The following is a 92,779-nucleotide window of genomic DNA, read 5'->3' on the forward strand; positions in this document are numbered from 1 at the left end:
CTCGGCTTCGTCGGCCTCGTCCTCGCCAGCATCAACATCTTCGGCGGCTTCCTGGTGACCCAGCGCATGCTTGCCATGTACCGCAAGAAGGGATGAGGCGATGTCGGCCAATCTAGCCTCGATCCTCTACCTCGTCTCCGGCGTCCTGTTCATCCTGGCGCTGCGCGGGCTGTCCCATCCGACCACGTCCCGGCAGGGCAACCTCTACGGCATGGTGGGTATGGGAATCGCCATCCTCACTACCCTGTTCGTCTCCCCGCCGAGCGGGTTCGGCGGCTGGGCTCTGGTGATCCTGGGGCTGGCCATCGGCGGCGGCATCGGCGCCGTGGTCGCCCGGCGGGTGCCGATGACGGCCATGCCGCAGCTTGTGGCCGCCTTCCACTCCCTGGTCGGCCTCGCGGCCGTGCTGGTGGCGGCGGGCGCCCTCTACGCACCGCAGGCCTTCGGCATCGGCTCGGTCGGTACCATCCATGGCGGCTCGCTGTTCGAAATGGCGCTCGGCGTCGCCATCGGGGCCATCACCTTCACCGGCTCCGTGATCGCGTTTCTGAAGCTTGACGGGCGCATGTCCGGCAAGCCGATCCTGCTGCCGAGCCGGCATCTCATCAACATTGGCCTCGGTCTGTTGCTTCTCGTGCTGCTCGTGTTCTTCATCCGCACCGAGAGCCACGCGGCCTTCTGGCTGATCGTGCTTGTCTCCTTCGTGCTCGGCGTGACGCTGATCATCCCCATCGGCGGCGCCGACATGCCGGTGGTCGTGTCGATGCTCAACTCCTATTCCGGCTGGGCGGCGGCGGGCATCGGCTTCACCCTCGGCAACCTCGCGCTCATCATCACCGGCGCGCTGGTCGGCTCCTCGGGCGCGATCCTGTCCTACATCATGTGCAAGGGCATGAACCGCTCCTTCATCTCGGTGATCCTCGGCGGCTTCGGCGGCGAGACGGCGGCTGCCGCAGGCGGCGCGGTCGAGACGCGCCCCGTGAAGCAGGGCTCGGCGGACGATGCAGCCTTCATCATGAAGAACGCCGCCAAGGTCATCATCGTGCCGGGCTACGGCATGGCGGTCGCCCAGGCGCAACACGCGCTTCGCGAGATGGCCGACGAGCTTAAAAGCGAAGGCGTGGAGGTGAAGTACGCCATCCACCCGGTGGCGGGCCGCATGCCGGGCCACATGAACGTGCTGCTGGCGGAAGCCAACGTTCCGTACGACGAGGTGTTCGAGCTCGAGGACATCAACGGTGAGTTCGCGCAGGCCGACGTCGCCTTCGTCATCGGCGCCAATGACGTGACGAACCCGGCGGCGAAGACCGACCCGTCCTCGCCGATCTTCGGCATGCCGATCCTCGACGTGGAGCGCGCCAAGACCGTGCTGTTCATCAAGCGCGGCATGGGATCGGGCTATGCCGGCGTCGAGAACGAGCTGTTCTTCCGCGACAACACCATGATGCTCTTCGGCGATGCCAAGAAGGTCGTGGACGAGATTCTGAAGAATCTCTGATTCCGCAATCAGGTGAACGTGTTCATGCCCGGCCCCGCGCCGGGCATTTTTATTGGCATGGACAGCTCCGCTGTCATTCCGGGGCGCCGAAGGCGAACCCGGAACCCATAACCACGACATCACAGGAAGAGGCGAGTAGCTTTGCAGATCCTGCTGCATCGTCGGCGGTTATGGGTTCCGGGCTCCGCTGCGCGGCCCCGGAATGACGGTGAAGCCATGACGGAATGTGCAAAATCTGCTTTAACGCGAGCCCCGATGCATTTTGCCCGGACTCCGACATGTCCAAGATCACCCTCCGTACCGCCCTTCCGGCCGACCGGGATGCCGTCGTCGAGCTGATCCACCAGCTCAACGTCTTCGAGGCCGATCTCGTGGGCGACCGGCGGCGGGACTATGGAGCCGCAGTGGCGTATTACGACGAGCTGATGCAGCGCCTGTCCCGGCGTAACGGCCGGATCGTCCTGGCGGTGGCGGAAGGGGTGACCGTCGGTGCCATGGGCTTCTCCCTCGATCAGGATGCCGCCTATGTGGTCGATGACGTGCGCAACCACGGCACGGTGACGGACCTGATCGTGCACGGCGACTGGCGCGGACGCGGAATAGGCCAGACCCTCCTGAAGGAAGCCGAGCGCCTGACCCGGGAGGCCGGCCTCAAGCGCCTCTTCATCGGCGTTCTCGCGGCCAACGAGCGGGCCGAGCGCACCTACCGCGCCTTCGGCTTCGAGCCTTACGTCTCGATTCTGTCGAAGGAACTTTGAGGGGCCGGATAGGCCTCTTCCCACGTCATGAGCATCGTCAGCTTCGGCCAGCGGGTGGGCCAATCCTTGCTCGACACCCGTTCGCGATAGACGCCCATCTTGTGCTCGAAAGCCGGCGTCGGTCTCACGATCAGGTTCAGAAGGTCCTGAATTCCGTGCGGCGCCATAACCTCGACTTTTCCGTCGATTGATCGCGCCGCGATCGCGGTGGCCGTTTCGGGCCAGTGTGCAACGGCATCGAAGGTATCGCGATAGGGTCTATCGCCATTGCGCCGATGCATGCGGGCTTGATTCTTCACGGACCAGATCGTGCCGGGAGCGATGTCGCGGAGGCGTCGCTCCATGTCGCTCTCCAGCTCCCGACTCGCGTCACGCGGATCGAAGAAGATCACGTCCACGTCATTAAGACGGGAGACATCGACAATGCGCCCGTGCAGCACGTCCCACACGGTGTTGCGGATGAAGCCGGCACCGATCCAGCCATCCGAAAGCGAGAGCCTATCCACATGCGAAAGAAGCGCATGCAGGTCCGCATGCGCTTCGAGGAGGTGTTCGATATCGGCGATGGTGCGCAGGGGAGGGGCGGGGTTCATGCCGCCTCGCTCCACGAACCTCTAAGAGCGGAACAGGCCCGCCATGCCGCCCTGGAGTCTGGAGCTGCCCTGGCGGGCGACGCTGTTGCTGTTGTCGAGGGCGAGAGCGCGCTGGTAGCTCTCGATGGCCTGGCTCCGGTCGCCCTTGCGCTCGAGGGCCACGCCGCGCCACGCCCAGGAATCGGCGTCCTTGTTGTTGACGTTGAGGGCCGCGTTGAAGTCCTCGATGGCCTTGTCGAACTGGTTCGTCGCCACGAAGCTCTGGCCGCGGGCCGCGTAGGGAGCGCCCACGAAGGGATTGCGGTCGATGGTGGCGTCGAAGTCGAGGATCGCCTGCTGGTGCATGCCCTGGCGCTGGTAGAGCAGGCCGCGCGAGTGGAGCGCCTCGGCCGATTCGGGCAACAGGCGGGTGGCCATGTTCAGGTCGGCGAGGGCCTCCTGATACTGGTTCTGGGCGCGGTACAGGTTGGCGCGGCCAATATAGGCCGGGCCGTAATTCGGATCCGCCTGGATCGAGCGCGTGAAGTCGGAGAGCGCCTGGTCGTTACGGTTCGTCTGCCGCAGAGCCAGCGCGCGGTTGGTATAGGCCGGCGCGTAATTCGGGTCGAGCTGCACCGCCTTGGTGAAATCGGCGATGGCGCTGCTGTAGTTCCCCACGCGGGCATAGGCCGCGCCGCGGGTGTTGTAGGCGCTCGGGTCGTTCGGATTGCGCTGGATCACGTCCGACAGGGACGAGATGTTGACCGTGCTCGTGCCCTGCGTGTCCTCTTCCACCACGGCGATGCGCTGAGTGGGGCCACCGCCCGTGGTGCTGCAGGCGGAAAGGCCGAGGGCAACGAGGGTCAGGCTCAAGGGGGCAAAACGGCGAATCGATGGGGCGAACACCTTCGTCTCCAGCTTATTTACTCACGGTACCAGGAAGCGGCACTCTGGCGGGAAATCCTTAACAGCCGTGAAACAAGGCATCAAAAAGGCGACAACGCAACAGGAAACGTAACTTAGTTCGATATTGGCGGGAAGAGACTGACCCCAGATATGCAAACAGCGCCCCGCTTACGCGAAGGCGCTGGTTCACAACCGATCGGCGAAGCCTTTTCAGGCCTGCTCGGAGAGCTTAGCGGGTCGGACGGGGCTTGGAAGGCAGCAGGCCTTCGCGCTGCATGCGCTTGCGGATCAGCTTGCGAGCGCGGCGAACGGCCTCAGCCTTCTCGCGGGCCTTCTTCTCAGACGGCTTCTCGTAATGCCCACGAAGCTTCATCTCGCGGAAGATGCCCTCACGCTGCATCTTCTTCTTGAGAGCGCGGAGCGCCTGATCGACGTTGTTATCCCGGACAAGAACCTGCACGCGAATTCCTCGTGTTTGAACCGTTTCGATTGTGACAAAAAAACAATGAGGCGCGTCATGCGCACCTCTATCTGGTCGGCGTCGATACCAGAAGAAGCCTTGCCTGTCCAGGGTTGCTTCTCAAGAAAAGCGCCGGTCCAGGGGATCAACGGATCCGACCGGGAAAGGTTCAGCTCCGCTCCGGGAAAACCCGGGTGACGTGTCCCATCTTGCGGCCCGCCCGGGCCTCCGCCTTGCCATAGAGATGCAGATGCGCGCCCGGCTCGGCCAGGATCTCCTCCCAGGCATCGGCATCGTGCCCGATCAGGTTCTTCATCTCGACCCTTCCGAGGCGGGCGGTGTCGCCCAGGGGCCAGCCGCAGACCGCCCTCACATGCTGCTCGAACTGTGAGGTCGTGGCGCCGCCGAGCGTCCAATGGCCGGAATTGTGCACCCGTGGGGCGATCTCGTTCACCACGAGGCGCTCGGAACCGTCCTCGGTCACGAGGAACAGTTCGACCGCCAGCACGCCCACGTAATCCAGGGCTTCCGCGATGGAGCGGGCGATCCGGAAGGCCTGCTCCTCCGTTTGGGGGGAGGCCCCGGCCGGGACCCGGGTTGTGTCCAGGATGTGGTTGCGGTGCTCGTTGGCGCACAGATCATAGGCCGCGAATGCGCCAGCGGCCGTACGGGCCGCCACCACGGAAACCTCCCGCTCGAAGGGCACGAAGCCCTCCAGGATGGAGGCGGCGCGTCCGATCTCCTCCCAGGCTGCCAGGGGATCGGCCTCGGGCGTGATCTTCACCTGTCCCTTGCCGTCATAGCCGAAGCGGCGCGTCTTGAGCACGGCGGGCCGGCCGATGCGCTCGACGGCCTCGGCCAGTTCGGCCTCGTCCGACACGGGGGCGAAGGGCGCGACCGCAATGCCCAGGCCGGCGATGAAGCTCTTCTCGAGAAACCGGTCCTGCGACACGGCCAGCGCCTGCGCGTTGGGGGCGAGCAGAGCGTGGGCGCTCAAGATGGCGGCCGTCTCGCTCGGCACGTTCTCGAACTCGTAGGTCACCACGTCCACGGCCTTGGCGAAGCGCACCAGGTTCGCCTCGTCCTCGTAAGCCGCGATGGTGTACTCGGTCGCCACCTCGAAGGCCGGGCTGTTTTCCTCCGGGGCGTAGATGTGCGTCTTCAGGCCGAGCTGCGCCGCCGCCATGGCGATCATGCGGCCGAGCTGGCCGCCGCCGAGAATACCGAGGGTGCAGCCGGGGCGGATCATGAGTGTCTTAGCCTTCGTTGGAGGGGCGCTCGGCCACGCTCTCGCTCTGGCGCTTCCGCCATTCGTCGAGGCGCTGGCTGAGGGCGGGGTCGTGCAGGGCCAGCACGGCGGCGGCGAGCAGGCCCGCATTCACGGCGCCCGCGCGGCCGATGGCGAGCGTGCCGACCGGAATGCCCGCAGGCATCTGGACGATGGAGAGCAGGCTGTCCTGGCCCGAGAGCGCCTTGGACTCCACCGGCACGCCGAAGACGGGCAGGGGGGTCATGGCGGCCGTCATGCCAGGCAGGTGGGCGGCCCCTCCGGCGCCGGCGATGATGACCTGAAAACCTTCGGCCTTGGCGCCCTTGGCGAAGGCCACCAGCCGGTCCGGCGTGCGGTGCGCGGAGACGATGCGGGTGTCGTAAGGAACGCCCAGGGCATCGAGCGTCTCGGCCGCGTGGCGCATGGTGGCCCAGTCGGACTGGCTTCCCATGATGATGGCAATAGGGGGACGCGCCATGGTGTGGCTCCGGCTTCAGGGCCTTAACTATCCAGCGGGAATAGCGAAGCCGTCCCGGGCAGGCAAGGGCGTTCCCGAAAAGGGGAACGATTCTCAGGCAATGATGTCGGGGGTCAGCTGATCTTCGAGCCGGATGATCTGGTCCTTGAGAGCAAGCTTGCGCTTCTTCAGGCGCTGGACCTGCAGCTGGTCCCCGGCGACCATGCTTTCCAGGGCGTCGATGGCCATGTCGAGATCACGGTGCTCCTGCTTCAGACGAGCCAGTTCCGCTTCCAGTTCAGCCAAGTCGATCATCGAAAATACCTAGAGCCTCGGACCCAAAAGTGGATTCCACTTTTGGGATCGATCCGATGCTCAATCCCTTAAGCGGCGCATCGCAGGCTGCGGAAACCGGGCCCACTTTTCCGCACGATGCGCTAGATGCCAGACCACGTTCGGCAGCCGGGCGAAGAGGGGCGGAAGTATGCTCTCGGGCCCTGTGGAGAGCAAGATAGCCGGAGCATCTTCTACTCTCGAATCTTTGAATTTCGCCTTCGACTCGCCACACTCTATCTGCCACAATGTTCTCCGTCAGTAGATCGAATAGGAGGAACTGACATGCCGCTGCAGAATCACCTGACGGAACTGGAACGGAAGCATCGGGCTCTCGAGCGCGAAATCCAGGATACCCTCAACAGACCGTCGGCGGATGACATGAGGCTGGCAGAACTCAAGCGAAGGAAGCTTCAGCTCAAGGACGAGATCGCGAGGCTGAGAACCTCCGAATCGGTGGTGCACTAGCCGTACGTTTCCTCAATATTTCCCACCTGAAGAAGCCGTCGCTTCCCCAAGGAGCGGCGGCTTTTTCGTGGATGCATTACAGATAGGCCACCGCGCCGTCATATATGAGCTTGGCGCCGACGAGGATCAGCAGGACATAGACGGCCGTATAGAACGCCTGACCCGAGACCCGCCGCACGAGCAGGACGCCGGCCCAGGTCGATGCGATGGCCACCGGGAACAGGGCGCCCGCCGTCGCCATGTTCTCGGCCGTGAACTGCCCGAGCGCCAGATAGGGCGGCACCTTGATCCAGTTGATCAGCGCGAAGAGCACGGCCCCGGTGCCGACGAAGATGTCGCGCGGCAGGCGCTGGGGCATGACGTAGATCTGGAAGGGCGGCCCGCCCGCGTGGGCGACCATGCTGGTGAAGCCCGTCACCCAGCCCCAGAAGATGCCGCGCGGCACGTCGGCCGGAGCGGGCTTCGGCGGGGTCGCACGGCGCTCCACGATCATGCGGCGGACGGCGAAGGCCACGGAAATCACCCCGACGGCCAGTTTGACGGCCGCGTCGGAGACCTGGGAGGCCAGGAGATAGCCCGTCACGATGCCCGATATGGCGCCCAGGAGCATGATCACCACGTTGCGGCGATCCCAGGTATGCCGGTAGGCCCAGACCGACACCACGTCCTGCACGATCAGGATCGGCAGGGTGATGGCGGCCGCCTGCACGGGTGACACCACCAGCGCCATGAGGGGCAGGGACAGGGCCCCGAGGCCCGAGAAGCCGCCCTTGGCCAGCCCCAGCAGGATCACCGCGGGAATGGCGGCAGCATAGAAGAGAGGATCGGTAATCACGACAACGCTCGCCGAAAGTCGACTCACCGAAAGTCGCCCCTGACCACGGCTTGATGGCCTGCTACCACAGCAGGCGCGTGAAGTCTCATGCAGAGAACGCAAGGGGGAACGCCATGCCATCCGCCCAAAGCCGCTATCATGAGGTCTATGCCGGCTGGAAATCCGATCCGGTCGGCTTCTGGGAACAGGCGGCGCGGGAGATCGACTGGATCAGACCCGCCGAGAAGGTGTTCGATCCTGAAGCCGGCATCTACGGCCGCTGGTTCGTCGGGGCCGAGTGCAACACCTGCTACAACGCCGTCGACCGCCATGTGGCGACGCGGGGCGACCAGGCGGCGATCATCTACGACAGCCCGGTGACCGACACGAAGCGCAGCATTACCTATGCGGAACTGCGGGACGAGGTCGCGACGCTAGCAGTCGTACTGCAGGACATGGGCGTCACGAAGGGCGATCGCGTCGTCATCTACATGCCGATGATCCCGGAGACGAGCTTCGCGATGCTGGCCTGCGCCCGCATCGGGGCGATCCACTCGGTGGTCTTCGGCGGTTTTGCAGCCAAGGAACTGGCGACCCGCATCGACGATGCGAAGCCGAAGATCATTCTCTCCGCCTCCTGCGGCGTCGAGGGCGCGCGCGTCATTCCCTACAAGCCGCTGCTGGACGAGGCGATCGCGCTTTCCTCATTCAAGCCGCACGCCTGCCTCGTCTTCCAGCGGCCGCAGCTTGCCTGCGCCCTCGTCGAGGGCCGCGACTGGGACTGGGCGAGTGCCGTCGCTGATGCCAAGGCGCAAGGCCGCAAGGCGGAATGTGTGCCGGTGGCGGCGACCGATCCGCTCTACGTGCTCTACACCTCCGGCACGACCGGCATCCCCAAGGGTGTGGTGCGCGACAACGGCGGCCACATGGTCGCGCTCAAATGGTCCATGGAGCACTTCTTCGGCGTCAGGCCCGGCGAGGTCTTCTGGGCTGCATCCGACGTAGGCTGGGTGGTCGGTCATTCCTACATCGTCTACGGGCCGCTGCTGCACGGCTGCACGGCCGTTCTCTACGAGGGCAAGCCGGTGGGAACGCCCGATGCGGGGGCCTATTGGCGGGTGATCTCCGACCATGGGGTCGTGACCCTCTTCACCGCGCCTACGGCCTTTCGCGCCATCAAGAAGGAGGATCCGAAGGCGGAGCTCCTGAAGAAATACGACCTCTCCTCGTTCCGCGCCCTGTTCCTGGCAGGCGAGCGGGCCGACCCCGACACGGTCAAATGGGCCGAGGACATCCTGCAGGTGCCGGTCATCGACCATTGGTGGCAGACCGAGACCGGCTGGCCGGTCGCCGGCAATCCGCTGGGCTTGGGTGCGCTGCCCGTGAAGCACGGCTCGCCCACGGTGCCGATGCCTGGATATACCCTGGAGGTGCTCGACGAGGGCGGCAGGCCGGTCAGGCCCAACACCATGGGCGCCATCGTGATCAAGCTGCCGTTGCCGCCCGGCGCCCTGCCGACCCTGTGGCAGGCGGACGAGCGGTTCCGGGAATCCTATCTTTCGGTCTATCCCGGCTACTACAACACGTCGGACGCCGGCTATCTCGACGAGGACGGCTACATCTGGGTCATGGGCCGCACCGACGACATCATCAACGTGGCGGGCCATCGCCTGTCCACGGGCGGCATGGAGGAGGTGCTGGCCTCCCATCCGGCGGTGGCGGAATGCGCCGTGATCGGCGTGAAGGACGCGCTCAAGGGCGAGGTGCCCTGCGGCTTCGTGGTGCTCAAATCCGGCATCGACCGGCCGCCGGAGGCCATCGAGACCGAACTCGTGGCCCTGGTCCGCGACAAGATCGGCCCCGTGGCCGCCTTCAAGCTGGCGATCACCGTCGCGCGCCTGCCCAAGACCCGGTCCGGCAAGATCCTGCGCGGCACCATGAAGAAGATCGCCGACGGCGATTCCTGGTCGACGCCCGCCACCATCGACGATCCTATGATCCTGTCCGAGATCGGTGATGCGCTGCGGGCGCGGGGACTGGCGGGATAGGAAGTCTTACGGATGACGGAAGAGAAAGAGGACGGGCAGGCCCGTTTCGAGGCCTTGCTGGCGCAGGCCCTTGGAGACGACGAGAAGGCGCTGGCTCATCGCGCGGCCAAGGATCTGCGCAACGGGGCAAGAATGGATCGCTTGAAATCGTCCTTTAAACCATTACGCAGTATTACTACGATGTAATATAGCGGATAAGGTCATGAAGAAAACGCCGACCATTTTTGACCGCGACTGGAACGGGGATCGCAGCCGCGTCGTGAACAAACCGCACCCCGATTGCGGATGGGTGTTCGCCGGCGAGGGCTGGCCAACCAAGAAGATTGACGGCACATGCTGCATGGTAAGCGAGGGCAAGCTTTGGAAGCGCCGTGAACTCCGCAAGGGAGAGACCCCACCCGATGGTTTCAGCCTTGCCGATCACGACCCGGAGACGGAGAAGCTTGTCGGATGGGTGCCGGTTGGGGACGGCCCCGAGGACCGCTGGCACCGTGAGGCGTTCGCTCGCTGGGATAGCCTCAAGGACGGCACTTATGAGCTTGTCGGCCCGAAGGTGCAGGGCAATCCTGAGAACTACCCGCAGCACGAGCTTGTGGCCCACGACAGCCTCGCTCTCAATGCCGACGTGCCCCGTGATTTCGACGGGTTGCGCTCCTGGCTGGAAGGGCAGGACATCGAGGGGCTCGTGTTCCATCACCCTGACGGGCGCATGGCAAAGATCAAGCTTCGTGACTTTGGATTGAAGCGCGGCGGTTCACTTGCAAAGGGGACAGCATAGAGCGGCCTTCTGGGGTCCACTTTTGGGTCCGATGCTGCAGCCCTGACAAAGTCTTTCCCACATCCTGCTCGCGATCCCGGCTCGCCTTCGGCGTCCGGGATGACATCCCTGAAAAACAAACCTGAAAACGAAAAGGCCCGGATCGCTCCGGGCCTTTTGCGTGAGAAAACCTTACTCTTCGTCCTCGTCGTCGCGCTTGAGCTGCTTGAGCTTGGCGAAGACCGAGTTGACGTCGATGTCCTCTTCCTGGGCCGGCTTCGGGCGGCTCATGTCGGCGAAGGGGTCGACCCGTTCGGGGGCCGTGGAGACCTCGGCCGGCATCAGGGTGCCGCCGTGGTCCTGGGCCTCGACATGCGGGCGGTCCTTGGCGGCGCGCTGCACCTCGAAATCGAGGTCGATCTGCGAGCACAGGCCCAGCGTCACCGGGTCCATGGGCGAGAGGCTGGCCGAGTTCCAGTGGGTGCGCTCGCGGACCTGCTGGATCGTGGTCTTGGTGGTGCCCACCAGACGCATGATCTGAGCGTCCTTCAGCTCGGGATGGTTGCGCACGAGCCAGAGGATCGCGTTCGGACGGTCGTGGCGGCGGGACACCGGGGTGTAGCGCGGCCCCTTCTTGACCCGCTTCTGCTCCGGCAGCTTCACCCGCGACTCGGCGAGCCGGAGGTGGTGGTTCGGGTCCTTCTGGGCCTTCTCGATCTCTTCACGGGTCAGCTGGCCCGTGGTCACCGGGTCGAGGCCCTTGATCCCGGCCGCGACCTCGCCGTCGGCAATGCCCTTCACCTCGAGCGGGTGCAGCTTGCAGAAATCGGCGATCTGGTCGAACGACAGCGATGTATTCTCGACGAGCCAGACGGCTGTCGCCTTCGGCATCAACGGTCCCTGGGACATTAACGAACCTCCTTCAGGCCGGGCGCCGGATCGTCGGCGCCGCACGGCAAAACTCTCTCGCGCTCCGAACCGGTCCGGACCGGAGCATCTCGTCTCACGATGTGAGGGAAACGAGATGATTATAGGGATCGTGCCGGTATGTTGCAAATTTTAAAGGCGGAAGGGCTTCCACGGTAGAGACATTCAGAAGAGTGGCAGGACTCTGACCTCGCCGACCTTCAGAGGGGGCAGGGGAAGCGGCCCAGTTGGAAGGTCCATTCCGACCGTGATGCCCCCGCCACCATCCTGAACGCCCGCGACCATCAGGGAGCCTCCCTTCGCGTATGGGAGGATAATGGTTTGGGGAGTGGACTTCAGGCTCACATTTGTCGAGAGCCCACCACTGGAAACCGAAATCACGTCGCCGTCCTGTGAAACATTGTCCCATACAACGATACGGCCAAGATTTTGGCGGCCTGCCAGAGCATCTGCGATCAACTTTCTTCCCTGTGCCTCGGATACGGGCATAGCTTTAACGGCCTCCTCCTGGGCTGCCAGCGTGGAAAGGTCGACAGGGTGAAGGTGTAGTGCGAGGCCAGATAAGCCTGCCTCCAGTCGGGTGGCTGTTTCAGCTGAGATCTCTGGCTGAGATGCCGGAGATGACGCGTCATGTTTCACCGAAGGAAGAACATAGACTGCTGCCAGCAAAGCGACTGAGGCCAACATCGTGAGCCAGACGCCAGAGTGGAGCGTTGCCGGCTCCGCAAGCTCCGCCGGCAACGGCTCAGGTGCAGGATTGATGTCGTCCTTCATGGCTGGGAGCCGGATTTGGCAGGAAGAGCGGAGGAGAGCAATCGTTGGGCGCGCTCCTTCTCGGCAGACACCATCATGCCTTCCAGAGTGGAAAGTCTCATGCGGGCCGAGGCGACGCCATAATAATTGGCGAGGCCGTAAAAAACGTAAGCTTGAACCGGATCGCGCGGCACACCTTTGCCTTCTTCATAGAGTTGCCCAAGCAATTCCTGTGCCTGGCCATCGTTCTTCAAGGCCGCTTGACGCAGAAGCGATGCCCCGCGAACAGGATCAGCCGTTGTTCCCTCCTCTCCGAAGGCCAGCAATTTGCCCATGATGCGAATGGCTTCGGGGTTGTTCTCGTCGACAGCACGCTGAAGCCACATCAGCGCTTCTTTAAGATCTTTTTGGACACCGTTTCCATAGCGGTACATGGCATGCAGATTACGCATGGCCGTGACATCCCCCAAGGCGGCTGCGTCTCGATAGGATCGATTTGCTTTGGCATAGTCTCGCGAGAGACCGCCGCGTCCTGTTTCGTAGAGGACGCCCGTCCAGTTCAACGAACGCGGATGACCGCTCGCAGCCAGCTTCTCGAAGATCCCTCTTGCTTTCTCGTCGTTGCGAAAGCCTAGGTCGCCTTGGGCATAGGTCGTCGCCAGATAATATCCCGCCGTCTGAGAGCCGGCCTGATAAGCCGTTTCTCGGAGAGAAACGGCGAGTGTCTTGTCGAGAGGAACGCCGGTGCCTTGGTTATATTGGCTGCTCAGATAGTACATTCCTTCCGGATGCCCTAGATCGGCGGCCTTCCGGTATTCATTGGCTGAGGCGGCTGATGCCTTTCCATCCTTGCGGACCAGTGCGACACCACGCAGGAAAGGTACGTTTGGATCCTGCGAATCAAGGGCATCAAGTTGTGAGAGCGCCGCATCGAACTGCCGAGCGAGGATGAGATCTACGGTCTTTTCAAGAGCTGGTCGATGCTCCTCAGGTGAGAGGTGAAGAAACGCTTTCAGAATGCGGTTCCCATCATCGATGAGATGCAGCTCCCGCTTCGGCGCGGATACGGCGGATGAAGGTGCCACTGCTGTGACAGGCATCTGCTGAGGCGCCGAAAGGGCAGAGGATGAAGATGAATTGGAAGGAGTAGAGGTTGGCAGAAAGGAGCGCCAATCTGGGAATGGGGGTGGGCTCAGGAAGAACAATGTGAGCCCCCCGAAGAAGGCGAAGTCCAGGAAGCCGCGGAAGGAACTGTCTGTCCGGTACAATCGGAAGAACAGTGTGCGAAAGCCTTCTTTACTCATGTTTGAGATCGCCGTCCTATGCATCTCAAGACGATGTTGATGCCGAGTCTTTCAAGTGGCCGGACGCTTCAAGCGGATCATGAACGATTTTGACTCGATCCTGCTCCTTGACCAGACGAATGAAACGGGCGCCTGCACCGCGCGCATCAAGCAATCCATCCGTGATCTGGTGCTCGACTGCGCGCGCCACGTCCCGGACTCCTCCATCGACGCGATCGCCTAGAGCTTCCACCGTATCAACGAGAACCGCGACATCGATGCCGCCTTCGGCAATTTTAAGATCGTATTGCGCCGCCAAGCGCTCAATCTCGAGAGCAACCACACGAGCGAGATCAAGGCCACGCAAGGGATTGAAGATGAACACATCATCAATGCGCGACAGAACTTCGGGTGCGAACTGCGCATCCAGCATCGCCGATTTGACCTGTTGGGTGAGTTCAGCGCGGTCGCCTTTATGATTTTGGGCGATCTCACTGATACGTCGACCCGCAGCATTCGTCGTAAGAATGAAAATGGCCTGCGACGTGGAGACACGAGCTCCATCGCTGGCTTCTGTAATGAAGCCGTCGTTCCAAGCTGCAAGGAAGCGCTTGTGGACTTCGGGATGCGCCTTCTCGAATTCGTCTAGCAGGACGATGGCATTCGACATGTCTCGCAGCGCGGCCGTGAGAGCGCCATAGCTCTGGGAGCCAACATAACCCTTGGGAGAGCCGAACAGACCAGAGGCCGAGAAGGCTTGCCCATATTGGCTCATGTCGAAAAAATGCAGATGGTTTCTGTCCTCGAACAGTTCCTCTGCCAAGGCTTTGGCGAGGTGTGTCTTGCCTGTACCCGGTGCTCCGGTAAAGCAGAAGACGGCAATGGGACGGTTGCGTCCCTGTGCGGCGAAGCGACGACGCAGTTGGATGGCGATTTGGTCGATAGTCTCGTCCTGGCCGACAACCCTGGCTTTCACCCGGCGTGCCAAATCCTCCGCATTGATCGTCGCGAGTTTCTTGGCGCGGGCCTCGAAGGCGCGTTCAAGTCCAGCCTTATCAGAGAGACGGCTAAGAACATCCATGATGACCCTCGGAAAATATTGCCCACGGTAGAGAAATTGCCCGACCGCTAAAGCACACGCACTCAGGACAATGACCTTTGCCAGTAGAGGAGCTGTCTGGTGAAGCGTGACGACAAAGAGAACCGTACCCAAGCGAATGAACCATGGGGACCACACCTTGTCGTGCCTTTCAGATATAGCCCATGGGGTATGAGCTTCGGATGCTGTTCAATGCATCATTATATCTTATCGATGACCAGCACAATCTTCCCGATATGCTCCCCCCCGTCCATGCGGGCATGGGCCTTGGCCACGTCCTCGAAGGCGAAGGTCGAATCCATCACCGGCCTGCACCGCCCTTGCGCGAGAAGCGGCCAGACCTTTTCCTCCAAGGCCTCGGCGATGTCGGCCTTTTCGGCGGGTGAGCGTGGGCGTAGGGTCGAACCCGTATGGGTGAGCCGCTTGACCATCAGGCGGCGGAAATCGACCTCGGCTTTCGGGCCCTGGAGGAAAGCGATCTGCACGATCCGGCCATCCTGGGCGGCGGCCTCGTAATTGCGGGAAATGTAGTCGCCGCCGACCATGTCGAGGATCACGTCCGCGCCCCGGCCGCCCGTGGCTTCCTTGGTGGCCGTCACGAAATCCTGGGTCCGGTAGTTGATCGCCGCATCGGCGCCGAGACGCAGGCAGGCGTCGCATTTGTCCTGGCTGCCGGCCGTGGCGATGACCGTGGCGCCGAAGGCCTTGGCGAGCTGGATCGCCGTGGTGCCGATGCCGGAGGTCCCGCCATGGACGAGAAGCGTCTCGCCCGATTGCAGGCGGCCCCGGTCGAACACGTTGGTCCAGACGGTGAAATAGGTTTCCGGGATGGCGCCCGCTTCCTCGAACGACAGGCCCGGGGGAATCGGAAGGGCGTTGCTCTCGTGGACGACGGCATAATCCGCATAGCCGCCGCCCGGCACCAGGGCCATGACCGGAGCACCGACGGCGAACCGGGCGGCGTTCGGGCCCGTGGCCGCCACTTCGCCCGCGATCTCGAGCCCGAGAATATCCGGAGCGCCGGGAGGAGGCGGGTAGCCGCCCTGCCGCTGGATCACGTCGGGGCGGTTCACGCCCGCGGCTTTCACGCGCACCAGGATCTCGCCCTCCTTCGGGTTGGGAACGGGGCGCTGGACGACCTTGAGAACGTCCGGCCCGCCGCTCCCCTCGGCAACGACGGCACGCATCATCTCAGGGATCTGCCCCATTTTTCCCTCCTTTGGTCAACAATGTCCCGGGATATAGGCTTCGTTGGCAAGGAATACATGCCGGATTAACGTTCACGATCAATCATTGAAGAGGAGAATGCCATGGCCCTCGATCCCTTCGCCGATGAACCGCGCCAGATCACGAGCGGGCACGAGATCGGCCAGGATCTCTCGATGCTCTCCATCGACGAACTCGACGAGCGTGTCGAAGTGCTGGAGCGGGAGATCGCCCGCATCAAGGAGGCGAGGGCCCGCAAGGAAAACTCCCGCGCGGCGGCGAGCGCCTTCTTCAAGCTGGGCCAGAGCTGATTCCTTTGTAACGAAGAAACGTCCTTAACGGCGTATTAACCATTCTCGGATAGACAGGAGGGCATCCGGGCTTCTCCCTGGATGCCGAGTGGCTTCGAAGCCCACTCTGTTTGACGCTTCCCTGTTAGACTTCAAGAGCCGCCTCGTGCGGCTCGATTTTTATCGGCGCTGCCTTAACCTTAAGAAGAGGTTACCGAGGCAAGCCCCATCAGTCCGTCCTATACTCATCTCAACAGTTCATATCCTCCGTCCGCAGGGAGCGGAGGGCAGTTTTTTGGGAGATGTGCGTGAACGAACCCGACGTGATCCAGCTCGATATCGATCCTGTCCGGTTCGGGCAGAACTTCGTGGGTTCCGAGGCCTTCAAGGCGCTCTTCCAGGAGGGCATGGAGCTCATCGAGGAAACGGCCGCCTATCTCGACGGCCCGGGCCGCGAGGAATCGCGCCATCTGCCGCGCCAGGCGAGCCTCGTCTATGCCAGCGAGAGCATGCGGCTCACCACGCGCCTGATGCAGGTCGCCTCATGGCTGCTGCTGCAGCGGGCCGTAGCGGAAGGGGAGATCACGGCCGACCAGGCGCAGCTGGAAAAGAACCGCGTCCGCCTGAACTCGCAGGAAACCGCAACCACCATCGCGGAATACCAGGAACTTCCCGCCCGGCTGCGGGACCTGATGGGACTTGCGACCCGGCTTCACGCCCGGATCCTGCATCTCGAGCGCCTCATCTCGGAGGCCGAGGAGACTCCCCGGGCCCCCGCTTCCAACCCGGTCGCCACCCAGCTCGGAATGCTGCAGCGGGCCTTCGGCGCGGTGGAGTGAGCGGGAGGAGAGGCCACGTTGCCGCACCCGGCGCCAATGCCCCCTTGAAGGGTTGAAACCTCTGCCTGAAGGGCTACACCTAACCTGTCGGCCGCTCTTGTGCCGTCAACCCAAGGATATGCAACACATGTCTAGCGACAGTCGAAAGACCATGCCGTCTCGGGTTCGCGCAGAAGACTGATCGCTCAGCTCTCCTGCGATCGGGCCCGTGGCGGCTGGTCGCGAGGAGAGTTCCATGAAAAAGTTCATCACGAACCGTTTCGAAATCCTGTCCGAATGGATTTCCGACAACCTGGGCAGCCCCTATGCCTTCATGGCGGCCTGCCTGCTCGTGGCTGTCTGGGCCATCTCCGGCCCTGTCTTCCAGTTCTCCGATACGTGGCAGCTCGTGATCAATACAGGCACCACGATCTGCACCTTCCTGATGGTGTTCCTGCTGCAGAACACGGGCAACCGCACCATCGACGAGATGGAGGAGCGCCTGCGCTCGCTGGAGCTTCTGAACCGGGAGCTCCTGCGCGAGATCCGCACCCTGAAGGCTCTTGATGAGCCTGTCGTCAGGGAGGCTGCCTGAGGCAGCTTTCCGACAACGGCCAAAGAAAAAGCCCCGCCGAAGCGGGGCTTTTTGATTCCGGTCCGAAGGACGACTTACTTCTTGCCGCCGAGGCCCAGGCCGCCGAACTTCGAGTTGAAGCGCGACACGCGGCCGCCGCGGTCGAGCAGCTGCTGCGTACCGCCGGTCCACGCCGGATGGGTGTTCGGGTCGATGTCGAGGTTGAGGGTGTCGCCCTCTTTGCCGTAGGTCGAGCGGGTCGTGTACTCGGTGCCGTTGGTCATGACCACTTTGATGAAGTGGTAATCGGGATGATCGGTTTCTTTGCGCGCCATTGCCATAGTCCTTGTTGCGGCCAGCCAGATCTGGTCAGCCCGCAATGTTGAGATCGAGCCTGAATTGATGAATGCGCGCCTATACCTCACTTAAGACCTTGAAACAAGCCGGGGCAAAGGTGCTAAACCGCCCCTCGTGGCGATTCCGTAAAACGCAAGGTGTCATGGCCGATCATTCCCAAGAGCAGACCCGCCCCAAGGCCGCGCTCAGCGCCCTGAAGCCGCTCATTCCCTACGGCCTGGCCTACAAGGGGCGGATCGCGGCGGCGCTGGCGGCGCTCGCCGTGGCTTCGGGAGCCACGCTCGTCGTGCCGATTGCAGTGCGGCGGGTCATCGATTTCGGCTTCTCGGAACAGGGGCGGGCCTACATCAGCGCCTATTTCGTCCTTCTGGTCGTGGTGGTGGGCATCCTCGCCCTGGCCAGCGCCCTGCGCTATTACTGCGTCATCACCCTCGGCGAGCGGGTGGTGGCCGATCTGCGCTCCGCCGTGTTCCGGCACCTGACTTCGCTCGATCCCGCCTTCTTCGACCAGACCAAGAGCGGCGAGATCGTCTCCAGGCTCACCGCCGACACCACCCAGGTCAAGGCGGCCTTCGGGGTCAGCATCTCGATCGCCCTGCGCAATCTCTTTCTCTTTCTCGGCGCCACCGTCCTCATGATCATCACGAGCCCGAAGCTCTCGGCGCTCGTACTTCTCGCGATTCCCGTCATCGTCCTGCCCCTGGTCTTCTCCGGCCGCGCCGTGCGGCGGCGCTCGCGGGCGGCGCAGGATCGGCTCGCCGATGCCTCGGCCTATGCAGCGGAGGCGATCGGGGCCGTGCGGACCATGCAGGCCTTCGGCATGGAAAGCCTCACGGCCGCCCGCTTCACGGCTGCCGCCGAAGAGGCCTTCGACGCGGCGAGGCTCTCCACCACCATGCGGGCCTTCCTGACCGGGGCCGGCATCTTCCTGGTGTCGGCGAGCGTGGTCGGCGTGCTCTGGTACGGCGCGCAGGACGTGCTGGCCGGGCAGATGACGGGCGGGCGCCTGTCGCAATTCGTGCTCTACGCGGTCTTCGCCGCAAGCTCCCTCGGCCAGCTCTCCGAGGTCTACGGCGAACTCGCCCAGGCGGCCGGCGCGGCGGAACGCCTCGGCGAGATCCTCGCGGCCAAGCCCGCCATCGAGCGGCCGCAGAATCCCAAATCCCTGCCGGAGCCTCCGCTCGGCACGGTGACGTTCGAGGACGTGCACTTCTCCTATCCGACCCGCGCCGACCAGCGCGCGATCCACGGCCTGAGCTTCTCGGTGAACTCCGGCGAGCGGGTCGCAATCGTCGGCCCCTCGGGGGCAGGCAAGAGCACGATCCTGCAGCTGCTTTTGCGCTTCTACGATCCGCAAAGCGGCACGATCCGGGTCGATGGGGTTGCGGTCCAGGAAGCCGATCCCTCGGCCCTGCGTGCCCGCATGGCTCTCGTGCCGCAGGAGCCGACGATCTTCGCGGCCTCCGTCCTCGACAACATTCGCTACGGGCGCCCCGATGCCACGGAGGCCGAGGTCCTGCGCGCCGCCGAGCTCGCCTCCGCCGACGGCTTCATCCAGGCGATGCCGGAAGGCTACCGGACGATGATCGGCGAGCGCGGCGTGACGCTCTCGGGCGGGCAACGCCAGCGTCTGGCGATTGCCCGCGCGATCCTGAAGGATGCCCCGATCCTGCTCCTCGACGAGGCGACCTCGGCGCTCGATGCGGAAAGCGAGCGCAAGGTCCAGACGGCCCTGGACCGGCTGATGGAAGGCCGCACCACCCTGGTCATCGCCCACCGCCTCGCCACGGTCCGGTCCGCCGACCGCATCCTGGTCATGGACAAGGGCGTGATCGTCGAGGAGGGCACCCACGAGACGCTTCTTGCCCAGGGCGGCCTCTATGCCCGCCTGGCCCGCCTCCAGTTCACGAACGCCGAGGAACGTCACGAGGCGGCGGAATAGGCGCTGCCTCAAATTGATGCACCGGCATGGGCTGACATCTGGCCCGTCCGTCCCATGTGACCCGAAACCGTTGCGTTGCTTTGAAGCCACCCTTGGGACAGGCCGGGAACGCAGGCATGGGCGTCAGCAGGAGACATCCGCAGGACTCGACCCGCATCAATATCCTCGAGCCGTGGGATCTCCAGTACTGGTCCGACCGCTGGAACGTCCCGCGCCGACAGGTCGTGGAAGCCATCCGCCGCGTCGGCGATCAGGTCCACGACGTCGCGCAGGCCTTGGGGAAGGGGTAGAGACTACCGCTCCGTCAGCTTCAGCTCGATGCGCCGGTTGCGGGCATAGGCCTCTTCGGTGGTGCCGTTGTCGAGGGGTTGGAACTCGCCGAAGCCGGCGGCGACGAGGTGCTGGGGCTGGACGCCCCGGGCGATCAGAGCCTGCACGACGGCGATGGCGCGGGCCGAGGACAGGGCCCAGTTCGACGGGAATTGCGACGTCGCGATGGGGCGCTGGTCGGTGTGGCCGTCGACGCGAATCACCCAGGGAATGTCCGGCGGCACCTGGCGCTCCAGCTCGATGAGGGCGGAGGCGATGCGGTCGATCTCGCCGGAGGCTTCCGGCCGCAGGGTCGCCTGGCCGGCCGGGAAGAGCACCTCGGATTGGAACACGAAGCGGTCGCCGACGATGCGCACGTCCGGCCGGGTGCCGAGGATCTGCCGCAGGCGGCCGAAGAAGTCAGACCGGTAGCGCGCCAGCTCCTGCACCCGCTGGGCCAAGGCCACGTTGAGGCGGCTGCCGAGATCGGCGATGCGGGCCTGGCTTTCCTTGTCCCGGTTCTCTGACGCCGCGAGCGCCTCCTCCAGGGCCGCGAGCTGGCGGCGCATGGCGGCGATCTGCTGATTCAGGATCTCGACTTGGCTCAGGGCCCGGCCGGTGTTCTGCCGCTCGGTTTCGAGCTGCGTGCCCAGCTCCTGCGCCTGGGCCTGCGCGGCGCCGCCGCTGTCGAGAAGGCCCTGCAGGCGCGCCCGCTCGGCTTCGTTGGCGCGCAGCGTCGTCTGCAGGGACGTGACCGTGTCCTCGATGGTGCGCCGGTTCGAGCGCTCCAGGGAGAGCAGATCGGTCAGTTCGGCGATCTGCCGGTTCAGGCGGTCGAGGACCGTGTCGCGGCCCGAGAGTTCCCGGGACAGGAAGAACTGGCCGACGGTGAAGACCGAGATCAGGAAGATGATCGCCAGAAGCAGGGTCGACAGGGCGTCCACGAAGCCCGGCCAGTAATTGATCTGACTGCTGCGTCCCCGCCGTCGTCCTCCCGCGCTCGAAACCGGCATCAGGGCAGCCTTTCACGGGAGATGCGGTCGAGCACCTGCTTCAGCTCCTTCTCGCGCGCCGCCTGAGCCTCGACCCAGTCGCGGATCATCTGCTGCTCGGCCCGCATGTGCTGGACGAGACCCTGGACGCCCTCGGCCAGGTTGGCCATGGCCTGGGTCGCGGCCCGGCCGCCCGCGCCGTCATTGACGGCGGCGGTGAGACGGTTCAGCGCCACGGTCAGGTCGTTCGAGGTGCCGGAGCGCAGGGCGGTGTCGGTGGGCGTGTCCAGGGTCGAGACGGCAAGCCAGTCCTCCAGCTCGGTGTAGAAGCGGCTTTGGGCCTGGCCGGCCTGGAGGTCGAGGAAACCGAGGACGAGGGAGCCTGCGAGGCCGAACAGGGAGGCCGAAAAGGACAGGCCCATGCCCTGGAGCGGGCCGGCGAGCGAGTTCTTCAGCTCGTCGAAGAGCACGGCGGTGTCCTGGCCGGTGCGGAGCGACGAGATGATGCGCCCGACCGAGCCGACTGTATCGATGAGGCCCCAGAAGGTGCCCAGGAGTCCCAGGAAGACCAGGAGGCCCGCGAGATAGCGCACGATCTCGCGGCTCTCGTCGAGGCGGGCTCCGATGGAGTCCAGGATCGAGCGGGTCGCCGCGACGGAAAAGCCGGCCTGCTCGGGGCGGTTGCCGAGGAGTGCCGCCAGGGGGGCCAGCAGGACCGGCGGGGAGGGGGCGACCAGGCCCTCGTCGGCCTGGCGTTGGCTGTTGACCCAGCGCACCTCCGGGAAAAGCCGCCAAGCCTGTCGGATGGCCAGCACGATGCCGATGAACATGACGCCCAGAATCAGGGCATTCAGCCCCGGATTGGCCTGGAAGGCCGCCCATATCTGCCGGTAGAGGATGAAGGCGACAAACCCTGCCAGAACCAGGAAGACCGCCATGCGGATCAGGTAAATCCGCGGTGGGGTAAGGGGTTGGTCCGCCATCGTTATCCTGTGCATTGGTGCTTCGGAGCTGTACCAATGTGACCGCGCCCGTCCGAAGGATCAAGCGCGACCATGGCAGAGTTCGGCGGGACGAACAGAAATATCGGCGGGAACCGCGGGGATTTAGCCCTTGGCCTTTTTCAGGAGCTTGAGCAGCTCGCGGTGCATCACCTCGTTGCCGCAGGCGATGGAGCCCTTGGCCATCGGGTCGCTGCCGCCGTCGGCGTCGGACACGAAGCCGCCCGCCTCGCGGATCATCAGAATGCCGGCGGCGATGTCCCAGGTATTCAGGCCACGCTCCCAATAGGCGTCGAAGCGCCCGCAGGCCACGTAGGCGAGGTCGAGGGCGGCGGCGCCCCAGCGACGCATGCCGCCCACATTGGCCATGACGGAGGCGCACTCGCGAAGGAACAGGCCGTGGTCGCCCTTGCCGATATGCGGCAGGCCGCAGGCCACGACGGCGTCCGGCACGTCGGTGCGGGCCGCCACGCGGATGCGGCGGTTGTTGAGATAGGCGCCCTTGCCCTTCTCGGAGATGAAGAGCTCGTCCTTGGCCGGATCGTAGATCACGCCGGCGACGATCTGGCCGTCGCGCTCCAGGCCGACAGAGATGGCGAATTGCGGCAGGCCGTGCAGGAAGTTGGTGGTGCCGTCGAGCGGGTCGATATGCCAGCGATGGCTCGGGTCCGTGCCCTCGACCACGCCTTCCTCCTCCATGACGAAGCCGTAGCCGGGACGGGCCTTCTCGAGCGCCTCGCGCAGGATCTTCTCCGCCTTGCGGTCGGCCGCCGAGACGAAGTCGCCCGGGCCTTTCCGGGAGACCTGCAGATTCTCGACCTCGCCGAAATCGCGCTTGAGCGAGCGCGAAGCCTTCATCACGGCATCGGTCATGACGGTCATGAGGGGCGAACGGATCATCGGGCGGGTCCTGGCAAAGAGCGGTTTTGAAATGAAGTGTGGTCGATGAACCACGCGAGGGTTTGCGTCAAGCGGTGGTCAACCGAGCAGTGGCGCGAATGATCCCTCGTGGAGCGTGGGTTCATGCGCTCAGCGCATGCCGAGCCGCTCGGCGGCGAGCTTTTCGGCGCGCTTGCGGTCCTCGGTGCTCAGCTCCTTGAAGGCCTCGTCGAGCCAGGGATCGGCCAGGCCCTGGGCGGCGGCCAGAATGTGCCAGGCTGCGCCATCGACCTTGTTGGCGGGAACGCCGCGGCCGGCGACGAGAAGGCGGGCCAGACGGTTCTGGGCGATGGCATTGCCCTTCGCGGCGGCCCGGCGGAAATAGCGCGCGGCCTGGGATTCGCTCGCCGGAACTCCATCCCCGTTGAAGAGCAGGATCGCGTATTCCACCTCGCCGACCGAGCTGCCGTTGCGGGCCGCGCGCTCGAACAGGCGGGCGGCCTCGGTGGAGTTCCGCTCCACGCCCCGGCCCTTGAGGTAGAGAACGCCGAGGGCGTGCTGCGCGTCCGGGATCTCGGCCGCGGCCGCCTTCTTCAAAAGCTCGACGGCCTTCTGCACGTCGGCATCGTTGCCGCTGGTGAGCAGGAGCAGGGCGAGATTGTGCGAGGCCAGGGCGTTGCCCTTATCGGCCGCCTGTTCGAGCCAGGCCCGGCCCTGCGCGGCGTTCTTGGGCATGCCGCGCCCGTCGATGGCCATGAGGCCCAGCGAAGCGAGCGCATTGGCATCGCCGCGTTGCGCCGCCAGACGGTACCATTCGGAGGCCTTCTTCGGATCCATGGCGACGCCGAGGCCCTGGTTGTAGAGCTCGCCCAGGAGGGTCATGGCGGCCGCGTCGCTCTTGTTCTTCTCCAGCCGCAGGTTCGCCTCGCGGAAAGCCGTCTGGTAGAGGCCGCGCTGATAGGCGCCATAGGCGATATCCGGCGCCGCCGCATGGCTCAGCGTCGTGGAGGCCGCCAGAAGGACACCGCCGAGGATCCAGGACGAGCGCATCAGCGCGAGGCCTCCTGCCGCTCCAGGAGCGCCGTCGCTGCCTTTACGGCGGCCGCGGGGCCGTCCGCATGGTTCCAGACCGCATCGCCGAGGGCGACGAATTCCGCATTCGTGGACGCCAGGGTCTCGACCGCGTCGAGGCTCGGCGCATAGGCGACGCAGGGCGTCTCGAAGATCTCGGCCCACCAGGCGGCGCGCTCGACCACGCTTTCCAGGGTCGGGAGGGAGCCGTCCGGACGCGGCTCGCCGAAGAGCAGGTAATCGGCCCCGGCCTCTCCCAGGGTCATCGCGTCATCCTTGGTCCGGATCGCCCCGACCCCGATGGCGCGCTCGGATTTCAGCCTCTCGCGCAGTTCGCGCACGAAGGCCGGATCGCCCGGCACATGAACGCCGTCGGCGCCGCCCCGGGCGGCGACATTCGCGAGATCCGCCTTGCCCTCGCACGAGACGAGCACGGCCGCTCCGTGCTCCTGAGCCGCGGGGGCGAGCGCCTTCACATGATTGATCAGGCTCCGCTCATCGGCCGGGGCCAGGCGCAGCAGGACGGCCGCGACGGAACCGGTTCCGCAGGCTTCCGCGAGGCGCGGTGCGAAGGAGGCATCCTCCAGGACGGGGGTGACGAGGTAGAGGCGGGCGGCGGTGTCGACCATGGATCTTGATGTCACGAAAAAGGAAAGACAGCCTTCCCATAACGAAAACGGGGCCATCTTGCGAGGCCCCGCTTGTCGATCATGATTGAGGCGAAAGCCTGATCAGATTACTCGGCCGCCTGACGGCTCGTGCCGAAGGTCGGGTCGAGCTCGCCGGAGGCGTAGCGCTTGGCCATCTCGGCGAGGGTGAACACGCGCTTGATCTTCGAGGCCTGGCCGGCGGTGTTGAACTCCTGCAGGCGCTGCTTGCAGAGCTTCGTCATCGCCTCCATGGCGGGCTTGAGATACTTGCGCGGGTCGAACTCGCCCGGGTTCTCGGTCAGGACCTTGCGGATCTGCCCGGTCATCGCCATGCGGTTGTCGGTGTCGATGTTGATCTTGCGCACGCCGTGCTTGATGCCGCGCTGGATCTCCTCCACCGGAACGCCCCAGGTCGGCTTCATCTGGCCGCCGTACTGGTTGATGATGTCCTGCAGGTCCTGCGGTACCGAGGAGGAGCCGTGCATCACCAGGTGGGTGTTCGGGAGTTTCTTGTGGATCTCCTCGATCACGTGCATGGCGAGGATCGCGCCGTCGGGCTTGCGGGTGAACTTGTAGGCGCCGTGCGAGGTGCCCATGGCGATGGCGAGCGCGTCGACCTTGGTCTCGGCCACGAACTTCACGGCCTCGTCCGGGTTCGTCAGCAGCTGGTCGTGCGACAGCTTGCCCTCGGCGCCGTGGCCGTCCTCGGCCTCGCCTTCACCGGTCTCCAGGGAGCCAAGCACGCCGAGCTCGCCCTCCACCGAGATGCCGCCGAGATGGGCCATCTCGACCACTTTCCGGGTGACGCCCACATTGTAGTCCCAGTCGCCCGGGGTCTTGCCGTCGGCCTTGAGCGAGCCGTCCATCATCACCGAGGTGAAGCCGGCCTGGATCGCCGTCATACAGGTGGAGGGCTCGTTGCCGTGGTCGAGATGCACGCAGACCGGGATGTGCGGGTAGATCTCGGTCACCGCGTCCATCATGTGCTTGAGCATGACGTCGTTGGCGTAGGAGCGCGCACCGCGGCTCGCCTGGATGATCACCGGCGCGTCGACCTCGCTGGCTGCCGCCATGATGGCGAGCGCCTGCTCCATGTTGTTGATGTTGAAGGCAGGCACGCCATAGCCTTGCTCGGCTGCGTGATCCAGAAGCTGCCTCATGGTGATGCGTGCCATTTCGTCCTCCTTATTGGGCGCGTCGTTTTAAGCGCGCCGAAACTGAACCTGAGCTTAAGCGAATTTTCGGACATGGTGCTCGTGCGAGGAAGGGTTAATTCCCTCGCCTGCGAACACTCCTTCAAGCCCGCAACGCTTCCACGCCGGGCAGCGACTTGCCTTCGAGCCATTCGAGGAAGGCGCCGCCCGCCGTCGATACATAGGAGAAGTCGTCCGCAACGCCAGCATGGTTGAGGGCGGCCACCGTATCGCCGCCGCCGGCGACGGAGACGAGCTTGCCTTCCCGGGTGCGCTGGGCCGCATGGCGCGCGGCCGCGACCGTGCCCTGGTCGAAGGGCGCGATCTCGAACGCGCCGAGCGGGCCGTTCCAGACCAGCGTCGCCGCGTCGTTGATCGCGGCCGAGATGCGCTCCACCGATTGCGAGCCCACGTCCAGGATCATCTGATCCTCGGGGATCGCGTCGATGCCGTAGGTGTGGTTCACCGCACCGGCCTTGAACTCGTAGGCGCAGACGCCGTCCACGGGCAGGATGATGGCGCAGTTGGAGGCGCGCGCCTTCTCGATGATCCGCATGGCGGTTGCCGCCAGATCCTTCTCGGCCAGCGACTTGCCAATGCCGAGACCTGTCGCATGCACGAAGGTGTTAGCCATGCCGCCGCCGATCACGAGGGCATCGACCTTGGTCACGAGGTTTTCGAGAAGGTCGATCTTGGTCGAGACCTTGGCGCCGCCCACGATGGCGACGACCGGGCGCTTGGGCGCCTCGAGCCCCTTGGTGAGGGCATCGAGTTCCTGCTGCATGGTGCGGCCCGCATAGGCGGGCAACACGCGGGCGAGGCCCTCGGTCGAGGCGTGGGCGCGGTGCGCCGCCGAGAAGGCGTCGTTCACGTAGAGGTCGCCGAGCTTCGCGAGTTCCTGCACGAAGGCCGGATCGTTCTTCTCCTCGCCCGCGTGGAAGCGGGTGTTTTCGAGAAGAAGCACGTCGCCGTCCTTGAGGGCATCGACGGCCTGGGCGGCACCCTCGCCGATGCAGTCATCGGCGAAGGCGATCGTCTTTCCGAGGTGCTTCGAGACCGCCTCCGCGACGGGCTTCAGGGACTCTTTAAGATCGCGCCCCTTCGGGCGTCCGAAATGGGCGAGAAGGATCACCTTTCCACCCTTGTCGGCGATCTCCCGGATGGTGGGAAGGACGCGCTCGATGCGCGTCGCATCCGTCACCCGGCCGTTCTCCATCGGGACGTTGAGGTCCACCCGGACGAGAACGCGTTTTCCCTTGACGTCGGCCTGGTCGAGCGTGCGGAAGGCGGTCATGAAGCGGCCTCCCTTAGATGAGCTTCGCCATGGCGACGGCGGTGTCCGCCATGCGGTTCGAGAAGCCCCATTCGTTGTCGTACCAGGACAGCACGCGCACGAAGTTGCCTTCCATCACCTTGGTCTGGTCCAGGTGGAACACGGAGGAATGCGGGTCGTGGTTGAAGTCCGAGGAAACATTCGGCTGGTTGGTGTAGCCGAGGATGCCCTTCAGCGGGCCATCGGCCGCAGCCTTGATCGCCGCGTTGATCTCTTCCTTCGTGGTGTTCTTCTTGGCCACGAACTTGAAGTCGACCACGGAGACGTTCGGGGTCGGCACGCGGATCGAGGAGCCGTCGAGCTTGCCGTTGAGGTCCGGCAGGACGAGGCCCACCGCCTTGGCGGCGCCGGTCGAGGTCGGGATCATGTTCAGGGCCGCCGCGCGGGCGCGGTAGAGATCCTTGTGCATCTGGTCCAGCGTGGGCTGGTCGTTGGTGTACGAGTGGATCGTCGTCATGAAGCCCTTCTCGATGCCTACCGCCTCATGAAGCACCTTCGCCACGGGGGCGAGGCAGTTCGTGGTGCAGGAGGCGTTCGAGATGACCACGTGGTCCTTGGTCAGCTTGTCGTGGTTGACGCCGTAGACGACCGTGAGGTCGGCGCCGTCGGCGGGAGCCGACACGATGACGCGCTTGGCGCCGGCGGTGAGATGCGCCGAGGCCTTCTCCTTCGAGGTGAAGATGCCGGTGCATTCCATGGCGATGTCGACGCCGAGTTCACGATGCGGCAGGGTCGCCGGATCCTTGATCGCCGTCACGCGGATCTTCTGGCCGTTGATGACGAGGAACTCGCCGTCGACCTGCACGTCGGCCGGGAAGCGGCCATGGACGGAGTCGAAGCGGAGCAGGTGAGCGTTCGTCTCGACCGGGCCGAGGTCGTTGATGGCAACCACCTCGATGTCCTTGCGGCCGCTTTCCACGATGCCGCGAAGGATGTTGCGTCCGATGCGACCGAATCCGTTGATCGCGACCTTCACCGTCATAGTCTTAGCTCCCTTGTGTAACGAGGCCTCAGGTTTCTCGTGCCTCAGAGATTGTGTGTCCGGAGAACCTTTTCAGCCACGGCCTCGGCAGTGATGCCGAAGTGCTTGTAAAGGTCCTTGTAGGGCGCACTGGCGCCAAACCCATGCATGCCGACGAAAATTCCGTCGGGGCCGATGACCGAATCCCAGCCGAAGCGCACGGCGGCCTCGACCGCGACCTTGATCGGCGCATCGCCGATGATCTCCCGGCGGACCTTCTCGGGTTGGGCCAGGAACAGGTCGAGAGACGGCACCGACACGACGCGGACGGCGAAGCTCTGGTCTTCCAGCAGCTTCTGGGCCGCGAGCGCGATCTCCACCTCGGACCCGGAGGCGAAGATGGTGGCACGGGCTGGGCCGCTGGCCGGCGACAGCTCGTAGGCGCCGGTGGCCGAGCGGTTCTGCGCACCGCCGTCCTTGCGGACCTGCGGCAGGTTCTGGCGGGTGAGCGCGAGCGTCGTCGGGCCGTCCGTGCGCTCGAGGGCCATCTGCCAGGCTTCCGCCGTTTCGATGGCGTCCGCCGGGCGGAACACGCGCATCTTCGGCATGGAGCGCAGGGCGGCCAAGTGCTCCACCGGCTGGTGGGTCGGGCCGTCCTCGCCGAGGCCGATGGAATCGTGAGTCATGACGTAGACCGCCGGAATTCCGGCAAGCGAAGCGATGCGCATGGCAGGCCGCGCATAATCGGTGAAGACCAGGAAGGTCGCGCCGGCCGGCACGTAGCCGCCATGGAGCGCGATGCCGTTCATGGCGGCCGCCATGCCGTGCTCGCGGATGCCGTAATGGATATAGCGGCCGGCGTAGTTGCCCGGCGAGATGGCGGTCAGGTTCTTGGTCTTGGTGTTGTTCGACGGCGTCAGGTCCGCCGAGCCGAGCACCAGCTCCGGCACGGCCTCGGTGATCACCTCGAGGGCAATCTCGCTGGCCTTGCGGGTGGCGACGTTCTGCGGCTCGGCGACGAGCCGGTCCTTCAGCCTGGCGACGGCGTCGGCGAGGCCTGCGGGGCGCACGCCCTTCACCCGGCGCTCGAACTCGGCGCGCTTCTCAGGCGCGAGCGCCTTCAGGCGCTCTTCCCAGGCCTTGCGCTGGCGGCGGCCCTTCTTGCCGGCCTTCGCCCAGGCGTCGCGGATGTTGTCCGGGATCTCGAAGGGGGCATGGCCCCAGCCGTAAGCCGTCTTGGCGCCCGCCAGCTCCTCGGCGCCCAGGGGCTCGCCGTGGGCCTTGGAGGTGCCGGCCTTCTTGGGGGCGCCGTAGCCGATGGTGGTCTTGCACGCGATCAGGGTCGGCTTGTCCGACTTCTGGGCGCGGGAAATGGCGCGCTGCAGGGCCTTCGGGTCATGGCCGTCCACGCGCACGGCATTCCAGCCGCAGGCCTGGAAGCGCTTCACCTGATCGACCGAGTCCGAGATGGAGAGCGGGCCGTCGATGGAGATGCCGTTGTCGTCCCACAGGACGATCATCCGGTTGAGCTTCAGGTGGCCCGCAAGGGCAATGGCCTCATGGCTGATGCCTTCCATCAGGTCGCCGTCGGAGGCGAGCACATAGGTGTGGTGATCGACGAGGTCGCTGCCGTATTCGGCGTTCAGCATGCGTTCGGCGAGCGCGAAGCCGACCGCCGTGGCGATGCCCTGGCCGAGCGGGCCCGTGGTGGTCTCGACGCCCGGGGTCATGAAGTTTTCCGGGTGCCCGGGGGTCTTGGAATCGAGCTTGCGGAAGTTCTTCAGCTCCTCGATGGTCATGCCCTTCACGCCGGTCAGGTGGAGCAGGGCGTAGAGCAGCATCGAGCCGTGGCCGGCCGAGAGGATGAACCGGTCGCGGTCCGGCCAGGTCGGGTCGGCGGCATCGTATTTCATGAACTTGGTGAACAGCACCGTTGCCATGTCGGCGGCGCCCATGGGCAGGCCCGGATGGCCGGATTTGGCTTGTTCGACGGCGTCCATGGCGAGGACGCGCACGGCGTTCGCCAGATCGGAATGGGTGACGCGATCGGCGGAGACGGTATCTTGCACGGCGAGATCCACAAGGCTTGAGGCCCCGCGACGGGGCGGTCTGTCTGGAAAAGGCGTGGGCTCCTTAACACGCGGCCAAGGCGAGTCAAAGACCGGAGGGGTGTAATCCCCGCCTGGAGCGTGGGGGCAGCCCTGGGTCTCCAACCCCTTAAGAGAGCATCGGAGGTTCGGAAAACCGGGTCCACTTTTCCGCACGATGCGTTAGTGTCGTGGGCGATTCAGGAGGCATGATGGCGCCCACACTCGAGGAAGCGATGAAGCGGCTGGATATGGCCTTGGGCCTTCTGGAGGCCTCGGTGTCACGTCGCCTGGAGGCCGACAGGCGGCGCGGCGCCCTGGAAACCGAGCTCCAGCTCATGCAGGACGATCGGGCCCGCCTGGCCGTGGAACTCGACGGCGCGCTCACCCGGCTCCACCGCTTCGAGGCGGCGACCGACGATGTCGGCCGGCGCGTCCGCCAGGCCATCGGCGCCGTCCAGACCGTCCTCGCCCAGGCCGGCCAGCTCGAGCCGGAGGAGGGCTAGGCCATGCCTCAGGTGACGATAACGATTGCCGGGCAAACCTACCGCGTTGCCTGCGCGGAGGGCGAGGAGGGGCATCTGGAAGGTCTGGCGGCGTCCTATGATGCCCGGATCGAGGAGATGCGCGCCGCCTTCGGCGAAATCGGCGATCTGCGCCTCCACGTCATGGCGGCCATCGCCCAGGCGGACGAGCTGCACGAGACGAAACGGCGGGTCGCCGCGCTGGAGGCCGAGGTCGCAGCGCTCAACAGCATCAACGCCTCCCGGGACGAGCGCCTGGAGCGGATCGAGTCGCGGCTCGCCGAGGGCGTCCAGATGGCGGCCAAGCGGATCGAGGATCTGGCGCGCAGCCTGAATGGGGCGGGGCAAGGTGCGACCGGATGAGACCTTCCGTCATGGCCGGCTTTGTGTCGGCCATCCCGATTGTGTGAAGCGCCGCGCCCTCCAGAAGCGAGATCACCGGCACAAGGCCGGTGATGACGTGGTAGGGGCAAAAGCCGGCGGAACTGATCGAGTGCCGCACTTTGACTTTCCGCCCCTGCCCTGAATCCCTCTCTCAAGGAGGAGAGAAAACCTTCAATTCAACGAGAGACGATGCTGGCGCTGCCGGAGTTGGGTCAGAAGCTCCACGTAGGGCTCCCGCTTTTCGCGATGGGCAGTCTCGATCTTCCTCCTGATGTAATCCTTCAATTCATGGTCGGGCATGTTCTTCTCGACCTTGTCCAATTCGACCTGATACTCGAAATCAATATTGCCAATCATGTGCAGCACTTCCCGCATCATGGAATCGATACTGGGAGAGGCGGTGCACTCCTTACGATACAGTTCTTTGTAATTGTTCCGTTTCAGATGGGCCATGTTTCCTCCATCGAGCGATGGCGCATCCCCCACGAAAACAGATTGAGCGCATTTCGCCCATCGCGCCACTCCGTAATTTCCCTAAGGGTTTCCTCGTTGCGCGAGCCGGGCCGCAAAGATCTCCGGCCAGGCGCAATTTTCCCCTTCCCCCCGGGCCTTCTCGTCCCTACATAGGGAAGGCGGGGCTGCGGGGCGCGTTAGGAGTTCATATTCCCCGGGGCCTTATCGATCCTGAAGGGAGCTGTCCCTGACCCGGTCCGTGGACCGGGACATACGGCGCCCACCTACTTTGTAGGTTCCCGGGATCGCTTCTCCGACGGTTTCTGTGGCTCCGCACTCTATGCAATCTCCTTCCCCTCCCGCCCTGAAAGAGCGCCTGCGCAGCGAGGTTCTCGCGCGCCGCGATGCCCTCGACAGGGAGTTCCGCGACGAGGCCGCCCAGCGCATCGCCGCCAGCGCCCTCGGCTTTCCCGATTTGAAGGACGTCACTCCCGTCGGAGGCTATTGGCCGATCCGCAGCGAGGTCGATCCGCGCCCTCTCATGGAGACGCTGATCGAACGCGGGCAGGACGTCGCCCTGTCCCAGATCCTCCACCCCCATTTGAGCTGGCGCTTATGGCAACCCGGCGACGTGCTGGTCAAAGGCGGCTTCGGCGTGCGCGAGCCCGGCCCCGACGCGCCGGAGGTGTTTCCCAAGGCGCTAATCGTGCCACTCGTCGCCTTCGACCGCCGGGGAGGGCGCATCGGCTACGGCAAGGGGCATTTCGACCGGGCCATCGCGGCGCTCGAAGCGCAGCATCCGGTCTTGACCATCGGTCTAGCTTATGCGGTTCAGGAGATCGACGAGGTGCCGGTGGAACCCCATGACCGGCTCCTCGACGTTATCATCACCGAAGCCGAACTCATTCGGACGGTATCCTAGTCAAGGATTCATCATGCGTCTTCTCTTCCTCGGCGACATCGTCGGGCGGCCCGGCCGCAATGCGGTGATCGAGCGCCTGCCGGGCTTGCGCGACCGCTGGCAGCTCGATTGCGTGGTCATCAACGGGGAGAACTCCGCCGGCGGCTTCGGCATCACGGAGACGATCTGCGACGAGATTCTGAGCGCCGGCGCCGATGCCATCACGCTGGGCAACCATTCCTGGGACCAGCGCGAGACGCTCGTGTTCATCGAGCGCCAGCCGAGGCTCATCCGCCCGGCGAATTACCCGCAAGGAACGCCGGGACGGGGCGCCAACCTGATCGACACCCGCTCAGGCCAACGCGTCCTCGTGGTGCAGGCGATGGGCCGGCTCTACATGGACGCTCTCGACGATCCTTTCGCGGCCGTCGACCGGGAGCTCGAAACCTGTCCTCTGGGCCAGGTGGCGGATGCCGTCATCGTCGATTTCCACGCGGAGGCGACGAGCGAGAAGGAGGCCATGGGCCATTATCTCGACGGGCGGACGAGCCTCGTGGTCGGGACCCACACCCATGTGCCGACCGCCGATCACCGGGTGCTTGCGGGCGGGACCGCCTACATGTCCGACGCAGGCATGTGCGGCGATTACGATTCCGTCCTCGGCATGCAGAAGGAGGAGGCGATCCGCCGCTTCATCCAGAAGACGCCGGGCACCCGCCTGGAGCCGGGCCTGAACGAGGGCACCCTGTCCGGCATCGCGGTCGAAACGGACGACCGCACCGGCCTCGCCAAGCGGGTGGCGGCGGTTCGGCTCGGGCCGAACCTGGAGGAGAGCTGGCCACGGTTCTGGGATTGAGGGGCTCTCTCCGACGTCATGGCCGGCCTTGTGCCGGCCATCCCGATACGGAAAAGCGCCGCGCTTCATGCAATCGGGATCACCGGCACAAGGCCGGTGATGACGTGTGGGTGTGGTCAGGGTGCCGGTAAGCGCCGCCCTTTATCTCGTGCAACATCGTCCCCATCTTGGCGCTACGGAGGACAAGGTGGACGCGGATACCGATACGGCAGAGCCGAAAAAGGGCCTTTATCACCAGGAAAGCGAGCTTCATCGCGCCCACGAGCACCAGAGCGCCTCCGCCGTTCTGCGCGCCGTGATCGACGAGGCCAAGGGCGAGACGATCTCCATTGGCGAAATCATCGAGGCCTTCGGCGAGCGCGCCTTCGGCTTCGTGCTGATCCTGTTCTCCCTGCCGAATTGCGTCCCGGCCCCGCCCGGCATTGCCGGCATCGTCGGCACGCCGGTCCTGATCTTCGGCATCCAGATGATGCTGGGCCACACGAGGCCCTGGCTGCCGGGCTTCATCCTGCGACGCAGCGTCTCCACGGCGAAGTTCAAGCGCCTCATCGACATCGCGGAGCCGAAGCTCCAGAAGCTCGAGAGCTACTGCAAACCCCGTTTGCTCCCCTTGTTCGGCCCCTTCGGAGACCGGGTGGTCGGGTTCTTCGCCTTCCTGGTTGCCGTGTCGGTGCTGATCCCGTTCCCCGGAACCAACTTCCCGCCTTCCATCGCGCTCGTCATCGCGTCCATCGCCATCATGGAAGAGGACGGCTATCTGCTGATCGTCGGGTATCTCATCGGCCTGGCCGGACTTGCCTATACGGCCACGGTCCTGGGCGCTTCCTACCACCTGATCCTGGCGACCATTCACAACCTGCCGTCCTGGCTCGGGTTCTAGAACGGGCCGGTATTTTTCCGATCTTGCCGAGAGGGCTTTGCCTGATGCCCTTCGCCGCCTTATAAGCCTGCCATCGTCAACTTTTCCGGCCTGACGGGCGCTTGATCCCAAGCCGCCCTCGGCCGAACGTTTCGGAGGCCCCGATGGCCGGGCATTCACAGTTCAAGAATATCATGCACCGCAAGGGCAAGGTCGATGCCGTGCGCTCCAAGGTGTTTTCCAAGCTCGCCCGTGAAATCACCGTGGCGGCCAAGATGGGCATGCCCGACCCCAACATGAACCCGCGCCTGCGTGCCGCGATCCTGGCCGCCCGCGCCGAGAACATGCCCAAGGACAACATCCAGCGCGCCATCAACAAGGCCTCGGGCGGCGACGCGGAGAACTACGACGAGATCCGCTATGAGGGCTATGGCCCCGGCGGCGCGGCCATCATTGTCGAGGCGATGACCGACAACCGCAACCGCACGGCCTCGGACATCCGCTCCTACTTCACCAAGAGCGGCGGCAACCTGGCCGAAACCGGCGCCGTTTCCTTCATGTTCGACCGGGTCGGCTATATCGAGTTCGGTCCCGACGTGGCCGATGCCGATGCCATGCTGGAGGCGGCCATCGATGCCGGCGCCGACGACGTGGTCTCCTCCGAGAACGGCCACGAGATCTATTGCGACCAGGGCTCCCTCAACGAGGTGACCAAGGCCCTCGAGGACAAGTTCGGCGAGCCCAAGGCCTCCAAGCTCGTCTGGAAGCCCCAGACCCCGGTCGCGGTCGACGACGAGACCGGCGAAAAGCTCATGAAGCTCATGGAATCGCTGGAGGAGCACGACGACGTGCAGAGCGTCTACGGCAATTTCGAGCTCTCCGACGCCCTGATGCAGAAGATGGCGGGGTGATATTCTTTGTGCGTCGTGCCCGGGCATGGCCCGGGCGTCCACGTCTTCTTAACCGGTGATGGCGTGGATGGCCGGATCGAATCCGGCCATGATGATGGAGAAAGAAAGTGACCGAACGCGTCCGAATCCTCGGCCTGGATCCCGGCCTGCGCAACACGGGCTGGGGCGTCATCACCGTCGAGGGGACGAAGCTTTCCTACGTGGCCTGCGGGGTCGTGACCTCGGACGGCGATCTCGACCTGGCGCTCCGCCTCAAGCAGCTCCACGACCGCCTCACCGAAGTGATCCGGACCTGGACGCCCGACGAAGTGTCCGTCGAGGAGACCTTCGTCAACAAGGACGCCCAGGCGACCCTCAAGCTCGGCCAGGCCCGCGCCATGTCCCTGCTGGTCCCGGCCCTGCATGGCCTGCCGGTGGCGGAATACGGTGCCAACCAGGTGAAGAAGACCGTGGTGGGCGTGGGACACGCCGAGAAGGATCAGGTCCAGGCCATGATCAGGATCCTGCTGCCCAAGGCCGAGTTCAAGAAAGCGGATGCCGCCGACGCGCTCGCCATCGCCATCGCCCATGCCCACCACCGCAAGGCCCGCGCTTTGGCGGCGAGCTATTAGGGTGTTACAAAAGAACGGCTGTCGTTCCAGGGCGGCGGAGCCGAGCCTGGGATCGGGTGCAGAATAAAGCGGGTGTTTCCCTCCCCCTTGTGGGGAGGGGTGGCTGCGCAAGCAGCCGGGGTGGGGGTGTCGGCGCCAGACCTTCATAGGCTATCGCTCACACCCCCACCTCCAACTCCAACTCCTCCCCACAGGGGGAGGAGAGCTATCGGGAGCAAAGACGAACGTGATCGGCAAACTCAAAGGCGTGGTGGATTCCTACGGCGAGGATTTCGTGATCCTCGACGTGCATGGGGTCGGCTATGTGGTCCATTGCTCCTCCCGCACCCTCCAGAACCTGCCGCCCACCGGCGAGGCCGCGACCCTGTCGATCGAGACCCATGTGCGTGAGGACATGATCCGCCTGTTCGGCTTCCGGTCGGATTCCGAGCGCGAGTGGTTCCGCCTGCTCCAGTCGGTCCAGGGCGTAGGCTCCAAGGTGGCGCTGGGCATCCTCTCGGTGCTCGATCCCGGCAGCCTCGCCACCGCCATCGCCACCGGCGACAAGGCTTCCGTCGCCCGCGGCCTCGGCGTCGGCCCCAAGCTCGCCCAGCGCATCGTCTCCGAACTCAAGGACAAGGCTCCCGCCTTCTCACCCGTCGATCCCGCCCTCATCCGCCTCACCGGGGCGGTGGAGGACAAGAGCGCTCCCGCCCCGGTGGCTGACGCCATCTCGGCCCTGGTCAATCTCGGCTATCCCCAGGTCCAGGCCTCAGCCGCAGTGGCTGCTGCCATGAAGCAGGCAGGCGACGAGGCCGAGGCGAAGACGCTCATCCGGCTGGGGTTGCGGGAGTTGGCTCGGTAAGGCCATGCACTGGCTCATCTTCGTGGCTCTCGGCCCATTGATCGGATTTGTGAGTGTTTGTGCGGGTAACGTTCTGCTCGGCGGATATCCGTATCCGGGAGCGTTGCTGGACGTCGTCATGTTCGGCGTGCCATCCGCATATCTCTTTGGTCTGATCCCTGCTTTTGTTGCAGCCGGTGCTGTTAGGCTCCTTCAAGCCAGAAGGGTCAGGCATGAATGGTTTTGGGTCAGTCTGATTGGAACAGCTATTGGTCTCGGTTTCGAAGTGGCTTCAGCCAAACTGATAAGCATACTGGTTGGCAGATGGCAGGGAGGGAGTGTCTCTTATTTCAGGCAAGAAGCTCTCATGGTCTTTGTGCCCGCGTGCATGATCCCGACCTTGATTTGCTGGATCCTCAGCAAACGGTTGGCTCAAGGTACTGAAGCAGCTACTTCGTGACCCATCAATGTTCCTGTTTTGATCTTGTTAAGAATGGCGTATTAGAGCGTCATCGCCACTATGAAGCCTCTGGAAGGTAAGCCTCTTTGACCGATTCCCGCCGCCTGCTCAGCCCTGAAAAGCGTGAGGACGATGTCGATGCGTCGATCCGGCCGCTCTCGCTCGACGATTTCACGGGCCAGAAGGCCGCGCGGGCCAACCTCCAGGTCTTCATCGATGCCGCGAAGGCGCGCGGCGACGCCCTCGATCACGTGCTCTTCGTCGGGCCTCCGGGGCTAGGCAAGACCACCCTGGCGCAGATCGTTGCCCGCGAGCTCGGGGTCAATTTCCGCTCGACCTCCGGCCCGGTGATCGCGAAGGCGGGCGATCTGGCGGCGCAGCTTACGAACCTCGAAGAGCGTGATGTGCTCTTCATCGACGAAATCCACCGCCTCAACCCGGCGGTCGAGGAAATCCTCTACCCGGCCATGGAGGATTACCAGCTCGACCTCATCATCGGCGAGGGCCCGGCCGCCCGCTCGGTGAAGATCGAGCTGCCGAAATTCACGCTCGTCGGCGCCACCACCCGCGCGGGCCTGCTCACCACGCCGTTGCGCGACCGTTTCGGCATCCCGATCCGGCTCGAATTCTACACCGTCGACGAGCTGGAGTTGATCGTGCGGCGTGGCGCCCGGGTGCTGGGCCTCGGCATGAGCGAGGAGGGGGCGAACGAGATCGCCCGCCGCTCGCGCGGCACGCCCCGCATCGCCGGGCGCCTGCTGCGCCGGGTGCGCGACTTTGCCATCGTCGAGGGCGTCCAGACCGTGTCGCGTGACCTCGCCGACAAGTCCCTGCGCCTCCTCGACGTGGACCCCATCGGCCTCGACCTCATGGACCGCAAATACCTGACCATGATCGCCAATTCCTTCGGCGGCGGCCCGGTCGGCATCGAGACCATCGCGGCGGCCCTTTCCGAGCCCCGCGACGCCATCGAGGACATCATCGAGCCCTATCTCATCCAGAAGGGCTTCGTGCAGCGCACCCCGCGCGGCCGCATCCTCACGCCCCACGCCTTCAAGCATCTCGGCATCCCTGAGCCGACCCGCGAGACCTCGGCGCAGTTCGGGCTGTTCAACGGGGACGGGGATGAGTGAGAAGCGCGACCAGGCTCCCTCCCCCCTTGTGGGGGAGGGTAGGGAGGGGGGTGTTGGCGCCAACCTCTCGGAGCGAAGCGCCAGTACCCCCCTCTCCAGCTCTCCCCCACAAGGGGGGAGAGGGCCAGTCGGCTCTCACCTCTCCGGCTTCATGCAGGACGGCGCGCATATCCTCCCCATCCGCGTCTATTACGAGGACACGGATTTCTCGGCCCGCGTCTATCACGCGAGCTATCTCCGGTTCATGGAGCGCGGACGTACGGAGCTTCTGCGGGCCGTCGAGGTGGCGCAGTCGGATCTCCACGCGGATATGGGCGGGCTCGCCTTCGTGGTCCGCAAGATGGCCATCGACTTCCTCGGCGGCGCCGTCATGGACGATGTGCTCACCATCGTGACCCGCCCGAAGGAGATGCGCGGTGCGTCCATGACGCTCTCCCAGGAGGTGCGCCGGGGCGACGAGGTGCTCGTGAAGGCCGACGTCATGGTCGCGGCCGTCCGGGGAGGGCGGGCCGTGCGGATCCCGGACGAGCTGCGGGCGGCGCTGAGCGTCGATTCCTAGGATCGCCTTGCCCCATGGTCAGGGCGCACGGAAGCCCTGCCTCAAGTGCATATCAGCCGGAATTTCCATATCAATTTCAGGTCATTCGCCTCTGCGCGGCCGCAGTTAAACCAGACCTTAACCTTACCCTGTGCCTAACAGGTAACGGTCTGGAGCGATCCCGAGTCTTGATACCCGGTGCCCTTATTTTCGACAGATTCAGGGGCGAACGAGCAGTAATACAAGAACAGATTTTCCTAGACCATTCTGCGGTGGGCCCTGGAGTTCTTTCAGGGCTGCTCGAAGAGCGAGGACGAGACTTATGAACCCGGCTGATGTGGCCCAGGCCGTCCCTGTGGCCCACGAACTGTCCTTCTTCGGCCTGTTCTGGCAGGCTCATTTCATCGTCAAGCTCGTGATGCTGGGCCTGCTCACGGCCTCGGTCTGGTGCTGGGCCATCATCATCGACAAGACCCTGCTGTACTCCCGCTCCAAGCGCGCCATGGACCGGTTCGAGGATGTGTTCTGGTCCGGCCAGTCGCTCGAGGAGCTGTACCGCTCCCTCCAGAGCCGGCCGGCCACGGGCCTGGCTGCCGTGTTCGTCGCCGCCATGCGCGAGTGGAAGCGTTCCTTCGAGGGCTCCGGCCGTTCGTTCCAGAGCCTGCCCCAGCGCATCGACAAGGTGCTCGACGTCACGATCCAGCGCGAGGTGGAGCGGCTCAATTCCCGCCTGACGGTGCTGGCCTCCATCGGCTCGGCCGGCCCCTATATCGGCCTCTTCGGCACGGTCGTGGGCATCATGAACTCCTTCACGTCCATCGCGGCGTCCAAGAACACGAGCCTCGCGGTCGTGGCGCCCGGCATCGCGGAAGCGCTCTTCGCCACCGCCATCGGCCTGTTCGCGGCCATTCCGGCGGTGCTCGCCTACAACAAGCTGCAGTCCGAGGTCGGCAAGCTCCAGACCCGGTTGGAGGGCTTCGCCGACGAATTCTCGGCCATCCTGTCGCGCCAGATCGACGAGCGCATCGGCGGCCATGCGGGGCATCACCCCGCCAACGCCGCGTAAGGGAGACCGGGCATGGCCATGATGGCAGGATCGGCGGGCGGCGGACGGCGGCGCAGGCGCGGCCGGACTCCGGGCGCGATCAACGAGATCAACATGACGCCGTTCATCGACGTCATGCTGGTGCTGCTCATCATCTTCATGGTGGCGGCGCCCATGATGACCGCAGGCGTGCCGCTCGACCTGCCGCAGACCAAGGCCGCGCCGCTGAATTCCGACGCGACGCCCGTGACGCTCTCCATCAAGTCGACCGGCCAGGTGTTCCTGGGCGAGACCGAGCTGGTGGACGAGGCCATCGTCGGCAAGCTCGCGGAGGTGTCGAAGTCGGGCTTCGACGAGCGCATCTTCGTGCGCGGGGACAGACGAGTGGATTACGGGCGCGTCGCGCAGGTGATGTCGATCGTGACCACGGCAGGCTATAAGCGCGTCGCCCTCGTGACCGAGGTCGATCAGCGCTGAGCGGGATTGAGGACAAGGGGCAAACACACGTGGCGTTGAAGCTGAAATTCAACACCTCCGAGCCGGGCCTTTGGGTCTCGGGCGTCACGCATGCGTCGCTGTTGGCCGCCGCCCTGATCGGCCTGTCGGTCGGCTCCGAGTTCCCCCCCGCCGAGGAAGGCATCCCGGTCGAGATCATCACCGACAACCAGCTCTCGCAGATCACCAAGGGTGAGACGAACGCCAAGGCTCCGCAGCCGAAGCCCCGCGCCGAGCGCGTGGCCGACAAGACCGAGCTGAAGGATCCGGGCGAGGACAAGCGCGATGCGCCGGCGCCGCCCAAGCGGCCGGCCGAGATGAAGGTCGCCGAGAAGGAAGAGCCGGTCGCCGCTCAGCCTCCGCCGCCCGCGCCGCCCACCCGCTCGCAGGAAGAAAAGGCCGCCCAGGCCAAGGCCGAGGAAGAAAAGAAGCTGCAGGAAAAGGCGGAAGCCGAGGCCATCGAAAAGGCGAAGGCCGCCGAGCAGGCCAAGATCGAGGCCAAGGCGAAGGCGGAAGCGGAGGCGAAAGCCAAGGCTGAAGCGGAAGCCAAGAAGGTCGCCGAGGCGAAAGCCAAAGCGAAGGCCGAAGCCGAAGCCAAGGCGAAAGCCGAGGCCGAGAAGAAGCTCGCGGAAGCCAAGGCCAAGGAAGAAGCCGAGGCCAAGGCGCGCAAGGAGGCCCAGCTCGCCAAGAAGCTCGACATGGGCGACCTGAAGCAGTTCCTCGACAGCAAGGAAAAACACCAGTCCACCGGCGCGACCGGGGCGGAGGTCCAGAAGACGGCCGCGCTCGGCACCGCGACGGGATCGTCCGCGAAGCTCAGCCCAAGCCTGCGCGATGCGCTCATCGGGATCCTGGTCTCACAGATCGAGCGCTGCTACAGCGCGCCGATTTCCGCATCGGGCGGTCAGGTGACCGCACCCATTCTCGATATCCGCCTGAACCAGGACGGATCGCTCAGCACCGAGCCCCGGATCCTCCAGGCGGGGAGCAGCGCGACCGACCGCGCGGTCGCCGATGCGGCCGTTCGGGCCATTCGCAAGTGCCGTCAGTTCGAGATCCCGGCGAAATTCGTCCCGTATTACGCGGATTGGAAAGTCTTGAACGTCCAGTTCGATCCTCCTCTCTCTTAAAGCCCTCCAAGCTTGAGACAGCATCCCATGATCACTCGCTTCGTTTCTCGTCTTCTTGTCGTGCTCGCCGTCGTCGTGCCCATGGCGGCGCTCGCGCCGTCCGCACAGGCGCAGCTCTCGTTCCGCGTCGGGCCGGGCGGGCAGTTCCAGCCCATGCCCATCGCCGTTGCCGATTTCTCCGGCGAGGGCGATCTCGGTCAGCGGGTCTCCGGCATCATCACGAGCAACCTGCAGCGCTCGGGCTATTTCGCGCCGCTCGACAAGTCGCGTTTCCCGGAGCGTCCGTCCTTCGACGCCGCCCCGCGTTTCGACGCCTGGAAGATGGCGGGCGCGCAGGCTCTCGTGACCGGCCGCGTGTCGCGCGATCCCTCGGGCCGTCTTCGCGCGGAATTCCGCCTGTGGGACATCGAATCGGGCCAGCAACTCGCCGGCCAGCAATACGTGACCGACGCCAATTTCTGGCGCCGCGTCGGCCACATCATTTCGGACGCGGTCTACACCAAGGTGACGGGCTTCGGCGGCTTCTTCGACACGCGCATCGTGTTCGTCGATGAATCGGGCCCGAAGGAGAACCGCCGCAAGCGGCTCGCGATCATGGACCAGGACGGCGCGAACGTGCGCTACCTGACTCAGGGCGACACGTCCGTGGTGACGCCGCGCTATTCGCCGGCCACGCAGGACATCACCTATTCGGCCCAGGTCGAGGGCCAGCAGCCGCGCGTCCAGGTGATCAACCTGGAGACCGGCACCCGCCAGGTACTCGGCAACTTCCCCGACATGGCCTCCTCGCCCCGCTTCGCGCCGGACGGACAGCGCATCGTCCTGAGCCTGCAGCAGGGCGGCAATGCCAACATCTTCATGATGGACCTGGGCTCGCGCGCCACCACGCGCCTGACCTCGACCGCCGCCATCGACACCTCGCCGTCCTTCTCGCCGGACGGCAGCCAGATCGTGTTCGAGAGCGACCGCGGCGGCAAGCAGCAGATCTACGCCATGAACGCGGACGGCTCGAACCAGCGCCGCATCTCCTTCGGCGACGGTTCCTATTCGCAGCCGGCTTGGTCGCCGCGCGGTGACTACATCGCCTTCACGAAGCAGCGCGCGGGCGGCTTCGCCATCGGCATCATGAAGCCGGACGGCTCGGGCGAGCGCATCCTGACGGAAGGCTTCCACAACGAGAGCCCGACCTGGGCGCCGAACGGCCAGTACATCCTGTTCTTCCGCGATCCGGGCGGACAGGCCGGCGGCAAGCTCTACATGGTCGACATCACCGGCCGCGTGGAGCAGCCGGTGCCGACCCCGTCCTTCGCATCCGACCCGACCTGGTCGCCGCTGCTGAGCGAAAGCCGGCAGAGCAACTGATCAGACGAGAAAAAGGGCCCCGAGAGGGCCCTTTTTCATGCTCAGGCCCGCATCGACGTCGCGCCGCTGGGTTCGTCCTTGTAGCCCTTGAGCTTGAAGGCGAGCATCAGAAGGGAGATGCCGAACACGAGCGCGTAGGCTCCCAGCCACCAGGTCAGCACCACGGCGCCGACGAGGGGCGCGACCAGCAGCGCGACGCCGAAGAGAACCGACACGATGCCGCTGAAGATCAGCCAGCCTCGGCCATAGGCCGGGTTCAGCTTGAAGGCCGCGACGATCATCAGGACGCCGGTGATCAGCGACCACACGGCCATCAGGGTGACGAAGAACACCACCGTCAGCCCCGGCATCATGAAGGCGATGACGCCGACCAGGATGTTCAGGATGCCTTCGAGGATCAGAAGACCCCAGCGCTGGTTGTTGGAAGCGGCCCTGACGGCGGCAACGATCCCGAACACGCCGTCGACCAGCATATAGGCGGCGAACACCCAGACCAGGGACAGGAGCGTGGCTCCGGGCATGAAGAAGGCGATGAGTGCGAAGATGATCGCGAAGACGCCCCGGAGCGCGAGCGCCCACCAGTTCTGCGCCAGAAGCCGGCTCATGGCGTGGGTGCGGTCAAGGGTATCGAAAGGGCCGGTGGTGCCTGTAGCCATAGGAAGTCCTCCTCGAAAAGGGACATTCAGCCTTCAAGAGCAACGTCAAGCTTGACCGTTGGTTTCCTTGTTCTTCTTTCGGCTCTTCTACTCTCCTGGCGAAGTCTCGCTCTGTCTGATCTTGGTCAGCCTGCGCCGCAGGGCAAGCTTGCGGCGCCTGAGGCGCACGCGGCGCTTGAGGCGGAAGGCGCGGATCAGGAGCGCGGCCCCGAGCCAGATGAGGCCGATGACGATCGGCGACACGATCAGGACGGGGAAGACCGTCACCAGGACGGCGAGCGCCAGCAGCGCGCCGCCGATGATGGCGACGCTGCTGGCCTCGGTGGCCGTGAGCGAGCGCGAACCGACCGCCTTGCCGACCGTGCTCGACAGGGCGAGAGCGCCGGCCGCCAGCCTGCGGACGCCGCCTTTCTTGAAGCGATGGCCGCGGCGCGAACGCATGTTCTTGGCCTGACGGCGCCTCGACTGCCAGCCGGGAACGATCTCGGTCGCGTTGGCCAGATCCTCCAGGTACATCGCCTCCATGGCCTCGGCGAAATCGGCATCCTCGACCACCACGTCGAGTTCCCAGTTGGTCGCCCAGCTGGCGATGTTGAGATTGGTGGAACCGACCCGCGCCCAGCGGCCGTCGACCACGGCGGTCTTGGCATGGAGCATCGAGCCGTTCCATTCGAAGACCCTGATCCCGGCCTCGATCAGCGAGCGGTAGCCGGCGCGCACCACCGGCTGCAGGGCGGGGACGTCGCTCGATCCGGGAACGAGGAGGCGCACGTCCACCCCGTCGCGCGCCGCTTCGCCCAAAGCCTGCACATAGGAGGTGGTGGCGACGAAATAGGCGTCCGTGAGCCACAGGTTGCGCTGGGCCGTCGCGGCGATGAACTGGTCGACCCGGTAGGTCCGGAACATGCCGGGCTCGCCGCTGATCACACGAGCGGCCACCGAACCGGCCTGCGGGATCAGGTCGGCGTGCGGCAGCTCGGATTTCGGGATCGGCTTCATGCCGGCGAGAACCCAGCTCTCGGCAAAGGTCGCATCGAGGTCGGCAACCACCGGGCCTTCGAGAGAGAGTCCCGTGTCGCGCCACGGCTCCGCGCCGTTCTTGCCCACCCAGTTGTCGGAGATGCACAGGCCCGACACGAAGGCGATGCGCCCGTCGACGGTGATCAGCTTGCGATGGTTGCGGCGGATCCAGAACGGATCGGTCAGGCGGGGCGGATTGAAAACGCGGGCCTCGACGCCCGCCTCCCGCAGGCGCCGCCAGTAATGGGGCAAGGCGCGGAAGGAGGAGCCGAGCCAGTCGTAGAGCACGCGCACCCGCACGCCGGCGCGCGCGCGCTCCATCAGGGCTTCCGCGAACTCGCGGCCCGTGTCGTCGTCGGCGATGATGAAGTTCTCGAAATGGATGACATCCTTCGCCGATCGGATCGCCTGCAGCCAGGCGGGATAGTTTTCCCGCGAGTCCCGGAGTAGGGCGATGGCGTTGCCCTGGCGCAGGTCGCTGTCGGCGATGCGCGAGAACGCACGCTCGAGGCGCAGGTCGTCAAGGGCTTTGCGGTAGGGATGCGCATGGCTTCCGGGCTGGGTCGTCACGATGTTCATGACCTCTCAACGCTCGAAACCGGCAATCGGCAGCAGCCCAGCTTCATCCGCCTTCACCTTGATCCTGCGGACCTGACCAAAGGGTAGGAATAAACCACGCGACCCGAAACCGTTCACGGTCGGTTAACCCTAACCCCAACTTCCACAACTTGGCCATAATTCACCTTAATCCCCCGAGTCCCTTCGCGGTTGACGGAACCCTCCCTTAACCATCCTCCCGATATGAAAGACACAACGTTCGGCAAACGTATGTGTAAGGAGTATTGCCAATGATGACGCTGCGCGCCGTCAAGTTCGCCGCTGCTATCGTCCTCGCCCTCGGGGCGGCGGCGTGTTCGTCCAACAAAGATGGTATGGCCGACGGAGCCGGAGGCTTCGGCGCCGGCGGTGCCGCCACTCCGGGGAGCGCCCAGGATTTCGTCGTGAACGTGGGTGACCGCGTGTTCTTCGAGACCGATTCGACCGACCTCACCCCCACGGCCGTCGCGACCCTCGACAAGCAGGCCCAGTGGCTGCAGCGCTACCCGCAATACACCTTCATCCTCGAAGGTCATGCGGACGAGCGCGGCACCCGCGAGTACAACTACTCGCTTTCGGCCCGCCGCGCCCAGGTCGTCCGCGACTACCTGATCTCCCGCGGCATCCCGGGCAACCGCTTCCGCACCGTGTCCTACGGCAAGGAACGTCCGGTGGCGGTCTGCAACGACATCTCCTGCTGGTCGCAGAACCGCCGCGCGGTCACCGTGCTCGGCGGCGGGGCCGGGGCATAAGGCCCCACCTAGCGCATCGTGCGGAAAAGTGGATCCGGTTTTCCGCCCGAACGATGCGCCAGCCAAGAGGAAGAGCATCGGATTCGATCCCAAAAGTGGATTCCACTTTTGGGTCCGATGCTCATTCAAGCCCTCGTGAACCCGCAAAGCGCCGCCACATTCTCGCCGTGGCGGCGCTTTTGTGTTATCGGCCTCCTCGTTCGAGGACCCTCACGGTATCCCAGCATGTTTCGACGCCTGTTTGTCTTTTCCGCCTTTGCTCTCACTCTGGCCGCCACTTCGGTTTTTCCTGCCGCCGCGCAGGATGCCGCTGATGCGATCGTGCGCCTGAACCGGCTCGAGAGCCAGTTCCGCCAGCTCTCCGGCCAGATGGAGCAGCTCCAGTACGAAAACCGCCAGCTCAAGGAGCAGCTCCGCAAGTTCCAGGAGGACGTGGAGTTCCGGTTCCAGGAGCGGAGCGGCGGTTCGCGTCCTTCCACGCCGCCAACGGCAACGCCCTCGCGCCCCGCCCAGCCGGCTCCGGCTCCGGCTCCGGCCCAGCCGCAGCGACGCAGCGACGTGTTCGATCCGTCCGAGACGCCGGATGCGCCCGGCGCTCCGCGTCCACTCGGCACCACGGCGCCGTCCGCTCCGCTGACGGCAGACGCGAATCGTCCCGTGCCGCTGCCCGGCGGGCAGCTCGCGGAGCTGATCGAGCAGGACGAACAGGGCGGCCTCGACGGCGCTCCGATGGATGGCGGCGGGCATGACAGCATGACCGCCCTGCCGCAGGGAGCTCTTGCGGAGCGCCCCGGCCCGAGCGTCGCGGCGACGAGCGTGGGCAACCCGCGCTCCGACTTCGACGCGGCCTATGCCTCCTTCTCGCAGAAGCAATACGACCAGGCCGAGATGGGCTTTCGCCGCTTCCTTCAGTCCAATCCCCGCGACAAGCTGGTGCCTGAGGCGACCTTCTGGCTGGGCGAGACCTATCTCCAGCGCGGCCGCTATCGCGAGGCCGCCGAGCAGTTCCTGAACGTCTCCGCCGAACATCCCGATGCCGCCAAGGCGCCCGATGCCCTCCTGCGGCTCGGCATCTCCCTGAACGGGCTCGGCGCCAAGGATCGTGCCTGCGCCGTCCTGGCGGAGCTCGACCGCAAGTATCCTCAGGCCTCCGCTCCCGTCCGTCAGGCGTCCGACCGCGAGCAGAAGCGCATCAAGTGCAGCTGAGCCGCTGACGATTTTCGACCAGAGCCGAACGATGGCCTCGCCTCCACCTCCCGACGATGCGCTCTCGGTTGAAGGGCTGGAGCACCTTTTCGCTTCCTTGAACCAGGCCTCGGGCATCGTGGCGGCCGTGTCCGGCGGGCCCGATTCGACCGCCCTGATGCACCTGCTCGCCCGCTGGCATGAAGCGGGTTCACGGCCTCCCGTTCTCGTCGCCACAATCGACCATGGCCTGCGGCCCGAGGCTGCCGAGGAGGCCGCTTTCGTCGCGCGGGAGGCCGGCGCCCTGGGCCTGCCTCACCGGATTCTCGCCTGGACGGGAGACAAGCCCCGGACCGGAATCCAGGCGGCCGCGCGCGATGCTCGCTATCGGCTCCTCGCCGACCACGCGCATGCGGCCGGGGCATCGCATCTCGTCACGGCCCATACCCTCGACGATCAGGCCGAGACGGTGATGATGCGCCTGGCCCGGGGCTCGGGCCTGTCAGGGCTCTCCGGCATGCGCCGGGAGACGGAGCGTCACGGCATCATCCATGCGAGGCCCTTGCTCGACTGGCCGAAGGCGCGCCTGCTCGATCTCTGCCGGGGCCAAGGCTGGCGCTTCGTCGAGGATCCGTCCAATGCCAATGCGCTCTATGCCCGTGTCCGCTGGCGCGGGCTCATGCCGCTGCTGGCGGCGGAGGGGCTCGACGCTGACCGCCTGGCGCGTTTCGCCGAGCGAGCCGCCCGCGCCGACGAAGCCCTCGACCTCAAGGCGCGGGAGGCCCTGGAGCGGGCAGGGTTCTCCGATGCGGGCGGTCATCTCTCGTTCGAGGGCGGCATCCTTGCAAGCGAGCCTTTCGAAATTGCCCTGCGGGTCTTGGAGCAGGCCCTGTCAAGGGCCGGGCTCGCGCTCGACAACAGCCGTTTGAACAGGCTCGAATCCTGCGCGGAGCGTCTGAGGAGGGCCATTGGAGCAGGGCAGGCCTTGAGCCTCACAGTCGCTGGAGCGCTCGTGCGGCTGGATCCTTCGGGTAGGGTGTCGATCAGGCCGGAACCGCCGAGGCGGCGGGGCCGTTAGCCAAAACTCTTAGCCAACGTTATCGGATCGCGCCGTATAGGCGCCGCATTCCCTTGGCAAGGCGAGACGGTGTGCCTACATTGAGTTTAACCGCACGGGGAGACCTCCTCGCGCTTCATCTCCCTCTGGGGCAGAACCTGATCCGATGAATTCAAATTTCCGCAACTTCGCCTTGTGGGTCGTCATCTTCCTCCTGGTGCTGGCGCTCGTGACCCTTTTCCAGAGCCCGGGCCAACGGGGCGGCGGCAGCGATATCGCCTACAGCCAGCTCCTCAGCGAGGCCGATGCCGGACGCATCACCAGCGTCGTCATCTCCGGTCCGGAGATCAGCGGCACCTATACGGACGGCCGCACCTTCACGACCTATGCGCCGAGCGACCCGATGCTCGTGACGAAGCTGCAGCAGAAGGGCGTGCAGATCACCGCCCGTCCGCAGTCGGATTCGACCCCCTGGTTCATCGCGGTCCTCATGAACATCCTGCCCATCGCGCTCTTCATCGGCGCCTGGGTGTTCCTGTCGCGCCAGATGCAGAGCGGCGCCGGCCGGGCCATGGGCTTCGGCAAGTCCAAGGCGAAGCTGCTGACGGAGGCCCATGGCCGCGTCACCTTCGACGACGTCGCCGGCATCGACGAGGCCAAGGAAGACCTGCAGGAGGTCGTGGAGTTCCTGCGCGACCCGCAGAAGTTCCAGCGCCTCGGCGGCCGCATCCCGCGCGGCGTGCTGCTCGTCGGCCCTCCCGGCACCGGTAAGACCCTGACCGCCCGCGCGGTCGCCGGCGAGGCCAACGTGCCGTTCTTCACCATCTCGGGCTCCGACTTCGTCGAGATGTTCGTCGGCGTCGGCGCCTCCCGCGTGCGCGACATGTTCGAGCAGGCGAAGAAGAACGCCCCCTGCATCATCTTCATCGACGAGATCGACGCGGTCGGCCGCCATCGCGGTGCCGGCCTCGGCGGCGGCAACGACGAGCGCGAGCAGACCCTCAACCAGCTCCTGGTGGAGATGGACGGCTTCGAGGCCAACGAGGGCGTGATCATCATCGCGGCCACCAACCGTCCCGACGTGCTCGACCCGGCGCTCCTGCGCCCGGGCCGCTTCGACCGCCAGATCGTCGTCCCGAACCCGGACGTGGTCGGCCGCGAGAAGATCCTGCGCGTCCACGTGCGCAAGGTGCCGCTGGCGCCCGACGTGGACCTGAAGGTCATCGCCCGCGGTACCCCGGGCTTCTCGGGCGCGGACCTGATGAACCTCGTCAACGAGGCGGCGCTGCTGGCCGCCCGCCGCGGCAAGCGCATCGTCACCATGCGCGAGTTCGAGGACGCCAAGGACAAGGTGATGATGGGCGCCGAGCGCCGCACCCTCGTCATGACCGACGACGAGAAGCGCCTGACCGCCTATCACGAGGCCGGCCATGCCGTCGTGGCGCTCAACGTCCCGGCGACCGACCCGGTGCACAAGGCCACCATCATCCCGCGTGGCCGCGCACTGGGCATGGTCATGCAGCTGCCCGAGCGCGACAAGCTGTCCATGTCCTACGAGCAGATGACCTCGCGTCTCGCCATCATGATGGGCGGCCGCATCGCCGAGGAGATGATCTTCGGCAAGGAGAAGGTCACCTCGGGCGCCCAGTCGGACATCGAGCAGGCGACCCGTCTCGCCCGCATGATGGTGACCAAGTGGGGCTTCTCGCCCGAACTCGGCACCGTCGCCTATGGCGAGAATCAGGACGAGGTGTTCCTCGGCATGCAGATGGGCCGTCAGCAGAACGTGTCGGAGGCCACCGCCCAGAAGATCGACTCGGAGGTCCGCCGCCTGGTCGAGGACGGGTTGAACGACGCCCGCCGCATCCTGACCGAGAAGGCGCACGAGCTTGAGGCCCTGGCTCGCGGCCTGCTCGAATACGAGACTCTGACCGGCGACGAGATCCGCAATCTCCTCGATGGCCAGCCCCCGGTGCGCGATACCGGCGAGGCCGTCCCCCCCAGCCGCGGCTCCGCCGTGCCCACCGCCGGCCGCGGCCGGCCACGGGAGAGCGACGGGGGCATGGAGCCCCAGCCGCAGGCCTAAAGGCGCAACCGGTCTGTAAAATTCAGGGCGCCCGCCATCCGGCGGGCGTTCTTTTTTGTTTACCTCAAAGATCTAATACTCCCTAAGGGGCGGGCTTGAGGCTGTAACAATCGCTTATCACTTGTGATGGCACGCATTGGCCCGAGAGCCTTGACCGAATTCGGGGAGGTTGCTTTGAAAAAGCCAAAGCGTGGATTGGCGCTACGGAATGCGGAGACAAGGCACGTGCGTAAATACTTCGGGACGGACGGAATTCGGGGCCGCGCCAACGGGATCATCACGCCGGATCTGGCCCTCAAGGTCGGACAGGCGGCGGGTCTCATGTTCCAGCAGCGCGGCGAGTACCGTCACCGGGTCGTGATCGGCAAGGACACGCGGCTGTCCGGCTACATGATCGAATCGGCTCTCCAGGCCGGGTTCACCTCGGTCGGCATGGACGTGCTCCTGCTCGGCCCGATCCCGACCCCGGCCGTCGCCATGTTGACGCGTTCCATGCGCTGCGACCTGGGAGTCATGATTTCCGCCTCCCACAACCCCTACGAGGACAACGGCATCAAGCTGTTCGGCCCCGACGGGTTCAAGCTGAGCGACGAAATGGAGCTTCAGATCGAGGCTCTGATCGATTCCGACCTCACGCGGCGCCTGGCCGATTCCGCCACCCTCGGCCGCGCCAAGCGCATCGAGAGCGTCCAGGCCCGCTATATCGAGTTCGCCAAGCGCACCCTGCCGCGCCAGATCGACCTGGAAGGCATGCGCGTCGTGATCGATTGCGCCAACGGCGCCGGCTACAAGGTCGCCCCGGAGGCCCTGTGGGAGCTGGGCGCCGAGGTCGTGTCCATCGGCGTCGAGCCCAACGGCTTCAACATCAACCACGATGTCGGTTCCACCGCGCCGGATGCCCTGATCCACAAGGTGCGCGAGCTGCGCGCCGATGTCGGCATCGCCCTCGACGGCGACGCCGACCGGGTTCTGATCGTCGACGAGAAGGGCCACAAGGTCGATGGCGACCAGCTCATGGGCGTCGTCGCCCGCTCCTGGAAGGAGGACGGCCGCCTCTCGCAGGCCGGCATCGTCGCGACGATCATGTCCAATCTCGGCCTGGAGCGCTTCCTGAACGGCATGGGCCTCGGCCTCGTGCGCACCGCCGTCGGCGACCGTTACGTGCTCGAGCATATGCGGGCCAACGGCTACAATCTCGGCGGCGAGCAGTCGGGCCACATCATCATGTCCGACTACACCACCACCGGCGACGGCCTCGTGGCGGCCCTCCAGCTCCTGGCGGTGGTCAAGAGCCTCGGCAAGCCCGTCTCCGAAGTCTGCCATTGCTTCGAGCCGCTGCCGCAGGTGCTCAAGAACGTACGCTACAAGTCCGGCAAGCCCCTGCAGGAGGCCTCGGTCATCAAGGCGATCGAGTCCGGGCGCGAGACCCTCGGCAATGCCGGCCGCCTCGTGATCCGCCCGTCCGGCACGGAACCCGTCATTCGCGTCATGGGTGAGGGCGACAACGCGGACCTCGTCAACCGCGTGGTGGACGACGTGGTGGAAGCCGTCACCCAGGCGGCGTCCAAGGCTGCGGCGTAAAACGCGCTACCGTTTCTGTCTCAAAGCAAAAGCCCCGGCGAGATGCTCGCCGGGGCTTTTGCTTTGAGCGCTTCAAAGAGGCTGCTTTAACTCCCAACCTCATCCTGAGGAGCAGCGCAGCTGCGTCTCGAAGGAGGATCCAGTGCTCTCCGGATCCAGTGCTCTCCGGAGGCGCCCTCGTCCTTCGAGACGCCGCCTCCGGCGGCCCTCAGGATGAGGGCTTGGGAAGATACAGTCTAAGCCCCCATCACTCCGCCGCCTGCGCGGGCGGCACCTGCTTCGTGCGCGACGGCAGGTCCTCGCCGTGGGCGACCTGGCCCGTCTCGGCGCGGAGCTTGTCGAGCAGCTCGCTCACATAGGTGGCGGGCTTGGTGAAGCCGCCGATGAGCAGGTAGATCGACGGGACCACGAGCATCGTCAGCATGGTCGAGACCGTGACGCCGCCGACGATCACCGAGCCGATGGCGTTGCGCGCCTCGGCGCCGGCGCCGGTCGACAGGGCGAGCGGGATGGCGCCGCCGATCATGGCGATCGAGGTCATCAGGATCGGTCGCAGGCGCAGGACCGAGGCCTCGACCACCGCATCCCGCACCGAATACCCGCGCTCGCGCAGCTGGTTCGAGAACTCGACGATCAGGATGCCGTTCTTGGTCATGAGGCCGATGAGCAGGATCATGCCGATCTGGCTGTAGATGTTGAGCGTCTGGCCCGTGATGAACAGGGCCAGCAATCCGCCGGTCACCGCGAGCGGCACGGTGAGCATGATGATGAACGGGTTGATCCAGCTCTCGAACTGCGCGGCCAGCACCAGGAACACCACCAGGAGCGCCATGGCGAAGGTCAGGTAGATCGCGCCGGTCGAATCCAGGAAGTCCTTGGACTGGCCCGTGTAGCCGATGCGCACCTCCGCCGGCAGGTTGTCGCGCACGATCTGCTGGAGAATGTCCAGGCCTTCGCCGATGGAGACGCCCGGCGCCAGCGACGACTGGATCGTGATCGACCGCAGGCGGTCGAACCGGTTCAGGGCCTGCGGGGCGGCCGATTCCGTCAGGGTGACGAAGGAGGAGAGCGGAACGAGCTCGCCGTTGGCAGCGCGCACGAAGGTGTTGGTGAGGTCGTTGGGCGTCGCCCGGTCCTGGGCGCGGGCCCGCATGATCACCGGATATTCGTCGCCGCGGCTGACGAAGGTGGAGATCTCGGTCTCACCGAACATCAGCTGGAGCGTGTTGCCGATATCCTCCACGGAGACGCCGAGATCGGCGGCGCGCTGGCGGTCGATCTGCACGCGGATATCCGGCTGCGACTCGCGGTAGTTGGAGTCCATGTTGACGAACTTGCCGGTCTCCTGGGCCTTCTGCATGACGATGTCGCGCCAGCCGCGGATCGTTTCGTAATCGGGCCCGCCGAGCACGAACTGGATTGGCTGGCCGAAGCCGCCCGCGCCGCCGAAGGCGGGCGGATTGACGACCGAGACGCGCGCGCCGGGGAAGTTCGACACCTTCGGCGTCATCTGGCGCACGATGTCCTGCTGGGTCTGGGTGCGCTCCTCCCATGGCACGAGGCGCACGATCACGATGCCTTCGTTGACCGGGGAGGGGCGGGCGAAGCCCGGAGCGACCTGGCTCAGCATCGAGGCGACGAGGCCCTGCTCCTGCAGGGGCATGAGGGCCTTCTCGACCTCCTTCACCCGGTCGCGGGTATAGTCGAGGCTCGCGCCTTCCGGGGCCTGGAGGCGGACGATGATGGCGCCGCGGTCCTCCGTCGGGGCGAACTCCTTCGGCAGGGACTGGAACAGGCCATAGGCCGACAGCGACACCAGGAAGCCGACGAAGAGAATGATCACCGGAGCCCTCAGGGCGCGGGAAAGCAGCCAGCGATAGCCGCCGTTCATCTTCTCGAAGAGCGGCTCGGTCATGCGCTGGATCCGGCCATGGGCGGGCACCATGAGCTTGGAGCACAGCATCGGGGTCAGCGTGCGCGCCACGACGCCCGAGAAGAAGATCGAGGCGGCGAGCGTGATGCCGAATTCGCGGAAGAGCTTGCCGGTGTTGCCGGTCATGAAGGCGAGCGGCACGAACACGGCCATGAGGGTCGCCGTGGTGGCGATCACCGCGAAGCCGATCTCGCGGGCGCCGTCGAAGGAGGCGAGCAGCGGCGGCTGGCCCTCCTCGATGCGCCGGTGCACGTTCTCGATCTCCACGATGGCGTCGTCCACCACGATGCCGATGGCCAGCACGATGGCGAGCAGGGTCAGCACGTTGATGGAGGCGCCGAAGAAGGCCATGACCATGAAGGCCGCGATGATCGACACGGGGATCGCCACCATGGCCACGATGGTGGAGCGCCAGTCGCGCAGGAAGAGCAGGATCACCAGGATCACGAGCGCCACGCCTTCCACGAGGGTGTGCAGCACGCCCTCGATGGAGGCGCGGATGAACTGGCTTTCGTCATAGGCGACTTCCGCCGTCGTGCCGGGCGGCAGGGAGCCCTTGAGCTCCTCCAGCTCCTTGCGCACGCCGTCGACCACGGACAGCGTGTTGGCGATCGATTGGCGCACGACTCCGAGGCCGATGGCGGTCTCGCCGGATTGGTAGAATTCGAAGCGCGTGTCCTCCGGCCCCACCTCGACCTGGGCGACCTCGCCGAGCCGGACCAGGTAGCCGTTCTTGTTGGTGACGATCACCTGCTGGAACTGCTCGGGGGTCGCGAGGCGGGAATCGGTCTTGACGGTGAATTCGCGCTGGCTGGACTCGATCCGGCCGCCCGGCAGCTCCACGTTCTGGCGCTTGATGGCGGTTTCGAGATCCTGAACCGTGAGGCCGCGGGCGGCGAGCGCCGGCCGGTCGACCCAGATCCGCATGGCGTAGCGCCGCTCGCCGCTGAGGTTCACGTTGGCGACGCCCGGCACGGTGGACAGGCGATCGACGTAGACGCGCTTGAGGAAGTCGCTGAGTTCGAGCGCATCCAGGCTGGTGGACGTGACGCCCACCCACAGGATGGCCGAGGCATTGGCATCGACCTTGCGGACCACCGGCGTGTCGGCCCCGTCCGGGAGCCGTCCGGTGATGCGGGAGATGGCGTCGCGCACGTCGGAGGTGGCGGCTTCCGGATCGCGGGAGACCTCGAACTCGATGGAGACCGACGAGCGGTCGTTCTGGCTCTGCGACGTGATCTGGCGGATACCTTCGATGCCCGCGACCGCGCCCTCGATGATCTCCGTCACCCGGCTCTCGATCACCTCGTTCGAGGCGCCGCGATAGACCGTGGAGACCGAAACGACCGGGCGGTCGACCTGCGGGTACTCGCGAACCGGCAGGTTCATGAGCGCTGCTAGGCCGCCCACGATCAGCAGCAGACTGACCACGACGGCGAAGACGGGACGGCGGATGAAGAGGTCTGAAACCTGCATGGCTCTGGTCGATTCAGGTTAGGATCAAGTCTTTGATAAAGCACTTGCTGTCATCCCCGGCGAGCAAAGCGAGGGAAGGGGATCCATGATTACGCTTGGCACCATGGATCCCCTTCCCGGTCTTGCGGACCGCCGGGGATGACACGAACTGGTTCACTTCCGCTCGGCGGCCTGGGCGGCGCCGATGGCTTGCGGTACGTTCAATGAGGAGCGGGAGGGCTGCTCCCGGTTGGCCGCCGGAGCGGGAGCGGCCGGCGCGCCCGAGCCCACGGGGCGGGCGACGACCTCGGCCCCGGGGCGCACGCGCTGGACGCCCAGGACGACGATGGACTCGCCGGCCTTGAGCCCCTCGACCACCTCGACCTTGCCGCCCTGGCGCTGGCCGATGGTGATGACGCGGCGCTCCACCTTGCTGTCCTTCACCGGATAGATGATGTGCCGCAGGCCTTCGCTGACGATGGCCTCCTCCGGCACCACGACGGCGTCGTCCTTGGTCGAAACCTCGAGGGCCACCGACAGGAACATGCCGGGTTTCAGGGCCTCGTCGGCATTATCGAACTCGGCCGTCAGGCGCGCCGTGCGGGTCGTCTGGTCCACGCGCGGGTCGATGGTGGAAACGCTGCCCTTGAAGGTGCGGCCCTTATAGGCCGCCGAGGTGGCGTTGACCGTCTGGCCGGGCTTGAGACGGCCCAGGAGGTTTTCCGGCACCGCGAAGTCGAGGCGGATCTTGGACAGGTCGTCGAGGGAGGTGATGCGGGTGCCCGGGGCCACATAGGCGCCGAGCGAGACGGAGCGGGTGCCGACGCGGCCGGCAAAGGGCGCGCGGATCATCAGATCCTCGAGCCGGGCTTCCGCGGCCTTGCGCTGGGCGCGAGCGGAGGCGATCGACCCCTCCAGGGATTTCATCTGGGCCGTGAGGTCCTCGACCTGGGCGCCGGTGCCGGCGCCGGTGCGGCTCAAAGCCTGGGCGCGCTCCAGCTTGATGGCGACTTCGTTCCGGAGCGCTTCGGCGCGGCTCGCCTCGGCATTGGCCTGCTCGATCTCGGCCCGGCGCTCGGCGGCGTCGAACTGGACCAGCATGTCCCCGGCCTTGACCTTCTGGCCCTCGTTGAAGCCGATCTCGCCCACGATGCCTGCCACCTTGGCGGTCACGGTGATCGATTCATAGGCACGCACCGTGCCGACCGATTCCCGGATCTCGACGATGCGCCCGGTCTTGACCGTATCGACGTCGACCGTGGCGGGGCCGGTCGGGCCACCCCGTCCACGCCCGCCCTGGACGGCCTGCTGGCCAGCGGGTTGGCCCACATACGCGCCGATCACGGGCAGATTGGCCAAATGGCCGCCCTGGTAGGCGTACCAGCCGCCAAAGCCTGCTGCCCCCAGCACGGCAATGACAGCGAGTTGACCGGACACACGCATGCTCGCTCCTAACTCAGTCGTTCGACCTTATTGGCTTCTTGGTCGTAATTGTCGGAAGTGGTCCTAGCATAATACATGCCAAGTGCTGCGAACATAACGCAGCAAACACGATGTTTTGTATTACGATTTCGTAATCTGAAGACTTGCCCCGCCAAAAGGCGCCTTGACCGTGGCTTTCGCCTCATTCATACCGGTTGGCGGGACACCTCTCCCCACCGAGAGGCGCCCATCTGTAAGGATGGATCACATGACGAACCTGCCCGCCGCGCGCCCGCGCGCGCCTTTCTTTTCGTCCGGCCCCTGCGCGAAGCGCCCCGGATGGTCTCTGCAAAACCTGAAGACCGAAAGCCTCGGCCGCTCGCACCGCGCGAAGCTCGGCAAGGCGCGCCTGAAGCTCGCCATCGACCTCACCCGCGAGGTGCTGGAGGTGCCGGCCGATTACCGCATCGGCATCGTGCCCGCCTCCGATACCGGCGCCGTCGAGATGGTGCTGTGGTCGATGCTGGGGGGCCGCCCGGTCGACATGCTGGCCTGGGAAAGCTTCGGCGAGGGCTGGGTCACGGACGTGGTGAAGCAGCTCAAGCTGTCCGATGCCCGCGTCATCAACGCGCCTTACGGCGAGCTTCCGGATCTTGCCCAGGTCGATACGAAGAAACGCGACGTGGTCTTCACCTGGAACGGCACCACCTCCGGTGTGCGCGTGCCGAACGCCGACTGGATCGCGGCCGACCGCGAAGGACTGACCATCTGCGACGCCACCTCGGCGGCCTTCGCGCAGAAGCTCGATTTTTCGAAGCTCGACGTGGTCACCTTCTCCTGGCAGAAGGTGCTGGGCGGCGAGGCGGCCCACGGCATGCTCATCCTCTCGCCCCGCGCGGTGGAGCGGCTCGAGACCTACAAGCCCGCCTGGCCGCTGCCGAAGATCTTCCGCATGACCAAGGGCGGCAAGCTCATCGAAGGCATCTTCGAGGGCGAGACCATCAACACGCCGTCGATGCTCGCGGTCGAGGATTACATCGACGCGCTCGAATGGGCGAAGTCCATCGGCGGGCTGAACGCGCTCGTCGCCAAGGCCGATGCCAACGCCAAGGTCATCCATGACTGGGTGGCGAAGACGCCGTGGATCGCCAATCTCGCGAAGGTTCCGGCGACGGCCTCCAACACCAGCGTGTGCCTCGTCATCGCCGATCCGGATGTGGTCGCCAAAGGTCCCGAGGCCGTGGCGCAGGTCGCCAAGGGCATTACATCCGCGCTCGACAAGGAGGGCGTCGCCCTCGACATCGGCGCTTACCGCGATGCCCCTCCCGGCCTTCGCATCTGGTGCGGCGCGACGGTCGAGCAATCCGACCTCGAAGCCCTGACGCCCTGGCTCGACTGGGCCTTCGCGCAGGAAAAGGCGAAGCTCGCGAAAGCGGCTTGATGCGCCTTAATCCTCCCCTTGAGGGGGAGGGTCGACGCCCATAAGGGCGGCGAGGTGGGATGGCAGCGCCGCCCGTCATCGTCGCCTTTAAAACGCCCAGCCAATCAAACCGACAGCGCCGTTCACCCCACCCCGGCTCTTCGAGCCGACCCTCCCCCTCAAGGGGAGGGTAGAAGGGGCGGCACATCCGAGGTGCACCATGCCCGCTCCCCGCGTTCTCATCTCCGACGCTCTCTCCCCCGCCGCCGTGCAGATCTTCAAGGATCGCGGCATCGAGGTCGACTTCCAGCCCGATCTCGGCAAGGACAAGGACAAGCTCGCCGCCATCATCGGCGACTACGATGGCCTCGCCATCCGGTCCGCCACCAAGGTGACGGCGAAGATCCTCGAACAGGCGAAGAACCTGAAGGTGATCGGCCGCGCCGGCATCGGCGTCGACAATGTCGAGATTCCCGCCGCCACGGCGAAGGGCATCATCGTCATGAACACGCCCTTCGGCAATTCCATCACCACGGCCGAGCACGCCATCGCGATGATGTTCGCGCTCGCGCGCCAGATCCCGCAGGCCGATGCCTCCACGCAGGCCGGCAAGTGGGAGAAGAACCGCTTCATGGGCGTCGAGCTCACCGCCAAGGTGCTCGGCGTGATCGGCTGCGGCAATATCGGCTCCATCGTGGCCGATCGCGCCATCGGCCTGCGCATGAAGGTGATCGCCTACGATCCGTTCCTGTCGCCGGAGCGCGCGGTCGAGCTCGGTGTCGAGAAGGTGGAGCTGGACGACCTCCTGCGCCGCGCCGACATCATCACCCTGCACGTGCCGATGACCGAGAAGACCAAGAACGTGCTCTCGGCCGAGAACATCGCCAAGACCAAGAAGGGCGTGCGCATCGTCAACTGCGCCCGCGGCGGCCTCGTCGACGAGGCCGCGCTGCGTGCCGCGCTCGATTCCGGCCATGTGGCGGGGGCGGCCTTCGACGTGTTCGTCGAGGAGCCTGCAACGTCGAACCCGCTCTTCGGCCATCCCAACGTGGTCTGCACGCCGCATCTGGGCGCCGCGACGACGGAAGCGCAGGAGAACGTGGCGCTGCAGGTGGCCGAGCAGATGTCGGATTACCTGCTGCAGGGCGCGATCCAGAACGCCGTGAACTTCCCGTCGATCACCGCCGAGGAGGCGCCGCGCCTGAAGCCGTTCGTCGCGCTCGCCGACAAGCTCGGCTCCTTCCTGGGCCAGCTCACGGAAGCGCCGATCAAGGGCATCCGCATCGAATACGAGGGCGACGTCGCGGAGATGAACACGCGTGCGCTCACGTCGGCCGCGGTGACCGGCGTGCTGCGTCCCTTCCTGCAGGACATCAACATGGTGTCGGCGCCGATCGTCGCGCGCGAGCGCGGCATCACGGTCGAAGAGGTCAAGCGCGAGAGCGCGGCCCGCGATTACGAGAGCTTCATCCGCATCATCGTCGACGCGGAGGACATGGCGCGCCACGCGGGCGGCACCGTGTTCCAGGACGGGAAGCCGCGCGTCACGGAAATCCGCGACATCATGGTCGATGCCGAGTTCGCGCCGAACATGATCTACGTGCGCAACGACGACAAGCCCGGCTTCATCGGCCGTTTCGGCACGCTGCTCGGCGAATCCGGCGTGAACGTCGCGACTTTCGCGCTCGGCCGCGACAAGCCCGGCGGCGATGCCATCTGCTTCGTGTCGGTGGACGAGCCCGTGTCGGATGAACTCCTGCGCAAGATCGAGGAAATCCCGCAGGTCAAGCGCGCCCGCGCGGTGCGCTTCTAATCGCATCTTCCGGCGAAGTGGATACCGGTTCGCCGGAAGAGAAGATGCAACCAAAAACGAAGGAATGAGGAACGCATCATGGCACCGATTCCGTCGCAACGCTTCGTCCTGACGCTCGCCTGTGCGAACCGTCCCGGCATCGTGGCGGCCGTGGCAGGTCACCTGTCGGATGCGGGCCTCAACATCCTCGATGCGCAGCAATACGACGACACGCAGACGGATCGCTTCTTCATGCGTGTCGTGTTCAATCCTGTGACGGGAGAGAGCGACATCGAAGCGCTCAAAAGCGGCTTCGTGCCACTTGCCGAACGTTTCGGCATGACATGGGCGATGAGCGATCAGGGCCGGAAGCAGCGTGTCATGCTGCTGGTCTCGAAGTTCGACCATTGCCTCGCGGACCTGCTCTATCGCTGGCGCATCGGCGAACTCGATTTCGAGCCCGTCGGCGTCATCGCCAACCATCCGGCCGAGACCTACAGCCATGTGGATCTGGGCGACGTGCCGTTCCACTGCCTTCCCGTCACGAAGGACACCAAGCTCGAACAGGAGGCGCAGGTCTGGGAGATCATCCGCGACTCCAAGGCCGACCTCGTGGTGCTCGCGCGCTACATGCAGGTGTTGTCCGACGGTCTCGCGGCGAAGCTCGCGGGCCGCTGCATCAACATCCACCATTCGTTTCTTCCGAGCTTCAAGGGCGCGAAGCCCTATCATCAGGCCCATGCGCGCGGCGTGAAGCTGATCGGCGCAACGGCACATTACGTGACATCCGATCTCGACGAAGGTCCGATCATCGCGCAGGACGTGGAGCCGATCACGCACCGCGACTCGGCCGAAGATCTCGTGCGCAAGGGCCGCGACATCGAACGCCGGGTACTGGCGCGGGCCGTGCGCTACCACCTGGAGGATCGCATTCTCCTCAACGGCCGCAAGACGGTGGTGTTCGCGGATTAGTGAAACGCGCGTGTCATTCCGGGGCGCCGCAGGCGAGCCCGGAACCCATAAACGCTGACGGTTCAGAACAATTGAATCGGATGCCGCCGTGCTCCCCATTCGTTCGGATGTCGTGGTTATGGATCCCCGCCTTCGCGGGGATGACAGTGGAGGGTTTGATGCCCTTCGGAGCGCGTCCTACCGCCGCCGCTCCGCGAGCCAGATACCGCCGAGCACCAGCGCCAAGCCGACCGCGTGGTACGTGGCGAAAGGCTCTCCGAGGAGAACCACCGCGAGCAGCGCGCCGAACACCGGCACCAGATTGACGAAAAGCCCCGCTCGTGTCGGGCCGATCAGTTCCACGCCGCGGATGAAGAAGATCTGCGAGAGCAGCGAGGGCATCAGCGCCACATAGAGCAGGATGAGCCAGCCCTTGGGCGTGGGAAACTGCGCCGTTCCCTGGATCATTTCCACGCCCACCAGGGGCAGGGAACTGACGAAGGCCACCAGGGCCATGGCGGCGAAGAACACGAGGCCCGGCATCGCCGGGCGGTAGCGCAGGCCCAGCGTGTAGACCGAATAGAACACGCAGGCGATCAGCATCCACACGTCGCCGATATTGATCGCGAGCGTCCTCAGGATCTCCCAGTCGGCTTTGACCGAGACCGTGATCACGCCGATCAGCGTCACGATCATGCCGATGATCTGCAGCGGGATCACGCGGGCGCGGAAGACGGCGATCATGCCGATGAGCACGAAGACGGGAATCGAGCCCTGGAAGATGGTGAGATTGACCGCGCTGGTATGGTGGGCGGCGGCATAGAAGAGCGCATTGAAGGCCGTGAAGCCGGAGACGCCCATGATGAGCGTGAACAGCCAGCGCTCCTTGAACTTGTCCCGTTCGGCCACGAGCTGGCGCCCCACGAGCGGCATCAGGATCGCCACCACGACCACCCAGCGCAGGCAGGTGAGCACCATGGGCGAGACCTCGCCGATGGCGAGCCGTCCGGCGATGCCGTTACCCGCCCACATGAGCGTGGTCAGGACCAACAGCAGATAGGCCTGCCCCCAGAACCCTTGCCGCAGCGATTGGAGAAATTTCATCGGAGGGTGGACCTCTCTGGCGCATCGTACGGAAAAGTGGATCCGGTTTTCCGTGCCATACGATGCGCTCCCTGTATGAAGATTGTATCGGATTGACCCCAAAAGTGGTTTCCACTTTTGGGTCCGATACAATTGCGCTTGCGGCGGTGTGCCGTTCGGCTAAACCGGCTCGAAAGAAAGCGGGTGACACGCATGGCCTTAAGGTTTCTGGTGGTCGAGGGCAATACGCGGGGCGCAAGGCAGGCCCACAAGGAAGCCTATGGACTCATGCCGTCGGAATCGTATGCGGCGGTGATTCAGGCCATCGAGGGCGATGCCGTCTGCGACATCGCCTTCCCGGCGGACGCGGGGGCGAACCTGCCGGATGCGGCGGGGCTCGAATCCTATGACGGAATCGTGCTGACCGGCTCGCATCTCAACATCTACGACCGCACGCCCGATATTCTCAGCCAGATCGACCTGATGCGGGCAGTCTATGCGTCGCGCACCCCGTCCTTCGGCTCCTGCTGGGGCCTGCAGGTGGCAGCCGTCGCGGCGGACGGGGACGTGCGGTCCAACCCGCTCGGGCGCGAGGTGGGCCTCGCCCGCAGGATCACGGCCACCGAGGCGGGCCGGGAGCATCCTCTGCTCGAGGGGCGTCCCGCGGCCTACGACGCGCCGGCCATCCACCTCGACATGGTGACGGCCCTGCCGGGCGACTGCACGGTGTTGGCCGGCAACGCCGTCTCTCAGGTCCAGGCCGCCGAAATCCGCCAGGACGGGGGCGTGTTCTGGGGCGTGCAATACCACCCCGAATTCTCCTTGAGCGAACTCGCCGTCATCCTGGGCCGCCGCACGGAGATTCTGGTGAGGGAAGGCTTCTGCCGGACCGCCGAGGAGGCCGTGGCCTATGCGCAGGACCTGACCGACCTCGACAAGGATCCTTCCCGCTTCGACCTCGCCTGGCGGCACGGCATCGATGCGGAGGTTCTCGACCCCTACCGCCGCACCCGCGAGATCCGCAACTTCATCGAGCACCGGGTCAAGACGGCGAAGAGCGAGCGGGGACGGGCCTGAGGCACGCAGACGCCGCCTGCTTACGGGCGGCATTACGGAACCTTAACTTGAGGTCCTGCCCGACCGGCACGATCATGGGCGTCCCTGTGCCCGGAGTTGGATCTCTCTCCATGACCAAGGCCCTCTTGATACGTCTCCACCGGTGGGTGGCTCTGACCTTCGCGCTGCCGCTGCTGGCGGTCATCGCGAGCGGGCTGATCCTCTCCTTCGAACCCATCGTGGTGCAGAGCGCCATCAGGCCCGGCTCCCTCTCGATGCAAACCGTCGAAGGGCTGCTCCAGCGTTACGATCCGCAGGGCACCGCGCGCTCGCTCTTCCTGCGCCCGATTGAGAACACGCTCACGATCAACGGCGTACAGCCCGGCGGAAGCGTGGCAATCGACCTCGCGACGGGCGAGCCTGCGGCTCGGACGTCACGGTCGCTCTCCGACTTCTTCGGAACGGCGCGTCAGATCCATGAGCACCTGCTCCTGCGGGCCGGATGGCTGGTGACGGCCTCGACGATGGCCATGCTGGCGCTCATCGCGCTCGGGATTTTCATGGGGTGGCCAAGGCTGCGCAACACGCTGTCGGGCTGGCACAAGGGTATCGCCTGGTTCCTGCTGCCGCTCGTGATCCTCTCTCCGCTGACAGGTCTCCTCCTGGCGTTCGGCATCTCCTTCGCGCCCGCGCCGGCTTCCTCCGGTACTGCCGGTCAGCCTTTGCCCCTTCGGGAGGCCGTGCGCGTGCTCGCGGTCGAACACGACCTGTCGTCTCTGAGCTGGATCCGCCCCTTCGGCCGCAGCCTCGTGGCCCGCGTGGCCGAGGACGGGGAGATGAGAACCGTTGCCCTCAGCCGCGAGGGAGCCGTTCCCATGGCTCGCAGCTGGCCGCGTCTGATTCATGAGGGCAACTGGGGCGGATTTGCGCTCTCCATCCTGAATCTCGTCACGTCGGTGGCACTCTTGGGCCTTCTGGTCACCGGCAGCTGGATCTGGCTCCGTCGCCAGCTGCGGCGCCTTTCCATTCGGCAGCGTCTCGCAAAGGCGGCGTGATGGCGGGCGCCGTAGCCTCTGCGGCATGGCTGCACTTGTTACGGTCATCCCCGTCTCCCTCGCGGACCCTCCGACCTCATCCTGAGGAGCCGCTGCAAGAGGCGTCTCGAAGGATCGTCCAAAGAACACTGGAGACGCCCTCGTGCCCGGACATCGTCCGGGGCCTCGAGACGCTTCGCTCCTGAGAGTCTGACTCGTAATGCACTGGGACCTCTCCTCCCCCTTGTGGGGAGGGGATACCCGCGCCACTTGATGAGCCGGCCTCTCAGGATGAGGGCTGGAGAGGGCTGAGAGGAGCGCTCCCTTTCCATCCGCTCCCCCGTCATGGCCGGCCTTGTGCCGGCCATCCCGATTGTTTGACGCGCGGCGCTCTTCGGATCGGGATCACCGGCCCAGGGCCGGTGATGACGGCGCGGGGGTGGTCAGGGCAACGTTATGTTCTCACTTTGTTCTTGACAGCGCGTGGAAGCTCGGCTATATCATTCTCCACTCCCGCCCGGCGAGGGGCGCGCTCGCGAGGCGTCGCAGCACCGGGGCGGGAGGCGGTCCCGCCGCAGGCCTCGCAACCCTGTGGTCGCGGGAGGTCGACCTTGGGTCTCATCCCAGCTGGTCCACCTGAAAAGAACCGCGTGCGAGGCGCCGTCCGGCTCTTCCACTTTCCACCATCATCAGCGAGCCGGGCCGCGCAGCGCACCTCCCTCGACTGACCTGAAGGCTCGCAGCGCAAGCTGCGGGCCCCAAGGCGCTGGGGTTTTTCGCTCAATGACCTCGTTTCACATCCGCCAGGGCACGACCGAGTGCGTCGGCCAGGGTTTCCCGCTCCGGCGGGGACAGGTCGCGGGCGATCTCCACGTGCTCGTTGCGGAAGCGCAACGAGAGGTGCTGCAGGCCGTATTCGTCGTCGATCTCCCGGTCGATCCGAGTCCAGAGCGGGTTGAACTGCCAGTCCTTCACGTCGCCGCGGGGGCTCACCTTGCGGAACAGGAGCCGGATCGGCGTCAGTTCCAGAAGCTCGAAGGCCTGACCCTGGCGGTAGCTGACCCGGAAGGCGATGTAGAGGCCGAGGAAATCGAGGCCGAAGAAGCCGGCCACCGGCCAGAACCCCATGATCACGAAGGGCAGGCTCGCCACGATCGAGGTAAGGCAGACCAGGACCATGAGGGTTCTGAAACCCTGCGGGCTCAAGGATCGGTGCGGGCGGATCACGGCCGAGAAGACCGGCCGCTCGAACCGGTCGATCTCGCCATAGGGTGCCTTGCCGCTTGCCATGCCTCAAGTATAACGCAGAAATGTCCGATCTGAAGCCGTCCCCCCGCCGTATGCCCAAGCCGAAAGCGAAGCCAGCCGTTCCGGCGAAGAAAGTCGGGAAGGCGCTGCGCGCGCGCACCCCGAAGCCCGTCGACCGGGAGACGATGATCGAGGTCTTCCGGCGCCTGCACGCGGCCAATCCGGAGCCCAGGGGCGAGCTCGATTACACCAATCCCTATACGCTGCTGGTCGCCGTGGCGCTCTCGGCGCAATCGACCGATGTCGGGGTCAACAAGGCGACGAAGAACCTCTTTCCCGTCGCCGACACGCCCGCCAGGATGCTCGCTCTCGGCGAGGAGGGCTTGCGCGAGCACATCAGGACGCTCAATTTTTACAACACCAAGGCGAAGAACGTCATCGCGGCGGCCAAGCGCCTCGTGGACGAGTTCGGCGGCGAGGTGCCGAATTCCGTCGAGGTGCTCGAAACCCTGCCGGGCGTCGGGCGCAAGACCGCGAGCGTCGTGGTCAACATCGCCTTCGGCGATCCGCGGGTTGCCGTCGATACGCATATCTTCCGCGTCACCAACCGGATCCCGCTGGCGATCACCAAGACGCCCCTGGAAACGCAGATCGCACTCGAGGCCCTGGTGCCTGACGAGTTCCGACTCCACGCACACCACTGGCTGATCCTGCACGGCCGCTACATCTGCAAGGCGCGCAGGCCCGAATGCTGGCGCTGCCCGATCAACGACCTGTGCCGCTACCCCGACAAGACGATTCCCTAGAGCGCCGGACGCAAAAAATGGACGCCGGTTTTGCGTGAAAAGATGCTCTAGATCGGAACGCCCACGGGCCTGAGGCAGCGGGGCGCGGTCGGGACGCACGCAATGCCCGGGGTCGAGCAGGCAAGACCCTCGGGCACGCGGCGGCAGACGACGCAGCCGTCCGTCCACTCGGCACAGGCAGGCCCCGGGGGCCCACCCTGCGTGGCAGGCTGCGAACCGACACCCGCACCGGCGATCACGGCGAGGATCACGACCAGCAGGGCGGTCGCGATGGACAGCGTAACCGCGAGGGCCTCGTCCCGTGACGGCATCGATCAGCCGTAGACGATCAGGGCGGCAAGACCCGCGGCGCCGACGATGATGCGCCAGTACGCGAAGGGCGTGAAGCCGTGGCGGGACACGTAATCCAGGAACAGCTTCACCACGACGAGCGCCGCCACGAAGGCGGACAAGAAGCCGGCCACGATGATCATGGCGTCGTTGGCGGAGAGGAACTTGTAATTCTTCAGGAGGTCGTAGGCGAAGGCGCCGGCCATGGTCGGCATGGCGAGGAAGAACGAGAACTCGGCCGCGGCACGCTTCGAGGCGCCCATCAGCATGGCGCCGACGATCGTCGCCCCGGAGCGGGAGACGCCGGGCACCATGGCGGCGCACTGGATGAGGCCGATCTTGAAGTACATCGACAGGGGGAAGCGTGTCGCGTCGGTCTTGGTCGCCTCGAGCGGCATGCGGTCGATGGCGAGGAGCACGAAGCCGCCGACGATCAGGGTCGTGCACACGATCCAGGGATCGAAGAGCACTTCCTTGATGAAGCCGTGCAGCACCGCCCCGATCACGGCGGCGGGCAGGAAGGCGACGAGGACGCCGATGACGAAATGGCGCGCCATCGGATCGTGCGGCAGGGCCTTGGCGATCGACCACAGCTTGTTGAAGTAGACGGAGAGGATCGCCAGGATCGCGCCGAGCTGGATCAGCACCTCGAAGGTCTTGCCCGTCGACTCGAAGCCGAGGAAGTGGCCGACGAGGAGCAGATGGCCCGTGGAGGAGACCGGAAGGAATTCCGTCAGACCTTCGATGAGGCCGAGAAAGAGCGCCTCGATGATTTGCGACATCGTTGAAAATCCTGAAAACGGCGCCAGATGCGGGAGCACGTCGTATCTGTCAAGCAAGGTTTGCGCCGCAGGCGTAGCCCTTTTGCATCACAGACATGAGATTCACCAATATTCCTTACCAACCCTTAACGAAGCACGGCCTTATTCTCGCCGCCTGTTTCGCGTCACTCATAGATTCATGGCCATCCTGCATTCCTATCCGTTTTGTCCGCAGTCGCGGTTCGCGCGTCTTATTTTCGCGGAGCTCGGCCTTGAGCCGGATATGGTCGAGGAGAAGCCGTGGGAACGGCGCATTCCCTATCTGGAGATCAACCCGGCCGGAAATTTGCCGCTCTTCATCGACGATAACGGACTTGCCGTGGCGGGACCATCAAGTCTTGCGGAGTATCTCGATGAAACTCGGGGAGAGGATCTGCGGGACAGGCGCTTCCTGCCGCGGGACCTCGAGCAGAGGGTCGAGGTCCGCCGCCTGCTCGACTGGTTCCTGGTCAAGTTTCACGGCGAGGTATCGGATTATCTCGCCACAGAAAAGATCTATAAGCGGTTCATGCCCATCGAGCTGGGAGGCGGTCCGCCGGACATGGGCGCGATTCGCGCAGCCCAGACCAATGTGCGATACCATCTCAAATATATCGGTTTTCTGATTTCCGCACGGAATTGGCTGGCCGGCGACCAGATGACCTATGCGGATCTGGCGGCGGCGGCCCATCTGTCGGTGGTGGATTATCTCGGCGACGTGCCATGGGACGAGGACGAAACAGCGAAGCATTGGTATGCCAGGATCAAGTCCCGGCCGTCCTTTCGCGCGCTCCTCGCGGACCGGGTGCCGGGAATGGCACCGGCGAGTCACTACGACGACCTGGACTTCTAGACGGGGAGACGTTGAAGCGCGCTTTCCTCGAACGGGCCAAGGCGCTCGGTTTCGACACGATCCGGATCGCCAGGCCCGATGCGATTCCGCTGGCCCCCGAGCGGCTCAAGGCCTGGCTCGACGCCGGCCATCACGGTTCCATGGAATGGATGGCGGAAACCGCCGGGCGCCGGGCAGACCCGAGGGCTCTGTGGCCTGAGGTGCGCAGCGTCATCCTGCTCGGGCTGAACTACGGCCCCGCGGAAGACCCACTGGCCGAGCTGGCCCAGACGGATCGCGGCTACATCTCCGTCTATGCCCGCAATCGCGACTATCATGATGTGATCAAGGGCAAGCTCAAGGAGGCGGCGGGCTTTCTCGCTTCCAAGGCATCGTCGGACGTGAAGGTCTTCGTCGATACGGCCCCGGTCATGGAAAAACCGCTCGCGGAGGCGGCGGGGCTCGGCTGGCAGGGCAAGCACACGGTGATCGTCTCGCGCGAGTTCGGCGACTGGCTGTTCCTCGGCGCGATCTTCACCACGGCGGAGCTGCCGGCCGACGAGCCGGAGCGGGACCATTGCGGCTCATGCCGCCGCTGCCTCGATGTCTGTCCGACGAATGCCTTTCCCGCGCCCTACCAGCTCGATGCGCGGCGCTGCATTTCGTATCTCACCATCGAGCATAAAGGGCACATCCCGGCGGAGCTGCGTCCCGGCATCGGCAACCGGATCTTCGGCTGTGACGATTGCCTCGCCGTCTGCCCGTGGAACAAGTTCGCCCAGGCAGGGCGCGAGGCCCGGCTGGTGCAGCGGGATGATCTCGCGGCGCTGCCGCTGGCGGAACTCGCCCGGCTCGACGATCCGGGCTTCCGCACCCGCTTCGCCGGCACGCCGATCAAGCGCACCGGGCGTGATCGTTTCATCCGCAACGTGCTCATCGCCATCGGCAATTCGCGCGATGCCGCCTTAGCCGACGAAGCCTTGCGCCTCCTCGACGATGCCTCGCCGCTCGTGCGGGCGATGGCAATCTGGGCGCTGGCTCGCGTGCTTCCGCCGGAGGCCGTTGCACGTTATGCCGAAGGGCGGCTGGAGCGGGAAGACGATTCGGACGTGCGCGAGGAATGGCGGCGGGCGATGGCGATGACGTCTGAGGCAACTGCCTGATCAATCCGGCCTCGGGAAGCCTCCCTACTCCACGTCATGGCCGGCCTTGTGCCGGCCATCCCGATCAGAAGGGCGTTGCGCTTTACAGAAGCGAGATCACCGGCACAAGGCCGGTGATGACGTAGATGGTGGGCGTTCCGTCAGATGCTCACGCCGCGTGGCGGTTCGCCGCCGGGCCGAAATGGTCGATGTAACGCGGGTTGATCGCCGAGACGGGCAGGATGACGAGCACGTCCGTGGTGCCGAACTGCCGGTCGATCACGGCTCCCGTACCGAAGGTTGCGCCCAGGCGCAGATAGCCCTTGATCAGGGGCGGCAGGGCATGAAGCGCGGCCTTGGGATCGATGGCTTCCTTGGGCAGGATATCCATCGCCGTGAAGCGCCCCGGCAGGGCGCGGGCCTGCCACTCGGCGGGAGCAGCCGCATAATGGTGCAGGAAACTTAAAGGGAGTGCCAGATCCTTCGGTTCGGTGCCCTCGAGGCTGGCGCAGCCCATCATCACGTCGATGCGGTGGTGGAGGACGTAAGCCCAGATGCCGTGCCAGAGCAGTTCGACCGTGCGCTTGTTGCGATAGGGTTCGAGCACGCAGGAGCGCCCGAGCTCGAGAAAGCGCAGGCCCGGATGTGCCTTGAGCAAAGGCGCGATGTCGTATTCGCCCCGCGTGTAGAAGCCGCCGTGGCGGTGGGCGATGTCCTGGCGGAGCAGGCGATAGGTGCCCACCACTTTCGGCTTCGTGGAGCGGAAGGGTTTCGGCTTGACGTCATGATCGAGCACGAGAAGATGGTCGCAGAAGGCGTCATAGGCATCCACGTCCCGGCGCGAAATCAAGGCGGCCCCATTGGGAGACGCGGACATCTCCTCGTAGAAAACCTTGAAGCGCAGGCGCTGGGCCTTCCGAATTTCCCGCGCCGTCGTGGCGAGACGCACCTCCAGCGAACCGATGCGGCCGAGCACGGGATCGAGGCTGCCGTAGTCGCGGACGATCTTGCCGGTGCCGGGAATGAGTTTGGTCAAGCCGTGCGGGCGCAACCCCAATGTGGCGGGAACAACTGCCGTCTCCTTCGACGGGGAAAGATTCATCGCTGCCTCACGGGATCGTGCCTCTGATGCCGGTTCAAGCTTGGCGCTGTCCGGCCTCTACATGACATAAAACCCATTCCAAACTGTTTTGTGACAGAAAACATAAATGTCCCGATGGAAAACATAGAGGTTGGTTGGGTATTCACGGCGCCACGCGACAGGTGAATATTCCGCTCAGGCAGCCGCCGGGCGACGGTCCGCATGGGCCCGGTAGGACAGAGCTTCGGCCAGATGAATGCGCCGCACGCGATCCTCCCCGTCAAGGTCGGCGAGGGTGCGGCCCACCTTCAGCACGCGATGGAAACCCCGCGCCGACAGGCGCATGGTATTGGCGGCATCACGGATGAGGGCCAGACCCTCCGGGTCGGGTTGAGCCACCTCTTCCAGAAGCGCGGGCGGGCAGGCCGCATTGGTGGTGATGCCGTCGAGGTTCAGGGCCGCGTAGCGCTTCGCCTGCCGCTCGCGGGCCCGGGCAACGCGGGCCGCGACGTCCGCCGATCCTTCCACAGGTGGTGGCAGGATCAAGTCGGCGGCCGTGACGGCCGGAACGTCGATGGCGAGATCGATGCGGTCGAGCAGCGGGCCCGAGAGCCGCGCCTGATACTGCGCAACGCAGCGCTCGTTGGGTTGGCGGCGGCAGACATAGCCCGGCTCGGTGGCTTGGCCGCAGCGGCAGGGATTCATGGCAGCAACGAGCTGAAACCTTGCCGGATACGTCACGCGATGGTTGGCCCGCGCGATCAGGATCTCGCCTGCCTCCAGCGGCTGGCGCAGCGAATCGAGCACCTGGGGCTGGAACTCCGGCAACTCGTCGAGAAAGAGAACGCCGTGATGGGCGAGCGAGGCCTCGCCGGGGCGGGCATTCAACCCGCCGCCGACGAGCGCCGCCATGGAAGCCGAGTGGTGCGGTGCCCGGAACGGGCGGCGATTGGACAAGGCTCCATCGGCGAGGAGCCCCGCGACGGACTGGATCATCGAGACCTCCAGCAACTCTCGCGGCGAGAGTGGCGGCAGGATCGAGGGGAGGCGCTGCGCGAGCATGGACTTGCCGGCCCCGGGAGGACCGTTCATCAGCAGGTTGTGCGATCCGGCGGCCGCGATCTCCAGCGTCCGCTTGGCGCTTTCCTGGCCCTTGATGTCGCGCAGGTCCGGCAGCGAACCTGAAGCGGGCATGAGGGCCGGTTCAGGCCGCGCCATGACCTGCGTTCCCTTGAAGTGGTTCGCGAGCTGGATCAGGGAGCGCGGGGCCAAAATCTCGATGTCGCTGCCGGCCCAAGCGGCCTCCGACCCGCAGGCCTCGGGGCAGATCAGCCCGTGCTCGCGCTCATAGGCCGCCATGGCGGCCGGCAGGGCACCGGCCACCGCTGTGATGGATCCGTCGAGGGCCAGTTCGCCCAGCACCGTAAAACCGTTGAGGGCATCCGCCGGAATCGCCCCGATGGCGGCCATGACGCCGAGTGCGATGGGAAGATCGTAATGGCTTCCTTCCTTCGGCAGGTCGGCCGGGGCGAGATTGACCGTGATCCGTTTCGCCGGGAGGGCCAATCCTGAGGCGATCAGGGCCGAGCGGACCCGCTCACGGGATTCCGCCACGGCCTTGTCGGGCAGGCCGACGATCATGAAGACGACGGAGCCGGGCGAGATCTGAACCTGGACGTCGACCGCACGCGCCTCGATTCCCTCGAACGCAACAGTGGAAACGCGCGTGACCATCCCTCGACCTCCTTGAGAGATCCGATGTTAGCGCGACGTTTTGAAACGCGATAGTGTTTCAGAAATTATTCCGGAGAGCGGCGCGACTCCATGATGCAAATGCGGAACCCTGCCGTCACCGTCGCGTTGAGTCCCACTATGTCGCGAGCCGCACCGCGGAAAACTCGCGGAAGCGCAAGGGTTCTACCATCGACGGGGCGGTTCCTGGTATGGGACGGTTAATCTTCTTGAGCGAGCCGGCACGGCTGAGCTGTGAGCTCATACGTGGCGTTATGAAGTCGTAATGTTGGCCGAGACCCACATGTCCGCTTCAGAACGAACGGCGGACCTCCCGGATGCTCCCTTGCGGGCAGCCTTCCAGTTCATGCGCATGCCTGTTCTCATGGTCGATCCGCATCGGATGCATGCGCCTGTCCTCTTCGCCAACAAGGCCTTGCTCGACCTGACAGGCTATTCGCAGGAGGAGATATCGGGTCGGAACTGGCATCTCCTTCACATGCCGGGCTCGGGCATGGACGCCCTGAACGCGATCGATGGCGCGATGCATGACGGAGAGGCGCTCGAGGCCGGGTTCGTCGGGCGCCGGAAGGATGGCTCCGCGTTCAAATGCTGTCTGGCCCTCTCTCCCGTTCATGACGAGGCAGGCCACCTTCGACGGGTCACTCTCGTGCTGACGGATATCGGCTCGGCGCAACATTCCGAGCGGGATGGCACCGAGACGAGCGGGCATCTGGAGGAGCAGGTCGAACGCCGGACCGTGGCGCTCCAGGCAGCCCTGGACTGGAGGACGGCGCAACTCCACGAAGTCGAGCATCGAATCAAGAACACCCTCCAGATGACTGCTTCCCTGGTCCTGCTGAAAGCCCGCCGCATGCGGGACCCGGAGGCGCGGAAGGTCCTGCAGGAAACCGCCGAGCGGGTCAGCGCCCTCTCGGCGGCGCACCGGCTTCTCTCCGTGGCAGGGGATGCGGGCCGGTTCAACCTGAAGGAATTCACCTCGGAGCTGGCCGGGGAACTGGTCACGGCGCTGCCGACGGGACAGGTCGAACTCGACCTCGATGTTCAGCCTCTCGGCGTTCCGGCCCCCAAGGCGACCGCGCTGGCACTTCTCCTGAACGAGCTCATCGGCAATGCCGTTAAGCATGCTTTCCCAAATGGGCGCCGGGGCCGATTGACAATCGCGATCGGGCGGACGGAAAACGGCCTCAAAATCGCCGTCGAGGACGATGGCGTCGGTCTCGATCACGCTCCCCCGGCCGAGGGAAGTTTTGGGAAAACCTTGATCACGATGTTGGTCCAACAGTTGAAGGGGCAGTTGACTTGGCGCGATCAGAAGCCAGGTACACTTGCTGAAATCGTGATGCCCGTCGATGCGCAGGAGATGAAGTTTGAGTAGCGAGAAGCCGTTGCGCATCCTCATTGTCGAGGATGAAATCCTGATCGCGCTCGAACTTGAAAGCTTGCTGCAGGATCTGGGACATGAGGTCGTTGGGATGGCCGCGTCGTCCGCGGAGGCTCTTTCCCTCGGCCAGACGCTCCGGCCCGACCTCGCTTTCGTCGATGTTCACCTGGCGGACGGACCGACTGGCGTCGATGTCGCACGCAGCCTCTCGGTCAACCACCGGGTCACGGTGCTCTTCATGACGGCGAATGCCAAGCGGATCCCGGAGGATTTCGCCGGGGCCTGGGGCGTCATCGCCAAGCCCTACACGGAACGCGGCGTCCGCGAAGCCCTGAACTACGTCATGGCCGGGCAGCTCCGCGAGCCTGACGAAGCACGGACGGTGACCTTCGTCCCTTTCGGCGCATCCCCTCGGGAGCGTAGCTCCCAGATTTCCTGACGCTTCTTTCTATTTCTGCGCCTTGAGCCGGTAGAGCGCATCAAGCGCCTCCCGCGGCGTCATCGCATCCGGATCCAGGGCGTCGAGTGCCTCCCGCAGGGCGTCCCGCTTCGGAGCCGGCGCGGGCTCGGCCCGGACGGGAACGGCAAAAAGCGGCAGGTCGTCGACGAGCGCACGCTTGGGAGCCTCGCGGTCCGACTTTTCCAACTCGCTCAGGATCGTCTTCGCCCGTTCGACCACGGGCGCCGGCAGACCGGCAAGCCGCGCCACCTGCAGGCCGTAGGAGCGGTCGGCGGCCCCAGGCACGACCTCGTGCAGGAACACCACCTCGCCGTTCCACTCGGTGACCTTCAGGGTCGCGTTGGAAATCCGCTTCATCCGTTCGGCGAGCGCGGTCAGCTCATGAAAGTGGGTGGCGAACAGCGCGCGGCAGCGATTGACCTCGTGCAGGTGCTCGATGGCCGCCCAGGCGATGGACAAACCGTCGAAGGTGGCGGTGCCGCGCCCAATCTCGTCGAGGATGACCAGCGAGCGGGCGGTTGCCTGGTTGAGGATGGCGGCGGTCTCCACCATCTCGACCATGAAGGTGGAGCGGCCCCGCGCCAGATCGTCGGCGGCGCCGACGCGGGAGAAGAGCCGGTCGACGATCCCGATATGGGCCTCCTTCGCCGGCACGTAGGATCCCATCTGGGCCAGGACCACGATCAGAGCGTTCTGGCGCAGATAGGTGGATTTGCCGCCCATGTTCGGGCCGGTGATCAGCAGGATGTGGCCCGCGTCCTTCCCTGAGAGGTTCGAGTCGTTGGCGATGAACGGAACGCCATCGCGCTTCAACGCCGCCTCGACCACCGGATGCCGGCCGCCCTTGACGGCGAAGGCGAGGCTCGTGTCGACGACCGGACGGGTCCAGTCGAGGCGCATGGCGAGGTCGGCCAGGGAGGCGGTCACGTCGATGACGGCAATCGCTTCGGCAGCCGCCGCCACATCGGCAGCGAGGTCGAGGAGCGCCTGCACCATCTCGTCGAACAGCGCGAGTTCGATCTTCAAGGCCCGGTCGGTCGCAGACGCGATCTTCGATTCAAGCTCGCCCAGTTCCATGGTCGAAAAGCGCATGGCGCCCGCCATGGTCTGGCGGTGGACGAAAGTGTCCTTCCACGGCTCCTTGAGCAGGTCCTCGCCCACGTTCTGCGGCACTTCCACGAAATAGCCGATCATGTGGTTGTGCTTGACGCGCAGGGTCCGGCAGCCGGTCTCGGTGGCATAGCGCGCCTGGAGAGCCGCGATGAAGCGGCGGGAATCCTGCTGCAGCTCGCGAAGCTCGTCGAGGCTGGCATCGAAGCCAGCGCGTATGAAGCCGCCATCGCGCTTGAGCAGCGGCAGTTCGTCGGCAAGCGCCGCGGCAAGCCGGTCCGCCACGTCGGTCCGCAAGCCCTGGAGCACCTGTGCGGCCGCAAGCAGTTCCTTCGGCAGGTCGGGCGCAATCGCCAGTTCGAGCCCGAGTTCGCGCGCTGCGAACAGGCCGTCGCGGACGCAGGCGAGATCCCGCGGCCCGCCGCGTCCGAGACTCAGGCGCGAGAGGGCGCGCGCCAGATCGGGCGAGCGCTTGAGGATGCGCCGCAGGCGATCGCGCAGGTCGTTGTTCTCGACGAGCGTCGTGACGGCATCCTGCCGGTCGCGGATCTGGTCCGGATGGGTGAGGGGGCCGGCAAGCCGCTCGGCGAGCAGCCGCGCGCCGCCCGGCGTCACCGTGCAGTCGATCGTGGCGAGCAGACTGCCCGCGCGCTCCCCGGACAGGGTGCGGGTCAGTTCCAGATTGGCGCGGGTCGCCGCATCGATAGCAAGCGCCGCACCAGATGTGTCGCGGGAGGGCGGGTTGAGCGCCGGGCGGCTGTCGATCTGAGTCTTCTCGATATAGAACAGCGCGCTGCCTGCCGCCGTGATCTCGGCGGGGCTGAAGGCCCCGAAGGCATCGAGGGTTGCGACCCCGAAATAATCTCTGAGCCGCCGTTCCGCCGATGCCGGATCGAGTCCGTCGCGGGACAGGGGCGTGATCGACGCGCGGGTCTCCTGCCAGAAGCTCCTGAGGTCCGGGTCGTCGTGGATGACGTCGGGCACGAGGATCTCGCGCGGCTCGAAGCGGGCGATCTCGGCGGAGAGACCGGTGCCGTCCGTCTCGCTCAAGACGAAATGGCCTGTGGAAATGTCGACGGCGGCAAGGCCGTAGCACCATTGCGTGTCGGACGCGCGGCGCCGGGCGATGGCGAGCAGGTAATTCGCCCGGCCGGGTTCCAGCAGGCGCTCCTCGGTGATCGTCCCCGGAGTGACGAGGCGCACCACGTCGCGGCGCACCACGGATTTGGCGCCGCGCTTCTTCGCTTCCGCCGGATCTTCGGTCTGCTCGCACACGGCGACCCGGTGGCCGAGGCCGATGAGGCGCTGGAGGTAGTCGTCGGCGCGCTCCACGGGCACGCCGCACATGGGGATGTCCTGCCCCTGGTGCTTGCCGCGCTTGGTCAGCACGATGCCGAGCGCCTGGCTGGCGATCTCGGCATCCTCGAAGAACAATTCGTAGAAGTCGCCCATCCGGTAGAACAGCAGGCTGTCCGGGTTGGCCGCCTTGATCTCGATATATTGCGCCATCATGGGCGTGACCCGGCTGTCCTGCACGGCCGTGGGGGCAGGCGCGGCGTTCGACGGGGCGGTCTCGGAGGATTTATAGGCGGCTTGGGACGACATCCGGTCTGTTTAGCAAAGCTGGCCCGCCCTTTCATCCGTGTCATGGGGTCCAAAGGGCGGATGTGGACAAGTCTTGAGAAAGGCGCCTCCTATGCCTTAAGGTCGCATCCCCTTTTGGAAACGCCTACCATCAAGAAGAAACCATATTCCATGACCGACGATCAGCGCCCGATCCGCCGCAAACGCCCCACCTTCACCGATCAGGAGGCGCTGCAGTTCCATGCCCAGGGAAGGCCCGGCAAGCTCGAAGTCGTCCCGACCAAGCCCATGGCGACGCAGCGCGACCTGTCGCTGGCCTATTCGCCGGGCGTCGCGGTGCCGGTGCTGGCGATTGCGGACAATCCGTCCCTGGCCTTCGACTACACGACCCGCTCCAACATGGTGGCGGTGATCTCGAACGGAACCGCGATCCTCGGCCTCGGCAATCTCGGCGCGCTCGCCTCGAAACCGGTCATGGAGGGCAAGTCGGTTCTCTTCAAGCGCTTCGCGGATGTGGACTCCATCGACCTCGAAGTCGATACGGAGGACGCGGACGCGTTCATCAACTGCGTGCGCTATCTCGGTCCGTCCTTCGGCGGCATCAATCTCGAAGACATCAAGGCGCCGGAATGCTTCATCATCGAGGAGCGCCTGCGGGAATTGATGGATATCCCCGTCTTCCACGACGACCAGCACGGCACGGCGATCATCGCGGCGGCGGGCCTCATCAACGCCCTGCATCTGACCGGCCGCGACATGGCGAAGACCAAGCTCGTGGTGAACGGCGCAGGCGCTGCCGGCATCGCGTGCACGGAGCTTCTGAAAGCCATGGGCTTCGCGCCCAACAACGTCATTCTCTGCGACACCAAGGGCGTGATCTACCAGGGCCGCACCGAGGGCATGAACCAATGGAAATCGGCTCACGCGGCCAACACAAGCGCCCGTACGCTGGCGGATGCGCTGAACGGCGCCGATGCGGTGTTCGGCCTCTCGGCCAAGGGCGCGTTCACGGACGAGATGATCCGCTCCATGGCGCCCAATCCGATCATCTTCGCCATGGCCAATCCCGATCCGGAAATCACCCCGGAAGAGGTCGCGCGCATCCGTGACGACGTGATCATCGCCACGGGCCGCTCGGATTATCCGAACCAGGTCAACAACGTTCTCGGCTTCCCTTACATCTTCCGCGGCGCGCTCGACGTGCAGGCGACCACGATCAACATGGAAATGAAGATCGCCGCCGCACAAGCATTGGCGGACCTCGCCCGTGAGGACGTGCCGGACGAAGTGGCGGCCGCTTATCAGGGTTCGCGTCCGCGCTTCGGGCGGGAATACATCATTCCCGTGCCCTTCGACCCGCGCCTGATCCACACCATTCCCATGGCTGTGGCGAAGGCCGCCATGGATACGGGCGTCGGGCGCCGTCCCATCGTCGACATGCGCTCCTACAAGGCGCAGCTCTCGGCGCGGCTCGATCCGGTGGCGGGCACGCTCAACCGCATCTTCGAGCGCGTGCGCAAGTTCCCGAAGCGGGTCGTCTTCGCCGAAGGCGAGGAGGAGCAGGTGATCCGCGCCGCCCTGTCCTTCGTCAACCAGGGGCTCGGCAAGGCCATCCTTGTCGGGCGCGAGGATCGCATCCAGGAAACGGCCGTGCAGGCCGGCATCGAGCTCGAAGGCCGCGAGGGGATCGAGATCCACAATGCGCGCCTGTCGCATCGCAACGCAACCTACGCGCAGTTCCTGTATGAACGCCTGCAGCGCAAGGGTTACCTGTTCCGCGACTGCCAGCGCATGATCAACCAGGACCGCAATCACTTCGCAGCCTCCATGGTGGCTCTGGGCGACGCGGACGCCATGGTGACGGGTGCGACGCGCAATTACTCGACGGCACTCGCCGACGTGCGCCACGTGATCGACGCGAAGCCCGGGCATCGCGTCATCGGCATCTCGCTCTGCCTCGCGCGCGGTCGTACGGTCCTTGTGGCGGATACGGCCATCCACGAGATGCCGAGCGCCCAGGAGCTTGCCGAGATCGCCATCGAATCCGCCGGGGTCGCGCGCCGTCTCGGCTACGAGCCGCGTGTGGCGCTCCTCTCGTTCTCGACCTTCGGCCACCCGAAGGCGGAGCGTGCGGAGAAGATCCAGGAAGCCGTCGAGATCCTCGACGGCATGCGCGTCGATTTCGAATATGACGGCGAGATGTCGGCCGACGTGGCGCTCAACCGGGACGTGATGGCGCAATACCCGTTCTGCCGTCTGACGGGCCCGGCGAACGTGCTCGTCATGCCGGCGTTCCACTCGGCGTCCATCTCGACCAAGATGCTGCAGGAACTCGGCGGCGCGATGGTTCTCGGCCCGCTCGTCGTGGGCCTCGACAAACCCGTGCAGATCGTCTCGCTCGGAGCGACCGACAGCGACATCGTCAACATGGCGGCACTCGCAGCCTATAATATCGGCGGCTGATCCGCGCCTTCCGGCTTCCTCAATGCCCGTGCATCGAGGGAGCCGCTCCCCGTTGATCGGCACGGGCTTCGCCCGCAGGCAGGAACAGCGACAGGGTGGCGGACTTCACCGCCGCCAAGCCCCGGCTGCCGTGCATCAGCTCGATCTCGCCTCGCTGGGCGTGACGGGTGGCATGGGCCATGAGCCGGAGACGGAGATCTCCGGCTTCTCGCATGGCCTCGTCCGCCATGAGGATCGCTCCCTGGTGGTGCGTCGTCATGAGGCCGATGAAGAGCGGATCGAAATCGGTACTGTTCCTGCCGCGCAGCTGCTCCATCTGGTCCGGCGACAGCATGCCCGGCATGGTCGCGTGCTCCTCGGGAGAGACAGGCGCAAGGTCGCCGTCGAACCAGCTGCGCCACCATTGCCGGAAGACCGCAATCTCACCCTTCTGATCGGCCGCCATGAGATGCGCGAGATTCTTGAGGTAAGGATCCTGCGCCTTCTCGATGGCGAGTTGAGCGAGCTCGACGCCTTGAGCATGGTGACCCACCATGCGGCGCATGTAGCTCTGATCGAAGGCCGGGTTCCCTCCCATCCAGGGCAATTCCCGGTTCTGCCAGCCCAGGAAGGCGACGAGGCCGAGCGCCAGAAGCGTTGCGGTGGATAGTGCACTCCACACGACCGTGAAGCGTCGATGCGGCGAGGGAAGTCGGCCGCTTAGCCAGTCGCGCAGCCAGGGAAAGAGCGGGTACATCAGGGCCGAGAGGGCGTGCACCAGGAAGCCGATCCAGTACGGCTGGTTCAGGGTGAAGATCGGCTGCCGAAAGGGAATGAGCGGCACCAGGAAGAACCACTCCAGCGCCGAGGTGAACAGGGCCCAGGGCAGGGCGATCAGCAGAAGGGTCCGGGGCTTCAGGTGGGCCGTCCAGATCCCGAACAATCCGAAGAACACGATGGCCCACGAGAAGTCCGCCCATTGATGGAAGAGGATCCCGGCCGCGATGGACGACCAGGACGGCTCGCTCTGGAGCATGCCGTCGCGCAGCGGAATCGTCGCCACCACCATCCAGTCCACAACCGCATCGCGCCCGATCCTGGCGGCGAGGAACTGGCTGACGAGAGTGGAGAAAGTGCTGGAGATGAGGCCCAGGAGAGCGGCTGCGCGCCAGTTCAAACCTTTTTGCGCCTTCAGAAACCCGGCCATCCCACCTCCGCTTACCCGTCGAAGCAGGATAGAAACGCCCGGGCAGCGGCGTTGATCCGGCCAAGCTTCAGGTGCGGTTCAGTCCCAATGCTGTCCAGCCCCTCGTCTTTCGAAGGCTGCCCGTCGATCCTGGGAGTGGTGCGGGTGCCGCCGGGCGGCTAAACATGGGCGAACAGAATTGAAGGAAAGCATCTCTGGCCATGGGGCAGCCTAAAACCGTCGTGTTCGATATCGGCAACGTTCTGCTGCGCTGGGATCCGCGCAATCTCTACCGGCGGATCTTCGACGACGAGGAACGGATGGAGTGGTTCCTCGCCAATGTCTGCACCAACGAATGGAACCTGGAACAGGATCGGGGCCGCGACTGGGATGAGGCCGTGGCTCTTCTCGTGAAGGATCATCCGACGCACGAGCCTCAGATCCGCGCGTTCCACGAGCGTTGGGATGAGACCGTTTCGGGCGTCTTCGACGACCATGTGGCCCTCCTGCTGCGCCTGCGGGAGGCAGGCGTGCCGAATTACTGCATCACGAATTTCTCCGGCCCCAAGCTCGTCCTGGCGCAGCAGCGTTTCCCGTTCCTGTCGGGCTTCGACGGCATCATCGTGTCCGGCGACGAGCGCCTCCTGAAGCCCGATCCGGCGATCTACCATCTCCTGCTGGACCGGTATGAGCTGACGGCGGAAGACTGCGTGTTCATCGACGATTCCAAGGCCAATGTGGACGCGGCCCGGAATGTCGGCATGCACGCGATCCACTGCATCGAGACCATCGACCTGGCGGCGGAGCTGCGGCGGTATGGCTTCCCGGTGTGACATCCTCACCACGTCATCACCGGCCTTGTGCCGGTGATCTCGATCCGTAAAGCGCAGTGCTTCACTGCATCGGGATGGCCGGGACAAGCCCGGCCATGACGTGGAGGGCGTCGTCACGGGTAGCGACGGCCCGCGAATGACAAGCGATCGCACTTGCCCTCCGGGTTCGCTTGAGCCATCAGGCGGCATGCGGGTTTTCGACACCTCCCTTCCCATCGATGCCGTCCTCGGCGATCTGACGGCGGCTCTGCGCGCACGCCCCAATGCGGTCCTCGTCGCTCCTCCGGGAGCGGGCAAGACCACGCGGGTGCCGCTGGTGCTGCTCGACGAGCCCTGGGTCGATGGCGGCAAGATCATCGTCCTGGAGCCCCGGCGGCTGGCCGCCCGGGCAGCGGCGGCGCGCATGGCGCAGACGCTCGGCGAGGCCGTGGGAGAGACGGTGGGCCTGCGTGTCCGCCTGGGCTCCAAGATCAGCCGCAGGACGCGGATCGAGGTCGTGACCGAGGGTGTCTTCGCCCGCATGATCCTGGATGATCCGTCCCTCGACGGCGTTGCCGCCGTTCTCTTCGACGAGTTCCACGAGCGCTCCCTCGATGCGGATCTGGGGCTCGCCCTGGCCCTTGACGCGCAAGGGGGCTTGAGGGAGGACCTCCGCCTCCTCGTCATGTCGGCGACGCTCGATGGTGCAAGGGTGGCGAGGCTGTTGAGCGACGCGCCCGTCATCGAATCGGAAGGCCGCGCCTATCCGGTCGAGACGCGCTATCTCGGGCGCGACCCCAACCGTCGCATCGACGAGCAGGTGGCGGACGCGGTGATGCGTAGCCTGCGGGCGGAGAGCGGCTCCATCCTGGTCTTCCTGCCAGGACAGGGGGAGATCCGCCGGGTCGAGACCTTCTTGCGCGAGCGCGTCAACGATCCCGCTGTCGATATCGCGCCGCTCTACGGGGCGCTGGAGCGGGGCGAGCAGGATCTGGCGGTCAGCCCCGCCAAGCCCGGCCGCCGCAAGGTGGTGCTCGCTACCTCCATCGCCGAGACCTCGCTCACCATCGAAGGCGTCCGCGTCGTCATCGATTCCGGCCTCGCCCGTGTGCCCGTCTACGAGCCGAATATCGGCCTCACGCGGCTCGAGACCGTGCGCGTCTCCCGCGCCGCCGCCGATCAGCGCCGAGGCCGCGCCGGCCGCACCGAGCCCGGCGTGTGCTATCGGCTCTGGGAGGAGGCCGCGACGGGCGCGCTCGAACCGTTCGGGCGGCCGGAAATCCTCTCAGCCGACCTTGCGCCCCTGCTGCTCGATTGCGCCGCCTGGGGCGTCACAGATCCGACTTCTCTCGCCTTCCTCGATCCGCCGCCTGCGCCTGCCTTGAAGGAGGCGCGGATGCTGCTGCAGCAGCTCGGCGCGCTCGATGCGGAGGGGCGCATCACGGAGACGGGCCGGCGCCTGCGCGACCTGCCCCTGCCGCCGCGTCTCGCGCGGATGGTCCTGGTCGCAGGCGAGACGGGACAGGCGAGCGAAGCCGCAGATGTCGCGGCCGTTCTCGTCGAGCGGGGCCTGGGTGGCGATGCGGTGGACCTCGCCGAGCGCGTCGAGCGCTTCCGCCGGGATCGCTCGGGCCGGGCGCAGGACATGCGGCGCATGGCGGAGGGTTGGGCCAGGGGAAGCAACGGCTCCGGGCAAGGCGAACCGCATTCCATCGGCGCACTGCTGACGCTGGCTTATCCGGACCGGCTTGCGAAGGCGCGAGGCAAGACGGGCGAATACCTCATGGCCAATGGGCGCGGGGCCGTGCTGGAGGCGCATGAGCGGCTCGCCAAGGAGCCTTATCTCGCCATCGCCGAGATCGCCGGCGGTGCCGCCTCGGCCCGAATCCTTGCCGCGGCCTCCATATCGGCGGACGAGATCGAGAGCCTGTTCGGTGCGACGATCGAGCAGCGTGACGAAGTCGCCTTCGACCGGCAGGCGAAGGCCCTGCGGGCGCGGGGCGTCCGGCGCCTCGGGGCCTTGCTCCTCAACGAGCGCCCATTGAGGGTTCCGGCAACCGAAGAGGCCGCGCGGGCCCTTGCAGACGGTTTGGTCTCGCTGGGCCTCGATGCCTTGCCCTGGTCGAAGGCGCTGGCCCAATGGCGCGAGCGCGTGATGTTTCTCCGCAAGGCCGAAGGCGAGGAATGGCCGGACCTGTCGGACGACACCTTAAGCCGCACGGCCGAGGAATGGCTGGCGCCGCATCTCGTCGGCAAGACAGGCCTGAACGACATCGGGCCGGACCTGCTGAGCGAGGCTATCCGTGGCCTTCTGCTCTGGAACCTGCAGCGGCGTCTCGATGCGGAGGCGCCCACCCACATCGAGGTGCCGACCGGCTCCCAGATCCCGATCGATTACGGTGCGGAGGAGGGGCCCGTTCTCGCCGTGCGCGTGCAGGAACTGTTCGGGCTCGACAAGCACCCCACCATCGCGGCCGGACGTGCGCCGCTCATCCTGCACCTGCTCTCGCCGGCCCAGCGCCCCATCCAGATCACCCGCGACCTTCCCGGTTTCTGGCGCGGCTCCTGGGCCGCCGTGCGTGCCGACATGCGTGGGCAATATCCCAAACACCCCTGGCCGGAGGACCCGCTTACCGCACCGCCGACGCGGCGCGCCAAGCCGCGCGGGACGTGAGAGGCTCGCAGGAACATCCCGCTGGGTGAAACCGCTCCGTCATGGCCGGCCTTGTGCCGGCCATCCCGCTAAAGTGAGGCTCGGCGCTTCATCCAATCGAGATCACCGGCACAAGGCCGGTGATGACGTGGTCGAGCCAATGCGAATGATTGATCAAGTGAGACACGCTAATCCCTGAACGACTCGATCAGCCGTTCTGCCGTGGCGGGGTTGAGCGCCATGGGGATGTTGTAGACGAGGGCAAGGCGCATCAGCGCCTTCACGTCCACGTCGTGCGGATGCGGCGAGAGCGGATCGACGAAAAAGAAGAGCGCGTCGATCTTTCCGTCAGCGATCATTGCGCCAATCTGCTGGTCGCCGCCGAGCGGTCCGCTTTTCAGCCGCGTGACCGAGAGGGACGGGCAGCGCTCCATCACGCGCCCGCCGGTCGTGCCGGTGGCGAAGAGGGTGAAGGGCCGGATGTCGTTCTCGTACTTGGCCACGAATTCGGCCATGTCGGCCTTCTTGGCGTCGTGAGCCACGAGCGCCAATGTCAATTGCTTCATGGGAGGAACAGCTCAATTGCTCCAGCGGTCACGCCACTGCATCTCGCCGGCCATGCAGTTGGTGCGCGGAGGGGACTGAATGCGGTTGATCAAGGACTGCTCGGGCATCAGGTTGGCAACTTCCAGCAGGATCTTGGTCTTGATCGCCTCGATGAACTGATCGCGCTCGCGGGCCGGTACCGTGAACGCGCCCTGGCCGCCGATGACGCAGTCCCTGTAATAGATGTCGAGATCCGGGATGTCGAGGTAGCCGGGCTGGCGCAGCATGATCGGCAGGCCGTTGATGACGATACCCTTGGCCACGGCCGCATCGCGCGCCTCGATCACGAGCCGTCCCTGGTTGTTGGGCCCATCGCCCGAAATGTCGATGACACGCCGCGCCGCGTTGAGTCCGCTGTCCTCGAGAAGCTTCACGCTGAAGTCGATGGCGCTGGAGATCGAGGTCCGCTGCGCCCGGCGTAAGGGCGTCGAGGAAATCTTGTCCGCAAAGGCCATCAGGCTCTCGGAATTGTCGAGAACCGTCCAGGGAATAATGACCTTCTGGTCGGGCGAGCCTGCCCATTCCACGTACGTGACGGCGATCCGGCCCAACAGGCCGCCGCGGATCGCATCGTGAACGGGCTTGGACCGAAAGGCCTGGGCGAAGCCCTCCCGCTGCAGGGCCTGTTCGTCCGTATCCATGGAGAAGGAGATATCGACGGCGATGACGAGGGCGAGGTCCACCTCCGTGTCGGGCTGGGCCCGGGCGGGCAGCGCGAAAAGCCCCAGGAGGCAAGCAAGGCCCGCGGCAAGGCGGAGGAAGCCGGAACGAACCATCGGTATCTCCTTGTCGGGAGCCGGATTGGTCAGGTGAGTGTGCCAGCTTCTGAAACTAAGGCAAGGATACATCGGGACCAGGGGCTGCCCCAGGCATGGCGATTATGAGGTTCGTTCCTTGGCGCAGAAGCATTCTCGGACGATCCCTTCCCGTCATGGCCGGCCTTGTGCCGGCCATCCCGATGCAAAAAGGCTCGGCGTTCGACAGAAGCGGGATCACCGGCACAAGGCCGGTGATGACGTGGGAGGTAGAAGAGATCTAGCCGTTGAATGCAGAGCGCCTGCGCTCCACGAGATCGAGCGCGGCCTGGAAGGCGCCGTCGGCATCCAGGTGCGTCGTATCGATGGTCATGGCGTCGGCGGCGGCTTTCAAGGGAGCGGTGCTCCGGCTCATGTCGCGCTCGTCGCGGCGGCGGATATCCACGAGAATGGTCTCGTACTCGGCCCGTTCGCCCCGGCTCAGAAGCTCGCGGTGGCGCCGCCGTGCCCGTTCCTCCGGGGCTGCGGTGATGAAGAGCTTCACCTCGGCATCGGGGCAGACCACCGTTCCGATGTCCCGCCCGTCGAGCACGGCGCCCGGTTCCTGGGCGCCGAACTGGCGCTGGAAGGCCAGGAGGGCGTCCCGGACCGGCTGGTAGGCGGAGACCACCGAGGCGGCCTCGCCCATGGCGGCTCCGCGCAGGCGGGAATCGTCCTCCAGATGGCTGACGTCCAGGTTCTGCGCCGCTTGCGCAGCGGCGTCCCGGTCGGTGAGAGGGACGTCGCGGTCCATGAGCACGCGGGCGACGGCCCGGTAGAGCAGTCCCGTGTCCAGATGGGCGAAACCGTAATGTTCGGCCAGACGCTTGCCCAGGGTCCCCTTGCCCGAGGCGGCAGGTCCGTCGATGGCGATGATCATGAGCGGCTCAATCCTGGATCGTGGCGCCGAGCTCGCGCATGAGCGGGATGAAGGACGGGAAGCTCGTGGCGATCATGGCCCCGTCATCGACCGTCATCGGCTGGTCCGTCGCCAGGCCCATGACCAGGAACGCCATGGCGATGCGATGGTCGAGATGGGTGGCCACCGGGTTGCCGCCCCCGCGAACCTTTCCGTTCGATCCATGGACGAGGAGGTCGTCGCCCTGGATCTCGTGCTCGACGCCGGCTTCCGCGAGACCTGCGGCGACGGCCGCAAGGCGGTCGGATTCCTTCACGCGCAGCTCATGGAGCCCCTGCATCCGGGTCGTGCCCTGGGCGAAGGAGGCTGCGACGGCCAGGACCGGGTACTCGTCGATCATGGACGGCGCCCGGGCATGGGGGACCGTGACGCCGGTCAGGCGGCTGTGGCGGACGCGCAGGTCGGCGACCGTCTCGCCGCCTTCGTCCCGCTCGTTCAGGCGCTCGATGGAGGCGCCCATCTCGATCAGCGTGGTGATGAGGCCCGTCCGCAGCGGGTTCATCATCACGCCCTCGATCACCACGTCGGACCCGGGGGTAATCAGCGCGGCCACCAGGGGGAAGGCTGCCGAGGAGGGGTCCGTCGGCACGACGATGTCGGTGCCGCGCAGCTCGGGCTGGCCCAGGAGCGTGATCGCGCGACCGTCCGCGCCGTGCGGGACGACTTCGACGCTCGCACCGAAATGGCGCAGCATCCGCTCCGTGTGGTCGCGGGTGGCTTCGCGCTCGATCACGGTCGTCTTGCCCGGGGAGTTGAGGCCGGCGAGCAGGATCGCGGACTTGATCTGGGCCGAGGCGGCCGGGGTCTCGTAGGTGATCGGGATCGTCTCCTTCGGGCCGCGCAGCGTGAGGGGCACCCGTCCGCCCTCGGCCTCGCTGACCACGGTCACGCCCATCTTCGTCAGCGGGTCGAGGATCCGGCGCATGGGGCGCTTGCGCAGCGAAGCGTCGCCGTCGAAGGTGCTCGTGATCGGGTGGCTCCCCGCCACGCCCATCATGAGGCGCGAGCCGGTGCCCGCATTGCCGAAATCGAGAACGTCCTTGGGTTCCGTCAGGCCGCCGATGCCCACGCCGACGATCCGCCACCGGCCCGGCGCTTCGCGGGTGATGGTGGCGCCGAGCGCCCGGCAGGCTTCCGCAGTGCGGAGCACGTCGTCACCCTCCAAGAGGCCTTCGACCCGGGTCTCGCCGATGGAGAGAAGCCCGAAGATCATCGAGCGATGCGAAATCGACTTGTCGCCGGGCACGCGGATGCGCCCTTTCAGGGGCGTTCCAGACCTGCTGGCGACAGGGGACGGCGATCCGTGCGCGTGCGACATTTCGGGTTCCTCAAGACTCCTTATCAGGGCGCGCTCCTAACACGGGGTTTTCCCGCCGTCACGCGCAAGCTGGCACGAGCCTTCGCCCGCTCTTGCAATTTCCTATTTGACAAGCCATTCCCTCATGACTAACGGAGCGTTCCCAACCATTCACACCTGAAGGCAATCACCGTGGCCAAACCGGAACTCGGCTTGAAGCGCCAGTGCATGAGCTGCGGCGCAAAATTCTACGATCTCAACAAGGACCCGGCGGTCTGCCCGAAATGCGGCACCGTCTTCCAGGCTACTGCCATGAGCCGCGTCGCCGCTCCCGTGGTGGCCCGTGCCGCCGCCACCGATGACGACGAGACCGATCTCGAAACGACCGGGCCGGAGATGGTCTCCCTCGACGAGGTCGAGGCCGGCGAGAACGAGAAGGACATCCCGGTCGATGACGATATCGACGTGGGCGACGACGTGGCCGACGACGATACCTTCCTCGAGGACGAGGAAGAGGGCGACGACGACGTGTCCGACCTGATCGACAGCGATCTGGAAGACGACGAAGAGGCTTGAACCTCGGATCAGAGGCGACTATAGAGACGCCTCTGCTTCGACAGAGATCGCCGCGGCACCCCACGCCGCGGCCATAATGGGGCCATAGCTCAGCTGGGAGAGCGCTTGCATGGCATGCAAGAGGTCGGCGGTTCGATCCCGCCTGGCTCCACCAAATTCCTCAAAAACAGCCGCCGCCCAGGCGGCTTTTTTGTTGCACCGGCCCGGTTGGAGGGCCGAATCTAATCCCAAAGCATAGGCTCCGTCCGGAGCGGTCGTTCGTCCTTTTGCTCATGGAAATGACGTCGATCTTCATTTTTAGTCACAACGCCTTAAGCTAAGGCAAAGCCCATTAGCCACCGAAAGCGGGAACGATGACGACGCGCGTCCAGACGAACGGCCTCCAGGTTGCACCGGTTCTCCACGATTTCATCGAACGGGAAGCACTGGCGGGCACGGGAGTATCGAGTTCCGCCTTCTGGGCCGGCCTGGCCGGGCTCGTCCGGGACTTCGCTCCCCGGGACCGCGAGCTGCTCGCCGTCCGCGACAAGATCCAGGGCCAGATCGACGAGTACCATCGTGCCCGCGCCGGCAAGCCCTTCGACCAGGCGGATTATGAGCGTTTCCTGCGCGACATCGGCTATCTCCTGCCCGAGCCGGAGGATTTCTCCGTCCAGACCCAGCACGTCGATGACGAGATCGCCCGCATCGCCGGCCCCCAGCTCGTCGTGCCGGTCTCCAATGCCCGCTATGCGCTCAATGCCGCCAACGCCCGCTGGGGCAGCCTCTACGATGCCCTCTACGGCACCGATGCCATTCCGGAGGAGGACGGCGCCAACCGGTCCGGCGGCTACAACAAGGAGCGCGGGGCCAAGGTCGTGGAGCGCGCCCGCGAGGTGCTGGACCGGGCCGCTCCGCTCGCCGGCGGCAGCCATCGGGATGCGGCCGGTTATGCCGATCGGGACGGAGGGCTCATCGTCACCCTGCAGGACGGCACCGAGACCGGCCTGATCGATCCGACCCAGTTCATCGGCTACCAGGGCGAGGCGGCCAACCCGTCCTCCGTGCTCCTGCGCCACAACAACCTGCATCTCGACATCCGGATCGACCGCTCGCATCCGATCGGTGCCGAGGATCCGGCCGGCATCGCCGACGTGGTGTTGGAATCGGCCATCTCCACCATCATGGACCTGGAGGATTCCGTGGCGGCCGTGGACGCCGAGGACAAGGTTCAGGTCTACCGCACCTGGCTCGGGCTGATGAAGGGCGACTTGGTCGAGAGCTTCGAGAAGGGCGGCAAGACCGTCGAGCGCCGTCTCAATCCCGACCGGGTTTATACGATGCCCAACAGCGGCGAGCTGCGCCTGCACGGGCGCAGCCTCATGCTGGTCCGCAATGTCGGCCACCACATGTTCACCGATGCGGTGCTGGACGAGGAGGGGCAGGAGATCCCCGAGACCATCCTCGATGCCGCCGTCACGTCGCTGATCGCGATCTACGACCTGAAGGCCTCGGGGCCGATCCGCAACAGCCGCGCCGGCTCGGTCTACATCGTGAAGCCCAAGATGCACGGGCCCGACGAGGTCGCTTTCGCCAACGATCTCTTCGCGGCCGTCGAGGACATGCTGGGCCTTGCCCGCAACACGCTCAAGATGGGCATCATGGACGAGGAGCGGCGTACCACCGTCAACCTCAAGGCCTGCATCAAGGCGGCTGCCGAGCGCATCGTGTTCATCAACACGGGCTTCCTCGACCGCACCGGCGACGAGATCCATACCTCGATGGAAGCCGGCCCCATGATCCGCAAGAACGACATGAAGTCGACCGCCTGGATCAAGGCCTACGAAGACAACAACGTGGATGTGGGCCTCCTCTGCGGCCTGCCCGGCAAGGCGCAGATCGGCAAGGGCATGTGGGCCGCGCCCGACAAGATGGCCGACATGCTGGTGCAGAAGATCGGCCATCCGCAGGCCGGCGCCAACACCGCCTGGGTGCCGTCGCCCACCGCCGCGACGCTGCACGCGCTGCATTACCATGAGATCGACGTTCCGGTCCGTCAGGAGGAGCTGAAGGAGCGCCCACGCGCCAAACTGTCCGATATCCTGACCATCCCGGTGTCGCAGTCGAACTGGGCGCCGGAAGCGGTCCAGCAGGAACTCGACAACAACTGTCAGGGCATTCTCGGCTACGTGGTGCGCTGGATCGACCAGGGCGTCGGCTGCTCCAAGGTGCCGGACATCCACGATGTGGGGCTGATGGAAGACCGCGCCACCTTACGCATCTCGAGCCAGCACCTCGCCAACTGGCTGCGCCACGGCATCGTGTCGAAGGACCAGGTCATGGAAACCCTGCGCCGCATGGCCACGGTGGTGGACCGGCAGAATGCGGGTGATCCGGTCTACCGTCCGATGGCGCCCAAATTCGAAGGCCCGGCCTGGAACGCCGCCTGCGATCTGGTCTTCAAGGGCGCCGAGCAGCCCAACGGCTATACCGAATGGATCCTGCACGCGCGCCGCCGCGAGGCCAAGGCCGCAGGAGCGCCGGACCGCAGCGAAGAGAGCGGCGTCAAAACGAAGACGCAGGCGAAATAAGATGAAAAAGGGCGCCGCTGGTTCGGCGCCCTTTTTGTTTCAATCGCCGTGCTCGGCCGATGCGGCGGCGAGCGCGTCGACCGTGCCGCCGATCAGGTTGCGGCTCAGAAGATGCTCCGTCGTGAGCGCGAAGCGCACGGGCGTGAGGCTCGAGGGCAGGGAGGCCATCCAGTCCTTCAGCCGACGCGCGGCGGCCAGAGCCTCGTCACGCTCCACGGCCTTGAAGCGCACGGTCGATCCGGGGCGCATCTGGGCGAAGCGGGCGAGATCGGCGCTGATCACGGTGGCGATCTTCGGATAGCCTCCCGCCGTCTGCCGGTCGCGCATCAGCACGATGGGCTGGCCGCTGCCCGGCACCTGGATATGGCCGTCCACGATCCCGTCCGAGACGATGTTGAATCCCTTGGCATGTTCAAGGCGCGGGCCGGTGAGCTGGAAGCCCATGCGGTCGGCCTGGGGGCTGATGGTGAATTCGCTCTCCAGAAAGGTCCGGATTGTTTCCGGCGTGAAGTAATCGTCCTGCGGCCCCAGCATCACGCGGATCGGGCCGCTCTCCTCCATCACATCGGCGGTGAGCTGCATCGGTTCCCGGTCCTGGGCTTCGGTCCGGCCCGGGAGGCGGTCTCCCGCTTTCAGCGGCGCGCCCTTCAGGCCGCCGAGACGGGAGCGCAGATGGAACGACAGGCTTCCCAGTTCCGGCTCGACCGCAAAGCCTCCCGCAACGGCAAGGTAGGCGAAGGTGCCGCTTCGCGGATGCCCCACCTCCAGAACCTGCCCCTCCTTGAGAACTACGGAGGTCTGTGGAGCGACAGGCGTTCCATCGATGCTGCAGGAACATCCGGCGCCGGCGAGCGCCAGATGGAGGTCGCCGCCCTCGGACGTGAAGGCGCCGCCGAGATTGACGAACTCGATGGCGGCCGTCTCGGGCGCGTTGCCGACGAGCGCATTCGCCATTGCCAGCGCGCGGCGATCCATGGCACCCGAGGGCGAGACGCCGGAGCCCTGGTAGCCGAGACGCCCGCGATCCTGCAGGGAGGTCATCGGGCCGCAGGATTTCACCACGAGATCGGTCATGGGCGCACCTCCTCGGCCACGGGTTCGCCGGCGAGCGACGCCTTCTCCAGCGCCTCCCAGCGCGATGAATCGACCGGCTCGAAGACAATCTCGTCGCCGGCCGCGAACAGGAAGACCGGGTCGCGCCCCGGCGCATAGGGCCGAACCGGCGTCAGCCCGAGATTGTGCCAGCCGCTCGGCATGTCCATGGGAGCGATGCCCGCCTGCTCGCCGCCGATCATGATCGTGCCGGCCGGGATCTTCGCCCGGGGATGAAGCCGACGGGACGTGGCGATCCGTTTGTCGAGGCCCCCAAGATAGGTGAAGCCCGGCAGGAAGCCGATCATGTAGATCCGGTAGATGGCCGAGGAATGGATGTCGATCACTTGGTTCGGCGTCAGGCCGTGCAGGCTCGCCACCTCTTCCAGATCGATGCCGTACTCGCCGCCATAGACCACCGGCACGCGCCAGCGCCGGCCCACGGCGTTGCGGGGCGGCAGGTTCTGCGTTTCGGCTTCCAGAAGGCCGACCAGGGCGTCATAATCGGTAGTCACCGGGTCGAACTGGATCGTGAGGGAGCGATAAGTGGGCACCGTCTCGATCAGGCCGGCCGGGGCGCGGCTTCGGACGATGTCGTCCAGGGCCAGGACCATGCCGTTGATGTCCGGGTCGATCGTGGAGCCGAACTCGACGGTCACGGCGCTGTCGCCGCAGGGAAGTATTTTCGGTGTCGCCACGATGCACCCCTGTTGACGATCCGGAAGGGCCTCGTGCCCGAATCCCATATTGCTGCCGATCCGGCAACAGGTCCCGGAGCCAACGGGCCATGCATCCCAAGCAGATGAGGGGATTGCCGGAGGGTCAGCCTTCCGTGCTCCTTTTTGCTAGGCTGACCTTCGCCTTCTTGTTCGTGTTATGCCATCCCCCATCTCATGCCTGGAGCCCAGGCTTACGCGGAGTAGATCATGACTTTGACATCCAAGACTGCTGTCGTGACAGGCTCGACCAGCGGCATCGGCCTCGCCATCGCCCGCGCTCTCGCCAAGGAGGGCGCCAATGTGGTCATCAACGGCTTCGGCGATGCGGACGCCATCGAGAAGGAGCGTGCCGCCATCGAGAGCGAGTTCGGCGTCAAGGCGATCCATTCGCCGGCCGACATGTCGAAGCCGCACGAGATCGAGGAGATGATCCGCCTGGCCGAGCGCACCTTCGGGGGCGTCGACATCCTCGTCAACAACGCGGGCATCCAGTTCGTCTCGCCGGTGGAGAACTTCCCGGTCGAGAAATGGGACCAGATCATCGCCATCAACCTGTCGTCCGCGTTCCACGCGATCCGCGCCGCGGTGCCGGGCATGAAGGCGCGCCAATGGGGCCGCATCATCAACACGGCCTCGGCCCATTCGCTCGTGGCCTCGCCGTTCAAGTCGGCCTATGTGGCGGCCAAGCACGGCATCGCCGGCCTCACCAAGACGGTGGCGCTCGAGGTGGCGACCGACGGGATCACGGTCAACTGCATCAGCCCCGGCTATGTCTGGACGCCGCTGGTCGAAAAGCAGATCCCCGACACCATGAAGGCGCGCGGGCTGACCAAGGAGCAGGTGATCAACGACGTGCTGCTGGAGGCGCAGCCCACCAAGCAGTTCGTGACCGTCGATCAGGTCGCGGCGCTGGCCGTGTTCCTGTGCTCGGACGCGGCGAGCCAGATCTCGGG

89 protein-coding genes, 1 tRNA gene and 1 other RNA gene are annotated in these 92,779 nt (G+C 65.5%); 50 read left to right on the top strand and 41 right to left on the bottom strand.

Annotation, left to right across the window (positions count from 1 at the left end):
- The 3 genes from DDF70_RS16450 to DDF70_RS16460 form a co-directional block, all read left to right on the top strand.
- Positions 1 to 96 (top strand): proton-translocating transhydrogenase family protein (locus DDF70_RS16450; protein ID WP_170316085.1); only part of this gene is annotated, 96 nt, incomplete at its 5' end.
- A 4-nt stretch (positions 97 to 100) separates the two neighbouring features.
- Positions 101 to 1,498: an NAD(P)(+) transhydrogenase (Re/Si-specific) subunit beta gene (locus DDF70_RS16455; RefSeq protein WP_114945950.1), complete on the top strand. Its 1,398-nt coding sequence runs from the start codon at positions 101 to 103 to the stop codon at positions 1,496 to 1,498.
- Positions 1,499 to 1,776: 278 nt separating this feature from the next.
- A complete protein-coding gene (locus DDF70_RS16460; protein ID WP_162820449.1) occupies positions 1,777 to 2,256 on the top strand; it encodes a GNAT family N-acetyltransferase in 480 nt (159 codons plus the stop codon).
- On the opposite strand, the gene DDF70_RS16465 is transcribed toward DDF70_RS16460, so the two are convergent.
- The 6 genes from DDF70_RS16465 to DDF70_RS16490 all read right to left on the bottom strand — a co-directional run bounded on the left by DDF70_RS16465 (position 2,226) and on the right by DDF70_RS16490 (position 6,236).
- Positions 2,226 to 2,849 carry a nucleotidyltransferase family protein gene (locus tag DDF70_RS16465; protein WP_114945952.1) on the bottom strand — a complete coding sequence of 208 codons (624 nt, stop codon included), beginning with the start codon at positions 2,847 to 2,849 and terminating at the stop codon, positions 2,226 to 2,228. The genes DDF70_RS16460 and DDF70_RS16465 overlap by 31 nt on opposite strands.
- Before the next feature lie 21 nt (positions 2,850 to 2,870).
- Positions 2,871 to 3,734, bottom strand: a complete 864-nt coding sequence (locus tag DDF70_RS16470; protein ID WP_114945953.1) for a tetratricopeptide repeat protein — start codon at positions 3,732 to 3,734, stop codon at positions 2,871 to 2,873.
- Positions 3,735 to 3,963: 229 nt separating this feature from the next.
- Positions 3,964 to 4,194, bottom strand: a complete 231-nt coding sequence (rpsU, locus tag DDF70_RS16475) for a 30S ribosomal protein S21 (RefSeq protein WP_009763401.1) — start codon at positions 4,192 to 4,194, stop codon at positions 3,964 to 3,966.
- Between the two features lie 169 nt (positions 4,195 to 4,363).
- Entirely contained in the window at positions 4,364 to 5,443 is a 1,080-nt protein-coding gene (locus tag DDF70_RS16480) for a 5-(carboxyamino)imidazole ribonucleotide synthase (protein WP_114945954.1), read from the bottom strand.
- 7 nt (positions 5,444 to 5,450) lie between these two features.
- The gene (purE, locus tag DDF70_RS16485; RefSeq protein WP_114945955.1) at positions 5,451 to 5,942 is read right to left on the bottom strand and encodes a 5-(carboxyamino)imidazole ribonucleotide mutase; all 492 of its coding nucleotides are present in this window, start codon (positions 5,940 to 5,942) and stop codon (positions 5,451 to 5,453) included.
- 93 nt (positions 5,943 to 6,035) lie between these two features.
- Entirely contained in the window at positions 6,036 to 6,236 is a 201-nt protein-coding gene (locus DDF70_RS16490; protein ID WP_009763404.1) for a YdcH family protein, read from the bottom strand.
- A gap of 303 nt (positions 6,237 to 6,539) precedes the next feature.
- Between DDF70_RS16490 and DDF70_RS16495 the strand changes: the two genes are divergently transcribed.
- Positions 6,540 to 6,722 carry a YdcH family protein gene (locus tag DDF70_RS16495; RefSeq protein WP_114945956.1) on the top strand — a complete coding sequence of 61 codons (183 nt, stop codon included), beginning with the start codon at positions 6,540 to 6,542 and terminating at the stop codon, positions 6,720 to 6,722.
- A gap of 76 nt (positions 6,723 to 6,798) precedes the next feature.
- Here DDF70_RS16495 and DDF70_RS16500 read toward each other — a convergent pair whose 3' ends face one another.
- Positions 6,799 to 7,557, bottom strand: a complete 759-nt coding sequence (locus tag DDF70_RS16500; RefSeq protein ID WP_114945957.1) for a sulfite exporter TauE/SafE family protein — start codon at positions 7,555 to 7,557, stop codon at positions 6,799 to 6,801.
- Positions 7,558 to 7,670: 113 nt separating this feature from the next.
- Between DDF70_RS16500 and DDF70_RS16505 the strand changes: the two genes are divergently transcribed.
- The 3 genes from DDF70_RS16505 to DDF70_RS16510 are packed head-to-tail and all read left to right on the top strand — an operon-like array spanning position 7,671 to position 10,362.
- On the top strand, positions 7,671 to 9,584 hold the full coding sequence (locus tag DDF70_RS16505; protein WP_114945958.1) for a propionyl-CoA synthetase: 1,914 nt from the start codon (positions 7,671 to 7,673) through the stop codon (positions 9,582 to 9,584).
- A 12-nt stretch (positions 9,585 to 9,596) separates the two neighbouring features.
- Entirely contained in the window at positions 9,597 to 9,770 is a 174-nt protein-coding gene (locus DDF70_RS36655; RefSeq protein ID WP_162820450.1) for a hypothetical protein, read from the top strand.
- 16 nt (positions 9,771 to 9,786) lie between these two features.
- Positions 9,787 to 10,362, top strand: coding sequence for an RNA ligase 1 family protein (locus DDF70_RS16510; RefSeq protein WP_114945959.1), 576 nt, complete (start codon positions 9,787 to 9,789; stop codon positions 10,360 to 10,362).
- 171 nt (positions 10,363 to 10,533) lie between these two features.
- On the opposite strand, the gene DDF70_RS16515 is transcribed toward DDF70_RS16510, so the two are convergent.
- The 5 genes from DDF70_RS16515 to DDF70_RS16535 all read right to left on the bottom strand — a co-directional run bounded on the left by DDF70_RS16515 (position 10,534) and on the right by DDF70_RS16535 (position 15,611).
- On the bottom strand, positions 10,534 to 11,250 hold the full coding sequence (locus tag DDF70_RS16515) for a DUF1013 domain-containing protein (RefSeq protein WP_114945960.1): 717 nt from the start codon (positions 11,248 to 11,250) through the stop codon (positions 10,534 to 10,536).
- A 183-nt stretch (positions 11,251 to 11,433) separates the two neighbouring features.
- On the bottom strand, positions 11,434 to 12,042 hold the full coding sequence (locus tag DDF70_RS16520) for a hypothetical protein (RefSeq protein ID WP_114945961.1): 609 nt from the start codon (positions 12,040 to 12,042) through the stop codon (positions 11,434 to 11,436).
- A complete protein-coding gene (locus DDF70_RS16525; RefSeq protein ID WP_162820451.1) occupies positions 12,039 to 13,325 on the bottom strand; it encodes a tetratricopeptide repeat protein in 1,287 nt (428 codons plus the stop codon). Before DDF70_RS16525 ends, DDF70_RS16520 begins: the two co-directional genes overlap by 4 nt.
- A gap of 25 nt (positions 13,326 to 13,350) precedes the next feature.
- Positions 13,351 to 14,517: an AAA family ATPase gene (locus DDF70_RS16530; RefSeq protein WP_162820452.1), complete on the bottom strand. Its 1,167-nt coding sequence runs from the start codon at positions 14,515 to 14,517 to the stop codon at positions 13,351 to 13,353.
- A gap of 86 nt (positions 14,518 to 14,603) precedes the next feature.
- Positions 14,604 to 15,611, bottom strand: coding sequence for an NAD(P)H-quinone oxidoreductase (locus tag DDF70_RS16535; RefSeq protein ID WP_114945964.1), 1,008 nt, complete (start codon positions 15,609 to 15,611; stop codon positions 14,604 to 14,606).
- A 102-nt stretch (positions 15,612 to 15,713) separates the two neighbouring features.
- Between DDF70_RS16535 and DDF70_RS16540 the strand changes: the two genes are divergently transcribed.
- The 3 genes from DDF70_RS16540 (at position 15,714) to DDF70_RS16550 (ending at position 17,312) form a co-directional block, all read left to right on the top strand.
- On the top strand, positions 15,714 to 15,920 hold the full coding sequence (locus DDF70_RS16540) for a DUF1192 domain-containing protein (protein WP_114945965.1): 207 nt from the start codon (positions 15,714 to 15,716) through the stop codon (positions 15,918 to 15,920).
- 281 nt (positions 15,921 to 16,201) lie between these two features.
- Positions 16,202 to 16,738, top strand: a complete 537-nt coding sequence (gene rcdA, locus DDF70_RS16545) for a protease adaptor protein RcdA (protein ID WP_425374083.1) — start codon at positions 16,202 to 16,204, stop codon at positions 16,736 to 16,738.
- Between the two features lie 235 nt (positions 16,739 to 16,973).
- The gene (locus DDF70_RS16550; protein ID WP_114945966.1) at positions 16,974 to 17,312 is read left to right on the top strand and encodes a low affinity iron permease family protein; all 339 of its coding nucleotides are present in this window, start codon (positions 16,974 to 16,976) and stop codon (positions 17,310 to 17,312) included.
- Positions 17,313 to 17,386: 74 nt separating this feature from the next.
- Here the strand turns inward: DDF70_RS16550 and rpmE are convergent, their stop codons facing one another.
- The gene (gene rpmE, locus DDF70_RS16555) at positions 17,387 to 17,626 is read right to left on the bottom strand and encodes a 50S ribosomal protein L31 (protein WP_170316086.1); all 240 of its coding nucleotides are present in this window, start codon (positions 17,624 to 17,626) and stop codon (positions 17,387 to 17,389) included.
- A 164-nt stretch (positions 17,627 to 17,790) separates the two neighbouring features.
- Here rpmE and DDF70_RS16560 point away from each other — a divergent pair, with 164 nt between their 5' ends.
- Both DDF70_RS16560 and DDF70_RS16565 read left to right on the top strand, forming a co-directional pair.
- Complete coding sequence (locus DDF70_RS16560) at positions 17,791 to 19,590, top strand: ABC transporter transmembrane domain-containing protein (protein WP_114945968.1); 1,800 nt, start codon at positions 17,791 to 17,793, stop codon at positions 19,588 to 19,590.
- A gap of 116 nt (positions 19,591 to 19,706) precedes the next feature.
- A complete protein-coding gene (locus DDF70_RS16565) occupies positions 19,707 to 19,880 on the top strand; it encodes a DUF3606 domain-containing protein (RefSeq protein WP_114945969.1) in 174 nt (57 codons plus the stop codon).
- Between the two features lie 3 nt (positions 19,881 to 19,883).
- On the opposite strand, the gene DDF70_RS16570 is transcribed toward DDF70_RS16565, so the two are convergent.
- From DDF70_RS16570 to tkt, 9 genes are all read right to left on the bottom strand, one after another.
- Positions 19,884 to 20,912, bottom strand: a complete 1,029-nt coding sequence (locus DDF70_RS16570) for a peptidoglycan -binding protein (RefSeq protein WP_114945970.1) — start codon at positions 20,910 to 20,912, stop codon at positions 19,884 to 19,886.
- Positions 20,912 to 21,874, bottom strand: a complete 963-nt coding sequence (locus DDF70_RS16575) for a flagellar motor protein MotA (RefSeq protein ID WP_114945971.1) — start codon at positions 21,872 to 21,874, stop codon at positions 20,912 to 20,914. The genes DDF70_RS16570 and DDF70_RS16575 overlap by 1 nt, the downstream gene beginning before the upstream one ends.
- 123 nt (positions 21,875 to 21,997) lie before the next feature.
- Positions 21,998 to 22,792 carry an inositol monophosphatase family protein gene (locus DDF70_RS16580; protein WP_114945972.1) on the bottom strand — a complete coding sequence of 265 codons (795 nt, stop codon included), beginning with the start codon at positions 22,790 to 22,792 and terminating at the stop codon, positions 21,998 to 22,000.
- Positions 22,793 to 22,921: 129 nt separating this feature from the next.
- Complete coding sequence (locus tag DDF70_RS16585; protein WP_114945973.1) at positions 22,922 to 23,821, bottom strand: tetratricopeptide repeat protein; 900 nt, start codon at positions 23,819 to 23,821, stop codon at positions 22,922 to 22,924.
- A complete protein-coding gene (locus DDF70_RS16590) occupies positions 23,821 to 24,471 on the bottom strand; it encodes a thiamine phosphate synthase (protein WP_114945974.1) in 651 nt (216 codons plus the stop codon). The genes DDF70_RS16585 and DDF70_RS16590 overlap by 1 nt, the downstream gene beginning before the upstream one ends.
- 107 nt (positions 24,472 to 24,578) lie before the next feature.
- On the bottom strand, positions 24,579 to 25,667 hold the full coding sequence (gene fba / locus DDF70_RS16595) for a class II fructose-bisphosphate aldolase (protein ID WP_114945975.1): 1,089 nt from the start codon (positions 25,665 to 25,667) through the stop codon (positions 24,579 to 24,581).
- Between the two features lie 121 nt (positions 25,668 to 25,788).
- A complete protein-coding gene (locus DDF70_RS16600) occupies positions 25,789 to 26,979 on the bottom strand; it encodes a phosphoglycerate kinase (RefSeq protein WP_114945976.1) in 1,191 nt (396 codons plus the stop codon).
- A gap of 13 nt (positions 26,980 to 26,992) precedes the next feature.
- Positions 26,993 to 28,000 (bottom strand): type I glyceraldehyde-3-phosphate dehydrogenase, encoded by a 1,008-nt coding sequence (gene gap / locus DDF70_RS16605; protein WP_009763425.1) that lies wholly within the window; start codon positions 27,998 to 28,000, stop codon positions 26,993 to 26,995.
- 44 nt (positions 28,001 to 28,044) lie between these two features.
- Positions 28,045 to 30,048, bottom strand: coding sequence for a transketolase (tkt, locus tag DDF70_RS16610; protein ID WP_114946029.1), 2,004 nt, complete (start codon positions 30,046 to 30,048; stop codon positions 28,045 to 28,047).
- A gap of 227 nt (positions 30,049 to 30,275) precedes the next feature.
- Between tkt and DDF70_RS16615 the strand changes: the two genes are divergently transcribed.
- Together DDF70_RS16615 and DDF70_RS16620 are read left to right on the top strand one after the other, a co-directional pair.
- Complete coding sequence (locus DDF70_RS16615) at positions 30,276 to 30,572, top strand: DUF4164 domain-containing protein (protein WP_322883771.1); 297 nt, start codon at positions 30,276 to 30,278, stop codon at positions 30,570 to 30,572.
- 3 nt (positions 30,573 to 30,575) lie between these two features.
- Complete coding sequence (locus tag DDF70_RS16620) at positions 30,576 to 30,953, top strand: cell division protein ZapA (protein ID WP_114945977.1); 378 nt, start codon at positions 30,576 to 30,578, stop codon at positions 30,951 to 30,953.
- Between the two features lie 192 nt (positions 30,954 to 31,145).
- Here the strand turns inward: DDF70_RS16620 and DDF70_RS16625 are convergent, their stop codons facing one another.
- Positions 31,146 to 31,427, bottom strand: a complete 282-nt coding sequence (locus tag DDF70_RS16625) for a hypothetical protein (RefSeq protein WP_114945978.1) — start codon at positions 31,425 to 31,427, stop codon at positions 31,146 to 31,148.
- 179 nt (positions 31,428 to 31,606) lie between these two features.
- On the opposite strand from DDF70_RS16625, the gene ssrS reads away from it, so the two are divergent.
- The 14 genes from ssrS to tolB all read left to right on the top strand — a co-directional run bounded on the left by ssrS (position 31,607) and on the right by tolB (position 42,551).
- Positions 31,607 to 31,763: non-coding RNA, 6S RNA (ssrS, locus tag DDF70_RS16630), on the top strand.
- A 4-nt stretch (positions 31,764 to 31,767) separates the two neighbouring features.
- A complete protein-coding gene (locus DDF70_RS16635; RefSeq protein WP_114945979.1) occupies positions 31,768 to 32,349 on the top strand; it encodes a 5-formyltetrahydrofolate cyclo-ligase in 582 nt (193 codons plus the stop codon).
- Positions 32,350 to 32,362: 13 nt separating this feature from the next.
- Positions 32,363 to 33,184: a TIGR00282 family metallophosphoesterase gene (locus tag DDF70_RS16640; protein ID WP_114945980.1), complete on the top strand. Its 822-nt coding sequence runs from the start codon at positions 32,363 to 32,365 to the stop codon at positions 33,182 to 33,184.
- A gap of 187 nt (positions 33,185 to 33,371) precedes the next feature.
- Positions 33,372 to 34,064, top strand: a complete 693-nt coding sequence (locus tag DDF70_RS16645) for an exopolysaccharide biosynthesis protein (protein ID WP_162820453.1) — start codon at positions 33,372 to 33,374, stop codon at positions 34,062 to 34,064.
- Between the two features lie 143 nt (positions 34,065 to 34,207).
- Complete coding sequence (locus DDF70_RS16650; RefSeq protein WP_114945982.1) at positions 34,208 to 34,954, top strand: YebC/PmpR family DNA-binding transcriptional regulator; 747 nt, start codon at positions 34,208 to 34,210, stop codon at positions 34,952 to 34,954.
- A 107-nt stretch (positions 34,955 to 35,061) separates the two neighbouring features.
- Positions 35,062 to 35,565, top strand: coding sequence for a crossover junction endodeoxyribonuclease RuvC (gene ruvC / locus DDF70_RS16655; RefSeq protein WP_114945983.1), 504 nt, complete (start codon positions 35,062 to 35,064; stop codon positions 35,563 to 35,565).
- Positions 35,566 to 35,791: 226 nt separating this feature from the next.
- Entirely contained in the window at positions 35,792 to 36,409 is a 618-nt protein-coding gene (gene ruvA / locus DDF70_RS16660) for a Holliday junction branch migration protein RuvA (RefSeq protein WP_114945984.1), read from the top strand.
- A gap of 4 nt (positions 36,410 to 36,413) precedes the next feature.
- Positions 36,414 to 36,848 (top strand): hypothetical protein, encoded by a 435-nt coding sequence (locus DDF70_RS16665; protein WP_114945985.1) that lies wholly within the window; start codon positions 36,414 to 36,416, stop codon positions 36,846 to 36,848.
- Between the two features lie 86 nt (positions 36,849 to 36,934).
- Complete coding sequence (gene ruvB, locus DDF70_RS16670) at positions 36,935 to 37,981, top strand: Holliday junction branch migration DNA helicase RuvB (protein ID WP_114945986.1); 1,047 nt, start codon at positions 36,935 to 36,937, stop codon at positions 37,979 to 37,981.
- 151 nt (positions 37,982 to 38,132) lie between these two features.
- Entirely contained in the window at positions 38,133 to 38,540 is a 408-nt protein-coding gene (ybgC, locus tag DDF70_RS16675; RefSeq protein ID WP_114945987.1) for a tol-pal system-associated acyl-CoA thioesterase, read from the top strand.
- 301 nt (positions 38,541 to 38,841) lie between these two features.
- A complete protein-coding gene (tolQ, locus tag DDF70_RS16680; protein WP_114945988.1) occupies positions 38,842 to 39,585 on the top strand; it encodes a protein TolQ in 744 nt (247 codons plus the stop codon).
- A 12-nt stretch (positions 39,586 to 39,597) separates the two neighbouring features.
- Complete coding sequence (locus DDF70_RS16685; protein WP_170316087.1) at positions 39,598 to 40,041, top strand: ExbD/TolR family protein; 444 nt, start codon at positions 39,598 to 39,600, stop codon at positions 40,039 to 40,041.
- Between the two features lie 29 nt (positions 40,042 to 40,070).
- Entirely contained in the window at positions 40,071 to 41,189 is a 1,119-nt protein-coding gene (gene tolA / locus DDF70_RS16690) for a cell envelope integrity protein TolA (RefSeq protein ID WP_425374084.1), read from the top strand.
- Between the two features lie 27 nt (positions 41,190 to 41,216).
- Positions 41,217 to 42,551 carry a Tol-Pal system beta propeller repeat protein TolB gene (gene tolB / locus DDF70_RS16695; protein ID WP_114945990.1) on the top strand — a complete coding sequence of 445 codons (1,335 nt, stop codon included), beginning with the start codon at positions 41,217 to 41,219 and terminating at the stop codon, positions 42,549 to 42,551.
- A 41-nt stretch (positions 42,552 to 42,592) separates the two neighbouring features.
- On the opposite strand, the gene DDF70_RS16700 is transcribed toward tolB, so the two are convergent.
- Both DDF70_RS16700 and DDF70_RS16705 read right to left on the bottom strand, forming a co-directional pair.
- Complete coding sequence (locus tag DDF70_RS16700; RefSeq protein WP_114945991.1) at positions 42,593 to 43,207, bottom strand: HdeD family acid-resistance protein; 615 nt, start codon at positions 43,205 to 43,207, stop codon at positions 42,593 to 42,595.
- 87 nt (positions 43,208 to 43,294) lie between these two features.
- Positions 43,295 to 44,806, bottom strand: coding sequence for a phospholipase D-like domain-containing protein (locus DDF70_RS16705; RefSeq protein ID WP_114945992.1), 1,512 nt, complete (start codon positions 44,804 to 44,806; stop codon positions 43,295 to 43,297).
- Between the two features lie 269 nt (positions 44,807 to 45,075).
- On the opposite strand from DDF70_RS16705, the gene pal reads away from it, so the two are divergent.
- The 5 genes from pal (at position 45,076) to glmM (ending at position 51,485) form a co-directional block, all read left to right on the top strand.
- Entirely contained in the window at positions 45,076 to 45,576 is a 501-nt protein-coding gene (pal, locus tag DDF70_RS16710) for a peptidoglycan-associated lipoprotein Pal (RefSeq protein WP_009763444.1), read from the top strand.
- A gap of 225 nt (positions 45,577 to 45,801) precedes the next feature.
- On the top strand, positions 45,802 to 46,782 hold the full coding sequence (ybgF, locus tag DDF70_RS16715) for a tol-pal system protein YbgF (RefSeq protein ID WP_114945993.1): 981 nt from the start codon (positions 45,802 to 45,804) through the stop codon (positions 46,780 to 46,782).
- Between the two features lie 31 nt (positions 46,783 to 46,813).
- The gene (gene tilS / locus DDF70_RS16720; RefSeq protein WP_114945994.1) at positions 46,814 to 47,839 is read left to right on the top strand and encodes a tRNA lysidine(34) synthetase TilS; all 1,026 of its coding nucleotides are present in this window, start codon (positions 46,814 to 46,816) and stop codon (positions 47,837 to 47,839) included.
- A 145-nt stretch (positions 47,840 to 47,984) separates the two neighbouring features.
- Complete coding sequence (ftsH, locus tag DDF70_RS16725; RefSeq protein ID WP_114945995.1) at positions 47,985 to 49,904, top strand: ATP-dependent zinc metalloprotease FtsH; 1,920 nt, start codon at positions 47,985 to 47,987, stop codon at positions 49,902 to 49,904.
- A 225-nt stretch (positions 49,905 to 50,129) separates the two neighbouring features.
- Positions 50,130 to 51,485, top strand: coding sequence for a phosphoglucosamine mutase (gene glmM, locus DDF70_RS16730; RefSeq protein ID WP_114945996.1), 1,356 nt, complete (start codon positions 50,130 to 50,132; stop codon positions 51,483 to 51,485).
- A gap of 247 nt (positions 51,486 to 51,732) precedes the next feature.
- On the opposite strand, the gene DDF70_RS16735 is transcribed toward glmM, so the two are convergent.
- Together DDF70_RS16735 and DDF70_RS16740 are read right to left on the bottom strand one after the other, a co-directional pair.
- Entirely contained in the window at positions 51,733 to 54,894 is a 3,162-nt protein-coding gene (locus tag DDF70_RS16735; protein ID WP_114945997.1) for an efflux RND transporter permease subunit, read from the bottom strand.
- Positions 54,895 to 55,047: 153 nt separating this feature from the next.
- Positions 55,048 to 56,316, bottom strand: coding sequence for an efflux RND transporter periplasmic adaptor subunit (locus DDF70_RS16740; protein ID WP_114945998.1), 1,269 nt, complete (start codon positions 56,314 to 56,316; stop codon positions 55,048 to 55,050).
- A 247-nt stretch (positions 56,317 to 56,563) separates the two neighbouring features.
- Between DDF70_RS16740 and DDF70_RS16745 the strand changes: the two genes are divergently transcribed.
- The 3 genes from DDF70_RS16745 to purU all read left to right on the top strand — a co-directional run bounded on the left by DDF70_RS16745 (position 56,564) and on the right by purU (position 60,479).
- Positions 56,564 to 57,736 (top strand): phosphoserine transaminase, encoded by a 1,173-nt coding sequence (locus tag DDF70_RS16745; protein ID WP_114945999.1) that lies wholly within the window; start codon positions 56,564 to 56,566, stop codon positions 57,734 to 57,736.
- Between the two features lie 199 nt (positions 57,737 to 57,935).
- Positions 57,936 to 59,528, top strand: coding sequence for a phosphoglycerate dehydrogenase (serA, locus tag DDF70_RS16750; protein ID WP_114946000.1), 1,593 nt, complete (start codon positions 57,936 to 57,938; stop codon positions 59,526 to 59,528).
- Between the two features lie 87 nt (positions 59,529 to 59,615).
- Complete coding sequence (gene purU / locus DDF70_RS16755; protein WP_114946031.1) at positions 59,616 to 60,479, top strand: formyltetrahydrofolate deformylase; 864 nt, start codon at positions 59,616 to 59,618, stop codon at positions 60,477 to 60,479.
- Positions 60,480 to 60,656: 177 nt separating this feature from the next.
- Here the strand turns inward: purU and DDF70_RS16760 are convergent, their stop codons facing one another.
- Positions 60,657 to 61,562: a DMT family transporter gene (locus DDF70_RS16760; RefSeq protein WP_114946001.1), complete on the bottom strand. Its 906-nt coding sequence runs from the start codon at positions 61,560 to 61,562 to the stop codon at positions 60,657 to 60,659.
- A 192-nt stretch (positions 61,563 to 61,754) separates the two neighbouring features.
- Between DDF70_RS16760 and DDF70_RS16765 the strand changes: the two genes are divergently transcribed.
- Complete coding sequence (locus DDF70_RS16765; RefSeq protein ID WP_114946002.1) at positions 61,755 to 62,618, top strand: type 1 glutamine amidotransferase; 864 nt, start codon at positions 61,755 to 61,757, stop codon at positions 62,616 to 62,618.
- A 110-nt stretch (positions 62,619 to 62,728) separates the two neighbouring features.
- The gene (locus tag DDF70_RS16770) at positions 62,729 to 63,652 is read left to right on the top strand and encodes a PepSY-associated TM helix domain-containing protein (RefSeq protein WP_114946003.1); all 924 of its coding nucleotides are present in this window, start codon (positions 62,729 to 62,731) and stop codon (positions 63,650 to 63,652) included.
- Positions 63,653 to 64,411: 759 nt separating this feature from the next.
- Here the strand turns inward: DDF70_RS16770 and DDF70_RS16775 are convergent.
- The gene (locus DDF70_RS16775) at positions 64,412 to 64,921 is read right to left on the bottom strand and encodes a DUF2244 domain-containing protein (RefSeq protein WP_114946004.1); all 510 of its coding nucleotides are present in this window, start codon (positions 64,919 to 64,921) and stop codon (positions 64,412 to 64,414) included.
- Positions 64,922 to 64,941: 20 nt separating this feature from the next.
- Here DDF70_RS16775 and nth point away from each other — a divergent pair, with 20 nt between their 5' ends.
- On the top strand, positions 64,942 to 65,685 hold the full coding sequence (gene nth, locus DDF70_RS16780) for an endonuclease III (protein ID WP_114946005.1): 744 nt from the start codon (positions 64,942 to 64,944) through the stop codon (positions 65,683 to 65,685).
- Between the two features lie 47 nt (positions 65,686 to 65,732).
- Here nth and DDF70_RS16785 read toward each other — a convergent pair whose 3' ends face one another.
- Together DDF70_RS16785 and DDF70_RS16790 are read right to left on the bottom strand one after the other, a co-directional pair.
- Positions 65,733 to 65,996 (bottom strand): hypothetical protein, encoded by a 264-nt coding sequence (locus DDF70_RS16785; RefSeq protein ID WP_114946006.1) that lies wholly within the window; start codon positions 65,994 to 65,996, stop codon positions 65,733 to 65,735.
- A 3-nt stretch (positions 65,997 to 65,999) separates the two neighbouring features.
- Complete coding sequence (locus DDF70_RS16790; RefSeq protein WP_114946007.1) at positions 66,000 to 66,797, bottom strand: undecaprenyl-diphosphate phosphatase; 798 nt, start codon at positions 66,795 to 66,797, stop codon at positions 66,000 to 66,002.
- 178 nt (positions 66,798 to 66,975) lie between these two features.
- Between DDF70_RS16790 and DDF70_RS16795 the strand changes: the two genes are divergently transcribed.
- Together DDF70_RS16795 and queG are read left to right on the top strand one after the other, a co-directional pair.
- The gene (locus DDF70_RS16795) at positions 66,976 to 67,668 is read left to right on the top strand and encodes a glutathione S-transferase family protein (protein WP_114946008.1); all 693 of its coding nucleotides are present in this window, start codon (positions 66,976 to 66,978) and stop codon (positions 67,666 to 67,668) included.
- An 11-nt stretch (positions 67,669 to 67,679) separates the two neighbouring features.
- Positions 67,680 to 68,810, top strand: coding sequence for a tRNA epoxyqueuosine(34) reductase QueG (gene queG / locus DDF70_RS16800; protein ID WP_114946009.1), 1,131 nt, complete (start codon positions 67,680 to 67,682; stop codon positions 68,808 to 68,810).
- 148 nt (positions 68,811 to 68,958) lie between these two features.
- Here the strand turns inward: queG and olsB are convergent, their stop codons facing one another.
- Together olsB and DDF70_RS16810 are read right to left on the bottom strand one after the other, a co-directional pair.
- Positions 68,959 to 69,891, bottom strand: a complete 933-nt coding sequence (gene olsB / locus DDF70_RS16805; protein ID WP_114946010.1) for a l-ornithine N(alpha)-acyltransferase — start codon at positions 69,889 to 69,891, stop codon at positions 68,959 to 68,961.
- A gap of 174 nt (positions 69,892 to 70,065) precedes the next feature.
- A complete protein-coding gene (locus tag DDF70_RS16810; RefSeq protein ID WP_114946011.1) occupies positions 70,066 to 71,604 on the bottom strand; it encodes a YifB family Mg chelatase-like AAA ATPase in 1,539 nt (512 codons plus the stop codon).
- Between the two features lie 301 nt (positions 71,605 to 71,905).
- Here DDF70_RS16810 and DDF70_RS16815 point away from each other — a divergent pair, with 301 nt between their 5' ends.
- Together DDF70_RS16815 and DDF70_RS16820 are read left to right on the top strand one after the other, a co-directional pair.
- Positions 71,906 to 73,000: a PAS domain-containing sensor histidine kinase gene (locus DDF70_RS16815; RefSeq protein WP_162820454.1), complete on the top strand. Its 1,095-nt coding sequence runs from the start codon at positions 71,906 to 71,908 to the stop codon at positions 72,998 to 73,000.
- Positions 72,993 to 73,445 carry a response regulator gene (locus DDF70_RS16820; protein WP_114946013.1) on the top strand — a complete coding sequence of 151 codons (453 nt, stop codon included), beginning with the start codon at positions 72,993 to 72,995 and terminating at the stop codon, positions 73,443 to 73,445. Before DDF70_RS16815 ends, DDF70_RS16820 begins: the two co-directional genes overlap by 8 nt.
- 9 nt (positions 73,446 to 73,454) lie before the next feature.
- Here DDF70_RS16820 and mutS read toward each other — a convergent pair whose 3' ends face one another.
- Positions 73,455 to 76,181 carry a DNA mismatch repair protein MutS gene (gene mutS, locus DDF70_RS16825; protein WP_114946014.1) on the bottom strand — a complete coding sequence of 909 codons (2,727 nt, stop codon included), beginning with the start codon at positions 76,179 to 76,181 and terminating at the stop codon, positions 73,455 to 73,457.
- 150 nt (positions 76,182 to 76,331) lie between these two features.
- Here mutS and DDF70_RS16830 point away from each other — a divergent pair, with 150 nt between their 5' ends.
- Positions 76,332 to 78,623 (top strand): NADP-dependent malic enzyme, encoded by a 2,292-nt coding sequence (locus DDF70_RS16830; protein WP_114946015.1) that lies wholly within the window; start codon positions 76,332 to 76,334, stop codon positions 78,621 to 78,623.
- A gap of 19 nt (positions 78,624 to 78,642) precedes the next feature.
- On the opposite strand, the gene DDF70_RS16835 is transcribed toward DDF70_RS16830, so the two are convergent.
- The gene (locus DDF70_RS16835) at positions 78,643 to 79,809 is read right to left on the bottom strand and encodes a DUF305 domain-containing protein (protein WP_114946016.1); all 1,167 of its coding nucleotides are present in this window, start codon (positions 79,807 to 79,809) and stop codon (positions 78,643 to 78,645) included.
- 200 nt (positions 79,810 to 80,009) lie between these two features.
- Between DDF70_RS16835 and DDF70_RS16840 the strand changes: the two genes are divergently transcribed.
- Both DDF70_RS16840 and hrpB read left to right on the top strand, forming a co-directional pair.
- Positions 80,010 to 80,621, top strand: coding sequence for an HAD family hydrolase (locus DDF70_RS16840; RefSeq protein WP_114946017.1), 612 nt, complete (start codon positions 80,010 to 80,012; stop codon positions 80,619 to 80,621).
- 187 nt (positions 80,622 to 80,808) lie between these two features.
- Complete coding sequence (gene hrpB, locus DDF70_RS16845) at positions 80,809 to 83,274, top strand: ATP-dependent helicase HrpB (protein WP_114946018.1); 2,466 nt, start codon at positions 80,809 to 80,811, stop codon at positions 83,272 to 83,274.
- Between the two features lie 167 nt (positions 83,275 to 83,441).
- Here hrpB and DDF70_RS16850 read toward each other — a convergent pair whose 3' ends face one another.
- The 4 genes from DDF70_RS16850 to aroA all read right to left on the bottom strand — a co-directional run bounded on the left by DDF70_RS16850 (position 83,442) and on the right by aroA (position 86,890).
- Positions 83,442 to 83,819 carry a methylglyoxal synthase gene (locus DDF70_RS16850; protein ID WP_114946019.1) on the bottom strand — a complete coding sequence of 126 codons (378 nt, stop codon included), beginning with the start codon at positions 83,817 to 83,819 and terminating at the stop codon, positions 83,442 to 83,444.
- Between the two features lie 12 nt (positions 83,820 to 83,831).
- Positions 83,832 to 84,635: a DUF1194 domain-containing protein gene (locus DDF70_RS16855; RefSeq protein ID WP_114946020.1), complete on the bottom strand. Its 804-nt coding sequence runs from the start codon at positions 84,633 to 84,635 to the stop codon at positions 83,832 to 83,834.
- A gap of 259 nt (positions 84,636 to 84,894) precedes the next feature.
- The gene (cmk, locus tag DDF70_RS16860; RefSeq protein WP_114946021.1) at positions 84,895 to 85,533 is read right to left on the bottom strand and encodes a (d)CMP kinase; all 639 of its coding nucleotides are present in this window, start codon (positions 85,531 to 85,533) and stop codon (positions 84,895 to 84,897) included.
- 7 nt (positions 85,534 to 85,540) lie between these two features.
- On the bottom strand, positions 85,541 to 86,890 hold the full coding sequence (gene aroA, locus DDF70_RS16865; RefSeq protein WP_114946022.1) for a 3-phosphoshikimate 1-carboxyvinyltransferase: 1,350 nt from the start codon (positions 86,888 to 86,890) through the stop codon (positions 85,541 to 85,543).
- Between the two features lie 171 nt (positions 86,891 to 87,061).
- On the opposite strand from aroA, the gene DDF70_RS16870 reads away from it, so the two are divergent.
- The 3 genes from DDF70_RS16870 (at position 87,062) to DDF70_RS16880 (ending at position 90,015) form a co-directional block, all read left to right on the top strand.
- Positions 87,062 to 87,445, top strand: a complete 384-nt coding sequence (locus DDF70_RS16870) for a TIGR02300 family protein (RefSeq protein ID WP_114946023.1) — start codon at positions 87,062 to 87,064, stop codon at positions 87,443 to 87,445.
- A 78-nt stretch (positions 87,446 to 87,523) separates the two neighbouring features.
- A tRNA-Ala gene (locus DDF70_RS16875) sits at positions 87,524 to 87,599 on the top strand.
- A 199-nt stretch (positions 87,600 to 87,798) separates the two neighbouring features.
- Positions 87,799 to 90,015, top strand: a complete 2,217-nt coding sequence (locus tag DDF70_RS16880; RefSeq protein WP_114946024.1) for a malate synthase G — start codon at positions 87,799 to 87,801, stop codon at positions 90,013 to 90,015.
- A 39-nt stretch (positions 90,016 to 90,054) separates the two neighbouring features.
- On the opposite strand, the gene DDF70_RS16885 is transcribed toward DDF70_RS16880, so the two are convergent.
- Complete coding sequence (locus tag DDF70_RS16885) at positions 90,055 to 91,089, bottom strand: 5-oxoprolinase subunit C family protein (RefSeq protein WP_114946025.1); 1,035 nt, start codon at positions 91,087 to 91,089, stop codon at positions 90,055 to 90,057.
- The gene (pxpB, locus tag DDF70_RS16890) at positions 91,086 to 91,805 is read right to left on the bottom strand and encodes a 5-oxoprolinase subunit PxpB (RefSeq protein ID WP_245435519.1); all 720 of its coding nucleotides are present in this window, start codon (positions 91,803 to 91,805) and stop codon (positions 91,086 to 91,088) included. The genes DDF70_RS16885 and pxpB overlap by 4 nt, the downstream gene beginning before the upstream one ends.
- Before the next feature lie 228 nt (positions 91,806 to 92,033).
- Here pxpB and DDF70_RS16895 point away from each other — a divergent pair.
- Positions 92,034 to 92,779: 3-hydroxybutyrate dehydrogenase (locus DDF70_RS16895; RefSeq protein ID WP_114946027.1), on the top strand; the 746-nt coding region annotated here is incomplete at its 3' end.

Source organism: Microvirga calopogonii (genome assembly GCF_003347665.1).
Taxonomy (GTDB): Bacteria; Pseudomonadota; Alphaproteobacteria; order Rhizobiales; family Beijerinckiaceae; genus Microvirga; species Microvirga calopogonii.

Excerpts from the sequence above, each read along its gene's own strand:
- DDF70_RS16740 (WP_114945998.1), bottom strand. The coding sequence starts at position 56,316 with ATGCGTGTGTCCGGTCAACTCGCTGTCATTGCCGTGCTGGGGGCAGCA.
- tolQ (WP_114945988.1), top strand. The coding sequence starts at position 38,842 with ATGAACCCGGCTGATGTGGCCCAGGCCGTCCCTGTGGCCCACGAACTG.
- DDF70_RS16525 (WP_162820451.1), bottom strand. The coding sequence starts at position 13,325 with ATGAGTAAAGAAGGCTTTCGCACACTGTTCTTCCGATTGTACCGGACA.
- DDF70_RS16460 (WP_162820449.1), top strand. The coding sequence starts at position 1,777 with ATGTCCAAGATCACCCTCCGTACCGCCCTTCCGGCCGACCGGGATGCC.
- DDF70_RS16540 (WP_114945965.1), top strand. The coding sequence starts at position 15,714 with ATGGCCCTCGATCCCTTCGCCGATGAACCGCGCCAGATCACGAGCGGG.
- DDF70_RS16810 (WP_114946011.1), bottom strand. The coding sequence starts at position 71,604 with ATGGTCACGCGCGTTTCCACTGTTGCGTTCGAGGGAATCGAGGCGCGT.
- DDF70_RS16620 (WP_114945977.1), top strand. The coding sequence starts at position 30,576 with ATGCCTCAGGTGACGATAACGATTGCCGGGCAAACCTACCGCGTTGCC.
- DDF70_RS16575 (WP_114945971.1), bottom strand. The coding sequence starts at position 21,874 with ATGGCGGACCAACCCCTTACCCCACCGCGGATTTACCTGATCCGCATG.
- DDF70_RS16850 (WP_114946019.1), bottom strand. The coding sequence starts at position 83,819 with ATGAAGCAATTGACATTGGCGCTCGTGGCTCACGACGCCAAGAAGGCC.
- gap (WP_009763425.1), bottom strand. The coding sequence starts at position 28,000 with ATGACGGTGAAGGTCGCGATCAACGGATTCGGTCGCATCGGACGCAAC.
- DDF70_RS16550 (WP_114945966.1), top strand. The coding sequence starts at position 16,974 with ATGAAAAAGTTCATCACGAACCGTTTCGAAATCCTGTCCGAATGGATT.
- hrpB (WP_114946018.1), top strand. The coding sequence starts at position 80,809 with ATGCGGGTTTTCGACACCTCCCTTCCCATCGATGCCGTCCTCGGCGAT.
- DDF70_RS16835 (WP_114946016.1), bottom strand. The coding sequence starts at position 79,809 with ATGGCCGGGTTTCTGAAGGCGCAAAAAGGTTTGAACTGGCGCGCAGCC.
- DDF70_RS16625 (WP_114945978.1), bottom strand. The coding sequence starts at position 31,427 with ATGGCCCATCTGAAACGGAACAATTACAAAGAACTGTATCGTAAGGAG.
- DDF70_RS16590 (WP_114945974.1), bottom strand. The coding sequence starts at position 24,471 with ATGGTCGACACCGCCGCCCGCCTCTACCTCGTCACCCCCGTCCTGGAG.
- DDF70_RS16455 (WP_114945950.1), top strand. The coding sequence starts at position 101 with ATGTCGGCCAATCTAGCCTCGATCCTCTACCTCGTCTCCGGCGTCCTG.
- mutS (WP_114946014.1), bottom strand. The coding sequence starts at position 76,181 with ATGTCGTCCCAAGCCGCCTATAAATCCTCCGAGACCGCCCCGTCGAAC.
- DDF70_RS16735 (WP_114945997.1), bottom strand. The coding sequence starts at position 54,894 with ATGCAGGTTTCAGACCTCTTCATCCGCCGTCCCGTCTTCGCCGTCGTG.
- DDF70_RS16705 (WP_114945992.1), bottom strand. The coding sequence starts at position 44,806 with ATGAACATCGTGACGACCCAGCCCGGAAGCCATGCGCATCCCTACCGC.
- DDF70_RS16580 (WP_114945972.1), bottom strand. The coding sequence starts at position 22,792 with ATGATCCGTTCGCCCCTCATGACCGTCATGACCGATGCCGTGATGAAG.
- DDF70_RS16510 (WP_114945959.1), top strand. The coding sequence starts at position 9,787 with ATGAAGAAAACGCCGACCATTTTTGACCGCGACTGGAACGGGGATCGC.
- DDF70_RS16760 (WP_114946001.1), bottom strand. The coding sequence starts at position 61,562 with ATGAAATTTCTCCAATCGCTGCGGCAAGGGTTCTGGGGGCAGGCCTAT.
- DDF70_RS16700 (WP_114945991.1), bottom strand. The coding sequence starts at position 43,207 with ATGGCTACAGGCACCACCGGCCCTTTCGATACCCTTGACCGCACCCAC.
- DDF70_RS16570 (WP_114945970.1), bottom strand. The coding sequence starts at position 20,912 with ATGCCGGTTTCGAGCGCGGGAGGACGACGGCGGGGACGCAGCAGTCAG.
- fba (WP_114945975.1), bottom strand. The coding sequence starts at position 25,667 with ATGGCACGCATCACCATGAGGCAGCTTCTGGATCACGCAGCCGAGCAA.
- DDF70_RS36655 (WP_162820450.1), top strand. The coding sequence starts at position 9,597 with ATGACGGAAGAGAAAGAGGACGGGCAGGCCCGTTTCGAGGCCTTGCTG.
- DDF70_RS16495 (WP_114945956.1), top strand. The coding sequence starts at position 6,540 with ATGCCGCTGCAGAATCACCTGACGGAACTGGAACGGAAGCATCGGGCT.
- DDF70_RS16785 (WP_114946006.1), bottom strand. The coding sequence starts at position 65,996 with ATGCCGTCACGGGACGAGGCCCTCGCGGTTACGCTGTCCATCGCGACC.
- DDF70_RS16855 (WP_114946020.1), bottom strand. The coding sequence starts at position 84,635 with ATGGTTCGTTCCGGCTTCCTCCGCCTTGCCGCGGGCCTTGCTTGCCTC.
- DDF70_RS16775 (WP_114946004.1), bottom strand. The coding sequence starts at position 64,921 with ATGGCAAGCGGCAAGGCACCCTATGGCGAGATCGACCGGTTCGAGCGG.
- DDF70_RS16505 (WP_114945958.1), top strand. The coding sequence starts at position 7,671 with ATGCCATCCGCCCAAAGCCGCTATCATGAGGTCTATGCCGGCTGGAAA.
- DDF70_RS16665 (WP_114945985.1), top strand. The coding sequence starts at position 36,414 with ATGCACTGGCTCATCTTCGTGGCTCTCGGCCCATTGATCGGATTTGTG.
- tolB (WP_114945990.1), top strand. The coding sequence starts at position 41,217 with ATGATCACTCGCTTCGTTTCTCGTCTTCTTGTCGTGCTCGCCGTCGTC.
- DDF70_RS16795 (WP_114946008.1), top strand. The coding sequence starts at position 66,976 with ATGGCCATCCTGCATTCCTATCCGTTTTGTCCGCAGTCGCGGTTCGCG.
- DDF70_RS16880 (WP_114946024.1), top strand. The coding sequence starts at position 87,799 with ATGACGACGCGCGTCCAGACGAACGGCCTCCAGGTTGCACCGGTTCTC.
- ybgC (WP_114945987.1), top strand. The coding sequence starts at position 38,133 with ATGCAGGACGGCGCGCATATCCTCCCCATCCGCGTCTATTACGAGGAC.
- cmk (WP_114946021.1), bottom strand. The coding sequence starts at position 85,533 with ATGATCATCGCCATCGACGGACCTGCCGCCTCGGGCAAGGGGACCCTG.
- DDF70_RS16650 (WP_114945982.1), top strand. The coding sequence starts at position 34,208 with ATGGCCGGGCATTCACAGTTCAAGAATATCATGCACCGCAAGGGCAAG.
- DDF70_RS16830 (WP_114946015.1), top strand. The coding sequence starts at position 76,332 with ATGACCGACGATCAGCGCCCGATCCGCCGCAAACGCCCCACCTTCACC.
- DDF70_RS16480 (WP_114945954.1), bottom strand. The coding sequence starts at position 5,443 with ATGATCCGCCCCGGCTGCACCCTCGGTATTCTCGGCGGCGGCCAGCTC.
- DDF70_RS16535 (WP_114945964.1), bottom strand. The coding sequence starts at position 15,611 with ATGGGGCAGATCCCTGAGATGATGCGTGCCGTCGTTGCCGAGGGGAGC.
- purE (WP_114945955.1), bottom strand. The coding sequence starts at position 5,942 with ATGGCGCGTCCCCCTATTGCCATCATCATGGGAAGCCAGTCCGACTGG.
- olsB (WP_114946010.1), bottom strand. The coding sequence starts at position 69,891 with ATGAATCTTTCCCCGTCGAAGGAGACGGCAGTTGTTCCCGCCACATTG.
- DDF70_RS16565 (WP_114945969.1), top strand. The coding sequence starts at position 19,707 with ATGGGCGTCAGCAGGAGACATCCGCAGGACTCGACCCGCATCAATATC.
- pal (WP_009763444.1), top strand. The coding sequence starts at position 45,076 with ATGATGACGCTGCGCGCCGTCAAGTTCGCCGCTGCTATCGTCCTCGCC.
- rpmE (WP_170316086.1), bottom strand. The coding sequence starts at position 17,626 with ATGGCGCGCAAAGAAACCGATCATCCCGATTACCACTTCATCAAAGTG.
- aroA (WP_114946022.1), bottom strand. The coding sequence starts at position 86,890 with ATGTCGCACGCGCACGGATCGCCGTCCCCTGTCGCCAGCAGGTCTGGA.
- ybgF (WP_114945993.1), top strand. The coding sequence starts at position 45,802 with ATGTTTCGACGCCTGTTTGTCTTTTCCGCCTTTGCTCTCACTCTGGCC.
- DDF70_RS16600 (WP_114945976.1), bottom strand. The coding sequence starts at position 26,979 with ATGACCGCCTTCCGCACGCTCGACCAGGCCGACGTCAAGGGAAAACGC.
- DDF70_RS16520 (WP_114945961.1), bottom strand. The coding sequence starts at position 12,042 with ATGAAGGACGACATCAATCCTGCACCTGAGCCGTTGCCGGCGGAGCTT.
- DDF70_RS16640 (WP_114945980.1), top strand. The coding sequence starts at position 32,363 with ATGCGTCTTCTCTTCCTCGGCGACATCGTCGGGCGGCCCGGCCGCAAT.
- DDF70_RS16615 (WP_322883771.1), top strand. The coding sequence starts at position 30,276 with ATGATGGCGCCCACACTCGAGGAAGCGATGAAGCGGCTGGATATGGCC.
- DDF70_RS16490 (WP_009763404.1), bottom strand. The coding sequence starts at position 6,236 with ATGATCGACTTGGCTGAACTGGAAGCGGAACTGGCTCGTCTGAAGCAG.
- nth (WP_114946005.1), top strand. The coding sequence starts at position 64,942 with ATGTCCGATCTGAAGCCGTCCCCCCGCCGTATGCCCAAGCCGAAAGCG.
- DDF70_RS16635 (WP_114945979.1), top strand. The coding sequence starts at position 31,768 with ATGCAATCTCCTTCCCCTCCCGCCCTGAAAGAGCGCCTGCGCAGCGAG.
- DDF70_RS16765 (WP_114946002.1), top strand. The coding sequence starts at position 61,755 with ATGGCCTTAAGGTTTCTGGTGGTCGAGGGCAATACGCGGGGCGCAAGG.
- DDF70_RS16515 (WP_114945960.1), bottom strand. The coding sequence starts at position 11,250 with ATGTCCCAGGGACCGTTGATGCCGAAGGCGACAGCCGTCTGGCTCGTC.
- DDF70_RS16815 (WP_162820454.1), top strand. The coding sequence starts at position 71,906 with ATGTCCGCTTCAGAACGAACGGCGGACCTCCCGGATGCTCCCTTGCGG.
- DDF70_RS16770 (WP_114946003.1), top strand. The coding sequence starts at position 62,729 with ATGACCAAGGCCCTCTTGATACGTCTCCACCGGTGGGTGGCTCTGACC.
- DDF70_RS16465 (WP_114945952.1), bottom strand. The coding sequence starts at position 2,849 with ATGAACCCCGCCCCTCCCCTGCGCACCATCGCCGATATCGAACACCTC.
- DDF70_RS16585 (WP_114945973.1), bottom strand. The coding sequence starts at position 23,821 with ATGCGCTCGTCCTGGATCCTCGGCGGTGTCCTTCTGGCGGCCTCCACG.
- rcdA (WP_425374083.1), top strand. The coding sequence starts at position 16,202 with ATGTGCGTGAACGAACCCGACGTGATCCAGCTCGATATCGATCCTGTC.
- DDF70_RS16560 (WP_114945968.1), top strand. The coding sequence starts at position 17,791 with ATGGCCGATCATTCCCAAGAGCAGACCCGCCCCAAGGCCGCGCTCAGC.
- DDF70_RS16685 (WP_170316087.1), top strand. The coding sequence starts at position 39,598 with ATGGCCATGATGGCAGGATCGGCGGGCGGCGGACGGCGGCGCAGGCGC.
- DDF70_RS16745 (WP_114945999.1), top strand. The coding sequence starts at position 56,564 with ATGACGAACCTGCCCGCCGCGCGCCCGCGCGCGCCTTTCTTTTCGTCC.
- serA (WP_114946000.1), top strand. The coding sequence starts at position 57,936 with ATGCCCGCTCCCCGCGTTCTCATCTCCGACGCTCTCTCCCCCGCCGCC.
- DDF70_RS16885 (WP_114946025.1), bottom strand. The coding sequence starts at position 91,089 with ATGACCGATCTCGTGGTGAAATCCTGCGGCCCGATGACCTCCCTGCAG.
- ftsH (WP_114945995.1), top strand. The coding sequence starts at position 47,985 with ATGAATTCAAATTTCCGCAACTTCGCCTTGTGGGTCGTCATCTTCCTC.
- DDF70_RS16840 (WP_114946017.1), top strand. The coding sequence starts at position 80,010 with ATGGGGCAGCCTAAAACCGTCGTGTTCGATATCGGCAACGTTCTGCTG.
- tilS (WP_114945994.1), top strand. The coding sequence starts at position 46,814 with ATGGCCTCGCCTCCACCTCCCGACGATGCGCTCTCGGTTGAAGGGCTG.
- DDF70_RS16790 (WP_114946007.1), bottom strand. The coding sequence starts at position 66,797 with ATGTCGCAAATCATCGAGGCGCTCTTTCTCGGCCTCATCGAAGGTCTG.